Source organism: Rhizobium sp. Rhizsp42 (assembly GCF_047304155.1).
GTDB lineage: Bacteria > Pseudomonadota > Alphaproteobacteria > Rhizobiales > Rhizobiaceae > Rhizobium.
In genome coordinates this window covers 1-89172 of the sequence record NZ_JBGLYS010000030.1, presented here as the reverse complement: position 1 = coordinate 89172, position 89172 = coordinate 1, and the positions used below count along the sequence as shown (strand labels likewise).

At 62.7% G+C, this 89172-nt stretch carries 80 protein-coding genes and 2 pseudogenes; 37 read left to right on the top strand and 45 right to left on the bottom strand.

Going from position 1 to position 89172, the window contains the following annotated elements; translation table 11 throughout:
- The first annotated feature begins 134 nt into the window (after positions 1-134).
- The 7 genes from ACCD05_RS24175 (at position 135) to ACCD05_RS24145 (ending at position 9131) form a co-directional block, all read left to right on the top strand.
- The gene (locus tag ACCD05_RS24175) at positions 135-1733 is read left to right on the top strand and encodes an ABC-F family ATP-binding cassette domain-containing protein (protein WP_413395871.1); all 1599 of its coding nucleotides are present in this window, start codon (positions 135-137) and stop codon (positions 1731-1733) included.
- A gap of 114 nt (positions 1734-1847) precedes the next feature.
- Positions 1848-3251, top strand: coding sequence for a GH1 family beta-glucosidase (locus ACCD05_RS24170; protein WP_413395869.1), 1404 nt, complete (start codon positions 1848-1850; stop codon positions 3249-3251).
- Between the two features lie 365 nt (positions 3252-3616).
- Positions 3617-4648 (top strand): methionine ABC transporter ATP-binding protein, encoded by a 1032-nt coding sequence (locus ACCD05_RS24165; RefSeq protein ID WP_413395882.1) that lies wholly within the window; start codon positions 3617-3619, stop codon positions 4646-4648.
- Positions 4638-5306, top strand: a complete 669-nt coding sequence (locus ACCD05_RS24160; protein ID WP_111564912.1) for a methionine ABC transporter permease — start codon at positions 4638-4640, stop codon at positions 5304-5306. The genes ACCD05_RS24165 and ACCD05_RS24160 overlap by 11 nt, the downstream gene beginning before the upstream one ends.
- 40 nt (positions 5307-5346) lie before the next feature.
- Entirely contained in the window at positions 5347-6123 is a 777-nt protein-coding gene (locus ACCD05_RS24155) for a MetQ/NlpA family ABC transporter substrate-binding protein (RefSeq protein ID WP_413395866.1), read from the top strand.
- A gap of 94 nt (positions 6124-6217) precedes the next feature.
- Positions 6218-6781 carry an NADPH-dependent FMN reductase gene (locus tag ACCD05_RS24150; RefSeq protein ID WP_413395864.1) on the top strand — a complete coding sequence of 188 codons (564 nt, stop codon included), beginning with the start codon at positions 6218-6220 and terminating at the stop codon, positions 6779-6781.
- A gap of 139 nt (positions 6782-6920) precedes the next feature.
- A complete protein-coding gene (locus ACCD05_RS24145; protein ID WP_413395863.1) occupies positions 6921-9131 on the top strand; it encodes an EAL domain-containing protein in 2211 nt (736 codons plus the stop codon).
- 32 nt (positions 9132-9163) lie between these two features.
- Here the strand turns inward: ACCD05_RS24145 and ACCD05_RS24140 are convergent, their stop codons facing one another.
- The 3 genes from ACCD05_RS24140 to ACCD05_RS24130 are packed head-to-tail and all read right to left on the bottom strand — an operon-like array spanning position 9164 to position 11533.
- Complete coding sequence (locus ACCD05_RS24140; protein ID WP_413395880.1) at positions 9164-10099, bottom strand: rhodanese-related sulfurtransferase; 936 nt, start codon at positions 10097-10099, stop codon at positions 9164-9166.
- Positions 10100-10158: 59 nt separating this feature from the next.
- Complete coding sequence (locus ACCD05_RS24135) at positions 10159-11067, bottom strand: CHAD domain-containing protein (protein ID WP_209235611.1); 909 nt, start codon at positions 11065-11067, stop codon at positions 10159-10161.
- Positions 11045-11533 (bottom strand): CYTH domain-containing protein, encoded by a 489-nt coding sequence (locus ACCD05_RS24130; RefSeq protein WP_112982625.1) that lies wholly within the window; start codon positions 11531-11533, stop codon positions 11045-11047. Before ACCD05_RS24130 ends, ACCD05_RS24135 begins: the two co-directional genes overlap by 23 nt.
- Positions 11534-11687: 154 nt before the next feature.
- Here ACCD05_RS24130 and ACCD05_RS24125 point away from each other — a divergent pair, with 154 nt between their 5' ends.
- From ACCD05_RS24125 to ACCD05_RS24115, 3 genes are all read left to right on the top strand, one after another.
- Positions 11688-12326, top strand: coding sequence for a 2-dehydro-3-deoxy-phosphogluconate aldolase (locus tag ACCD05_RS24125; RefSeq protein ID WP_018901951.1), 639 nt, complete (start codon positions 11688-11690; stop codon positions 12324-12326).
- A gap of 118 nt (positions 12327-12444) precedes the next feature.
- Positions 12445-13158, top strand: coding sequence for a tellurite resistance TerB family protein (locus tag ACCD05_RS24120; protein WP_111564905.1), 714 nt, complete (start codon positions 12445-12447; stop codon positions 13156-13158).
- A gap of 120 nt (positions 13159-13278) precedes the next feature.
- On the top strand, positions 13279-13494 hold the full coding sequence (locus ACCD05_RS24115; protein ID WP_112945739.1) for a hypothetical protein: 216 nt from the start codon (positions 13279-13281) through the stop codon (positions 13492-13494).
- Between the two features lie 14 nt (positions 13495-13508).
- Here the strand turns inward: ACCD05_RS24115 and ACCD05_RS24110 are convergent, their stop codons facing one another.
- From ACCD05_RS24110 to ACCD05_RS24100, 3 genes are all read right to left on the bottom strand, one after another.
- Positions 13509-14600, bottom strand: coding sequence for a nickel/cobalt transporter (locus ACCD05_RS24110; protein ID WP_413395860.1), 1092 nt, complete (start codon positions 14598-14600; stop codon positions 13509-13511).
- On the bottom strand, positions 14594-15235 hold the full coding sequence (locus ACCD05_RS24105; RefSeq protein WP_413395858.1) for a DUF1007 family protein: 642 nt from the start codon (positions 15233-15235) through the stop codon (positions 14594-14596). The genes ACCD05_RS24110 and ACCD05_RS24105 overlap by 7 nt, the downstream gene beginning before the upstream one ends.
- A 142-nt stretch (positions 15236-15377) precedes the next feature.
- The gene (locus ACCD05_RS24100) at positions 15378-16271 is read right to left on the bottom strand and encodes a LysR family transcriptional regulator (protein ID WP_047509896.1); all 894 of its coding nucleotides are present in this window, start codon (positions 16269-16271) and stop codon (positions 15378-15380) included.
- 583 nt (positions 16272-16854) lie between these two features.
- On the opposite strand from ACCD05_RS24100, the gene odc2 reads away from it, so the two are divergent.
- On the top strand, positions 16855-17988 hold the full coding sequence (gene odc2, locus ACCD05_RS24095; RefSeq protein WP_018901943.1) for an ornithine/lysine decarboxylase: 1134 nt from the start codon (positions 16855-16857) through the stop codon (positions 17986-17988).
- An 88-nt stretch (positions 17989-18076) separates the two neighbouring features.
- Entirely contained in the window at positions 18077-18667 is a 591-nt protein-coding gene (locus ACCD05_RS24090; RefSeq protein ID WP_413395855.1) for a GNAT family N-acetyltransferase, read from the top strand.
- Positions 18668-18815: 148 nt separating this feature from the next.
- Here the strand turns inward: ACCD05_RS24090 and ACCD05_RS24085 are convergent, their stop codons facing one another.
- Positions 18816-18950, bottom strand: a complete 135-nt coding sequence (locus ACCD05_RS24085; protein WP_018901941.1) for a hypothetical protein — start codon at positions 18948-18950, stop codon at positions 18816-18818.
- A gap of 610 nt (positions 18951-19560) precedes the next feature.
- Between ACCD05_RS24085 and ACCD05_RS24080 the strand changes: the two genes are divergently transcribed.
- The 3 genes from ACCD05_RS24080 to ACCD05_RS24070 all read left to right on the top strand — a co-directional run bounded on the left by ACCD05_RS24080 (position 19561) and on the right by ACCD05_RS24070 (position 22147).
- Positions 19561-19788 (top strand): DUF6719 family protein, encoded by a 228-nt coding sequence (locus ACCD05_RS24080; protein WP_413395853.1) that lies wholly within the window; start codon positions 19561-19563, stop codon positions 19786-19788.
- Between the two features lie 94 nt (positions 19789-19882).
- Positions 19883-20887, top strand: coding sequence for a serine hydrolase domain-containing protein (locus ACCD05_RS24075; protein WP_413395851.1), 1005 nt, complete (start codon positions 19883-19885; stop codon positions 20885-20887).
- Between the two features lie 102 nt (positions 20888-20989).
- The gene (locus ACCD05_RS24070; protein WP_413395849.1) at positions 20990-22147 is read left to right on the top strand and encodes a diguanylate cyclase; all 1158 of its coding nucleotides are present in this window, start codon (positions 20990-20992) and stop codon (positions 22145-22147) included.
- A 109-nt stretch (positions 22148-22256) separates the two neighbouring features.
- Here the strand turns inward: ACCD05_RS24070 and cysE are convergent, their stop codons facing one another.
- The 6 genes from cysE to ACCD05_RS24040 all read right to left on the bottom strand — a co-directional run bounded on the left by cysE (position 22257) and on the right by ACCD05_RS24040 (position 27017).
- The gene (gene cysE, locus ACCD05_RS24065; RefSeq protein ID WP_413395878.1) at positions 22257-23075 is read right to left on the bottom strand and encodes a serine O-acetyltransferase; all 819 of its coding nucleotides are present in this window, start codon (positions 23073-23075) and stop codon (positions 22257-22259) included.
- A gap of 178 nt (positions 23076-23253) precedes the next feature.
- Entirely contained in the window at positions 23254-24243 is a 990-nt protein-coding gene (locus ACCD05_RS24060; RefSeq protein WP_413395847.1) for a WD40 repeat domain-containing protein, read from the bottom strand.
- Entirely contained in the window at positions 24243-25379 is a 1137-nt protein-coding gene (locus ACCD05_RS24055) for a CobW family GTP-binding protein (RefSeq protein ID WP_413395845.1), read from the bottom strand. Before ACCD05_RS24055 ends, ACCD05_RS24060 begins: the two co-directional genes overlap by 1 nt.
- Before the next feature lie 118 nt (positions 25380-25497).
- A complete protein-coding gene (locus ACCD05_RS24050) occupies positions 25498-25890 on the bottom strand; it encodes a type II toxin-antitoxin system VapC family toxin (protein ID WP_413395877.1) in 393 nt (130 codons plus the stop codon).
- A 2-nt stretch (positions 25891-25892) separates the two neighbouring features.
- Positions 25893-26153: a type II toxin-antitoxin system Phd/YefM family antitoxin gene (locus tag ACCD05_RS24045; RefSeq protein ID WP_018901933.1), complete on the bottom strand. Its 261-nt coding sequence runs from the start codon at positions 26151-26153 to the stop codon at positions 25893-25895.
- Positions 26154-26225: 72 nt separating this feature from the next.
- A complete protein-coding gene (locus ACCD05_RS24040) occupies positions 26226-27017 on the bottom strand; it encodes a creatininase family protein (RefSeq protein ID WP_413395843.1) in 792 nt (263 codons plus the stop codon).
- A gap of 185 nt (positions 27018-27202) precedes the next feature.
- On the opposite strand from ACCD05_RS24040, the gene ACCD05_RS24035 reads away from it, so the two are divergent.
- From ACCD05_RS24035 to ACCD05_RS24020, 4 genes are all read left to right on the top strand, one after another.
- The gene (locus tag ACCD05_RS24035; protein ID WP_413395841.1) at positions 27203-27715 is read left to right on the top strand and encodes a MarR family winged helix-turn-helix transcriptional regulator; all 513 of its coding nucleotides are present in this window, start codon (positions 27203-27205) and stop codon (positions 27713-27715) included.
- A gap of 136 nt (positions 27716-27851) precedes the next feature.
- A complete protein-coding gene (locus ACCD05_RS24030; RefSeq protein ID WP_047509648.1) occupies positions 27852-28874 on the top strand; it encodes a LacI family DNA-binding transcriptional regulator in 1023 nt (340 codons plus the stop codon).
- Between the two features lie 55 nt (positions 28875-28929).
- Positions 28930-29877 (top strand): 2-hydroxyacid dehydrogenase, encoded by a 948-nt coding sequence (locus tag ACCD05_RS24025; protein WP_413395839.1) that lies wholly within the window; start codon positions 28930-28932, stop codon positions 29875-29877.
- A 550-nt stretch (positions 29878-30427) separates the two neighbouring features.
- A complete protein-coding gene (locus ACCD05_RS24020) occupies positions 30428-31429 on the top strand; it encodes an adenylate/guanylate cyclase domain-containing protein (protein ID WP_413395838.1) in 1002 nt (333 codons plus the stop codon).
- A gap of 71 nt (positions 31430-31500) precedes the next feature.
- On the opposite strand, the gene ACCD05_RS24015 is transcribed toward ACCD05_RS24020, so the two are convergent.
- On the bottom strand, positions 31501-32280 hold the full coding sequence (locus tag ACCD05_RS24015; protein WP_413395836.1) for a gamma-glutamyl-gamma-aminobutyrate hydrolase family protein: 780 nt from the start codon (positions 32278-32280) through the stop codon (positions 31501-31503).
- A 290-nt stretch (positions 32281-32570) separates the two neighbouring features.
- Here ACCD05_RS24015 and ACCD05_RS24010 point away from each other — a divergent pair, with 290 nt between their 5' ends.
- On the top strand, positions 32571-33677 hold the full coding sequence (locus ACCD05_RS24010; protein WP_018901926.1) for a TRAP transporter substrate-binding protein: 1107 nt from the start codon (positions 32571-32573) through the stop codon (positions 33675-33677).
- Between the two features lie 210 nt (positions 33678-33887).
- Here ACCD05_RS24010 and ACCD05_RS24005 read toward each other — a convergent pair whose 3' ends face one another.
- Together ACCD05_RS24005 and ACCD05_RS24000 are read right to left on the bottom strand one after the other, a co-directional pair.
- A complete protein-coding gene (locus ACCD05_RS24005) occupies positions 33888-35411 on the bottom strand; it encodes a TRAP transporter large permease (RefSeq protein ID WP_413395833.1) in 1524 nt (507 codons plus the stop codon).
- A gap of 21 nt (positions 35412-35432) precedes the next feature.
- On the bottom strand, positions 35433-35972 hold the full coding sequence (locus ACCD05_RS24000; protein WP_018899834.1) for a TRAP transporter small permease subunit: 540 nt from the start codon (positions 35970-35972) through the stop codon (positions 35433-35435).
- A gap of 330 nt (positions 35973-36302) precedes the next feature.
- Here ACCD05_RS24000 and ACCD05_RS23995 point away from each other — a divergent pair, with 330 nt between their 5' ends.
- The 3 genes from ACCD05_RS23995 to ACCD05_RS23985 all read left to right on the top strand — a co-directional run bounded on the left by ACCD05_RS23995 (position 36303) and on the right by ACCD05_RS23985 (position 39916).
- Entirely contained in the window at positions 36303-38606 is a 2304-nt protein-coding gene (locus ACCD05_RS23995) for a putative bifunctional diguanylate cyclase/phosphodiesterase (protein WP_047509638.1), read from the top strand.
- A gap of 159 nt (positions 38607-38765) precedes the next feature.
- Entirely contained in the window at positions 38766-39518 is a 753-nt protein-coding gene (locus tag ACCD05_RS23990) for an N-acyl amino acid synthase FeeM domain-containing protein (RefSeq protein WP_047509636.1), read from the top strand.
- A 173-nt stretch (positions 39519-39691) separates the two neighbouring features.
- On the top strand, positions 39692-39916 hold the full coding sequence (locus tag ACCD05_RS23985; RefSeq protein ID WP_047509634.1) for an aa3-type cytochrome c oxidase subunit IV: 225 nt from the start codon (positions 39692-39694) through the stop codon (positions 39914-39916).
- Positions 39917-40010: 94 nt separating this feature from the next.
- Here the strand turns inward: ACCD05_RS23985 and ACCD05_RS23980 are convergent, their stop codons facing one another.
- From ACCD05_RS23980 to rpsU (ACCD05_RS23965), 4 genes are all read right to left on the bottom strand, one after another.
- Positions 40011-41669, bottom strand: a complete 1659-nt coding sequence (locus ACCD05_RS23980) for a sensor histidine kinase (RefSeq protein ID WP_413395829.1) — start codon at positions 41667-41669, stop codon at positions 40011-40013.
- 216 nt (positions 41670-41885) lie between these two features.
- The gene (locus ACCD05_RS23975; RefSeq protein WP_413395827.1) at positions 41886-42947 is read right to left on the bottom strand and encodes an NAD(P)/FAD-dependent oxidoreductase; all 1062 of its coding nucleotides are present in this window, start codon (positions 42945-42947) and stop codon (positions 41886-41888) included.
- A gap of 32 nt (positions 42948-42979) precedes the next feature.
- Entirely contained in the window at positions 42980-43831 is an 852-nt protein-coding gene (locus ACCD05_RS23970; RefSeq protein WP_413395875.1) for a tetratricopeptide repeat protein, read from the bottom strand.
- A 146-nt stretch (positions 43832-43977) separates the two neighbouring features.
- Positions 43978-44193, bottom strand: a complete 216-nt coding sequence (rpsU, locus tag ACCD05_RS23965; protein ID WP_018899827.1) for a 30S ribosomal protein S21 — start codon at positions 44191-44193, stop codon at positions 43978-43980.
- 705 nt (positions 44194-44898) lie between these two features.
- Here rpsU (ACCD05_RS23965) and rpsU (ACCD05_RS23960) point away from each other — a divergent pair.
- The 3 genes from rpsU (ACCD05_RS23960) (at position 44899) to ACCD05_RS23950 (ending at position 46795) form a co-directional block, all read left to right on the top strand.
- Positions 44899-45138, top strand: coding sequence for a 30S ribosomal protein S21 (gene rpsU, locus ACCD05_RS23960; RefSeq protein ID WP_018899825.1), 240 nt, complete (start codon positions 44899-44901; stop codon positions 45136-45138).
- Between the two features lie 34 nt (positions 45139-45172).
- A complete protein-coding gene (locus tag ACCD05_RS23955; RefSeq protein ID WP_413395825.1) occupies positions 45173-45397 on the top strand; it encodes a hypothetical protein in 225 nt (74 codons plus the stop codon).
- Between the two features lie 207 nt (positions 45398-45604).
- Positions 45605-46795 carry a VWA domain-containing protein gene (locus tag ACCD05_RS23950; protein ID WP_413395823.1) on the top strand — a complete coding sequence of 397 codons (1191 nt, stop codon included), beginning with the start codon at positions 45605-45607 and terminating at the stop codon, positions 46793-46795.
- A 68-nt stretch (positions 46796-46863) separates the two neighbouring features.
- Here ACCD05_RS23950 and ACCD05_RS23945 read toward each other — a convergent pair whose 3' ends face one another.
- Positions 46864-47604 carry an SDR family oxidoreductase gene (locus ACCD05_RS23945; RefSeq protein ID WP_413395821.1) on the bottom strand — a complete coding sequence of 247 codons (741 nt, stop codon included), beginning with the start codon at positions 47602-47604 and terminating at the stop codon, positions 46864-46866.
- A 121-nt stretch (positions 47605-47725) separates the two neighbouring features.
- Here ACCD05_RS23945 and ACCD05_RS23940 point away from each other — a divergent pair, with 121 nt between their 5' ends.
- Entirely contained in the window at positions 47726-48649 is a 924-nt protein-coding gene (locus ACCD05_RS23940; RefSeq protein WP_413395819.1) for a LysR substrate-binding domain-containing protein, read from the top strand.
- A gap of 57 nt (positions 48650-48706) precedes the next feature.
- Here the strand turns inward: ACCD05_RS23940 and ACCD05_RS23935 are convergent, their stop codons facing one another.
- The 3 genes from ACCD05_RS23935 to ACCD05_RS23925 form a co-directional block, all read right to left on the bottom strand.
- Positions 48707-49144 carry a VOC family protein gene (locus ACCD05_RS23935; RefSeq protein WP_413395817.1) on the bottom strand — a complete coding sequence of 146 codons (438 nt, stop codon included), beginning with the start codon at positions 49142-49144 and terminating at the stop codon, positions 48707-48709.
- Positions 49145-49158: 14 nt separating this feature from the next.
- Complete coding sequence (locus ACCD05_RS23930) at positions 49159-49425, bottom strand: DUF2277 domain-containing protein (protein WP_413395815.1); 267 nt, start codon at positions 49423-49425, stop codon at positions 49159-49161.
- A 105-nt stretch (positions 49426-49530) separates the two neighbouring features.
- Positions 49531-49932, bottom strand: coding sequence for a DUF930 domain-containing protein (locus ACCD05_RS23925; RefSeq protein WP_413395813.1), 402 nt, complete (start codon positions 49930-49932; stop codon positions 49531-49533).
- Positions 49933-50200: 268 nt separating this feature from the next.
- On the opposite strand from ACCD05_RS23925, the gene ACCD05_RS23920 reads away from it, so the two are divergent.
- The 4 genes from ACCD05_RS23920 to ACCD05_RS23905 are packed head-to-tail and all read left to right on the top strand — an operon-like array spanning position 50201 to position 55339.
- On the top strand, positions 50201-51454 hold the full coding sequence (locus tag ACCD05_RS23920; RefSeq protein WP_016557052.1) for a sarcosine oxidase subunit beta family protein: 1254 nt from the start codon (positions 50201-50203) through the stop codon (positions 51452-51454).
- A 12-nt stretch (positions 51455-51466) separates the two neighbouring features.
- Positions 51467-51808, top strand: coding sequence for a sarcosine oxidase subunit delta (locus ACCD05_RS23915; RefSeq protein WP_018899819.1), 342 nt, complete (start codon positions 51467-51469; stop codon positions 51806-51808).
- The gene (locus ACCD05_RS23910) at positions 51805-54798 is read left to right on the top strand and encodes a sarcosine oxidase subunit alpha (protein ID WP_413395810.1); all 2994 of its coding nucleotides are present in this window, start codon (positions 51805-51807) and stop codon (positions 54796-54798) included. The genes ACCD05_RS23915 and ACCD05_RS23910 overlap by 4 nt, the downstream gene beginning before the upstream one ends.
- Positions 54791-55339 carry a sarcosine oxidase subunit gamma gene (locus tag ACCD05_RS23905; RefSeq protein WP_413395808.1) on the top strand — a complete coding sequence of 183 codons (549 nt, stop codon included), beginning with the start codon at positions 54791-54793 and terminating at the stop codon, positions 55337-55339. The genes ACCD05_RS23910 and ACCD05_RS23905 overlap by 8 nt, the downstream gene beginning before the upstream one ends.
- Positions 55340-55448: 109 nt before the next feature.
- On the opposite strand, the gene ACCD05_RS23900 is transcribed toward ACCD05_RS23905, so the two are convergent.
- The 17 genes from ACCD05_RS23900 to ACCD05_RS23820 all read right to left on the bottom strand — a co-directional run bounded on the left by ACCD05_RS23900 (position 55449) and on the right by ACCD05_RS23820 (position 79962).
- A complete protein-coding gene (locus tag ACCD05_RS23900) occupies positions 55449-55874 on the bottom strand; it encodes a type II toxin-antitoxin system VapC family toxin (protein ID WP_413395806.1) in 426 nt (141 codons plus the stop codon).
- 264 nt (positions 55875-56138) lie between these two features.
- A complete protein-coding gene (locus ACCD05_RS23895; protein WP_280638487.1) occupies positions 56139-56264 on the bottom strand; it encodes a hypothetical protein in 126 nt (41 codons plus the stop codon).
- A 469-nt stretch (positions 56265-56733) separates the two neighbouring features.
- The gene (locus tag ACCD05_RS23890) at positions 56734-56859 is read right to left on the bottom strand and encodes a hypothetical protein (RefSeq protein WP_280637055.1); all 126 of its coding nucleotides are present in this window, start codon (positions 56857-56859) and stop codon (positions 56734-56736) included.
- The gene (locus tag ACCD05_RS23885; protein ID WP_413395804.1) at positions 56856-57044 is read right to left on the bottom strand and encodes a hypothetical protein; all 189 of its coding nucleotides are present in this window, start codon (positions 57042-57044) and stop codon (positions 56856-56858) included. The genes ACCD05_RS23890 and ACCD05_RS23885 overlap by 4 nt, the downstream gene beginning before the upstream one ends.
- A 76-nt stretch (positions 57045-57120) precedes the next feature.
- On the bottom strand, positions 57121-57606 hold the full coding sequence (locus ACCD05_RS23880) for a MaoC family dehydratase (RefSeq protein ID WP_413395802.1): 486 nt from the start codon (positions 57604-57606) through the stop codon (positions 57121-57123).
- 89 nt (positions 57607-57695) lie between these two features.
- The gene (glgX, locus tag ACCD05_RS23875; protein ID WP_413395800.1) at positions 57696-59651 is read right to left on the bottom strand and encodes a glycogen debranching protein GlgX; all 1956 of its coding nucleotides are present in this window, start codon (positions 59649-59651) and stop codon (positions 57696-57698) included.
- Between the two features lie 520 nt (positions 59652-60171).
- Entirely contained in the window at positions 60172-61803 is a 1632-nt protein-coding gene (locus tag ACCD05_RS23870; RefSeq protein ID WP_111563428.1) for an alpha-D-glucose phosphate-specific phosphoglucomutase, read from the bottom strand.
- Positions 61804-61809: 6 nt separating this feature from the next.
- Positions 61810-63252: a glycogen synthase GlgA gene (glgA, locus tag ACCD05_RS23865; protein ID WP_111563427.1), complete on the bottom strand. Its 1443-nt coding sequence runs from the start codon at positions 63250-63252 to the stop codon at positions 61810-61812.
- A gap of 3 nt (positions 63253-63255) precedes the next feature.
- The gene (glgC, locus tag ACCD05_RS23860; protein WP_018899809.1) at positions 63256-64518 is read right to left on the bottom strand and encodes a glucose-1-phosphate adenylyltransferase; all 1263 of its coding nucleotides are present in this window, start codon (positions 64516-64518) and stop codon (positions 63256-63258) included.
- Positions 64519-64537: 19 nt separating this feature from the next.
- Positions 64538-66745 (bottom strand): 1,4-alpha-glucan branching protein GlgB, encoded by a 2208-nt coding sequence (gene glgB, locus ACCD05_RS23855; protein ID WP_413395797.1) that lies wholly within the window; start codon positions 66743-66745, stop codon positions 64538-64540.
- Complete coding sequence (locus ACCD05_RS23850) at positions 66742-69204, bottom strand: glycogen/starch/alpha-glucan phosphorylase (RefSeq protein ID WP_413395795.1); 2463 nt, start codon at positions 69202-69204, stop codon at positions 66742-66744. The genes glgB and ACCD05_RS23850 overlap by 4 nt, the downstream gene beginning before the upstream one ends.
- 273 nt (positions 69205-69477) lie before the next feature.
- Entirely contained in the window at positions 69478-70743 is a 1266-nt protein-coding gene (locus tag ACCD05_RS23845) for a pilus assembly protein TadG-related protein (protein WP_413395793.1), read from the bottom strand.
- A gap of 272 nt (positions 70744-71015) precedes the next feature.
- Complete coding sequence (locus tag ACCD05_RS23840) at positions 71016-72005, bottom strand: TadE/TadG family type IV pilus assembly protein (protein WP_413395791.1); 990 nt, start codon at positions 72003-72005, stop codon at positions 71016-71018.
- Between the two features lie 151 nt (positions 72006-72156).
- Complete coding sequence (locus ACCD05_RS23835; protein WP_209191685.1) at positions 72157-73035, bottom strand: transglutaminase family protein; 879 nt, start codon at positions 73033-73035, stop codon at positions 72157-72159.
- 4 nt (positions 73036-73039) lie between these two features.
- Complete coding sequence (locus ACCD05_RS23830; RefSeq protein ID WP_413395789.1) at positions 73040-75457, bottom strand: circularly permuted type 2 ATP-grasp protein; 2418 nt, start codon at positions 75455-75457, stop codon at positions 73040-73042.
- 20 nt (positions 75458-75477) lie between these two features.
- Positions 75478-78798 carry a DUF2126 domain-containing protein gene (locus tag ACCD05_RS23825; protein ID WP_413395787.1) on the bottom strand — a complete coding sequence of 1107 codons (3321 nt, stop codon included), beginning with the start codon at positions 78796-78798 and terminating at the stop codon, positions 75478-75480.
- Positions 78799-78960: 162 nt separating this feature from the next.
- Positions 78961-79962: an NAD-dependent epimerase/dehydratase family protein gene (locus ACCD05_RS23820; RefSeq protein WP_413395785.1), complete on the bottom strand. Its 1002-nt coding sequence runs from the start codon at positions 79960-79962 to the stop codon at positions 78961-78963.
- 115 nt (positions 79963-80077) lie between these two features.
- Here ACCD05_RS23820 and ACCD05_RS23815 point away from each other — a divergent pair, with 115 nt between their 5' ends.
- Complete coding sequence (locus ACCD05_RS23815; protein ID WP_413395783.1) at positions 80078-80707, top strand: TetR/AcrR family transcriptional regulator; 630 nt, start codon at positions 80078-80080, stop codon at positions 80705-80707.
- Positions 80708-80724: 17 nt separating this feature from the next.
- Here ACCD05_RS23815 and ACCD05_RS23810 read toward each other — a convergent pair whose 3' ends face one another.
- From ACCD05_RS23810 to ACCD05_RS23800, 3 genes are all read right to left on the bottom strand, one after another.
- Positions 80725-82104, bottom strand: coding sequence for a sensor histidine kinase (locus ACCD05_RS23810; RefSeq protein WP_413395782.1), 1380 nt, complete (start codon positions 82102-82104; stop codon positions 80725-80727).
- Positions 82101-82805 carry a response regulator gene (locus ACCD05_RS23805; RefSeq protein WP_413395780.1) on the bottom strand — a complete coding sequence of 235 codons (705 nt, stop codon included), beginning with the start codon at positions 82803-82805 and terminating at the stop codon, positions 82101-82103. The genes ACCD05_RS23810 and ACCD05_RS23805 overlap by 4 nt, the downstream gene beginning before the upstream one ends.
- Positions 82806-82876: 71 nt before the next feature.
- Positions 82877-84727, bottom strand: a complete 1851-nt coding sequence (locus tag ACCD05_RS23800) for a TPR end-of-group domain-containing protein (RefSeq protein WP_413395778.1) — start codon at positions 84725-84727, stop codon at positions 82877-82879.
- A gap of 206 nt (positions 84728-84933) precedes the next feature.
- Between ACCD05_RS23800 and ACCD05_RS23795 the strand changes: the two genes are divergently transcribed.
- Together ACCD05_RS23795 and ACCD05_RS23790 are read left to right on the top strand one after the other, a co-directional pair.
- A complete protein-coding gene (locus ACCD05_RS23795; protein ID WP_413395873.1) occupies positions 84934-85974 on the top strand; it encodes an ABC transporter substrate-binding protein in 1041 nt (346 codons plus the stop codon).
- Positions 85975-86240: 266 nt separating this feature from the next.
- Positions 86241-86645: pseudogene (locus ACCD05_RS23790) on the top strand (response regulator); the annotation flags it as partial.
- Between the two features lie 154 nt (positions 86646-86799).
- On the opposite strand, the gene ACCD05_RS23785 reads toward ACCD05_RS23790, so the two are convergent.
- Positions 86800-87000, bottom strand: coding sequence for a hypothetical protein (locus ACCD05_RS23785; protein ID WP_018899795.1), 201 nt, complete (start codon positions 86998-87000; stop codon positions 86800-86802).
- Between the two features lie 326 nt (positions 87001-87326).
- Here ACCD05_RS23785 and ACCD05_RS23780 point away from each other — a divergent pair, with 326 nt between their 5' ends.
- From ACCD05_RS23780 to ACCD05_RS23770, 3 genes and pseudogenes are all read left to right on the top strand, one after another.
- Positions 87327-88271, top strand: coding sequence for a Bug family tripartite tricarboxylate transporter substrate binding protein (locus tag ACCD05_RS23780; RefSeq protein WP_111563451.1), 945 nt, complete (start codon positions 87327-87329; stop codon positions 88269-88271).
- Positions 88268-88759, top strand: a complete 492-nt coding sequence (locus tag ACCD05_RS23775) for a tripartite tricarboxylate transporter TctB family protein (protein WP_413395776.1) — start codon at positions 88268-88270, stop codon at positions 88757-88759. The genes ACCD05_RS23780 and ACCD05_RS23775 overlap by 4 nt, the downstream gene beginning before the upstream one ends.
- A 22-nt stretch (positions 88760-88781) precedes the next feature.
- Positions 88782-89108: pseudogene (locus ACCD05_RS23770) on the top strand (tripartite tricarboxylate transporter permease); the annotation flags it as partial.
- Between the last annotated feature and the right edge of the window lie 64 nt (positions 89109-89172).

The following is an 89172-nucleotide window of genomic DNA, read 5'->3' as shown; positions in this document are numbered from 1 at the left end:
TCCCACCCCCGCCTTGATTTCACCTCACCACCTGCCTAGATTGCAGCCATCCGCAATGCCAACAGGACGGTGCACCATGGATTTCAACCCGATCGCAATGCCGCTTTGCCTTGCCATCCGGGAAACCCATGTCCATGCCTGCATCCATTACCCTTTCCAATCTTTCGTGGTCCACGCCTGACGGGCGGCCGCTTTTTTCCAATCTCGATCTGAGCTTCGGGGCCGAACGCGCTGGGCTGGTCGGCCGCAATGGCGTCGGCAAGACGACGCTTTTGAGGCTGATCACCGGTGAACTCGCGCCGCAATCCGGCAACGTCGCCGTCAGCGGGCGTCTCGGTGTGCTGCGCCAGACGGTGCAGGTCGATGCCGAGGCCACGGTCGCCGATCTCTTCGGTGTCCGCACGGCACTCGATGTCGTCGCGCGCGCGGTTCTCGGCGAAGCCTCGGCCGATGAAGTCGCATCCGCCGACTGGACGCTTGAGACCCGGCTTGCCGATGCGCTCGAGCGGATGGGCTTCTCAGCCGAGCCCGATACGCTGCTCACCTCGCTGTCGGGCGGTCAGCGCACCCGCGTCGGGCTGGCGGCGCTGATCTTCAGCGAGCCCGATTTCCTTATCCTCGATGAGCCGACGAACAATCTCGATCGCGATGGCCGCGAGGCGGTGATTTCACTGCTTCAGAGCTGGCGGGGCGGGGCGCTTGTCGTCAGCCACGATCGCGCGCTCTTGGAGCGGATGGATGCGATCGTCGAGCTGACGACGCTTGGCGCCAAACGCTATGGCGGCAATTGGAGCGCGTTTCAGGCGCGCAAGGCGGTCGAGCTTGCGGCGGCCGAACACGACCTTGCGGATGCGGAAAAGCGGGTGGCGGATGTCGCCCGCAGCGCGCAACTCTCGGCCGAGCGGCAGGCGCGCAGCGACAAAATCGGCGCCAAGAAAGCGGCGCGGGGCGATATGCCCCGTATCGTCGCCGGCGGCCTGAAGCGGGCGGCGGAGAATACGAAAGGGGACAAGGTCCGGCTCGGCGAGAAGCGGCGCGAGGAGGCGATGGAGGATGCCAGTGCGGCGCGCGAGCGCATCGAGATCCTGCAGCCCTTTTCCGCGAAGCTGGCGTCGACGCATCTGCCCGCGTCGCGGGTGGTGCTGCGGCTCGATGGTGTGACGGCTGGATACGAGCCGGATCAACCCGTGATCACCGATCTCTCCTTTGCCATGACGGGGCCGGAGCGGGTGGCGGTCGAGGGGCCGAATGGTTCGGGTAAGACGACGCTGCTGTCGCTCGTCACCGGACGCATCGCGCCTTGGGCGGGAACGGTCTCGGTGCCCGTGCGCCTTGCGGTCTTCGACCAGAGCGTCAGCCTGCTCGACCGGTCGCTTTCGATCGCCGAGAATTTCCGCAGGCTCAATCCCGGTGCAAACGAGAATGCCTGCCGCGCGGCGCTGGCGCGGTTCATGTTCCGGGCCGATGCCGCCCTTCAGCAGGTTTCGACGCTGAGCGGTGGGCAGCTTTTGCGCGCCGGATTGGCTTGTGTGCTCGGAGGCGCGGAGCCGCCGCCGCTGTTGGTCCTCGACGAGCCGACCAACCATCTTGACATCGATTCCATCGCCGCCGTCGAGGCGGGGCTGGCCGCCTATGACGGTGCGCTCCTCGTCGTCAGCCACGATGCGGTGTTTCTCGAGCGGATCGGCATCACGCGGCGGCTGTTGCTGCCATCGGGGGAGGATGTGCTCTGAGCGCGGGTGCGTTTATCTGCAACGTTACAGATTTGACATTTCAAACCTATACGTAGACTAGAGAGCAGCCGGAAGCGCGACGCAGGCAACCGGCCGAGTTTGGAGGATTTCAGTTTGACGATTGACGCAAAAACGCCCGCCGCGAAGATTGATGCCAAGGCCCTGGCGGCCCGCTTTCCCGGCGATTTCACCTTCGGCGTGGCGACGGCCGCCTTCCAGATCGAGGGCGCTTCGAAGGCCGATGGGCGCAAGCCGTCGATCTGGGATGCCTTCTGCAACATGCCGGGCCGGGTCTTCAATCGCGACAATGGCGACGTGGCCTGCGATCACTATAACCGCCTCGACGAGGATCTCGATCTCATCAAGTCGCTCGGCGTCGAGGCCTATCGCTTCTCCATCGCATGGCCGCGCATCATTCCAGATGGTACCGGGCCGGTGAACGAGAAGGGGCTCGATTTCTACGATCGCCTCGTCGATGGCTGCAGGGCGCGGGGTATCAAGACCTTCGCGACGCTCTATCACTGGGACCTGCCGCTGCTCTTGGCCGGCGATGGCGGCTGGACGGCGCGCTCGACAGCCTATGCCTACCAGCGCTACGCCAAGACGGTAATGTCGCGCCTTGGCGATCGTCTGGATAGCGTCGCAACCTTCAACGAGCCGTGGTGCATCGTCTGGCTCAGCCATCTCTACGGCATCCACGCGCCGGGCGAGCGCAACATGCAGGCTGCACTGCACGCCATGCACTACATGAACCTCGCCCATGGCCTTGGTGTCGAGGCGATCCGCTCGGAAGCGCCGAACGTGCCTGTCGGCCTGGTGCTCAACGCCATGTCTGTTATCCCGGGTTCCGACAGTGCTAGCGACCAGGCCGCCGGCGAGCGGGCGCACCAGTTCCACAACGGCGTCTTCTTCGATCCGGTCTTCAAGGGCGAATATCCGAAGGAGTTCCTGGAGGCGCTCGGTGATCGCATGCCTGTGGTCGAGGAGGGTGATCTAGCTGTTATCAGCCAGAAGCTCGACTGGTGGGGGCTCAATTATTACACGCCGCTGCGCGTCGCCGACGATCCCAAGAAGAACGGCGATTTCCCCTGGACGGTCGAGGCGCCCCGCGTCAGCGACGTCAAGACCGATATCGGCTGGGAGGTCTATGCGCCGGCGCTGAAGCATGTGGTGGAGGATCTCTATCGCCGCTACGACCTGCCGGAGTGCTACATCACCGAGAACGGCGCCTGCGACAACACCGGCATCGAAGCGGGTGCGGTCGAGGACAAGATGCGGCTCGATTATTACATCCAGCATCTCGATGTCGTCGCCGACCTCATCAAGGACGGCTATCCGATGCGCGGCTATTTCGCCTGGAGCCTGATGGACAATTTCGAATGGGCGGAAGGCTATCGCATGCGCTTCGGCCTCGTGCATGTCGATTACGACACCCAGGTGCGCACGGTGAAGACGAGCGGCAAGTGGTATTCGGAGCTCGCCGCGCAGTTTCCGAAGGGGAACCACAAGAGCGCCTGATCGCCTCAGTTCGAATTGTCTATGCGGCAGGTAGATTTTTTCCTGCCGCATCGCACAAATAAAAAAACATCCCTGTCCGGTTTCAACCACCGGCGGCATAAGTTGCAGCAACAGGAAAGGCGAAACGTCTTTCTTTCCCGCCCGCAACGAAAGCCGCGTCCATGTCTCGCACCCGTGATTGTCTTCGAATGTGCCGCCCGATTGGCTAATCGGCGCGATAGCGGTTATAGAACCGCCAGTTTTTGAAGACCAACATACGCGAGCATGAAATGACACTCCAACACCAGGCCCAACAAGACGCTGCCCAGGGCGCGTCCGGCGGCCATTCCGGGCGAGAGCCAGAGGGCGCGGCGGGGGCGATCCCGATGGTCGCCTTTGAAGGCGCCGGCAAGCGCTACGGGCCATCAGGCGAGGGCGGTTTCACCGCGGTCGAAAAGGTCGATCTTACCGTGGCGCGCGGCGCCATCACGGGGATCATCGGCCGCTCAGGCGCCGGCAAGTCGACGCTGATCCGCATGGTCAACGGGCTGGAGACGGCAACCTCGGGCAAGGTGCTCGTCGATGGCGTCGATGTCGGCGGGCTCAGCGAAGACGGGCTTCGCGGCCTGCGCCGCCAGGTCGGGATGATCTTCCAGCACTTCAACCTGCTTTCCTCGCGCACCGCCTTCGACAATGTGGCGCTGCCGCTGGAGATCGCGGGTGTCGACAAGCAGACGATCCGCGCCAAGGTCGGGCCGCTGCTCGATCTCGTCGGTCTCGGCGACAAGGCGGGCAATTACCCGTCGGAACTGTCGGGCGGGCAGAAACAGCGCGTCGGCATCGCCCGCGCGCTGGCGACCGATCCGAAGCTGCTGCTCTCCGACGAGGCAACCTCGGCGCTCGATCCGGAGACGACGCAGTCGATCCTCGAGCTCCTGAAGCGGATCAATGCCGAACTCGGGCTCACCGTTCTCCTCATCACCCACGAGATGGAGGTGGTGAAGACCATCGCCAGCCACGTCGCGGTGATCGATGCCGGCCATATCGTCGAGGCCGGCCGCACCTTCGACGTCTACACCAATCCGCAGCACCAGACGACGCGCACGCTGCTTGCCTCGGCGCTGAAGCTGCCGGAATGGCTGCGTTCGGGCATCAAGGCGCAGCCATCAGCGGGCGACCGCGCACTGGTGCGGCTGGTGTTCTTCGGCGAAACCGCCTTCAAGCCGCTCACTGGCCGGCTGGTCGCGGAGCTCGGCTCGGACGTCAATATTCTCGCCGGCGCGATCGAGGAGATCGGGGGCGAGCCTTTCGGTTCGCTGGTCGTTTCCTATTCCGCCGATCCAGACGTGATCGCGCGCGCCGATCGTTTCTATGCGGAAACCGGTCTCAAGACGGAGGTGCTCGGTTATGTCGCCTGATATGATCTACAATCTCCTTTCCAAGGCCCTGATGCAGACGCTGCAGATGGTGTTCGTCGCCGGTATCGTCGGCTCGATCATCGGCCTGCCGATCGGCGTGTTCCTTGCCACATCGGGCAAGGGCGAGCTGTTTCCGGCGCCGAAGACCAACCGGGTGCTCGGGCTCGTCGTCAACGCCGCGCGCTCGACGCCGTTCATCATCCTCGTCGTTGCCATCGTGCCGCTGACGCGACTGCTGACAGGAACATCGATCGGCACCTGGGCGGCGATCGTGCCGCTTACCATCGCCACCATCCCCTTCTTCGCCCGCCTGGTCGAATCCGCCATCCGCGAGATCGACAAGGGGCTGATCGAGGCCGCCCGCGCCATGGGCGCCACGCCGTTCCAGATCGTCTTCAAGGTTCTGTTGCCGGAGGCGCGGCCGAGCATACTGATGGCTTTGACGATGACCATCGTCAGCCTGATCGGCTATTCCGCCATGGTCGGCGCCGTCGGCGGCGGCGGACTGGGCGACCTCGGCATCCGCTACGGCTACCAGCGCTTCAATCCCGAGATGATGGTGATGGTCGTGATCGTGCTGATCGTTCTCGTCCAGCTCGTCCAGAGCGCCGGCGACGGGCTCGCCCGCCGCTTCGACAAGCGCAACCGGAAAAACTGACCCTTTAACAAGAAACCATAATTCAACACAGGAGACACCCATGAAGAAGTTCATCATCGCGGCCGCGCTGGCTGCCTTCGCAGCCGGCTCGGCACTCGCCGAAGACATCAAGGTCGGCGTCACGCCGGGCGAGCACGCGCAGATCATGGAAAAGGTCGCCGAGATCGCCAAGACCAAGGGTCTCAACATCGAGATCGTCGAGTTCTCCGACTATGTCGTGCCGAACCAGGCGCTCAACGATGGCGATATCCAGGCCAACTCGTTCCAGCATCAGCCCTACCTCGACAACCAGATCGCCGACCGCAAGTTCGATCTCGTCAGCATCGGCACGACGATCACCACCCCGATGGGCGTCTATTCCAAGAAGGTGAAGAGCCTCGACGAGCTGAAGGAAGGCGCAACCGTCGCCATCCCGAACGACCCGACCAATGGCGGCCGCGCGCTGCTCGTTCTCGCCTCCAAGGGCCTGATCAAGTTCAAGGACAATCCGGGCGTCAAGGTGACCGTCGCCGACATCATCGAGAACCCGAAGAAGATCGAGTTTGCCGAAATCGACGCCGCGCAGCTGCCGCGCTCGCTCGACGACGTCGACGCCGCTGTCATCAACACCAACTACGCCATGGAAGCCGGCCTGCACCCGAAGACCGACGCCATCGCCATCGAAGGTGAGAAGTCGCCTTACGCCAACGTGATCGTTGTCCGCACCGCCGACAAGGACGCACCTTGGGCAAAGACGCTGGTCGAATCCTACCACGACGAAAGCATCCGCAAGTTCATCAACGAACAGTTCAAGGGCGCCCTGATCCCGTCCTGGTAAGACCTGGTCTTATCCTTATCCGAGATGAAGCGGTCCGGCCTTGCCGGGCCGCTTTTTCGTTGGGGCGAATCGTCTGTTGGCATAAACCAGTGGGATGGACGCCAAGCCGCTCTTTCTCTATGCGCTCTGCGGCAGCCAGCGGGAGGTCTCGACCAATCGCCGGCTGCTCACGATCTTGCGCGATCACGCGCCTGATGGTGTGACGATCGAGATCTGCGATCTCATCGGTGACCTGCCGATCTTCAATCCCGAACTTGAAGGTGAAAACACGCCCGATATCGTCGAGCGGCTGGGCGCGAAGATGCGCGCTGCCGATGGCGTCATCGTCGCCTGTCCCGAATATGCGCACGGGCTGCCGGGCGGGTTGAAGAACGCGCTGGACTGGCTGGTGTCGCGCGACGAGGTGCCCTTCAAGCCTGTGATGATCGCGCATGCATCGCATCGCGGCGACTTCGCGCTGGGGCAGTTGACGGAGATCCTGAAGACCATGTCGTTCGATATCGTCGAGGAGGCGCATCTGCGGATCGGGCTGCTCGGGAAGGACGATGCGGCGCAGGCGGCGGTTCTCGATGCGGCTTTGCGTGACGGCGTTATTTTGAACGCGCTTGCAAAATTCTGCGAGCACGTTCGTAAGGTGTCACTTTATAAGGGAATTTGAATAATATTATCCGTTTGAAATGAAATGATTTTTATCGCTCTTGCGTTCGTGCCATCGATGCAAAAATGCTTAATCGTTCAATCGCGTTTTAACCGTTTTTTGAAGGCTTCCCGTCAGTATTTGCCGACAGGGAGAATGAATGCCGTCGATCTTCAGCAAACGAAGCGCGATTATCGGAGCTGGTCGCCACACAACCGTGGCCGGCGTCCTGTTTTCGTTTGCCGTCGTCGTCGCTGTGGTCACGATGATGGTCCTGAATGCGCTCGATCACGTGGCGCAGAAATCCAACGTGCTCGATGACGAGCGCTCGCGCGAAACCGTCTCCGGTGCGCTGCAGAATTTCGTGGCCCAACTCGGCGCCACCCTCAACGACTATGCCGCCTGGGACGATGCCGCGACCAATGTCTATGCCACCGATGGCATGGACTGGACCGTGTCGAACTACGGCGAGATGTCCGTCAACAGCGCGCTGTTTGACATGGCTGTTGTCATCGACGACGACAAGACGCCGATCCTGGTCTATCGCGACGGCAAGCCGATGGCGGGCAGCTTGCAGGAGTTCTTTTCGCCGGCGCTCTGGGCGCTGTTCGACAAGGTGAAGGCCGCCGGCCCGAAGGACCTTCCCGAGGCGTCCGGCTTCATCAGCACGAAGTCGGGCATCGCCGTCGGCGGCGTGGCACTGGTGCGCGAAAAGTCCGGCGCGCTCGCAGCCGCTCCCGGCAAGCACCGCTATCTCATCTTCATCCGCCATCTCGACGCCGCCAAGATCGACGATATCGGCAAGACCTATGTCATCGGCGGGCTGCAGCTCGTTGGCGCCGATCAGGCCGCCGCCTATTCCGTGCCGATCGTGGATGCACTTGGCGCGTCGCTCGGCAAGCTGATCTGGACGTCGCGCGCGCCTGGCGATGTCGGCTATGCCGATGTGCGCAGCCAGGTGGTGCAGGCGATCTGCCTTGTCGGCCTGTTCTTCGTCGTGCTCTTGATCATCGGCTGGCTGGCCGGGCGCAGGTTGAAGAGCGAAGAGATCATCGCGCGCGAGGATGCGCTGCGCGACCGGCTGAGCGGACTTCTGAACCGCGACGGCCTGCGCGTCTCTGTCGATGCGATGGTGACGCTCGCCAGGCAGTCTCAGGATAATGTCCAGCTTCTCTATCTCGACCTCGATGGCTTCAAGGAGGTCAACGATTCCTACGGCCACGGTACCGGCGACCAGCTGATCCGCGCGGTCGCCGCCGGGCTGAAGGTGCTGATCCCCGATGGCGCCGTGCTTGCCCGCATCGGCGGCGACGAGTTCGCGATCGTCTTTGCATCACAGCAGGGCGACGCAGCGGCATTGCAGCTCTCCGAGCATATTCTGGATTTCCTGGCCGAACCCTTGGAAATCGGCCGCCGCGTGGTCGTCATCGGCGCCAGCATCGGGATCGCGGTTTCGTCCGCGGGCAGCGTCGATCGCGAGGAGCTGGTGCGGCGCGCCGATCTTGCCATGTACAAGGCCAAGGAAGCCGGTCGCGCCCGCATGACGCTCTACGATCCCGCCATGGATGCCGACCGCGAGGAGCGCAACGCGCTGGAGCTCGATTTGCGCCAGGCGATCGAAGGCGGCGACCTGACGCTTGCCTACCAGCCGCTGATCGGCGCCGACAGCAACGAGATGGTCGGCGTGGAGGCCCTGGTGCGCTGGAACCGTCCTGGCCATGGGCCGGTGTCGCCTGATGTGTTCATCCCGGTTGCCGAGACCAGCGGTCTCATCGAGGCGCTCGGCCTGTTCGTGCTGCGCAAGGCCTGCGAGACCGCCAAGCAGTGGCCGGAGCTCAGGATCGCGGTCAACGTTTCGCCCGGCCAGTTCCGCAATCCCGCCTTCACCGATTACGTGCGCTACGTCCTGCGCCAGACGGAGATCGAGGCCAAGCGGGTGACGCTCGAGGTGACCGAGGGTTACATGATCCAGAACCCGAAGCGGACGCGCCAGGCGATCGAGCAGCTGAAGACGCTGGGCGTGAAGATCGCGCTGGACGACTTCGGCTCGGGCTTCTCGTCGATCGGCTATCTCCGCCAGTTCGGCTTCGACCGCATCAAGATCGACCGTTCGTTGATCATGGATATCGAGCACAGCGAGAGCCAGCGGGAGATGCTGAAGGCGACCGTGGCGCTTGCCAGCTCGCTCGATATTCCCGTCACCGCCGAGGGTATCGAGACGCCGGAGCAGGCCGATATCGCCTCGCAGTTCGGCTGCGATACGTTGCAGGGCTTCTACTTCAGCAAGCCCGTCGCCGCCGAGGATATCACCGAGCGGCTGATGGAAGCGCGTGCACGCAAGACCAGCGGACGGCGCGTCAGCGCCGCCTGATCAAGTCCTAGTCCAGGCTTTAAGTGATCCCGTCAGGTGCCGATGTGCTTCTGGCCGCGCTTCTTGGCGAGCGCGATCTGCAGCTGGCGCTGACGGTAGCGCAGCCGGTCTTCCTCGGTGCGGCTGTCGTAGCAATGGCTGCAGGACACGCCTTCCTCGTATTTCTCCGAAGTGATCTCTTCCGCGGTGATCGGATTGCGGCAGGCGTGGCAGAGCTTGTGGTCGCCCTCCTTCAAGCCGTGCTCGACCGAGACGCGCTCGTCGAAGACGAAGCAGGCGCCTTCCCACAGGCTCTCCTCCTGCGGCACTTCCTCGAGATATTTCAGGATGCCGCCCTTGAGGTGGTAGACCTCGTCGAAGCCCTGCTCCTTCATGAAGGCGGTGGCCTTCTCGCAGCGTATGCCGCCGGTGCAGTACATGGCGATCTTCGGCTTGTTGTGCAGGCCGGTGTTGTTCTTCACCCAGTCCGGAAACTCGCGGAAGGTCTTGGTGTTCGGGTCGACGGCGCCCTTGAAGATGCCGATCGCCGTTTCGTAATCGTTGCGGGTGTCGATGACGATCGTATCGGGATCGGAGATCAGCGCGTTCCAATCCTGCGGCGCGACATAGGTGCCGACGATCTTGTTGGGGTCGATGTTCTCGACGCCCATCGTCACGATCTCTTTCTTCAGCTTCACCTTCATGCGCACGAAGGGCATCTTCGACGCGCGGCTTTCCTTGTGCTCCAGGCGGGCGAATTCCGGCATGGCGCGCAGATGGCCAAGCACTGTCGCGATCCCCGCATCCGGCCCGGCGATCGTGCCGTTGATGCCCTCATGGGCGAGCAGCAGCGTGCCCTTGACGCCATTATCCTCGCACAGCTGTTGCAGCGGCGCGCGCAGGTTTTCGAAGTGCGGCACGGAAACGAAATGATAAAGGGCCGCGACGAGGAAAGGGCTCGTCGCCTGTTGGGTCGATGTGTCGGTCATGCCGCTGGAAATACAGCTTTCAGAGCGCAAGCGCAATCGCCCGCAGGTGCGGCTAATGTTCAGCCACCAAAGGCGATCCAGAGCATCTCGATACGCATCGCCTCGTCATCCGCATCCGGGCCGAAGATGGTCTCGGCGCGATCCAGCGCATCGTGGCGGCCCTGCTGCTGGTGGAAGATGATGGCGTAGAGCAGGTGCGCGAGGTCGTCGGCATTCTCGAAATGGTGATGCTCGGTCTCGACCAGCTCGCACAGCAGCTCAAGATCGTTGATGCGCCCGAGCAGGTCGACCAGCGTGCTCGCCGCCTCGTATTTGGCGTTCATGGCGGTCGGCCAGAGCGGATTGAGCAGCTTGTGATAGGCGCGGTAATCCTGCGTGCGCTTGCGCAACGTGTGAAAGGCTTCGGCCGAGACATGCCCCTCGCAGGCGGCGAGCGCCTTGCGTGCCTTGCGCACCGTGGTGTCCCACCCATGCGCCAGAAGCCGCCCATGCCTGCGGTGGCCACCCTTGAGGTTGACGTCCTGAACGGCCGCGATCGCGCGCTTCAGCGCCGAGATGGTGTCGGAGACGACCTTTTCGGGATCGCGCCTGGCGGCGATCAGCCGGTCGCGCCGGGCGGTGAGCGCCACGACGATGCGGCCGAGCGCCTCGGCTTCGTCGCTGTCGCGGGCGCGTTCGTGCAGATAGGTGGCCGTCTCGACGAGGGCCGCCGCATCCCGCAGCGAGGACAGCGAGCGGGCGATGCCGCGCAGGCGGATGTTCTCGCGAGCGGAAAATTTCGGCACGGCGCTCGCGACGAGACGGTAGAGCGAGCGCACCCGCTTCAGCCGCTTGCGGGCTTCATGGATCGCGTGGTCCGTGCCTTGAGGCCGCGTTTCGAGCACATCGATCGCATGGCGCAGCTGGCGTCGCGCGAGCTTGTGAAACTGTGATTTGAAGGACCGGTCAGGCCGTATGCTGAAGGGCATGCCGGTCGTGCTCAAATTCGGTTGCCAATGCCTGATTTGAGTATCTGAAGTCGCCGGTGACCTCGCGGCCGAGCCAGGCGGGAAGCGCCGGCCGTTCGGCTTCCGACCCCATCTCGACCTCGGCGATGACGAGGCCGCGGTGCTGGCCGGCGAAAACGTCGACCTCCCAGACGTAGCCCTCATAGGGCACGCGGTAGCGGGTCTTTTCGATGACGATGCCGATTGCCGCACCAAGCAGCTCCTCGGCGTCGGTAACCGGGATTTCGTATTCGAATTCGTCGCGGGTCATCTTGCTGCGGCCGATCTTGGTGGTCAGCCGCGCGCTCTTCCTGTCGATGATGCGCACACGTACCGAGCGATCGTCCATAGACGCGATATAGCCTTGTCTGAGGACAGACTTCGTTTCGGCGCCGGAGCGCCAGCCATCGCTGCGTACCAGGAACTTCCGCTCGATCTCTTTTGCCATGACCGATGAACCTCTTTGACGACGGCGGGTACGCTAGCGCAAATTGGCTGAGGTTGATACCCATTCCGTTCCAAAGATGGTTGCGGTCTCGACAAACTTTAGCGGTAGGTCTATTCCGTTGCCGCAATTAAATCGTTTCAAAGGAACCACGGCCATGGGCGAAAAGACAGAGAAACTCCTTTCCATCCTGAAACTGCAGCCCGTCGTGCCGGTTCTGATCGTTGACGACGTCAAGTCGGGCGTTTCGCTGGCGCGCGCGCTGGTCGCGGGCGGTCTGAAGGCGATCGAGATCACCATGCGCACGCCTGCAGCGCTGGACACGGTTCGCGCCGTGGCCGACGAGGTCGAGGGTGCCGAGGTCGGCGCAGGCACCATTCTCAATGCCAAGCATTGGGAAGCCGCGGTTGCCGCCGGCTCCAAGTTCATCGTCAGCCCGGGCACCACGCAGGAGCTGCTCGACGCGGCCCGCGATTCCTCCGTGCCGCTTCTGCCGGGTGCCGCGACCGCCAGCGAAGTCATGGCGCTGCGCGAAGAAGGCTACCAGGTGCTGAAGTTCTTCCCGGCCGAACAGGCCGGTGGCGCGGCCATGCTGAAGGCATTCTCCTCGCCGCTCGCTGGCACGCTGTTCTGCCCGACCGGCGGCATCTCGCTGAAGAACGCGATGGACTACCTGTCGCTGCCCAACGTCATCTGCGTCGGCGGCTCCTGGGTCGCACCGAAGGAACTGATCGCTTCGGGCGACTGGGCCGGCATCACCAAGCTCGCCGCCGAGGCGGCTGCACTGAAGGGCTGAGGCGCTTTCTCCTGACATTTTTGTGATCCGCATGGTGCGGGCGGCCTCGCCGCCCGCATTTGTATTCGTGCCGGGCGTACCTATCTTCCGTTTTAGCTTAAAAGGGAGACAATCAGGTATGTTCGACGCGAAGAAGCTTCTTGAGCAGTTTCTGGGATCGCAAATTCCAGGTGTCGGCGGCAGCGTTCGCGACCGGGCGGGCGGGGCGATAGAGATGGCCAAGAACAATCCGTGGAAGGCAGGGGCCCTTGCGACTGCGGTGCTCGGCACCAAGACCGGCCGCAACATCGCCGGCAATGTCGCGACCATCGGCGGGCTCGCGGCCGTGGCGGGGCTCGGTTATCTCGCCTACAAGAACTATCAGTCCGGCAAGTCGCCCGAGGCAGCACCGCAGCCTGCCGCCACGACCGGTCAGCCGATCGCGCTGCCGCCGCCGGATTCCGCCTTCAGCCTGGAGGGGCCGCAGCTCTCCAATGATTTCGCCCTGACGCTGATCCGCGCGATGATTGCGGCTGCCAAGGCCGACGGCCATATCGACGATGCCGAGCGCGCCAACATCATGGAAAAGGTGCGTGAAGTCGATCTCGGCTCGGAAGCCGAGGCCTTCCTGCGCAACGAACTCGCCAATCCCGTCGATATCGACGATCTCGTGGCCGCTGCGCGCACCGAGGAGCAGAAGGTCGAGCTCTATACCGCGACGCGGCTGACCATCAATCCCGATACTCGCGCCGAACGCGGCTATCTCGACCTGCTCGCCGGCCGCCTCGGCCTGCCGGACGCGCTGCTCGACCATATCGACGCGACCGTGTCGTCGGCCAAGGTCACGGCCTGAGCCGAATAAGGCTTGCCGTTTGACGATTGGCAAGCCTGTGCTCGCGGCGAGTTGCACGGCCAGTTGCCTTTCGCCGGCGGCTGGCCTAAGCCCTTCTCCTCACCCGCAGGAGATTTTCGCATGGCCGACCCCAGATCCGAACGCCGCTCGCCGGCGATTGCCGCTGCGATCATCCTCGTCTGTGCCGGGCTCGTCATCTATTTCCTGCCGTCGGTGGTGCTGTGGATCGGCAATTATTCGCCGACGCTGGCGATTGTCGTTGGGGTTTGTCTGGTGATGGCGTTTTTCGCGGTGTTCTGGCTGCGGGCGCGGTATCAGCGTCGGCGGGGTGGGTGAGTTTATCTCACCAACTACCCACCAAACCCCACACCCTGCAGCGACGCGCCGAGCAACAGCGCACCCATCACGATGACAAGCAGTGCACCGAGCAGCTCGATGCCGTTGCCCACCCAGGTCGAGACGCGCGAGCCGTGGCCGGCAAGCCGCATGGCGGTGCCCTTGGCGGTGACGGCAAGCGTTGCGAGGATGGCGACGGTGATGGCGGTGCCGAGGGACATGGCGAAGACCGAGAGCACGCCGCCGAGATAGAGGCCATTCAGCAAAGAGAAGGTGAGCACCAGCAGCGCGCCGGAGCAGGGGCGCAGGCCGACGGCGACGATTGCCGACCAGGCCTCGCGGATGCTGAATTTTTCCGCGCCGAGCATCGCCGGGTCGGGCATGTGCGACTGGCCGCAGGTCTCGCAGGCCATGCCTGAAATGAACTTGTGGCCGGCCTTGGCGGCCTGGGTTTCGCCGAAGGCGTAGGAGGTGTTTTCGCCGCGCTGGTCTGCGTCCTGCCAGTCGAGCATCATGCTGACGGGGCCCGATGCCAGCGCTTCCTGTCTTGGCTGGAAGGCCGGGATGATGGCGCGCAGCTTGCGCAACAGGAGCCACAGGCCGAAGAGGATGACCATGACGAAGCTTGCGATCTCCATCGCTTGCGTCGCCATGGTTAGCGTGATGCCCGAGCCGCGCAGCACCAGCCAGGCACCGCCGACAAGCAGGATCGCCACCAGCCCCTGAACGAAGGCCGAGACGAAGGAAATCGCGACGCCGCGCTTCAGCTCGATCTCGTTGGCGATCATGTAGGACGAGATGACGGCCTTGCCGTGGCCGGGGCCGGCGGCGTGGAAGACACCGTAGGCAAACGACAGGCCGACCAGCGTTCCGAGCTGCCAGGGATCCTCGCGCATCGCTTTCAGCGCGTTGGTCAGCGCCCGATAGAAGGCCTGCTGCTCGTGATTGATGTAGAGAAAGAGCGGCGCCAGCGGGCCGCCTGAGGGCTGGAAGCTCGGCTCCGCCGTGCCAATGCCGAGCGGCGATTGCGCATGCGCGGCGGCAAGCCCGGTCACGAGTAGCAGGCCGGCGGCGTAGAGCAGCAGCGTGAACTTGCGCCTCAGCATGTGACGTCCAGCTTGGTGGCGAAGAGTTTCGACATGTTGGTGCCGGTCGGGTCGTTGAAGAAGGCGTCGGTCAGCGATTGCTTGTTCTGCGAGATCACCTGGTCGGCATCGGGCCTGACCACCTGGTGCTTGCAGGCCTTGAAGGCGTCGCCGACGAGGATCATCTCCTTGTCGGTCGGAAAGTCGATCGAGGTGTAGAGCGTCGGATCGTAGACGCCGAAGGTGAGGTTGCCCTTGAGCGGCATCTTCTCGACCGGCTTGACGGCGAAGAACATCAGGAGCTGGCCGTCGCGGTAATCGACGTGAATGATGTCGGGCTTCTGAACCGTCACGTTCTTCCCGTTCATCGTCAGGTTCATGTAGTAGTCATAGTCAGCCAGGGAATCGCGGACCGTCTTGCCGACTTCGGCGAGCTCGTTCGGCTCCAGCTTCAAATCGGTGTTCTTGTCGAAATCCATGACGACCGAGGAGGTGAAGACCTCGTCGAAGCGCCAGACGTTGCGGAACTCGGCGACATTGCCGTCATCGCCGGCGACCACCTCGAGGCGGGCCTCCACGAAGATATGCGGATGCGCGAAGGCTGCGGCGGGCACGAGCGTCAGAAAGCCGGCCGTCAGGAAAGTCGATATCTTCATGCGTCCGCTAACTTCATCTCTAGAGTTCGGGCCAGGTTCGGTTGCCGGAAGGCGAGAAATCCGGGTGGGGCGGCCCAAATCAGTTGCTGCGATCTTGCCGGAAAATGGGACCGAATTGGGACCGGAATTGCGCGGTTCCGGCTTAGGGGTGCTTCTTGAACCAATTATAGAGATAGTCGACGAAAATGCGCACCTTGGCCGGCAGGTAGCGGCGGTGCGGATAGACCGCGTAGATGCCGCGATCGGTGGCGATATAGTCGTTGAAGAGCGTCACCAGCTCGCCGCTCTCGATCGGCTTGCGGGCGATGAAATCGGGAATGAAGGCGATGCCGATGCCTGACAGTGCGGCGCGCAGCGTCGCATGCGGGCTGTTGACCTCGATCGGGCCGGAGACGGCGACGGCGAACGAGGTGCCGTCGGGATTCTGGAAGCGGATGCTGCCCTGGCTGCGCGAATTGGTGTCGATGATGAAGGGCACGTTTGAGAGATCGGCGGGGTTCTGCAATTGCGGATGACGCTCCAGAAACTCCGGCGTGGCGCAGAGGTGAATGCGGAAATCCGAGATCTTGCGGGCGATCATGCCGGAATCCTCGAGCTTCGTCACGCGGATCGCGACGTCAAAGCCCTCCTCGATCAGGTCGACGAAACGGTCATCGGCGGAGATTTCCAGCTGCAGGTCCGGGTTTTCCCGGGCGAAGTCGATCAAGGACTGGCCGACATCGGCGTCGACATAGGTGCGCGGCACCGAGATCTTCAGCTTGCCCTTCAGCTGCGCGTTGTTCTCGCGCACGAGATCGGCAAGGTTGTCGATCTCCTTCAGGATGTCGGAAGCGGTGCGATAATAGGTGTGACCGGCCTCGGTCATCGAGAACTGGCGGGTGGTGCGGTTCAAGAGCAGCGCGCCGAGCTCATCCTCAAGCTCGCGGACGTATTTGGACAGCAGCGCCTTGGACCGTCCGGTCTTGCGGGCGGCAGCGGAAAAACCCTCGGCTTCGACGACGTCGATGAAGGCGCGGATGCGGGTGAGGGTGTCCATGAGTGCTTTGCGGTCCTGATTTATATCGGGAATATCAATCAGATAATCCCAGGACAAAGGCAAGGGCGGCGTTCATGCGGCAATAGGTCCACGCATTTGGGCTGGCGCTTTTCGTTTTTTTGCGCAACCCCAAAAAAACTCTTGATTATGACCGCGAATATTCTTATTTCGACCTCAGCCCAAAGTCGCACGTGCCCATGGGTGTCCGCCGAACCCTCGAATTGGTGAGGAAATCGGTAAGGTACCTGGAATTAACCCCTCCAGTCGCTATTCCGGCCAACCGGAAAATGCGAGGACGCCTGAAGCAACGACGGTGCGGGCCTTTTTGTTCTCTCCCTGCTTTCCATCAGCGGGGGTTACTGAAGAGGCACACCTTCATTGCCGGAAGTGCGGTAGGGAATCCCCTCCAATCCATGGCAGACAAAGCCGAATCCATGTCGCTTTCGCGGCGTTGATTCATCATTCGCGCATTCGAGCGCTTGCTAAGGTTCCGGGGTCTCCACCGGCTGGTTCCTATGCGAGTGATCGGCTGCCCTTTGTCCTCCGGTTTTTTCGGAGCTCTGGAATTGAAAAGGGAATCGATATGACCACTCAGCGCATCCGCGACTTTCTCGCAACCCGACGTCCCGACGGTCCCTGCCTCGTGGTCGACCTCGACGTCGTGCGCGACAATTTCTCCGCTTTCCGTCACGCCATGCCTGACAGCGCCATCTACTATGCCGTCAAGGCAAACCCGGCCCCAGAAGTCCTGAAGCTGCTCGCCGACATGGGCTCCAACTTCGATTGCGCGTCCGTCGCCGAAATCGAAATGGCGCTCAACGCCGGTGCGACCGCTGCCCGTATCTCCTACGGCAACACGATCAAGAAGGAACGCGACGTTGCCCGTGCGCATGCGCTCGGCGTCAGCCTCTTTGCGGTCGACAGCCACGAGGAAGTCGAGAAGATCGCGCGTGCCGCTCCCGGCGCCCGTGTGTTCTGCCGCGTCCTGACCGATGGCGAAGGCGCTGAATGGCCGCTCAGCCGCAAGTTCGGCTGCGTGCCGCAGATGGCCGTCGACGTTCTCGTCTACGCGCATCAGCTGGGCCTCGAATCCTACGGCGTGTCGTTCCACGTCGGTTCGCAGATGACCAAGGTCGATGCCTGGGATTCGGCTCTTGCCGATGCCAAGCGCGTCTTCGTTCAGCTGGCCAAGCAGGGCATTCACCTGCAGATGGTCAACATGGGCGGCGGCTTCCCGACCAAGTACCTGCGCGACGTTCCGTCGGCTGAAGCTTACGGTCGTGCGATCTACCAGAGCCTTCGTGACCACTTCGGCAACAACCTGCCGAAGACGATCATCGAGCCGGGCCGCGGCATGGTCGGCAACGCCGGCGTCATCAAGACGGAAGTCGTTCTGATCTCGAAGAAGTCGGACAACGATGCCGCTCGCTGGGTGTTTCTCGACATCGGCAAGTTCGGCGGTCTGGCCGAAACGATGGACGAAGCCATTCGTTACCCGATCCGCACCGAGCGCGACGGCGACGAAATGGAGCCCTGCGTCATCGCCGGCCCGACCTGCGATTCCGCCGACGTGCTTTACGAGAAGAACCTCTACCCGCTGCCGCTCACTCTCTCGATCGGCGACGAGATCCTGATCGAAGGCACCGGCGCCTACACGACCACCTATTCGGCGGTCGCGTTCAACGGCTTCGAACCGCTGAAGGCCTATATTATCTGATTTAGCTCGCCCCGTAGCCAGCCGGGGCGGCACCCTCACAATGATCTGACGATACCGTTTGAAACGGTTTTGAGTTCGGGAGGCCACGATGGCCGCTGTTCTTGATTCTGTCCGCGCATTCTTTGCGCATTCCATTTTCACCATCGACGCCGAAAATGCCGGCGATGTCGTTGCGCGCGAGAATTTGCTCGATCGCGCCATGGGCCCGAACCGTCGCCGCAAGTCGTCGGAAAAGATCCGCCGTGGCCGCGTTCCGGCCGAAGGCCTGGCGCTGGTTGCGCGTGATCGCGACGGTCACGTGATCGGCACCGTGCGCCTGTGGAACGTCGAAGCCGGCGTCAATGCCGATGGCACGGCCATCGACGCGCTGCTGCTCGGACCGCTGGCGGTCGATTCCAGCTTCGAGGGCAAGGGTGTCGGCTCGGCGCTGATGCGCGCCGCCATGCTGGAAGCCAAGACCCGTGGTCACGGCGCCATCCTGCTTGTGGGCGATGCCCCTTATTACGAGCGTTTCGGCTTCTTCGCCGCAAAGGCTCAGCATCTCGTCATGCCTGGTCCGTTCGAACGCTCGCGCTTTCTGGCGCTCGAGCTTATCGAGGGCTGGCTTGACGGCGCGGCCGGCATGATCGTCCCAACGGGGCGGATGCTGGCCAGCGCGCCGATCCGCAGGGCGGCTTGACTCAAGCCATGTCCGGCTAAGCCTCTCCCCTAAAGGGAGGGGCTTTTTTGTTTCATTTCCAGTTTCAGGAAATCAGTTTGAAGGGGCGCCGGAAGAGCCGGCGGACTATTTTCCCCTCTGTATTCGCTGCGCCCGTAGTTTGAGGCGCTTACTTGACGACGCTTGCGTCGACCAGCTGTGTCCCGGCAGTCTGTACGATATTGTCCGGTATGGCGGCGATGAAAAACATCGTGAAAGCATAGACCGCGAATATGGTCGCTGCGGCTGTGGCCTTAAGAATCATTCATGCACTCCTAGTTCTCTGGTATCTAATGTGAGCGCAAAAGTCGGCTTTCCCAAGAGTTTTCTGAACGCCAGATGAACAAAAAACTGTGACGGTAAATTTTAACGATATTTTAGCAACACTGCAGCTTCGCCTTTATGGGGAAGAAATTCACTTTTCGTTCTAATAAAATGCAGAAAAAACAATCATATGGATGAAAATATGGGCGAGAATCATCCCCATGGCGTAGGGTCGGCGCATCATGAACGCGTCATCGAGCAGGGAGCCGGGTTCATGAACCGGTTCGGTCTCCGTTCATAATTCGGCGCTCGATGACGGTCGTGAAAGGTCGAATCGGGTGCCGTCAGGGCAGATGATTCGTCCGGGGACGCCAGATCGAGAGACGCTCCTGTCGGTCTGATGAAGCCGGAAAGCCTGAAACGATCGGGCAGGCGGACCAGCCTGACACTTACTACTCAATACCTCGACCGCCTGCCTTCTCCCCTTTTTCACCGCCGTGGGCAGTCCGCGCGCGGATATTCGTGCTGCCCATCGATCGGATGACTTGCCGCCGGCGCGATTCCGTAGGAATGTATTTTAGTGATCACTAAAACGTGAGGGCGAACCTATGATGCGGTCTCTACTTCTTTCCCTTTCCTGCGCCTGCCTGCTGTCGCTTGCCGGCGCGTCGACGTCCTTTGCAGCAATCAAGACGGTGACGGCGAAGCCGACGGTCGATGCGATGGCGCCGGGTGAATCCGTTCTCTTCGACGACAAGAAATGTCCGGCGGGGATGATCGCGAAATTCACCAAAGCGCAAAAGCGACCCCAGATGAACCGAAAATGCGTGCATCAATGATCTTGAGCCAAGCGCGATCATAAGGTTTCACATCCCTGTGAGATGGGTTGGACGGCCGATGATTTGATCGGCCGCCCGTCATAGATAATGGCGCATGATCAAGCGCCTCGCACTTCTCGTCATCCTGTCGCTCACGCCGGCCGTCGCCTTCGCGCAGCAGCCGAACCCGTTTGCCACGCTGCTCGATGGCGGCGCGTCGCGCGAGGAGCTGCGGCCGCTGAAGGCTGTCGTCGTCGCCAGGGATGGCGAGGTCATCGCCGAGCATGGCTATCGCGGCCATTCGACGCGTGAATCCGTCAACATCAAGTCGGCCTCCAAGTCGATCATCTCGAGCCTCGTCGGCATCGCCATTGCGAAGGGCCTGCTTGAGGGGCCGGACCAGAAGATCGCGCCGATCCTGAAGGCCGACCTGCCGGACAATCCGGACCCGAGGCTCGGCGAGATCACCGGTAATCTGCTCTCGATGCAGGCGGGGCTTGGTCGTCTCTCCGGTCCCGATTACGGACGCTTCGTGTCGTCGCGCAACTGGGTGCGGTTCGCGCTTGCGCAGCCGTTTGCCGATGAGCCGGGCGGGCAGATGCTTTACTCGACAGCCTCGACCCATCTCCTCTCGGCGATCCTGACCAAGGTCGGCGGGAAATCGACGCTCGCCTTGGCGCGGGAGTGGCTGGCGCCCGTCGATGGCTTTCGCATCGGCGCATGGGAGCGCGATCCGCAGGGGATCTATCTCGGCGGCAATCAGATGGCCATGACCGCGCGCTCGCTGCTTGCCTTCGGCGAGCTCTACCGCAATGACGGCAAGGCTCCAGATGGCACGCAGGTCGTGCCCGCCAATTGGGTCGTCCAGTCCTGGCAGCACCGCACCAATTCGCGCTTCTCGGGCGATGACTACGGCTACGGCTGGTTCTCGCGAGAGATCGGCGGCGAGCAAGTTCATTTCGGCTGGGGCTATGGCGGCCAGATGCTCTATATCGTGCCCTCGCTGAAGCTCACCGTCGTGATGACGTCAGACGAGGACGGCCCCTCGGCGAGAACCGGCTACCGCGATGCGCTGCACGGCCTTCTCTCCGAGATCATCGCCGCCGCACGCCCTGTCTGAGCGGGCTTTTCGGCCCATTGATTAAAATGCGACCGAGCGTTCCAATCAAAACGCAATAGCGATCTCGTAGTGTGTCCGCGCCGGTGGATTGGAGGCGCGTACATGATTTTGGATCTGCGGACGATCTATGTCGTCTCCGCCATGACGCTCCTGGTTCTCGGAAGCGCGCATATGGTGAGCTATTGGACCGGGCGGTTCGGCCGCTGGCCGGCATGGTGGGGCGCCAGCTATCTGGTGCTCGGCGTCGGTACGCTGCTTGTCTGCCTGCGCAATTTCATCCCCTATGTGCTGTCGATCCAGCTTGGCAATGTGCTGACCATTGCCGGCTACCTGCTGTCGTTCTTCGCCATCCGCGTGCTCGCCGGCCGGCCGGTGTCGATGCTTGCCTGTGCGCTGGCGCTCGTCTGCATCAGCCTCCCGGTTGCGGCTCTGCCCTCCGGCGATATGTCTGTGTCGGTGCGGCTGTTCTATGTCTCGGCGATCTGCTGCCTGTGCGATCTGGCGGTGCTGCGCGAGGGTATCGGCATCCACAGGCGCGAGAAGCTTTTCTCGGCGGGGCTGCTGGCGTGGCTCTATCTGCCGACGGCGGCGATTTTCCTGGTGCGTAGCGTCATGGCGGCGACTGGGGAAATTGCGGGTCCCGATCCCTACGGCGCCACCGTCGCCCATAGCTGGATGGCATCGACGGCGGTCATTTTCCTGGCGCTGCGTAGCATGCTGATCGTGCTGATGGCGGCCGAGCGCAACAGGAGCGAACTGATCGCGCTGGCGCATCATGATCCGTTGACGGGAGCGCTCAATCGTGGCGGGCTGGCGCAGCGGCTGCCGGTGCGCGATGCCCACGCGTTGGCGCTCCTGGTGGTCGATATCGATCACTTCAAGCAGCTGAACGATCAGCACGGTCATCTTGTCGGAGACGATGTGCTCCGGCTGTTTTCAAGTGCGGCGCGCAGCGTGCTGGGGCCCGATGATCTCTTGTCGCGCCACGGCGGCGACGAGTTTCTCGTGGTGCTGAAGAATATCGCCGAGGATGGGGCGATTGCCGTCGCCGAGCGGATGCGGTTGGCGTTTTCGGAGCAGGTTTCGGCGATGGCGGTGTTTGCGTCGCTTCCGACGCTCAGCATCGGCGTCGCCGCCTGCAGTGGCCCTGATATCGACTTCAAGAAGCTTCTGGGGCGGGCCGATACCGCGCTCTACGCCTCCAAGCGCCAGGGCCGCGACCGGGTAGAGGCATCGCCGGCGCAGGAGCAGGCGGCCTAGAGCATTTCCGCGTTTCTTCGAAACGCAAAAATGCTCTATCTATTTGTTATTACGCAATTCCGGACGCAAAACCGCGCTGCACTTTTGCTGGAATTGCTTTAGCCCGAACTCAGATATTCTGGTCCATGCTTTCGGCGGGAATTTCGCTGGCCGAATGGATGCGCACCACCGCTGCCGGGACGCCGGCCACCGTGCAATGGGCCGGAACAGGCTTCACCACGACGCTGCCGGCTGCCACCTTGGTGTAGGCGCCGATCTCGATATTGCCGAGGATCTTGGCGCCTGCGCCGATCATCACGCCGCGGCGGATCTTCGGGTGGCGGTCTCCGGTTTCCTTGCCGGTGCCGCCGAGCGTGACGCCCTGCAGGATGGAGACTTCGTCCTCGATGACAGCCGTTTCGCCAATGACGATACCGGAGCCGTGGTCGAGCATGATGCCGGAGCCGATCCTGGCAGCCGGATGGATATCCGGGCCGAAGACCAGCGAGGCGAGATTGGCCAGCCAGCTGGCGACCTCGACGCGGCCTTCGTTCCACAATTTATGAGCGGCGCGGTGGATCTGCAGGGCGTGAAAGCCCTTCAGATTGAGCAGCGCATGCAGATAGGTCGTGCAGGCCGGATCGCGCTTGCGCACCGCCATCAGATCGGCCTGGATATCGGTGAGGATAGCAGGGGTCAGCGTCTCCTGGAGAAGCGCCGTCAGCGCCGCCGTATCGACATCGGCGCGCGCGAGGCGCGCGGCAAGCACGCGGGCAACGATTGTCGCGCTATCCGCAGCCTCGATTACCTGCGATGTCAAAAGAGGCCGCAAGACCGGTTCGCGTTCGCACAGCGCCAGGGCCTCGGCGCGGATCAACACCCATGCCGAGGCATCGTTGGCGGCTGCGGTTTCGGCGATGGCGGTTCTGGTCTGCGACATCTGGCTCAGCTCTCTGTTTTCACGCCAACTGTTTTCAAGCGTGTCTTTATCCCGAAACCGGTGGCCAGTCTCGGGATAAGTGTCTTAAAGCGTGTCGCGATCCTTCGGATTCGCTCGTTACGCTTTAAGTTTTTGCTCTGTCGCATGTCGGTGCCGCAAAACCGCTGCACACTTTGCGCGACATGCTTTAGGCGGCGATATCGACCACGCCGCAATCGCCGGCTTCCGAAGCGAAGGCCAGCAGCTTGCCGTTCTTGCTCCAGCTCATGGCCGTGATCGCGCCCTTGCCAGGGCGGCGGATCAGCGCTTCCTTGCTGTCGGCGAGGCGAACAGCGAGGATCATGCCGTCGATGAAGCCGATGGCGAGGATGTCCTCGGCCGGGTGGAACTTGACCGAGGTCGCCATGATGTTGGCGCGGGTGCCGAGCTCGAGCGGCGACCTGCCCATCGGGCCGTCCTTGCCCTGGAAGGGCCAGACGATGGCAGCCGGAGCGCCTGATGAGGCTAGCCACTTGCCCTTGGCCGACCAGGAGAGCGACTTGACCTTGGCGGGGTAGCCGGTCATCCGCATGTGGCGGGCTTCGGCGCCAGGCTTGGTGTCGAGCTTCCAGCCGTGGAGCGCGTTTTCCTGCATGGTCGTAACGAGGAAGTTGCCGTCCGGCGAGAATGTGACGCCGGTATGAGCGCCTTTCCATTCGAGATCGACGGGCTTGGCTTCGCCCACAACCCAATGCAGCGAGACGCCGTTATAGCGGGCGGCGGCGACGCGCATGCCCTTGGGGGCGAAGGCGAGGCCTTCGACGGTGCGTTCCTCGGTGAATTCGCGGGTGGTGCCATCGGCGAGGCGAACGATCGCGCTCTTGCCGTGGGAATAGGCGATGGCGCCCTGCGGGCCGGCTGCGACTTGCGAGATCCACTTGCGCGGCGCATGCGCCAGCTCGGTGACGCTGGCATCGGCCGCAATCCGCAGCACCTTGCCGTCTTCGCCGCCCGAGATCAGGCTTTCGCTATAGGGATCGCGGATGCAAGTGAGCATGCCCTGATGGGCTTCGGTGACCTTTTCCGAGCCATCCAGCCGGTGAAACGTGCCGGTGGCGCTGGCGAAGAAGGGGGTATCACCTAAAAATTCGACGGCCAGGATATGGCCGTCGATATCAAACGGGGCAACAGTCGGCATCAGGCAGCTGCCTCGCACGCCTTGAAGGAAGCTTCGAGCTTTTCGCGGTCAAGCTCGCGGCCGATGAAGACGAGACGGGTCTCGCGCTTCTCGCCGTCCTTCCAGGCGCGCTGGTGGTCGCCTTCGATGATCATGTGCACGCCCTGAACGACATAGCGCTCGGCATCGTCCTTGAAGGCGATGATGCCCTTGAGGCGCAGGATGTTCGGGCCCTGCGTCTGGGTGATCTTCTGGATCCAGGGGAAGAAACGGTCTGGATTCATCTCGCCGCCGCGCAGCGAAACCGACTGCACCGTCACGTCATGGATCGGGGAGACGGCGCCGTGGTGATGGTGGTCGTGCCCATGATCGTGGTGGTGATGGTCATGCCCGTGGTCATGATCATGGTGGTGATGATCGTGATCATGGTCGTGCGCATGGTGATGGTGGTCGTGGCCGCAATCGGGACCGCAGACATGGTCGGGGTGATCATGGTCGAGGAAGTGCGGGTCGTTTTCCAGTGCGCGTTCCAGGTTGAAGGCACCCTGGTCTAGCACGCGGGCGAGATCGACGCCGGAGCGGCTGGTCTTGTAGACGCGGGCCGACGGGTTGATGGCGCGCACGACGTCTTCGATCTGCGCCAGCTCTTCCGGGGTGACGAGGTCGGTCTTGTTGATCAGCACGACGTCGGCGAAAGCGATCTGGTCTTCGGCCTCGCGGCTGTCCTTCAGGCGCAGCGGCAGGTGCTTGGCATCGACGAGGGCGACCACGGCATCGAGCTCGGTCTTGGCGCGGACGTCGTCATCCATGAAGAAGGTCTGGGCAACAGGCACCGGATCGGCAAGACCCGTCGTCTCGACGATGATGCCGTCGAAGCGGCCGGGACGGCGCATCAGGCCTTCGACGACGCGGATCAGGTCGCCGCGCACCGTGCAACAGACACAGCCATTGTTCATCTCGTAGATCTCTTCGTCGGATTCGACGATCAGATCATTGTCGATGCCGATCTCGCCGAACTCGTTGACGATGACGGCATACTTCTTGCCATGCGCTTCCGTCAGGATGCGGTTCAACAGCGTCGTCTTGCCGGCGCCGAGGTAGCCGGTGAGAACGGTGACGGGGATGGGCTTGGGTTGCGTCTGGAGAGCGTCGGTCATGAGAACCTCGATAGGTGGGGGCTTGCTCGGGTGCTTATCCCGGGCCTTTCAAATTCGTCGTCTCATATAAGGGGTGCGGCGCGGCAGTTCAAAGGGATTCGTATGTTATAAGATCACATTAGGATGTGGCGCGCGGAATCGCGGATTTCACGTCGGTCTTTGAGAAGTCGTTGCCGATGTAGAGCAGCGGGCAATCGAACTCCTTGGCGGTGGCGTAGGAGAAGCAATCGCCGAAGTTAAGATAGGCTGGGTGAAAGCCTTTGCCCCACGAGCGATAGGCGTCCGCCGCAAGTTCGGCGCGGATTGATGTCAGCTCCACGATCTCAGTGACTGATGTCTCGATGATATAGCGCATATCGGCTGAGATGCCCCGCCCAGCGGCCACGATCAGCGCCTCCGTCACGGTTGCCGCCGACATCAGTATCTCCCGCTCCCGCTCCAGGATAGCCTGGCACTGTTCTGCGGCCGGCTCGCTCGCGATGAAGGCCATGAGTGCTGATGTGTCGACCACAATCACTTTGGCAGGCCGTACTCGTCATACAGAAAGTCCTGGCTGTGAGCGGCGTCGGGACCCGGAGGAAGATCCATCTTTCTGACGCGCTCCCTGACCTCATTGAAGATTCGTGACTTCTCTTCTGCGCTCAGGGGCTTTTTCAACGGTGTTATACGCGCGCTAGGACGACCATCCTGCGTCAACACAATCTCTTCGCCCTGATTGGCAAGGCGCACCAGTTCGGTCAGCTGACCTTCAGCCTCTTTCACGGAAATGCGCATGCGGGCCTCCTTGGTGAGCCACTGCGATTGCCATCAATATGATGAAAAGCACCGGTCGATACAAGCGGCCCGCTATCTCAGCGTGTCCACGTCGAAGGCATCCACATCCTCCAGCAATTCCACCAGGCCCTTCACCGCGTGGGCGATCAGCGCCTCGCCCTTTGCGGCGGTCGCCTTGGCGGCGTTGCCGGCGACGCCTTTGTCGTTGAGGTCGGACATTTTCCAGCCGAAGGCGTGCTGGCCGTAAGCGCGCAGGTGCTTGTAGCGGGCGGCGAAGTCGGATTGGCGGGAGGGGAAGTTTTCGGCCTTGGCCATGTCCACCTTGTCCGGGTGCAGCGCCAGCATTACCGAGGTCTCGATGTCGCCGCCGTGGATGTCGATTGCTTTCTCTTCCGGCGAGATCACCCCATGCGGCAGGCCGAAGCGGGTCCAGCTGGTGGCGACGGCGAGCATGTTGAAGCGCACGCGGGCTTCTGTCGCGACAACAGTCATCAGCGGCGAGTTACCGCCATGGGCGTTGAGCATGACGAATTTGCGGATGTCCTGCCGCGACAGTTTCTCGGCGATGCCGAGCCATCGCTCGATCGCCTCGCCATAGGATAGCGTTTGCGTTCCTGTCACATCCATATGCTCGATTGAGTAGCCGACTGATTCCGTCGGCAGGAAGGTCACCGGAAGCGTCTTGGAGAGCGCGGTTTTGAGCCTGCTAACGATGCCGTTGGCGATCAGCGTGTCGGTGTCGAAGGGAAGGTGGGGGCCGTGCTGTTCATGGGCGCCGAGCGGAAGGACAACGATGTGCCGGTCGCGCTGCGCACCAGAAAATTGCGGATCGTGGTCGTCGAACTCGGTCGCTGGCGCGTTCATCCGGCTAAGGCCTCTTGTTTATGACGAGATCATGCGCAATGTCATAACGCAACGATCTCAATGCTTAATGCATAAGCCTTTAAATCAAAATGGATTTGGAGGAAGGCTTAGGCGCCAAATGAAACTGTTGCCGTCCCTCACAACCTCAATTGGGTGCAGGGCGCGGCAAGATCAAAGGGACGGCAATGGGTAAGAAGCACAAGGACGGCAAGAAGCAGAAGTCGAAGAAGAAGGACCAGACCGAGTATACGGTGGTCGATCTTTCGCCGGCTTTGACGCAGGCCGCCCGCTCGATGCGCACCGTGCTTTCCCGCAACCTTCTGGAGAGCGGGCTCTATGCCGGGCAGGATGGCGTCATCACCTCTCTCGCCGAAACCGACGGCATGACGGCAGGGGCGCTGGCGCACAAGCTCGGCGTCAAGGCGCCGACCATGACGCGCACGATCGGCCGCATGGAGGCGCAGGGCTTTCTCGAGCGCAAGGCCGATGCCGACGACGCGCGCCTCACCAAGGTCTACCTCACCGATCTCGGCCGCGGCAGCGTTGCGGCCATCGAGCAGGCCGCGACAGCCTGCGACCGGCTGGCGACGCTCGATTTTTCCGAGAAGGAAATCCGCAATCTGGTGCGGCTTCTGAAGGCGATCGACGGCAATCTGCAGGCCGATGCCATCGTGCTCGACGAGCCGGATGAAATCTGACGGTTTTGTGAAATTAGAAATTGCCTGCTCCGGTTTAATCTTTTAATTAAACATTTTAAGGACGCTCGGCTCATAGCTGGCCGGGTGCATATGTTCATCGCGCGTCACAGTCCTTCCGCGCGATCCGGGAGGCACAGTGGCGCAGAAGATCAAGCTTTCGACGATCGCCGAAACGCTCGGCATTTCCACCGCAACCGTATCCCTGGCGCTCCGCGACAGCCCGCTGGTCGCCGGCGCCACCCGCGACAAGATCAAGGAACAGGCGCGCGCGCTGGGCTATATCTACAATCGCCGCGCGGCCAGCCTGCGCACCTCGCGCTCGGGCATCATCGGCGTTGTCGTGCACGACATCATGAACCCGTTCTACGGGGAAATCCTGAAGGCGATCGAAAGCGAGCTCGACCGCAGCCGGCACACTTTCATTCTCTCCAACCATTACGATTCCGTCGAAAAGCAGCGCACTTTCATCGAGACGCTGCTGCAGCTCGGCGGCGATGGCGTCATCATGTCGCCGGCGATCGGCACGCCGCCGGAGGACATGCAGCTCGCCGAGGATAATGGCATGCCGGCCATTCTGGTCGCCCGCTCCTTGGATGGGTCTGATCTCCCGACCTATCGCGGCGACGACAGCTACGGCATCTCGCTTGCCACCAATCATCTGATCGGCCTCGGTCATCGCTCGATCGCCATGATCGGCGGTACCGACCAGACGTCGACCGGCCGCGACCGCTACCAGGGTTATGTCAACGCGCTGCGCAAGGCGGAGATCGAGGTCGATCCCGGCCTGCGCATCCCCGGCCCCCGCTCGATGCAGGGCGGCTTCGAGGCGGCGGTGCACTTCCTGTCCCTGCCGCAGAAGCCGACGGCCGCCGTCTGCTGGAACGATCTGGTCGCCATCGGCCTGATGAACGGCATTGCCCGCGCCGGTCTCGTCCCCGGCACCGATATTTCCGTGACCGGCTATGACGATCTCGAGGAGGCGTCGATCTCGATGCCGGCGCTCACAACCGTGTGGAACGGCCAGGCCGAAGTCGGCCGGCTTGCCGCCCGCGCGCTTCTCGATCGCCTCGCCGGCAGCCACGAACCCGACGGCATCCATCTCATCAAGCCCGAGATGCGCATCCGCCAATCGACCAGCCCCATCCGGCCCCGGTCATAATCCCGCCCTTCATCCCAAATTTCCAAGGGCGCGCGACAATCGAAGAGGAAAAGCAATGTCCCGTACCGCTGTTCTCGTTCCGGGGAAAATGCACGAGCGCGTTCTGGCGCGCCTGAAGGAAAGCTTCGAGGTCATCGAGGCCGACGCCAAGTCGCTCGATGCGGAGACCGCAGGCCGCATTCGCGGCGTCGCCGTCTCCGGCACCTTCACCGCGGCCGATATCGATGCGCTGCCCAATCTGGAGCTGATCTCGAGCTTCGGCGTCGGCTATGACAATGTCGACGCCAAGCATGCGGCGACCAAGGGCGTGGTGGTCACCAACACCCCTGACGTCCTCAACGACGAAGTGGCCGACACCGCGATCGGGCTGCTGCTCAACACCATCCGCGAATTTCCGCGCGCCGAAAACTGGCTGCGCGCCGGCAATTGGAAGCCGGGGCAGAGCTATCCGCTGTCGCGCTTCTCGCTGAAGGGCCGCCATGTCGGCTTCTACGGCCTCGGCCGCATTGGCCAGGAGATCGCCAAGCGGCTGGAACCGTTCAAGGTGAAGATCAGCTACCACACCCGCACGCGCAACGAGGCGCTGCCTTATGATCACTATCCGACGCTGGAAGGTCTCGCTGACGCCGTCGATACGATGATCGCGATCGTCCCGAAGACTCCGCAGACGCACAAGACCGTTACTGCCGATATCCTGAAGGCGCTCGGGCCGGATGGCGTGTTCATCAATGTCGGGCGCGGCTGGACGGTCGATGAAGATGCGCTGATCGAGGCGCTGTCTTCAGGTGCCTTGGGTGCTGCCGGTCTCGATGTGTTCTACGACGAACCGAACGTTCCAGCGGCGCTGATGGCGCTCCCCAACGCCGTGTTGTTGCCGCACATCGCCTCGGGCTCGGTTCCGACCCGCAATGCGATGGCTGATCTGGTGGTCGACAATCTGGTTGGGTGGTTCGATGCGCGCAAGCCGCTGACGCCGGTGGCCGAGACGCCCGTCAAGGGGTGATGGGTTTTGAGGGCGGTGCTCTGTGGCTGCCCTCGCGGTTGCTCCATCCCCGTTGCATTCTTGGATGCGTGCTTAGATCCTCGGGACAAGCCCGAGGATGACGGTGGAGTAAATGGTGCATCTCCGTAACCTATTGAAACGCCGTGGCAAACATCCTTTCGACGTCATCCTCCGGCTCGCCCCGAGGATCTGCGCACGGTCCCATTTGCTCGACTTCCATGGACACTTGGCGCCAGCAAGAAGTCAGCAGTGTCGTCTCGTCGGCAGCGGGTAGGCCACGCCGAAGATCGGCCAACGTCTGCAATTACAGTTTCGTCTACTGCCGCCGTCCTGCTTTCCCCATTTCCGTTGCATTCTTGGTGACGTGCTTAGATCCTCGGGACGAGCCCGAGGATGACGGTGGCGTGGGTGGATGCCGACCGTAATCTATTGAAACACCGGGGCAAACATCCTTTCGACGTCATCCTCGGGCTTGTCCCGAGGATCTGCGCACGGTCCCATTTGCTCGACTTTCATGGACACTTGGCGCTAGGATGCAACGCACGAGGTCATGCGAGGGGGAGGCGAGGTGGCGGATAGTTCGAGTGAGACGCAGCGCAAGCTGACGACGATCTTTTCGGCGGATGTGCAGGACTATACGCGGCTGATGGGCGTCGACGAGGAGGGGACGCTCGAGACGCTGAAGCGGTATCGCGACCGGATGTCCAGGCTGATCGAGGCGCATGGCGGACGGGTGGTCAATACCTGGGGCGATGGGCTGATCGCCGAGTTTCCGAGCGTGGTCGAGGCGGTGCGCGCAGCCGTCGACGTGCAGAACGAACTCGCGGGGCTGAATGCCGCCCGGCCCGCCGATGGCCGCATGCTGTTTCGCATCGGCATCAATCTTGGCGATGTGATCGTCGAGGGCAGCGATATCTATGGCGACGGCGTCAACATCGCCGCACGGCTGCAGGCACAGGCGCCGGCCGGCGGCGTGGTGATCTCGAACACGGTTTACGATCAGGTGCGCAACAAGGTTGCCGTCGGGTTCGATTTTCTTGGGCCGCTGAGCGTGAAGAACGTGGCCGAGGCAGTGCCGAGCTATGCCGTCAGGATCGGGGAAGGTGCTGGCGACACAACGGCGGGGCATGTGCGTTCCAGCGGGTCGCCGTCGGGCGCTGCGGCTCAATCGGCGGGGTCGGGGTCGTTGTCAGGTGATCGACCGGGTCCGTTGGCCGGCGTGGCGCCGGGTCAGAACGCGGGGCAATCGCTGAATCAGCGGCGGAACCTTGCGGTGCTCGGCGTGATCGCCGCAGCACTCGTTGTCATCAACACGCTGACATGGCATGGCGTCTTCTGGGCCGCTTGGCCTCTGCTGGCGCTGGCATATGTCGCGGCGATGCGCTGGGCGCATCTGCAGGAGCGCTACGATGCGCGGCTTGTGGCGCTCGCCATCTCGGCGCTCGGGCTGATCGGCATCAACCTTCTCTCCTGGCACGGCACTTTCTGGGCGATCTGGCCGCTTCTCGCCATCGCTGTCGTGGGCGGTCTGCGCTGGGCGCGGCGGGGTTAAAGCATGTCGCGCAAAAGTGTGCAGCGGTTTTGCGGCGCCGACATGCGATAAAACAAAGGCTTTTTCTCGGCTTACGCCACCACCTTCGTAGCCTTGGCCGGCAGCTTAGCTGCGGCATAGTCGCGGACGGCGTCGCCGAAGGCGGTGAAGAGCTGGTTGGAGGGCTTGTCGGTTTCGGCCCAGTATTCGGGATGCCATTGCACGCCGACGGCAAAGGCCTTGGCGTCGATGACGGAGACGGCTTCGACGGTGCCGTCCTCGGCGACTGCTTCCACGGCAAGGCGGGGTGCTGTCTCGGCGATCGCCTGGCGGTGCAGCGAGTTCACCTTGATTTCGCCGGAGCCGACGATGCCTGCAATGCAGGAGCCTTCCCTGACGATGACGTTCTGGCGGATGGCGTACATGCCGTCGCGGTCGACGTTATCGGGTTTGCGGTGGTCCCAGATGCCGGGCTGGTCCTGGATCTCGCTGGCGAGCGTGCCGCCGAGCGCAACGTTCAATTCCTGGATGCCGCGGCAGATGGCGAGCAGCGGGATGGCGCGGTCGATGGCGCGGCGGATGAGGGGCAGCGAGGTCGCGTCGCGGGCGGGGTCGAAGGGGCCGTCGGCCTCGGTTGCTTCCTTGCCGTAGCGGGCGGGGTGGACGTTGCTCGCCGAGCCGGAAACGAGGACGCCGTCGACGCGGTCGAGAATGGCGTCGATGTCGTAACCTTCCTCGAAGGCCGGGATGATGAAGGCCATGACGCCGGATGCGTTCAGCGCGGCGCGTACATATTGGTGCTGCACGGCATGCCAGGTGGCGCCGTCAAAGCTGCGGATATCGGCGGGAACGGCGACGATGGGCTTGGTCATTGTCTATCCTGAGGACGATCATCTCTTGCCAATGAGAGAAACCAGAACGGCTTTCCTGTCAACGTGTGCCTGATGTGCCCGGCCAAATTGCGGCAAGGCCATGCGCGGGCCGCGCAATGAAGCGACTAAGCCGCTGATTCCGATCGAAATGCGCTACTCGCCATATTGGTGTCGTGATCCCAAAGACTAATAGGCCGGCGCTTGAATCACCTGCGTCCGCATGCTTAGCTTCCCTCGTTCCGCGGGTGGGGAGAGTTTGGCCCTGCTGAACCAACAATGGGAGGTTTTTGATGGATCGTCGTTCATTCTTCAAGAAGGCAGGAACAGCGGGCGTCGGCGCCGTTGCTGCCTCGGCTCTGGCGGCACCCGCCATCGCCCAGGAAAATCCGAAGATCGCCTGGCGCATGACATCGTCGTTTCCGAAGAGCCTGGACACGATCTATGGCGCGGCCGACGATATCGCCAAGCATCTGGCCGCATCGACCGATGGCAACTTTACCATCCAGCCCTTTGCCGCCGGCGAGATCATTCCCGGCCTGCAGGCGGCCGATGCCGTCAGCGCCGGAACGGTGGAAGCGGCGCACACCTGCTCCTATTACTTCGTCGGCAAGGACCCGACCTACGCGATCGGCACAGCCATTCCCTTCGGCCTCAACGGGCGTCTCACCAATGCCTGGTTCTACGAGGGCAACGGCAACACGCTGATGAACGAATTCTACGCCACGCAGGGCATTTACGGCCTGCCGGCGGGCAATACCGGCGCCCAGATGGGTGGCTGGTTCCGCAAGGAAATCAATACGCTGGATGATCTGAAGGGCGTGAAGATGCGCATCGCCGGCCTCGCCGGCCAGGTGATCAGCAAGCTCGGCGTCATCCCCCAGCAGATCGCCGGCGGCGATATCTATCCGGCGCTGGAAAAGGGCACGATCGACGCGTCCGAGTTCGTCGGGCCGTATGACGACCTGAAGCTCGGCCTGCACAAGGTCGCGAAGTATTACTACTATCCCGGCTGGTGGGAGGGTGGCCCGACGGTGCACGCCTTCTTCAACCTGGAAAAGTGGAACAGCCTGCCGAAGCATTACCAGGCGGCGCTCACCGATGCCTGCGCCTTTGCCAACACCAACATGATGGCGAAGTACGACATGAAGAACCCGCCGGCGCTGAAGCAGCTGGTCTCCGAGGGCGCGACGCTGCGTCCCTTCAGCCAGGAAATCATGGAAGCCTGCTTCCAGGCTTCGCTCGGGATCTACGCCGAGATTTCGGCGTCCAATCCTTACTTCAAGAAGATCTACGAGGATCAGACGGCGTTCAAGCGCGATGCGTATCTGTGGATGCAGCTGTCGGAATATACGTTCGATACGTTCATGATGATCCAGCAGCGGGCTGGGAAGATCTGAGGGTTTTGCTGTGAATTTGAGGGGGCTGGCGGTGTGCCGTGTGGCCCCCTCATCCGACCCTTCGGGCCACCTTCTCCCCGCGGGGGAGAAGGGGAGGTCGGCGCGAGCGGCCCGCCCAAATCTCTTCTCCCCAACGGAGAGAAGGTGCCGGCAGGCGGATGAGGGGCCCCGGTCTCCCACCCATCCAAAATCATTATCCAACTGAAATCCCTACTTGATCACCGGCGGCTGGCTCAAATCCGGCTGAGCAGGCTTGGGCTGTGTCGGCGGTTGCCCCGGCAGGCCGTTCATCGGCGGCAGCGCCAGGCCGGGCATGCCGGGTGGGGTGCCCATTGGCGGTAATCCAAGCCCGTTGCCGCCAAAGCCGGGGACCTCGATCTTGATCGAGTTCAGATCCACCTCCGGCCCCTTCTTCAGCCAGTAGGTCACCGATTGCGGCCAGAAGATCACGATGGCGACGAGGATCAGCTGCATGCCGACCCAAGGCAGGGCGCCCATGTAGATATCGGAAGTCTTGACGCTGCGGTCGGCGATCGAGCGCAGATAGAAGAGCGCGAAGCCGAAGGGCGGGTGCATGAAGCTCGTCTGCATGTTGACGCATATCAGCACGCCGAACCAGATCAGGTCGATGCCGAGTGCGGAGGCGACCGGGGCCAGCATCGGGATGACGATGAAGGCGATCTCGAAGAAATCGAGGAAGAAGGCCAGCACGAAGATGAAGATGTTGACGAAGATCAGGAAGCCGACCGGGCCGCCGGGGATGCCCGAGAGCATGTGCTCGATCCAGCGCGAGCCGTCCATGCCCTGAAACACGAGGCTGAAGCAGGTGGAGCCGATCAGGATCATCACCACCATGGATGTGATGTGCATGGTGGAGCGCATCGCTTCCTGCATCAGCGGCCAGGTCAGGCGGCGATGCATGGCGGCGAGCGCCATGGCGCCGACGACGCCGAGCGCGCCGGCCTCGGTGGGGGTCGCGAGACCCATGAAGATGGTGCCAAGCACGAGGAAGATCAGCACGATCGAGGGCACCATGCCCGACAGCACCTTGAAGAGCAGCGCCCAGGTGAAATCGCCGCGCACTTCCTTGGGGAGCGGCGGCACGGAGGCGGGTTTTACGATCGACAGGATCAGGATGTAGATCATGAAGATCGCCACCTGCAGGATCGATGGGCCGATGGCGCCGAGATACATGTCGCCCACGGACTTGCCGAGCTGGTCGGCGAGGACGACGAGGACGAGCGAGGGCGGGATGACCTGGGTGATGGTGCCCGATGCGGCAATCACGCCGGTGGCGAGCCTCGGGCTATAGCCGTAGCGCAGCATGATGGGCAGCGAGATGACGCCCATTGTGATGACGGAGGCGGCGACCGTTCCGGTGATGGCGCCGAGCACCGCGCCGACGAGGATGACGGCATAGGCAAGGCCACCGGGGATGCGGCCGAAGAGCTTGCCCATGCCCTCGAGCAGGTCTTCCGCCAGGCCGCAACGCTCCAGGATCGCGCCCATGAAGGTGAAGAAGGGGATGGCGAGCAGGAGATCGTTGGAGACGATGCCGAAGAAGCGCAATGGGAGCGCCTGCAGGAAGGCCTCGCTGAAATGGCCGGTGGCGACGCCGATGATGCCGAAGAACAGGCCGACGGCGGCCAGCGAAAAGGCGACCGGGAAACCGTAGAGCATGAACAGGACCATGCCCACGAACATGGCCGGCGGAATGATGCCGAAATCGAACAATGGCTTTCCTCCCGGTCGCGGTTACTGCAGCGGCTTTTCGTATTTGGTCTCGACGACCAAATGACCGGTCAGCGCGGCGATGCGCTTGATCAGCTCGGAGAGACCCTGCAGCGTCAAAAGGCCGAAGCCCGCGACCAGGATGAGCTTGACCGGCCAGCGGATCAGCCCGCCGGCATTGGAGGAGACCTCGTGCTGGACATAAGAGAGCCAGAAGAAGGGCCAGCAGAGCCAGGTGAGGAAGATGCAGGCCGGAAGCAGGAAGACGATCAGGCCGATCGTGTCGATCCACAGACGTGCCCGGTCGGACACCGAGCCGTAGATCAGGTCGACGCGGACATGTTCGTTCATTCTGAGCGTGTGGGCGGCACCCAGCACGACCACGAAGGCGAAGAGATACCACTGGATCTCGAGCCAGCCGTTGGAGCTGTAGTTGAAGGTGTAGCGGATCAGCGCGTTGGCGGCGCTGATCAGGCAACAGAACAGCACCATATATTCGGACAGCTTGCCCATGAACTGGCTGACAGCATCGATCAGCCGGCTGGCGGCTAGAAAAACCGGCATGCCTTTCCCCCTCCTATTTCATGGGTTTTACCCCATGCTCTCCCACCTCAAGTGGTAGATCAGGGACCCTGAAATTGGAAGCGGAAAGCCCGGATGTTGGATTATAGTCTTATATCGCGGGCGAACCGCCAGCAGCACTTGCCGGGGAGGATGGCGACAACCTCTGGATGGACCGCCTTATTGTAAAACATCCCCGTGAAGCTGCAAAAAAAGCCAATTCGCGCCATAGCTCTCGCTAAGATTGTAGAAAAATCAACCAAATGTGTGCGTGGCCTGAAATCAATTTTTAAAGGGTTGGCGGTAATGTTTCGCCGCACAGGGAAAGTATGGATGAAGCCACATAACCCGAACAGGGTCCCTACTGACGTATATCTGTCTTTCGTGAGTTCCCTTTTCGGGAACCGGATGACGCTCGTCGCGGGTGTGGCCGTGCATGTCGTCGCGTTTCTCGCCGTCGCCGCCAAAACAGATTCCCCGTTCTACGTCCTGCTCTCGATCGCGTTCCTCATCGTCTTTGTCGCGCGCATGATCACCTTTCGCATGTTCGACAAGGTGGACAAGTCGACGCTTTCGCGCGAGCGGATCGAGCATTGGGAAACGGTCTATGTGATCGGCGCCGCCTCGACCGCCGCCATTCTCGGCATCGGCAGCGGATACGCGATCTTCTTCCTGCAGGACCCCTTCGCCGAACTCGCCTGCACGGCGGTGACGATGGCTTCCATGGTCTCGGTCGTCGGCCGCAACTACGGTTCGCAGAAGGCGATCGACCTGCAGACGCTGGCCTGCTGCCTGCCGATGATCCTCTGCAGCCTGATGGCGCTCGATTTCTATCGCACCATGCTGTCGGTGTTTCTCATCCCGTTCGGCCTGACGACGCGGGCCATGGCCAATGGCGTGCGCGAGTTTCTCTATGAGAACGTGATTGCCCGCCGCGAGATCACCCAGATCGCCGATCGTTTCGACACGGCGCTCAACAACATGCCGCACGGCCTCGTCATGGTCGATCCGGAAAACCGCATCCAGGTGATCAACCGCAAGGCCTGCGATCTCCTGAAGATCGGCGATCCCGGCCGGCTGAAGGATCGCGATCTCGGCGCGGTGCTGCGCTATGGCGCGCGCTACAGCTTCATGGATTCGACGCAGCCGGAGCTCATCCTCAGGCAGATGACGCATGTCGCCGAAGGCAAGCTGTCGCGCACGCTCATTCATTTCCCCGAGGACTTGTCGCTTGAGTTTTCCGCCAGCCGCCGCGCCGATGGCGGCGCCGTGCTGATATTCGAGGATGTGTCGAGCCGCGTGAAGGCGGAGCAGAAGATCCTGCACATGGTGCGCTACGACGCGCTGACGGGGCTGCCGAACCGCGAGTATTTCAGCCATCTCGTGCAGGACTATCTGAACAAGCACCACAAGAAGCGCGGCCCTGTCGGCTTCATGGTTCTCGATATCGACGAGTTCAAGCACGTCAACGATATGCGCGGCCATATCACCGGCGACCATCTGCTCTGCAATATCGCCAACCGGATCGAGGAGCAGGCGCGCAAGGCCATCGTCGGCCGTCTGATGGGCGACCAGTTCATCCTGTTCTTCCCGCATGCCAAGGACAACGAGGCGCTCGACGCCGAGATCCGGCGCGTCCACGCCGCGATCCAGGGCAATTACGAAGCCGACGACGTGACCTTCCTGGTCTCGCTCTCGGCCGGCTTCGCGATCCTCGAGAGCGATGCATTCGCCATGGACGAATGGAGCATCAAGGCCGATCTCGCGCTGTCTGAAGCAAAGTCCAAGGAGCGCGGCGGCATTGCCGGCTTCGAGCGCGAAATGGATGGCCGCTATATCGAGCAGCAGAAGCTGAAGGCGGATCTGCGCGAAGCCGTCGCCAACCAGGGCCTCAGCGTCGCCTACCAGCCGATGTTCAAGGCCGATGGCACGCGGATCGAATGCGCCGAGGCGCTGTCGCGCTGGGTGCATCCGGAGAAGGGCTCGATCCCGCCGGATGTCTTCATCCGTCTCGCCGAAGAGATGGGTATCATCTCCGAGATCACCCGCTTCGTGCTGATGAAGGCCTGCGCCGACTGCATGACCTGGCCGGAGCACGTCGCCGTCTCCGTCAACCTCTCGGCGCGCGACCTGCGTGACGCCGATATCCTGGCAGTCGTCGCCCAGGCGCTCGACAATTCCGGCCTGGAGCCGGAGCGGCTGCATCTGGAGATCACCGAAAGCTGCCTGATCGACGAGCCGGCCGCCGTGCGCGCCATCCTGGCGCAGCTTCGCGCATCGGGCATCACGATTGCCATCGACGACTTCGGCACCGGCTTCTCCAGCCTCAGCTATCTCGACACGCTGCCGCTCGATATCGTCAAGATCGACCGCTCCTTCCTGCGCAACATCGTCGAGGATGGTCGCCGCCTGAAGTTGCTGCGCGGCACGGTCAACCTGGCGCGCGAGCTCGGCCTGAAGATCGTCACCGAAGGTGTCGAGACAACCGAGCAGCTGGCACTTCTCAACAAGTACCGGGCGACCGATCTCGTCCAGGGCTACGTCTTCTCGCCGGCCGTTCCATCGCAGAACATCGTGCTCCTCTCGCAGAGCCTGAGCCGCCGCTCGACGCCGCGCAAACGCCCGAGAGTTGCATAAATCCACCCGTCAGAATGTTTAAGACCACGCTTATAAGCGTGTGTTTTCCGTGTTCGCGTTAACCTTAACAGCTCAAATCTAAGGCAAATTTTAATTAATTCTTGCCCTTCTCGCGGTTCCATATGATTAATGGCCCATTAACTTTTGGGCCGGGATGCAATGGTGGACAACTCTTTAAAGACGAGTGATTTCAGCAGCAAAATTCTCGAAATAATGGACCACGTGGAATACCGCCGTATTGAGAGCGGTGAGGACATGGAAGAGGTCGAGCGGCTGCGCTACAAAGCCTACAAGGCGCGCGAGGTGCTGCCTGTCGCGGCCAAGTCGATGATCGACGATGCCGACTTCGACAGCCAGGCCTATGTGTTTGGTCTCTACTATTACGAGCAACTGGTCAGCACGATCCGCATTCACCACGTGACACCCGATCATCGCGTGTCGCAATCGGGCGGGATCTTTCCAGCCGAGATGGATGCGTTTCTCGATGCCGGCCTCAGCCTCGTCGACCCGGCGCGGTTCGCCGCCGATCCGGAGCTCAGCACCGAGTTGCCGTGGCTGCCTTACCTGACGCTGCGGCCGAACATCGTGGCGGCCGCGCATTTCAGGGCCGACCGCGTGATGCAGCATGTCCGTCCGGCGCATGCGGCCTTCTACAAGCGCGTCTTTTACGCCGATACCGTCGTCGCCAACCGGATGACCGAGACCTACGGCTTCGAGCTGACGCTGATGGCGACCAATGTGATCGAGGTCGGGCGCAAGCTTTTGACGCGCTACCCGTTCTTCATCTCCAGCGCCAGCGAGCAGCGGATGATGTTCTCGCGCGATCCCGTCGGCGGCATGCCGCCGCTCAATATCATTCCCACGGCGCGCTTCATGCCCGAGGGAGATCTCGGAACCGATCTGCCGCTTTGAGCGGCGATCAGCAATGCATGGGAAAGCCGCTCGCCTGCGGCATTCTCATGCATTGCGCTTTTCCGGGCTTTGTGTAATTCCTCTAGCGGGACATTTGCGCGTGGGAGCGCGTGGATGAGAAAGGCATGCGGCCGCATCATGATGCGGGCCGGGGTTTCAGGGAGATGACAAGCATGGCCGAGCACAATACCGGACCCGCCGAAGTCGGCGCGCCGATGGACTATCCAGCGCACGAGCAGACCTACAACATGTTCCTGGTGGCCGCGAAATTCGGCACGCTGTTCCTCGTTGCGCTGCTGCTCGGCATGACCGCCGGCTTCTTCGCAGGCGCCGGCCTGCTCGGCGGCATCGTGGTGCTGCTGATCGTCTTCATCGCCGGCCTCGTGCTGCTGCGCTAAGCGCGGCTAACGGGCTCTCCAGAAAATTCGAAGTGATGGATCCGGGTGGTTGGCCGCCCGGATTTCGTGCGTGTGCGTGTAAGAGGTGATTGCCTCAGTCGCGCTGCAGCACGCGGCGCGGCGCCGTCAATTCCCAGCGCAGGCCTTCCGGGCGGAAGTCGACGTGGACGCTGCCGCTGAAGGCGGCGGCGGCGTGGTTCTTGATGACGGTCGTGCCGAAGCCGGAGCGCTCGGGTGCTGTGACAGGCGGGCCGTTTCGCTCGTCCCAGACGACGCGCAGCATCTCCTCGGTGTGCTCGTCTTCCTGGATGCTCTGCCAGTAGAGCCGGACGCGGCCCTGGGGGACCGAGAGCGCGCCGTACTTGATCGAGTTGGTGGCGAGCTCATGCAGGGTGAGGCCGAGGTTCTGCACGGCCTCGGGCTTCAGCATGAAATCGGTGCCGGTCACCTCGATCTGCTGCAGGGCGTGCGGGAAGGCTTCGAGGTGGATATCGATGACACGACGCAGCGACGCGCCGGCCCATTGCTCGCTGGTCAGAAGCTGGATGGAGCGCGCCAGCCCCTCGAGGCGATCGGCGACGGCTGCCTGGTATTCCTCCACCGAGCTCGCCTGCCGGGCGATCTGGCGCATCATCGCCTGGGCGAGCGCAAGCAGGTTCTTGGTGCGGTGGACGAGTTCGTTCATGACGAAATGCAGCCGGTCTTCCGTCTGGCTGCGGTCGAAGGAGGCGTTGGAGAGCGCCACGGCCACGCGGTTGGCCTCGATCACGCTGGTTTCGATCGGCGCGACGATGTGGCCTTCGCCCATGCGGTTGGCCATATCGGCGATGGCGCGGATGGTGGTGCGGACCTGGCGGGCGACGATATAGGCGCCGAAGATGGCGACCAGAAACAGCGCGATGCCGCCGATGATCAGGAAGCGCCATGTCGTGAGGATCGAGGCCTGGGCGGTGGCGACCGGTCCCCAGACCACGGCCTTCCAAGACCAGCCGGGGATCTGCGCATAGCCGAGCAGAGCCTTGGGCATGATGACGCTATCCTCGTAGACGCCGCTCGAATTGACCAGCTGAGGCAGAATGCGCGGATCGAAAGGCTGGCCGAAGGCGAGATTGGTGGCGCCGGCGGAGGCGACGACATGGCCGCTCTGATCGAGGATAGCGGCCGACCAGTCGGACGACAGGCCCTCCGTCGAGACCATCTTGGCGAGGTCCTTGGCGTTCTGGGTGACGATCAGGGCCGCGACGTCGCCGATCTTGACGGGCATGGCGACGTTGTAGACCCACTCGCCGCTGGTGCGGCCCATGAAGACATCGGATGCCTCGATGCGGCCGGAGCGCATGACCGATTCCACCGACGGCAGGTTGGCCACCTTGCCGAGTGGCGTGCCGTAATCGACGCGGGTGTTGAGCAGCAGCTGGCCCGATTTGTCCACCGCCAGCACGTAGAGCGTGTCGCCACGCATCGCGGTTTCGGTGCGGTTATGGAAGGCGGCGAAATCGTCGTGCTCGAGTTCGGGGGAGGTCGAGAGCAGCCTGAGCGTTGTCGCCATGTCCTGCAGCTGGCGGTCGACCGTGCGGGCAAGGGCGGTGGCGTCCTGCGCGGTCTCGCGCTTCAGGATCGAACGCTGGCTGTCTTCCAGTTGGCCGAGCAGCAGTGCCACCAGCGCGAAAATGGGAAGCGCCACGGCAACAGCCATCGCGATCAGGTATGTACCGATCGAAGCCTTGGGGAAGAAACGCAGGCTACGCTTCATCGGCACTGGCACCGCCTGACGTGTGAGAGAGCGGCCGCGGACACAGGTTTCCAACAGGTAACAGCAGAGACTTCAATCACGATATCCGCCCTCAACGCGCTATCACATTCCCGATAGCCTGCTATCGAACGTGTCGCATGTTAGGGGCAGGGGGGATCGCTTGCAACATACTAAAACATAGCCGAGGGCATTTGTCGGTCAGCGCTGCTTGCGCTGTCAGAGGAAGCGGGTGGGCCTGAAGGGCGTGAGCATCGGATCGCTCTCGCCCTGCAAAATCTCGCTGGAGGCGAGCATGCCGGCGAGCGGCGCCAGCGTCACGCCGGAGTGCATGACGGCGATATAGAGGCCGTCGCAGACATCGCCGATCATAGGGAAACCGTCCTTCGGCGTCGGGCGGTAGCCGACGGTGAAGAAGTCCATGGCGAGCGACTGGCTGTCGGCAAGTGCTGCCTTCACCTTGGCGAACAGGGCTTGCGCCGTGGCATGCTGGTCTTCGCCCGGCTGTGCGCCGCCGAAATCGCTGCCGGCGATGATGCGGCCCTCCGATGTCTGGCGCATGTGCAGCTCCGGCGCCATGACGAGGCCGTTCAGCCGCCTTGCATGCGGGCGGGAATGGACGATGAGGCCGGCGGGCGTTTCGATCGGCAGCGTGATGCCGATGCTTGCGGTCAAGGGTGCGGTGCCGGCGCCGGAGGCGAGCACGACATGATCGGCCTCCATCACGCCTGCCGACGTCACCACGCCGGAGATGCGCTCGCCAGTGCGCAGCAGCCCGCGCACGGCGGCGTCGATCACGGTCGCGCCGCGCGTCTTGGCATCGGCGAGCATCATGCGGGCGGCGGCGACCGGCTCGACGGCGCCTTCCTTGGCAACGACCACGGCATGGTCGGGATGATTGGCGAGATGAGGTTCGCGCTTACGGATCGCATCGCCATCGACGCGTTCGATGCCGTAGCCCCAGGCGCCATGCTCGGCGATGAAGGCTTCCAGCCGCTCCGGCGGCAGGTCCCAGGAGAGGCTGCCGCACCATTCGAGCGGCAGGCCGGGCAGTTCGCCAGCCAATCTCTTCCACTCGGCCATCGAACGGCGGCGGAAGCGATAGTAGAATTCAGGATTGCCCCAGCTGGCGTTGATCCATGCGAAGGAGCAGGGGGTGGCGACGCCGCCATTGTCCTCGGCGACGACGGTGACCTTGGCGCCATCGCAGGCCAGATGCCAGGCGATGGAGGCGCCGATGATACCGGCGCCGACGACGATCACATGCGGTTTGGCAGCCATCGTCGTCTTCATCCTTCGCTGATTAGGCTGGATCAGCCGGCGGCGCTGACGCGGGCGAGGCCGTCCTTGGCAGGCTGGTACTTCGGGCTGAGGCCGATGGCGTGGCGATAGGAGCGAGCGGCCTTCTGCTTGTCGCCGCGGCGCTCGTAGACCAGCGCCTGGTTGGCCCAGCTCTCGGCGATGTTGCCGTTCAGCTCGATCGCGTGGTTGAAGTCGGCGAAGGCGTTGTCGTCGTCATTGAGCGCGATATAGGAGATGCCGCGGCCGTTATAGGGCTCCGGCGAGTTCGGCGAGAGCGAGATCGCCTTGGAGAAATCGTCGATCGCCTTGGCCTGGTCGTTGCGCTTCTGGAAGATTAGGCCGCGATTGTGGTAGGCGCGGCCGTCGGTGGTGCCGTTCTGGATCGCCTTGTTGAAATCGTTGAAGGCGGCATCGTCCTGGCCGGCGGTGCGGTAGACGTTGCCGCGGCCGATCAGAGCCACGTCGTAGTTCGGGTTGATCTGCAGTGCGGAATTGTAATCCTGGATCGCCTGCTGCTGCTGGCCCATGTTGCGGTAGACGAGCGCGCGGTTGGCGTAAGCCTGGTAGAATTTCGGATTGATCTGCAGGGCGGTGTTGAAATCGTTCAGCGCCGCGCGGAAGTCGCCGCCGCGACCATAGGCGGAACCGCGAACGTTGTAGCCTTCGGGGTCGCGCGGGTTGGCGTTGATGACCGAGGTCAGCGATGCGATGTTTTCCTGCGAGCCCTGGGCCTTGTCGATGCGGATGACGGCATCGGAGGTGCTGTTCGTGGTGCAGCCGGCGAGGCCGAGAGCGGCGACCAGCGCCAGCACGGCCAGGGCGGTCATTTTCGTCGACGAACGCAAGGATCGGGCATTCAACATCGTATCAGCCATGCGGGCTCGTTTTCCCCATTACGGCCGGCCGGTCTTGAGACGGGCAGGCGAAGCAGCAAACAAAAAAGGCGGTGGCGACCAGATCGCCCCCGCCAACATGCATCTGAAAACGTCGAAATAACGACGGGAACGCCTTAGCGTGCAGCAACTCCGCCTTCGCGCTGAAGGCGCTTGCGGGCCAGCTTGCGAACGCGACGAACAGCTTCAGCCTTTTCGCGAGCGCGCTTTTCCGAAGGCTTTTCGTAGTAGTCGCGCATCTTCATTTCGCGGAAAATGCCTTCGCGCTGCATTTTCTTCTTGAGAGCGCGGAGAGCCTGGTCAACATTGTTGTCGCGGACGAGTACCTGCACGAGAATCACGTTCCTTTGGTTCGGTTGATGCCTGGGTCATCCCAATGACAGAGGCAAAAAATGTTCATTCCGCGCGGCAGCGCCTCGCGATTGGTGTGCGGGATAGCAGATCACTTGGCCGAAGTCCATATGGATCAGCGGGTTTCAGCCGAAAAAACCCTGCAATCCAGGCTCGCATTGGCGCAAAAGGTATTTTCCCCCTCGCATCGCGCCACAAGTGCCCCATGCGGTGCCCGAAAGCCCCGTGGCGGCAGGGCTTGGCGGCTAATTCCGGTTCGTTCCTTGCATCGGCTGTCGTTTGCACTATAATTGCGCCATCGACTATTGCTTGTGACCTTTGTCAAAGAGCCCAATCGCTCCGTCAGATCTCCTCTCAAAATCGATCATGCCCGGCACGCGATTGTCGGGAAATGCCTCGCATTGGAAGTGATCATTGGTATCGCTGCGAGGATCGGCTTTTTGCCGGTCGCCTCAGGATTTCGATCCTCCGGCGCAGCAGTTCAGACCGTTTCGGGGCCTTGGTCTCGATTGTTGAAATTGCCGGCGGCGATTTCGGCACCACTTAGCCGGCATCCTCGATGCCAGACACGAAACCGCGACGATTGCCGTCAGGACATCCCGGCCTCGCTTATGGCGCCAAGGGCGGGAAACAGTTTTCGGCTCGTCACAAACCGGCAACTCGTTGCCGCAAGAAAGGAATACAATTTGCAGGTTCTCGTCAGGGATAACAATGTCGACCAGGCGCTCCGCGTCCTGAAGAAGAAGATGCAGCGCGAAGGTCTCTTCCGCGAATTCAAGGCGCGCAGCGCCTATGAAAAGCCGTCGGAAAAGCGCGTGCGCGAAAAGGCCGAAGCCGTTCGCCGCCAGCGCAAGCTGACCCGCAAGAAGCTGCAGCGCGAAGGCCTGCTTCCTGCACCGAAGAAGGCCGTGCGTCCGGCCCGCTAAAGGCTGGCCCAACGCTTAGATGTAGAGAGCGCAGATGACTTCAGATGATGAATTCTTCAATCAGGCCAAGCTCTCGTCTCGCGATAAGGCTGTCGTGACCGACACGACGGCCCGTGCGATCATTTCAGCCGAGGCCGCGGCTCGCGAATTGAAGACGGAGAAGCTCAAGGCTCTCCGCCTGCAACGCGCTGCCGAGGCCCCGCCTGAGGCCGAACCCGCCAAGAAAAAGCGGGCAACGTCCAAGACCGCGTCCTCCTGATCTCGGAGCGCCCGATCGGGCACGCGTCATTCCTCCCGACAATCGGTTGATTGTGCACATCGGCATCGGGCCCCTTTGGGTCTGTGTCGCCGATCGGTGCTTTATTCCTCTGTTCTAAAATGACCCGGACTTCTCGGTAGGCTTACCTCCGGTTAAGTGCGATTCAACGTGCGATGGCACTTTTGCGCCGCGTGCTCGTTTTCGAGCATGCTGTACGTTCAAGACATAAAGCGTCTCTTTAGGCGCCGGGACGGAAACTTCGGCATCACCACCGCGCTCGTGCTGCCGATTCTCGTCGGTGTGGCGGGGCTGGCGGTCGATACCGCCAACCTTTCCCTGTCGCAGCGCCAGTTGCAGGAAGCGACGGATGCATCGGCGCTTGCCGTCTCGACCGCGCTTATGAAGGGAACCGCCGACGAGACGTCAGGAAAGACGCTGGGGCTTGATTTTCTCTCCGGTCAGGTGGCCAGCATTGCCGGCAGCACGGCTGCGGCGGCCGCCAAGCAGGCGGCTACGGTCTCGATCACGACGATGACCACTTCGTCCGGAAAAAGCTTCGTCGTGGGCGTGACCGCCTCGATGCCGGTGACGTTGACGCCGCTTAGCGCGCTCATCGCCGGCAATACGAGAACCGTGTCGGCCGCCAGCAAGAGCACCAGCGGCACGGGAACGACGAAGAACGGAATCTCGATCGAGGTGCTTCTCGATGCGTCCACGTCGATGTCCGAGGATACGACAACGCAGAACGGCACGAAGTGCGCGATCTACCTGCTCGGCATCTGCATCGGTACGCAGCCTGCCTATTACAGCAAGATCGACGCACTGAAGATTGCTGCGGGCAAGCTGTTCGATTCGCTCGACAAGTACGATCCGAACGCTCGCTATGTCCGCAGCGGCGCGATTTCCTATACCAGCAGCATCAAGGGACAATCGCCAATGGCCTGGGGCACGACGAGCGCCCGGGGTCACGTAAGCGGTATAACGATCGAAAAGAACAATGGTACGGACGCCACGGCGGCGATGAAGGCGGCGAACGCCAACATCGCCAAGAACCAATACGGCACCGACACGGAAAGCGTCGAGCAGAAGAAGAGGGACAACACCAATTCCGACCGCATCATCATCTTGATGACCGACGGCGACATGACCGGGGATACCGGCAGTTGGGTGAGCAAGCTCGACCAATCGGTACGCGACGAGTGCACCAACGCCAAGGCGGCCGGCATCAAGATCTATACGGTGGCGTTCATGGCGCCGGACAAGGGCAAGGCGCTCTTGAAATTCTGCGCCTCTACCGACGCCAACTATTACGAGCCGAACACGATGGATGCGTTGACGGCGGCGTTCAGCTCGATCGGCGAGGCGGCGACCAAGTCGACGAGCCGGCTGACGAACTGAGAAACGGCAACGGCTCGCCGCTCCTTTCCGGAGAGGCGAGCCGTCGCATCGTCACGTCATTGTATCAATCAGAATTCCTGGGCGGTCGGGCGCAGGACGATTTCGTTGATATCGACATCGTCAGGCTGTGAGATGGCATAGGCGATAGCGCGGGCGACGGCGCTTGCCGGAATGGCGATCTTGTAGAAATCGAGCACGCTCGATTGCGCGGTACCCGTGGTGTTGTGCTTGAGCTCGCTGTCGACGGCGCCGGGCTCGATCGAGGTGACGCGAACCTTGGAGCCGACTTCCTGGCGCAGGCCGTCGGAGATGGCGCGGACGGCGAACTTGGTGCCGGAATAGACGGTTCCACCCGGCGCGAAAACCTTGATACCGGCAACCGAGCTCAGGTTGATGATGTGGCCGCGGCTCTTTTCCAGGAAGAAGGGGAGGGCTGCCGCGATGCCATAGAGCGTGCCCTTGATGTTGACGTCGATCATCGCGTCCCATTCCTCGGTATTGACCTCGGCCATCGGACGGATCGGCATGATGCCGGCATTGTTGATCAGCACATCCAGCGTGCCGAAATCGGCGATCACGGCGTCGGTCACCTGCTTCACCTGGTTCTTGTCGACGACGTCGAGCTGGTAGGCGCGGGCTTCGCCGCCAGCCTTGGTGATTTCGGCGACGACGTCATCGAGCTTGTCCTTGCGGCGGGCGGCGATCGCGACGCGGGCGCCGTTGGCTGCCAGATGGCGCGCGGTTTCAGCGCCGAGGCCGGTGCTGCCACCGGTGATGAGTACGACTTTACCCTTGATGTTCTCACTCATGATCGTTCTCCTTGTTTGGCCTGAACTCTGCTGGCCTTTGATGATTGGATCATGCGCCTCGGATATCTATTTCAGAAATTTATTTGTTTGATCCTAGATATTCACGGTGCATTATAACTGAATGCGATACGACCTTAACCTGCTGCCTGTCTTCGTGACGCTGATGGAGGAGCGCAATGTCACGCGCGCCGCCGACCGCCTGGGGATCACCCAGCCGGCGCTCTCCAATGCGCTTTCGCGGCTGCGCGTCGTCATGCGCGATCCGCTGTTCGTGCGCGAGCGCTATGGGATGCAGCCGACGCAGATGGCGCTGGAGCTGGCGCCCGTGATCGCCACCGCGCTGGCGGCGATCGACGGGGCAGTGCTCGGGCAGCAGGAGTTCGATCCCGCTGAGGCCGATCTCTCCTTCACCATCGCGCCCAACAGCTATGTCGAATATGTGCTGATGCCTGCCATCGTCGCGAGGTTGCGCGAGACGGCGCCGGGGATCAGGCTTCGGTTGACGCCCTATGGTAACGACCTCATCGAGACCGGTGTCATGTCGGGCACGACGGCCATGGTGCTCGGCCGCATCGTCGAGCCGCCGGACAATCTGGTGGTGCAGCATCTGATGGACGAGGGGCTCGCCTGCGTGATCAGGGCCGATCATCCAGAGATTTCGGACAGCCTGTCGAAGGAGCAGTACGAGCGGATGAGGCATGTCAACGTCGTGCCCCATGGCCGCTTGCGCGTCGGGTTGTTCCAGGCGCTGGAGCAGCGTGGGCTACGGCGCGAGGTGGCGGTGTCGGTGACGCATTTCCTCGCCGTGCCGGAGATGATCGCGGTCACCGACTATTGCGCGACGCTGCCGCGGCTGATCTGCCAGCACCTGGCGGCCGATCCCAGGCTGAAGATCGTGCCGGCGCCCGTCGATCTCGGCAGCTTCCCCGTCGATCTCGCCTGGCACGTCCGCCACCGCAACGACCCCGCCCATCGCTGGCTGCGCTCGCTGATTGCGGATGTGGCGCGCGAGGTTTCGGAGGTGCGGTGGATGCCGGGAGAGTGAGGGGGAGCGGCCGGCTTGAGGCGGTGTGGCTTTCGCCGATATCGTCTGCAGATGCCCTCAGCCCAGTTCCTGCGCAAGGCCGATCAATAGCCCTCCGGGACCCCTGATATAGCAGAGCCGATAGGCGTCCTTGTATTGCACCAGCTCGCCTTCGAGCCGGGCGCCGCGTTTGGCGAGCCGTTCGAGCGTGTCGTCGATGTCGTCCACGGCGAACATGACGCGGAGATAGCCGAGAGCGTTGACCGGGGCGTCGCGGTGATCGGCGATGATATCAGGCGAGATGAAGCGCGAGAGTTCGAGGCGGCTGTGGCCATCCGGCGTGCGCATCATGGCGATCTCGACTTGCTGATCGCCGAGCCCGGTGATGCGTCCGGCCCACTCTCCTTCGACCATGGTGCGGCCCTCGAGTTCGAGGCCGAGTTCGCGGAAGAAATCGATCGTCTCATCGAGGTCGTCGACGACGATGCCGACATTGTCCATGCGCTTGACGGCCATGCGTCCGGCCTCCTTCACGCGAACCGGAGCGCTGATTTCGCACGCGCCTTGGCGGCCACTTCCTCGCGGTCGCGGGGTGGCTGCGAGGTCTCCAGCGTGTCCAGCAGCTCTCGGGCGCAGGCTGCGATCGACATGACTGCCGCCTCGAAGGCTTCCTCGTTGCGTTTCGATGGCTTGTTGGTGCCGCTCAGCTTGCGCACGAACTGAAGCGCCGCATCATGGATTTCCGCGTCCGTTGCCGGCGGGTCGAAATTGGACAGGGGTTTGATGTTCCGGCACATGCCTTGCCTCCCTTTCTCGTCATGCCGCACGGTTGGCTGCGGCGTGACCTACAAGGGAAGCTAGGCGAGGGGACGGTGATTGCAACCGCAAGCGATGCCAGCCGCTTACGGATAGAGATAGTATCGCGTCCAGTCCTTGTGGGCGATGATTGCGCCGCGCTTGAAGGTGAAGGCGACGATCGAGAGGTGGTCGGGGCTTGTCGTGCAGGCGTAGGAGAGGCGGTACCAATTGCCGTTGCGCCGGAACACCGCGCCATCCGCATCGACATGCACCGCCGTGCGCTTCGGGTGCGAGAAGGTGTAGGAGATGACCTTGTCGGCCTGAAGACGATCCATCGCCTCGATGTCGCATCGCTGATCGAGCTGATCGACAGGCATGAGCTTCTTGATCTGGGAGATCGTTCTGCTATCGAGCGCCAGCGCGTTGGTCGAAACGGCGCAAATCGTAAAAAGGGCGAGGGCCGGCTTGAATAGGGCGGGGCCCATCGGGGGTAGTAGCTTTGCCATGCGGGGCGACTAGCACGCGTTTTCAAAGCCGATCAAGGTCGGGCGAGACCCGATCACGACATTGGGATTTCGTTCGGCGATTTCGTGTAGGCCATTTCGCGCGGCCGGCGGAAATGTCGCAGCCTCACTTGCGCCGCATCCGGCGCAATCTTTCACCGTGTCAAAACAAAAGCCTTCCGGCGTCGCAAAAGAAACGTTGTGCCGCATTTGGATTTGCGATTTGTATGGCCGACGACAGGGGATTTTCCCCGCAAGGAGATCAAGGCGGATGCGCAGATATTCGGTTTTTGCCGTGGCACGTGAGGCTCTCAGGGGGCACAAGGGCTGGGACAAGCAATGGACTTCGCCGGAGCCGCGCGCCGAATACGACGTCATCATCATCGGTGGCGGCGGACATGGCCTGGGCGCGGCCTATTATCTGGCCAAGGAGCACGGCATCACCAATGTCGCGGTGCTCGAAAAGGGCTGGCTCGGCGGCGGCAATACCGGCCGTAACACGACCATCATCCGCTCGAACTATCTCTATGAAGAGAGCATGCACATCTACGAGCATTCGATGAAGCTCTGGGAGAACCTCTCGCAGGATCTCAACTACAATGTCATGTACTCGCCGCGCGGCGTGATGATGCTGTCGCACAATGTGCACGACCAGCAGTCGTTCAAGCGCCATATCCATGCCAACCGTCTCTACGGCATCGACAATGAATGGCTGACGCCGGAGCAGGCCAAGGCTTATTGTCCGCCGCTCGATATCTCTGCCAGCGCCCGCTATCCGATCAATGGTGCGGCGCTCCAGCGTCGCGGCGGCACGGCGCGCCACGATGCGGTTGCCTGGGGCTATGCGCGTGCTGCGTCCGATCGTGGTGTCCATATCATCCAGAACTGCGAAGTGACCGGCATTCGCCGTGGCCCTGACGGTCGCGTCACCGGTGTCGAGACGTCGCGTGGCTTCATCGGCGCCAAGAAGGTCGGTGTTTCGGCCGCCGGCCACACGACCACGGTCATGAAGATGGCCGATGTGCGCGTGCCGCTGCAATCGAGCCCGCTGCAGGCGCTGGTATCGGAACCGCTGAAGCCGATCTTCCCCTGCGTGGTCATGTCCAACACGGTGCATGCCTATATTTCGCAGTCCGACAAGGGCGAGCTCGTCATCGGCGCCGGCACCGACCAGTACAATTCCTACAGCCAGACCGGCGGCCTGCAGATCATCACGCATACGCTCGATGCCATCTGCGAGCTCTTCCCGATGTTCCGCCGCGTCAAGATGATGCGCCAGTGGGGCGGTATCGTCGACAACACGCCGGATCGCTCTGCCATCCAGTCGAAGACGCCGGTTCCGGGGCTCTATGTCAACTGCGGCTGGGGCACCGGCGGCTTCAAGGCGACGCCGGGCTCGGCCAATCTCTTCGCGCACCTCATTGCCCGCGACGAGGCGCACAAGTTCAATGCCGGCCTGACGCTGGACCGCTTCCGCACCGGCCGTCTGATCGACGAAGCCGCCGCCGCAGCCGTCGCGCACTGACACGAGGACATCATGCTTCTTATCTATTGCCCATACTGTCAGGAAGAGCGCTCCGAGCTCGAATTTCGCGGCGCCGGCGATGCGCATATCGCCCGCCCCACCAATATCGCCGAGATCTCCGACGAACAGTTCGAGGAGTTCTTCTTCCTGCGCGACAACCCCAAGGGGCTGATCTTCGAACGCTGGCGCCACCAGCACGGCTGCGGCCGCTTCTTCAACGCGGCGCGCGACACGATCAGCGACAAGTTCATCATGACGTACAAGGCCGGCGAGCCGAAGCCCGATATCGGTGCGGCCGTAACGCCCCATGCTCCCGTCGAGACCTATGAGCAGCTCGAAGGAGAAGCGAAATGAGCGCTGCGAACCGTATATCAGGCAAGGGCCGCCTAACGCCCGCCAAGACCGCGCGCTTCACCTTCGACGGCAAGACCTATACCGCGCTCGAGGGTGACACCGTCGCCTCGGCGCTGATTGCCAACAACATCCATCTGGTCGGCCGCTCGTTCAAGTATCACCGCCCGCGCGGGATTCTGTCGGCTGGCGCCGAGGAGCCGAACGCGCTGATCGACGTGTCGCGTGATGCCGCCCGCAAGCAGCCGAACGTGCGCGCCACCGTGCAGGAAGTGTTCGACGGCATGATCGTCGAATCGCAGAACCGCTTCCCGTCGCTTTCGTTCGATATCGGCGGCATCAACAACCTGCTCTCGCCCTTCTTCGCGGCCGGCTTCTACTACAAAACCTTCATGTGGCCGAAGGCCGCCTGGAAGAGCCTCTACGAGCCGATCATCCGCCGCGCGGCCGGCCTCGGCGTTGCGCCGAAGGAAGCCGATCCCGATCACTATGCCGGCCGTTACGCGCATTGCGACGTGCTTGTCGTCGGTGCCGGCGTGGCCGGTCTTTCGGCGGCATTGGCTGCGGCGCAGACCGGCGCCAAGGTCATCCTCTGCGACGAACAGGCCGATGTCGGCGGCGCGCTGCGCTACGATAGCGGCGTGACGATCGACGGTCTCTCCGGCTACGAGTGGGCGCAGAAGACGGTTGCGGCGCTGAAGGCGATGGACAATGTGCAGGTTCTGACCCGCACCACCGCTTTCGGTTATTACAACCATAATTTCGTCGGCCTCGCCGAGCGCGTGACCGACCATGTCGCCAACCCGAGCCGCCATCTGCCGCGCGAGCGTCTGTGGCAGCTGCGCGCCAAGCGCGTCATCCTCGCCAACGGCGCCATCGAGCGCCACATGGTGTTCCCGAACAACGACCGTCCGGGCATCATGCTCGCGTCCGCCGCGCGCATGTATCTCAACCAGTACGGCGTTACCGTCGGCCAGAAGGTCGGCGTCTATACGGCGCACGACTCGGCCTATGAGGCGGCCTTCGACCTGAAGCGCGCAGGCGTCGAGATCGCGGCGATCGTCGATTGCAGGCAGACGCCGGGTGCTGCGGTTCTGGCCGAGGCCCGTTCGCTCGGCATCGATGTTCTCTCTGGCCAGTCGGTCGTCAACACCTCAGGCAAGCTGCGCATCTCGTCGATGACTGTTGCCCGCAACGGCGGCGGCTCGCCGCGCAAGATCGCGGTCGATGCGCTGCTGGTTTCGGCAGGCTGGACGCCATCGGTGCATCTGTTCTCACAGTCGCGCGGCAAGGTGAAGTTCGAGCCGGAAACGCAGCGCTTCCTGCCCGGCACCTATGCGCAGGATTGCCTCTCCGTCGGCGCCTGCAACGGCACCGACGACCTGCAGCGGACGATCGAGGAATCGCTGGCCGCGGGCGAGCTCATGGCGCAGGCAGCCGGCAAGGCGTCGGCGGGCAAGATCAGCATCTCGGCCGAGCAGGCGCATCAGTGGACCGGCGGGATGATCGGTGCGGCCGAAGGGGCGGGGCCTGAGACCAGCGCCAAGGCGTTCATCGATTTCCAGCACGACGTCTGCGCCAAGGATATCCGCCTTGCGGTGCGTGAGGGGATGCACTCGATCGAGCACATCAAGCGCTTCACGACCAACGGCATGGCCTCCGACCAGGGCAAGCTCTCCAACATGCACGGCTTGGCGATCGCCGCCGAGATGCTGGGCAAGGAAATCCCGCAGGTTGGTCTCACCACCTTCCGCGCGCCCTATACGCCGGTGACCTACGGCACGCTGATCGCGCATTCGCGTGGCGAGCTGTTCGATCCGACGCGCAAGACGCCGCTGCACCAGTGGGAAGAAGCCCAGGGTGCGGTGTTCGAGGATGTCGGCAATTGGAAGCGTGCGTGGTTCTACCCGCGCGCCGGCGAAACCATGCACCAGGCGGTCGCGCGCGAATGCAAGACGGCGCGTGATGTGGCGGGCGTGTTCGATGCCTCGACGCTCGGCAAGATCGAGGTCGTCGGTCCCGATGCCGCCGAGTTCATGAACCTGATGTACACCAACGCCTGGGACACGCTGAAGCCCGGCAAGTGCCGCTACGGCATCATGACCCGCGACGACGGCTTCGTTTATGACGACGGCGTCGTCGGGCGCCTGGCCGATGATCGCTTCCACGTGACGACGACGACGGGCGGCGCGCCGCGCGTGTTGAACCACATGGAAGACTATCTGCAGACCGAGTTCCCGCATCTGAAGGTGTGGCTGACGTCTGTGACCGAGCAGTGGGCCGTTATCGCCGTGCAGGGTCCGAAGGCGCGCGAGATCATCGCGCCGCTGGTCGAAGGCGTCGATATCTCCAACGAGGCCTTCCCGCATATGAGCGTTGCCGAGTGCACGGTCATGGGCGTTCCGGCGCGTCTCTTCCGCGTCTCGTTCACCGGCGAGACCGGCTTCGAAATCAACGTGCCGGCCGATTACGGCCAGTCGGTTCTCGAAGCCGTCTGGGCGAACGCCGAGCCGCTCGGCGCCTGCGTCTACGGCACCGAGACGATGCACGTTCTTCGCGCCGAGAAGGGCTATATCATCGTCGGCCAGGATACGGATGGTACCGTGACCCCTGACGATGCCGGCCTCAACTGGGCGGTATCGAAGAAGAAGACCGACTTCGTCGGCATTCGCGGCCTGAAGCGCCCGGATCTCGTCAAGGAAGGCCGCAAGCAGCTGGTCGGCCTCGTCACCAAGGATCCGACGCTGGTGCTCGAAGAGGGGGCGCAGGTCGTCGCCAACCCGAACGAGCCGAAGCCGATGACGATGCTGGGTCACGTGACCTCGTCCTACTGGTCGGAAAACCTTGGCAAGTCGATCGCGTTTGCGCTCGTCGCCGGTGGCCGCAAGCGCATGGGCGAGACGCTCTACGTGCCGATGCCCGACAAGACGATCGCGGTCGAGGTGACGGATATGGTGTTCTTTGACAAGGAAGGAGGCCGCATCAATGGCTGATACGGCAGTTCGCACATCCGTTCTCACGGGCAAGCAGGGCGGCTCCGCCAGCGTACGGCTGACGGCCGCGCCGAATGCCACGCGCGTGGCGCTTCGTGCACCGGCGGAATCGCTTTCGGCGCTCTCGTCTGCGCTCGGCGTGACCGTTCCCGACGCGCCGAAGACCTCGGGTCGCAAGGGCGGCCGCGCCGCACTCTGGCTCGGGCCGGACGAATGGCTCGTCATCGACGAGAGCGGCGCAGACCTCATGGGCGCGCTGAAGGACGTGGGCGTCGTGCATTCGGCAACCGACGTCTCGCACCGCAACGTCGCGATCATCGTCTCCGGCCCGGGCGCCGAAACGACGATCTCCACGGGCTGCCCGCAGGACCTCTCGCTCGAAGCATTTCCCGTCGGCGCCTGCTCGCGCACGCTGTTCGGCAAGGCCGAGATCGTGCTCTTGCGCACCGAGGAGGATACGTTCCGGGTGGAATGCTGGCGGTCCTTCGCGGACTTCGTCTTCGGCCTGCTTGCCGAGGGCGCCGAGGATGCGGGGCACTGAGCTTCGCTGTGTTGTGATTATGAGATCGGGGACGGTGCCAGCGCGCCGTCCCCGATTTGGTTTTGGCTATGCCCAAGGCCCTGAGGACCGACAGGCAACGCCAACCGCATCAGCAATTTATAACGTCGACATAACCAGTCGATGCCATCGCCAGCATCACCTTGTCGCGTGACACGATTGGCATCCTTCTCACCCGCGCCGTTGCTATCAGATAGCAATCGCCTGGGTCCTTGTGTCCTGTGGTCATGACCACATCCGCCGCCTCTATCGCAATTTTCTGGTTGATTGAAATCACCCTCGCAGCGGTTTCACGCACGGCGTCTCGAAACCAGTTGGCAATGCCGGCGCCGCCTATGTCAGGCGCATTGTTCGGTTTCCGCACTGCAAGCGAGAGCTCCCAAGCCGTGATCGGCGAGACGTAGAGGCTGCGTGCCTCCTGGCCTTTGCCAATCGCGACGAGAGCTTCATCGGAGAGGGGGTGATTTCCGCTGACCAGCCAGTAGAGCGCGTGCGTGTCGAGCAGAACCCCCGGCAATATTGTTGGCCTCTACTTTCGCCGATCTTTCAAGGCTTGCGATGAGATCGGCTTGGTCAGATCGACGTCCTTGCGAATCTTCAGGTCGCTATCCTTCAAAGCGCCGGCACCACGCACAGTGACGGTTTTCCCGGTCTTTGCGTCGCGAACGATAACAGCCGATTGTGCCGAGGATTTTGCCATGTGCTCAGTATAGTCGATCCGCGTTATGAAGGCGACGCCAACTTTTGGGTGTGTTTTTATTACGCGCTCGCTAGGGGTGATCTACTCGCCCGGCTGATCGCGATGCTTGCGCCATTCCCGCTCGTGCCAAAGAACCGCGGCATAGGCGAGGATGGCGATGATGGCCGGGAGGCCGAATGATACGAACAATAAGGCACCAGTATTCATGGTCTGAGCCCCTTTAGCGTTCTTCTCGCCAAAGAATGTAATATCGCGGCGAGCAAACGCCAACCTACGCGATAGCAGGCAGGCCAACAGCTGTAGAGCCGCCTGCCGCTTACGCGACGTCTTCCTCGGGCTTGTCCCGAGGATCTAAGCACGTCTCCGCGGGTTCAACGGTCATGGCTCAAGGCTCTGCAGGCTGCGGCCTCAGTCCTCCGCCGCGTCACGGCAATTCACGTCCAGTGTTGATTGACCCAAGGCAGATGCTCGGCACAAGACCGAGCATGACGACGCGCGCGAGGCTGGCCTAGCCAACCTACTCGCTCGGCTCGTTGTGGTGACGCTTTATGTCCCACATGTGCATGCGCATCGCGATGTAGCCGAGTAAGATAACGACTGCCGGTGTGACGACGAAAGCAAATACCCAATCGCTCATTGATCGATCCCATTCAGAACGTGTCTTATCAGGATACTACTACTCGCCCGGCTGATTGCGTTGCTTGCGCCACTCGCGCTCGTGCAGCAGGAAGGCGATGTAGGCGAGGGCCGCGATGATGGCGGGCAGGCCGAATGAGATGAAGAATAGTGAACCAAAGCTCATGGGATCAGTCTCCTGAGCGTCAATCTCGCTATGTAATGTAATAGCACCGCCACGGAAAGCCAAGCGCAGAGGTAACCCGAAAGCCAAAGGCGCGACAGCTGAGCGAAATTGCCGATGCCGTAGAGCGCGCCGGCGATCGGCGTAACGATGCCGACGGTGAAGCAGGCCGTCGAGGCGCGGTCCAAGGCGTTGGCGAAAGCTTTGTCTGCTCATTATATGCCAAGCTCATCGCCGCCCTCCGCGCGCTATATCTGGTCCCGCCTAGTGGTCCTCCGGCCGATCCTTCGGGTCGAACTGGATGATCGTCGTCCAGCGTGCCGTCAGCGCCGGCTTGCGTTCGTTTTCGATCTCGATGGTGACATCGTAGGTGGTCATCAGCATGCCGCCGCCGCGGAAGCGGGCTTCGGCGAGGACAAAGCGGCCGCGGATGCGGGCGCCGGATTTGACGGGGGCTACGAAGCGAACGGCGTCGAAGCCGTAGTTGATGCCCATGGTCTGCTCGCGCACCTTGGGCAGGCAGTTGTAGTTCATCGCAGACAGCAGCGAGAGCGTCAGGAAACCATGGGCGATCGTGCCGCCAAAGGGGCTGTCGGCGGCGCGGGCCGGATCGACATGGATGAACTGGTGGTCGTGGGTGGCGTCGGCGAAGGCATTGATCATCGTCTGATCGACGACGATCCAGTCCGAAAGGCCGGTTTCCGTGCCGACCAGCCCGCGAACGTCAGCGAGCGAGATTTCCTTGACCATCAATTCCTCTTGAAAAAAGCTGCTTCGAAAAGACTTACAATGGCTTCGTGACGATTACGATAAGGATATTAATGCAACTTACGGGCGCGTCAATTTCCCAGGAAGAAAGAAACCGATCTTGCCGGGACGCGCGCCCGTGTTTGCGGCGCGGAGCCTTCATCCTGGTCAACCCGGCGCCATGTCGCATCGGCGGGCAGCGAAAACGTATGTTCGGATTGGGCGCGGTTGAAGAGCACCGCCAGCCTGATCTGTTTGCCGGTGTTTGCGTCCTCGCTTTGCAGGATCATGCCGAGCGTGGCGAAGTCAGGTGTCTCCCAATCCGAGACGGCCATCTGTTGGCCTGAGGGCGCGATCCAGGAGACGTCTCCGTCGCCCTTGAAGAAGGCGAATTGCGAGAAGACGCTGAAGCGCTTGCGTAGCTTTGAGACGAAAGCGGTGTGGGCGATCAGTTCTTCGTCGAGCGAGGCCCAGTCGACCCAGGTGATGGCATTGTCCTGGCAATAGGCGTTGTTGTTGCCGCGCTGGCTGCGGCCGCCTTCGTCGCCTGCCGTCAGCATCACGGTGCCGCGCGTCGCAAAGAGCGTGGAGATGAGGGCCTTCAGGTCGGCGCGGCGGCGCGCGATGATTACGGGGTCGTCGGTCTCGCCCTCAGCGCCGTTGTTCCAGGAGTGGTTCTCGTTGTGGCCGTCGCGATTGTCCTCGCCGTTGGCCTCGTTGTGCTTGCCGGCGTAGGAGACGAGGTCGTGCAGCGTGAAGCCGTCATGGGCCGCGAGGAAGTTGACGCTGCGGGTGGCGGTGGCGCCATCGCGAGCGAAGATGTCGGAAGAGCCTGATAGTGCCGAGGCCAGCGCGCCGGTTTTGTAGTGGTCGCCGCGCCAGTAGCATCGGAGGTCGTCGCGGGCGCGGTCGTTCCATTCGAGGAAGGGGGCGGGGAAGTTGCCGAGTTGATAGCCGCCGGGGCCGATGTCCCAGGGTTCGGCGATCATGATGCGGTCGCGCAGAACCTCGTCGTCCAGCATCGCCTTCAGCGTTTCGCCGTGCGCTTCGAAGCCTGAAGCGGTGCGGCCGATGATCGGCGCGAGATCGAAGCGGAAGCCGTCGATGCCGGCGTTAGCCACGAAATGGCGGAGTGTGTCGACGATCAACTGGCGGACATAGGGATGGTCGCAGGCCACCGTGTTGCCGGTGCCGGTGTCGTTGACGAGAGTCCCGGGTTGGCCGGGGACGTGGCGTAACATGGAGCGGTTGTCGAGGCCGCGCATGGAGAGCGTCGGGCCGAAGCGGTCGCTTTCGCCGGTGTGGTTGAAGACCAGGTCAAGGATGACGCCGATGCCTTCAGCGTGGAGCTTGGCGACGGTGTCGCGCAGCTCGGCGATGCCGCCGGGGGCAAGGCGCGGGTCGAGCGCCATGAAGGCGACGGGGTTGTAGCCCCAGCCGTTGGTCAGGCCGAGCGGGGGGAGGTGACGCTCGTCGATCCAGGCGGTAATCGGCATCAGCTCGATGGCGTCGACGCCGATGCGCTTGAGGTGGGCGATGACAGAGGGGTGGGCAAGGGCCGCGATGGTGCCGCGCTCTGCTTCCGGCACATCCGGGTGCAGCATGGTGAAGGGGCGGACCGCGACCTCGTAGATGAAGCCGCCGGGGCGGAAGATGGGGGCTGCGGGCTTGGCGGCGGTGTTGCGGGTGACGATCGCGCGGGGGACGAGGTGCTGGGTGTCGGCGCCGAATTTCGAGAGTAGCGGGTCGTAGCGGAAGGGGCGGTCGATTTCTCTAGCGTAGGGGTCGACCAGGAGTTTGGCGGGGTCGAACCAGAGGCCGTCGTCGGGCGCGTAGGTGCCTTCGGCGCGGTAGCCGTAGCGGGCGCCCGGCGCAATGCCTTCCACGAAGAGATGGTGGAGGTCGTCTTCGCCTCGCGTCATCGGCAGGCGGTCGGTTTCGCGGCCGGTCTGGTCGAAGAGGCAGAGGTGGAGCTTCGTGGCGTCGCTTGAGCGGACGACGAAGGTGGCGCCTGTGGCGGTGAGGGTTACGCCGGAAGCGAAGGGCATTGGGTGCTAGGTCCTTGTTCCGGGGGGATTTTTGATGGGGTTGATGTGGTGCCGTGTGGCCCCCTCATCCGCCCTACGGGCACCAACCGGGGTCGAGCCACTGGTCTCGCCCCGTCCTTCGGACCCCCGTTGGGGAGAAGGGAAGATGGAGCGAGCGGCCCGCCCCGAGTCTCTTCTCCCCGACGGGGAGAAGGTGGCGGCAGCCGGATGAGGGGGCTGCACGGTAGGAGGCAAGAGGTGGAAGTTAGCTAGGGTTACGCCGGGAATTGGAGAAAATAGAGAGGTCGGCATGTGGTGTTACCCCCCTCTGCCCTGCCGGGCATCTCCCCCACAAGGGGGGAGATCGCAAGCGGCTAGCGCTCGCTCAGCTTGAAAGGTTGCCTTGGCGGAAACGCTACGTTCGAGGAAGGACACCGATTGGTGCTCCCAGCCGATCTCCCCCCTTGTGGGGGAGATGCCCGGCAGGGCAGAGGGGGGTAGAGGCATCCGCTGCTCCCGATCGGGCATTAGAGAGGCTATCTCAGGTTATCACCGAAGGGGCGTCGCGGCCGGTGCGGGACTTGATGTCGGCGATGGTTTCGGCGGCGGCGATGAGGTCGGCCAGTGCTTCCTGGGTCTCGATGTTGTGGCGGCTGGAATCGGGCTCGTAGCGCTCGATGTAGACGCGCAGCGTGGCGCCCGAGGTGCCGGTGCCCGACAGGCGGAAGACCACGCGGGAGCCGCCCTCGAACATGATTCGGATGCCCTGGTGTTCGCTCACCGACTTGTCGACCGGATCGTGATAGGCGAAATCGTCTGCCTTTTCGACCTTGAGCGGGCCGAAGGTCTTGCCGGGAAGGCTGGAGAGCTGGGCGCGGAGATTGTCGACCAGGCCGTTGGCGGCTTCGGTGTCGACGCCTTCATAGTCGTGGCGCGAATAGTAGTTGCGGCCGTAGGTCTGCCAGTGCTGGGTGACGATGTCCTGAACGCTCTCGCCGCGTACGGCCAGGATGTTCAGCCACATCAGGACCGCCCAGAGGCCGTCCTTTTCGCGCACGTGGTTCGAGCCGGTGCCGGCACTTTCCTCACCACAGATCGTCGCCATGTTGGCGTCGAGCAGGTTGCCGAAGAACTTCCAGCCGGTCGGCGTTTCATACATGCCGATGCCGCGCTTTTCAGCGACGCGGTCGGCCGCGCCCGAGGTCGGCATGGAGCGCGCGATGCCGGTGAGGCCGCCGGAATAGCCGGGGGCGAGATTGGCGTTGGCGGCGATGATCGCCAGGCTGTCTGAAGGCGTGACGAAGATGCCGCGGCCGATGATGAGGTTGCGGTCGCCGTCGCCATCGGAAGCAGCGCCGAAATCAGGGGCGTCGTCGCCCATCATCTCGTCGTAGAGCTCCTTGCAGTGAACGGGGTTCGGGTCCGGATGGTGGCCGCCGAAATCGGGCAGCGGCATGAAGTTGCGGACCGAGCCGGACGGGGCGCCGAGGCGGTTTTCGAAGATTTCCTTGGCATAGGGGCCGGTGACGGCGCTCATCGCATCAAACGCAATGCGGAAGCCGAGGCTGATCAGGTTGCGGATGGCGCCGAAGTCGAACAGCTCTTCCATCAGCGCCGTGTAGTCCTCGACCGAGTCCAGAACCGAAAGCAGCATGCCGCCGGGCAGCTCGTCCTTGCCGATACGGTCGAGATTGACGTCGGGGAAATCGGCGATCTTGTAGGTGTCGATCACCTTGGTGCGCGCATAGATCGCGTCGGTGATCTTTTCCGGCGCCGGGCCGCCATTGCTGATGTTGTACTTGATGCCGAAGTCTTCGGTCGGGCCGCCTGGGTTATGGCTGGCGGAGAGAATGATGCCGCCGAAGGCCTTGTACTTGCGGATCACATGCGAGGCAGCCGGCGTCGAGAGGATGCCGCCCTTGCCGACGATGACCTTGCCGAAGCCATTGGCGGCGGCCATCTTGATCGCCTTCTGAATGACTTCCTTGTTGTAGTAGCGTCCGTCGCCGCCGATGACGAGGGTCTTGCCCTGAAATCCTTCCAGCGAATCGAAAATCGACTGGATGAAGTTTTCCGCGTAGTTCGGCTGCTGGAATACCGGGACCTTTTTACGCAGTCCCGACGTGCCGGGCTTCTGATCCTGATAGGGGGTGGTGGATACGGACTTGTTCATTTTCTGTCACTTGCCTTTCGGGGCGAGGCTTGAATAGAGGGCAGCATAGCGCTCGGCGCTTTTCTCCCACGAAACATCCGATTTCATGCCCTGCTTTTGCAATTGGGTCCAGACCTTTTGATCGGTATAGAGATGTAGCGCACGGCGGATTGCCTGCAACAGACCGGAAGCGGTCACCGGAGAGAATTGTATCCCGGTTGCCACTTTGGCCGCAAGTGCGGCGTGATTGGCATCGATGACGGTATCGGCAAGGCCGCCCGTGTGGGCGACGATCGGCACGCAACCATAGCGCAGGCCATAGAGCTGTGTGAGGCCGCAGGGCTCGAAGCGCGAGGGGATGATGATGGCGTCGGAACCGGCCTGCATCAGGTGCGACATCGGCTCGTTATAGCCGATCGAAACGCCGATGCGGCCGGGATGGCGGGCGGAGGCGGCGAGCAGCGAGCCCTCGAGCGCCGGATCGCCGGAGCCCAGAATGGCGAGCTTGCCGCCCATCGCGACGATTTCGTCGGCGCAGGCGGCGATCAGGTCCATGCCCTTCTGCCAGGTTAGACGGCTGATGATGCAGAAGATCGGCGCGTTGTCGTCGTGCAGGCCGAAGAATTCCTGGACGGCTGCGCGGTTGGCGGCGCGGTTCTTCAGCGTCGCGCCGGTGTAATGGGTCTGCAGCACGGCGTCGGTGGCGGGGTCCCAGACCTCGTGGTCGATGCCGTTGACGATGCCGTGCAGCGCCTCGATGCGGCTGGCGATGACACCTTCGAGGCCCATGCCGAATTCGGAGGTCAGGATCTCGCCGGCATAGGACGGGCTCACAGTGGTGATCGCGTGCGCGGTCTTCAGGCCACCCTTCAGGAAGCCGATATTGCCGTAATATTCCAGCGCTTCCACCGAGAAGGCCTGCGGGGGAAGGCGCAGGCCGGAGAAGATCTCGGCGCTGAACTGGCCCTGGAAGGCGATGTTGTGGATGGTGAGGATGCTGGGGAGTTCGGGCGTCGGGTAAAAGCGCATGTAAACAGGCGTCATCGCCGCCTGCCAGTCATGCGCATGGACGACGTCTGGCTTCCAGCCGGGCATCAGGCCGGCGGCGATCTCGGCGCCGGCAAGCGAGAGGGCGGCAAAACGGCGCCAGTTGTCGTGGTAGTCCTTGCCTGTCGCGTCCAGATAGGGGCCGCCGGAGCGGTCGTAATAGGCTGGCGCGTCGAGGACGAGGATATCGAGCCCCTCGTGATTGACCTCCAGAACCGTTGCCGGTTCGCCCAAGAGATCGTCGAAGCGCATGCGGACGACCGGGTCGCGGATGACCTTCATCACCGCGGGATAGCCGGGCATCAGCGTCTTGGTTTCGATGCCGAAGCGCTTCAGCGCGATCGGCAGGGCGCCGGCCACATCGGCCAGGCCCCCTGTCTTTATCAATGGGAAGACTTCGGACGAAACCGAAAGAACTTTCATCGTTTACATATCCAGCTTGTCGATCATCGGCTGTGTGATGAGGCAGATCCCGCCTTCGGAGCGGCGGAAACGCTTGGCGTCGAGAACGGGGTCGTCGCCGACAACAAGCCCTTCCGGAATGACGACGCCGTGGTCGATCACGACATTCGTCAGCTGCGCGTGGCGACCGATCTTGACGCTTGGGAGCACGACGGCGCCCTCGAGTTTCGAGTAGGAGTTGGCGCGCACACCCGTGAAGAGCAGGCTGTTGTTGAGCGTTGCGCCCGAGATGATGCAATCGCCGGCGATGACCGAGGAGGTCGCCGAGCCACGGCGGTTTTCATCATCATGCACGAACTTCGCCGGCGGCGAGATCTCGGCATAGGTCCAGATCGGCCAGGACTTGTCGTAGATGTCGAGCTCGGGAACGATCGCCGTCAGGTCGATATTGGCCTGCCAGTAGGCATCGATGGTTCCGACGTCGCGCCAGTAGGGCTCGCGCTCGAAATCGGAGCGCACGCAGGAATTGGCGAAGCGGTGGGCGACGGCTTTTCCGTTCTTGACGATATAGGGAATGATGTCCTTGCCGAAGTCGCGGCTGGAATTCGGATCGGCGGCGTCGCGGCGCAGTTCCTCGATCAGGAACTTGGTGCGGAAGACGTAGATGCCCATCGAGGCGAAGGCGCTGTCCGGCTTGCCGGGAATGGCCGGCGGATCGGCGGGCTTTTCGACGAAATCGATGATGCGGTCGGTCTCATCCACATGCACGACGCCGAAGCCCACGGCTTCCATGCGCGGCACTTCCAGGCAGCCGATGGTGACGTCGGCGCCGCTGTCGACATGCTGCTGCAGCATGTATTCGTAGTCCATCTTGTAGACGTGGTCGCCGGCGAGGATGACCATGTACTCGACGCCGTAGTCCTGGATGATGTCGATGTTCTGGTAAACGGCGTCGGCCGTGCCTTCGTACCACTGCGTCTCGGAGACGCGCTGGGAGGCCGGCAGGATGTCGAAGCTCTCGTTGCGCTCGGGGCGGAAGAAGTTCCAGCCGCGCTGCATGTGGCGGATCAGCGAGTGCGCCTTGTATTGGGTGGCGACGCCGATGCGGCGGATACCGGAGTTCAGCGCGTTGGACAGCGCGAAATCGATGATGCGCGACTTGCCGCCGAAATAGACCGCGGGCTTGGCGCGTCGGTCGGTGAGTTCCTTCAGACGGCTCCCCCGGCCGCCGGCGAGAACATAGGCCATTGCATCGCGGGCAAGTGGCTGAATGCGTTTTTCTACCATTGTCTTCCTCCCACCAGTCTCAAGTCTCAGGTTCAAGCATGATAACCGCCAAAGGCGGCAAGGTCAGTGATGCGACGATGGTGCCGCCGGCGTTGACCGCCTGGACACGACCGCCATTGCCTTTGCCGCTGCCGCCATAGATGTCGGCATCGGTATTCAGGATTTCGCGCCAGCGGCCTTCGGTGGGCAGCCTGACGGCGTAATTCTCGCGGTAAACAGGCGTCATGTTGCAGATGACGGCGACCGGCTTTTCACCCGGCGACTTGCGCAGCCAGGCGAAGACCGAGTTCTCGTGGTCGTCGGCAACTAGCCATTCGAAGCCTTCGCCCTCGCAGTCGCGGGCGTGCAGCGCCGGCTTGCTGCGGTAGGTGAAGTTGAGGTCGCGCACCAGGCGGCGCATGCCCTCGTGCATACGATATTGCAGCAGGTTCCAATCGAGCGAGCCGGCCTCGTTCCATTCGCTCCACTGGGCGAACTCCTGGCCCATGAAGAGAAGCTTCTTGCCGGGATAGCCCCACATCAGCGCGTAATAGGCGCGCAGATTGGCGAACTTCTGCCAGTCGTCGCCGGGCATCTTGGCGATCAGCGAGCCCTTGCCGTGCACCACTTCGTCGTGGGACAGCGGCAGCACAAAGTTTTCCGAGTAGGCGTATAGCAGGCCGAAGGTCAGCTCGTTGTGGTGGTGCTTGCGATGGACAGGCTCGCGGCTCATGTAGCTCAGCGTGTCGTGCATGAAGCCCATGTTCCACTTGAAGCCGAAGCCGAGGCCGCCTTCATGCACCGGCTGCGATACCTTGGGCCATGACGTCGATTCCTCGGCGATGGTCATGACGCCGGGGTGCTCGGCATAGATGCGGGTGTTCATGTTCTGCAGGAAGCGGACGGCCTCAAGGTTTTCGTTGCCGCCATATTCGTTGGGGATCCACTCGCCGTGCTTGCGGGAGTAATCGAGGTAGAGCATCGAGGCGACGGCATCGACGCGCAGGCCGTCGAGATGGAACTTCTCGGACCAGTAGAGCGCGTTGTTGACGAGATAGGACACGACCTCTGTTCGGCCGAAATTGTAGATCGCCGTGTTCCAGTCGGGGTGGAAGCCCTTGCGCGGGTCCTCGTGCTCGTAAAGCGCCGTGCCGTCGAACCAGCCGAGGCCATGTTCGTCGGTCGGGAAATGCGCCGGCACCCAGTCGAGGATGACGCCGATGCCGACCTTGTGGGCGCCGTTGACGAAGCGGGCGAAACCCTCGGGCTCGCCGAAGCGGGCGGTGGGGGCATAGAGGCCCGTCGTCTGGTAACCCCAAGACGGATCATAGGGATGCTCGGTGATCGGCAGGAACTCGATATGGGTGAAGCCCATGTCGACGCAGTAGGGGATGAGGCGGGCGGCGAGCTCGTCCCAGGAGAGGAACGTGCCGTCGTCGCGGCGCTGCCAGGAGCCGGCATGCACCTCGTAGATGGAGATCGGCTGGCGGCGCTTGTCGATCTCGCTCCAATGCTTGAGGTGGGCTTCGTCTTCCCACTCCTGCAGAAGTTCAGGCGTGGTGACCGAGGCGTTCTTCGGGCGCAGCTCGCTGCGGCGCGCGAAGGGGTCAGCCTTGAGCGGCAAGAGCACGCCGTCCTGGCCGCGGATCTCGAACTTGTAGGCGACGCCTGTGGGCACATCGGGGGCGAAGATTTCCCAGATGCCGGCGCCTGATCGAAGCCGCATGACGTGGCGGCGGCCATCCCAATTGTTGAAATCGCCGACGACCGAGACGCGCTGCGCATTCGGCGCCCAGACGGCAAAGTGGATGCCCTGCGCGCCCTCATGCTTGATCCAGTGTGCGCCCATCTTGTCGAAGAGACGCAAATCGGATCCCTCGCGGGCATAGTAATCGTCCATCGGCCCGAGAACGGGGCCGAAGCTGTAGGGGTCGGTGACGGCCCATTCGGCGTCGCCGCGGCGGGCGCGATAGCGCACCGGCACCTGCTTGTTGACGGAGATGGTGCCGGCGAAGAAGCCATCCGGATGCTGGAGCGCCAGATCGCCGATCGCGGTGCCGTCGAGCGACATCGCGGTGACCTCTTCGGCGCCGGGAATGAAGCATCGGGCAACGTAAACGCTGCCCGATTTGTGGACGCCCAGAACGGCAAACGGATTGGAATGCGCGCCAGCAAGGATTGCCGCTATTTCATCTGCCGAAATTTCCCAGGGAAGCTTGACTTCAGGGGTCGCCTTCGGCGTTTTCATCCGGCTCTCCAGATTTCCTTGGCATACTGCCGGATCGTGCGGTCCGACGAGAACCAGCCCATGCGGGCGGTGTTGCGGATGGTCTTTTCGCTCCAGGCGGACTTGTCGTTCCAGAGTTCGTCGACTTCGCGCTGGGCCTGGGCGTAGGCATCGAAGTCGGCGGCGACCATGAACCAGTCGTGCGAATAGATGCCCTCGATCAGCTCAGAATAGCGGTTGCGGTCATCCGGCGAGAAGACGCCGGAGCCGATGGCCGAGAGCGCTTGAGCCAGCTCGTGCGAGCCTTCGATGATGGCGCGCGGGTTGTGGCCATCGGTGCGCAGGTTGGCGACCTCATCGGCGCGCAGGCCGAAGATCTTGATGTTGTCCTCGCCGACATTGTCGCGCATTTCGACATTGGCGCCATCGAGCGTGCCGATGGTGAGCGCGCCGTTGAGGCCGAACTTCATGTTGCCGGTGCCCGACGCTTCCATGCCGGCGGTCGAGATCTGCTCGGAGAGGTCGGCGGCCGGAACCATGACCTCGGCCAGCGAGACGTTGTAGTTCGGCACGAAGACGACCTTGAGCAGGCCGCGCACGGCCGGGTCGTTGTTGATGGTGCGGGCGACGTCGTTGATCAGCTTGATGATCAGCTTGGCGTTGTGATAGCTCGGCGCCGCCTTGCCGGCGAAGAGCTTTACGCGCGGTACCCAGTCCAGTTCGGGACGCGAGCGGATCTGGTCGTAAAGCGCGACGGCCTCGATGACATTAAGGAGCTGGCGCTTGTATTCGTGGATGCGCTTGATCTGGATGTCGAACATCGCCGACGGATCGATCTTCACGCCCATGCGCGATGCAACCAGATTGGCGAGCGCCACCTTGTTGTTGCGCTTGACGGCGGCGAACTTCTCCTGGAAGGCGCTGTCGGTGGCGAACTTGTCGAGCGCGCGCAGCTTTTCGGCATCGTCGAGGAAATCGTCGCCGATCGCCTCGCGGATCAGGCCCGTCAGACCCGGATTGCACTGCTGCAGCCAGCGGCGCGGGGTAATGCCGTTGGTCTTGTTGTTGATGCGGTCGGGATAGAGCTTGTGCAGGTCGGCGAAGACCGTGACCTTCATCAAGTCGGTGTGGAGCGCCGAGACGCCGTTGATCGAATGCGAGCCGACGAAGGCGAGGTTGCCCATGCGCACCCGGCGGCTGCCGCCTTCCTCGATCAGCGAGATCGAGCGAATTTCGGTGTCGGAGAAGTTCTTGGTTTTGCGGGCCTCAAGCAGAACCTTGGCGTTGATCGCGTAGATGATCTGCATGTGGCGCGGCAGGAGACGCTCGAAGAGCGGCACAGGCCAGCTTTCCAGCGCTTCGGGCAGAAGCGTGTGGTTGGTGTAGGCGATGGTGCCGCGGGTGATGTCCCAGGCCTGGTCGAACTCCAGCCCGTGAACGTCGCAGAGCAGGCGCATCAGTTCGGCGATGGAGACGGCCGGATGGGTGTCGTTCAGCTGGATCGCCACCTTGTCGGGCAGCGAGGTGAAATCGTCATATTGCTGCAGATGGCGGCGCAGGATGTCCTGCAGCGAGGCGGACGAGAAGAAGAACTCCTGGCGCAGGCGCAGTTCCTGGCCGGCAGGGGTGGCGTCGGCCGGGTAGAGAACGCGGGTCAGGCTTTCGGCCTTGTTGCTCTCGCGCAGCGCGCCGATATGGTCGCCGGCGTTGAAGGCGTCGAGCAGGATCGGGTCGATCGGCTGGGCCGACCAGAGACGCAGCGTGTTGACGCGCTTGCCGCGCCAGCCGACGACGGGCGTGTCGAAGGCGGCGGCGATGACGCGCTCGGCCGGCTTCCAGACATAGCGCGGTTCGCCATCGGCGCCGTTGGCCACATCGACCGAACCGCCGAAGCCGATTTCATAGGCGCTTTCGCGGCGCTCGAATTCCCAGGGGTTGCCATGGGCGAGCCAGCTTTCCGGCAGCTCGACCTGCCAGCCATCGGCCATCTGCTGGCGGAACAGGCCGTGGACATAGCGGATGCCGTAGCCATAGGCGGGCACGTCGACGGTTGCCATGCTCTCCATGAAGCAGGCGGCGAGACGGCCGAGACCGCCATTGCCGAGCGCTGCGTCCGGCTCAAGGCCAGCGATGACTGATACATCGACGCCGAGCGAAGCGAGCGCGTCGCGTACCTCTTCCATCAGGCCGAGGTTGGACACGGCATCGCGCATCAGGCGGCCGATGAGGAATTCCAGCGATAGATAATAAACGCGCTTGGCGCCCGTGGCGTAGACCTTGCGGGTCGATTCCATCCACTTGTCGATGATGCGGTCGCGGATGACGAGGATCGTCGCGGTCAGCCAGTCATGCGGCTTGGCGACCTTGGCATCCTTGCCGATGCGGTAGGTCAGACGCTCGATGATTTCTTCTGCGAGAATTTCCGGCTTGGAACTGCGCGGTGCGGGAGAGGGGATGGTGGGCTTCGAAACGGTGGTCATCGTCAGGGCTCGCCAATTCTGTTTTGGTTTCAGTAGGTTATACGTACTTCAATCGATTTACTCACGCACTAGCGATGCAGTTTATGCACCGTTACTACGCACTTGCAACAAGGGAAAACCGGCAAACGGAAAAATTGACGCGGGGCACCCGTGGACGACGGAAAGAACTTGATTTTTATCGGCTTTCTGATTTTGATAGACCGGATTGCACAACAACGAAAAGCCGCTCCGGTTTGTTCCGGAGCGGCTTTTTTGTTTTGCGGGATGGGGCGATCAGTTGATCAGGCGCGTGGTCTGGTTGGCGGCCTTGGCGCCGATCTTTTTGAAGGCGGCCAGGAGGTCGGCCATGCTTTCGGCCTGGAAGTAATGCGAGGCGTCGGTCGCGCAATATTTCAGCAGGGCCTGGCCGGTCGTGGGGGCCATGAAGGCGACGGTGTAGATCTCGATGCTCTTGGCCTTGGCGTCATCGCAGGTCTTCTTGGTGTTCGTGTCGTATGAACGGCCGCCCCACTTGTCGTTGTTGTTGTCGCCATCGGTCATGAAGACGATGTATTTCTTCGGCAGCTGTTTCGTCTTCGCCATGTGCGTTGCGTCTTCGTTGTCGTTGCCGGCCGCGTTCTTGGCCGTTAGCGATGTGAAGGCGACATTGACGGCGCCGCTCGAGTTGGTGCCCCCGTCGGCTTCAAGCGCGTCGACGTAGTCTTTTGCGGCGGCTGTGCCCCAGGCAAGCTTGCTTTCCGCATAGGTATTGATGTCATAGGACACCGCGCCCGTGCGGGCATAGATGTGTGATGGATCGGCGGTGTTCAGCTGCCCCATCAAGCTGGCAACGGCAAGCTTGAGCGCTTCGATCTTCGAGTAGTAGTTTGTTTCCGTTTTCGTGCCGGTGGCCTGTCGTGTTCCCGTGCAGGTTTTCGGCCTCCTTTGGGTGCCACACTCATAGGTATATGTTTCGGTGTATGTATATTGAGTGGTCTTGGTCGACTGCTCGGCGTTGACCGTCGATGTCGCGTAGTCCATCGAGCCGGACTTATCCAGCGCGAGGAACATGGAGACGGAGCCTTGCGTCTCGGAATAGCCGCCGGCCGTCTGGCTCGATACCCCGATCTTCGTTGTCTTGAAACCCGCGACCTGGGCTAGGCCGCTGAACTGCATCGTGTAGTTCGACGAAATGCTGACGCTGTAGCTGGTCGCGGCGCCCGAGGTCGACTTCGTCGCCGTGGCGGTCGTGGCGTCCTTCAGCTCTGTGGTGTCGGAAAGATAGTTCGCCATCTGGCCGGCGATGAAATCCTTGGCGAAGGCGGTAGCCCCTGAGGTATCGATCTTGCCGTCGGCCAGCGCCGATGCCGTGGCGAGCGCGGCGGAATCGGCCGCTTCCTGCAATTGCCGCTTCGACATTGCCGCACTGGCTACATCGACAGCGAGGCTTCCCGCGCCGAACAGGACCGGAATCACGAACGCCGTCGTGATCGCGAAATTTCCGTCCCGATTGGCTATCAGCCGGGAAATGCCATTCATCATAAATAGTAAGGTGTTCATCATGCTCACCCGAATAGTTGCTTTTAAGAATGTGGCAGTGATGCGCCCAACATGTTGAGGTTGTTTTTACGGGGTTGCTTCAATTTTAACGAAATGTTGCTTTCCAACACGAATTCGGGCGGGGCTCGCCTTTCCGCGAAACTGCGTCCGACGCTGTTGCTTTCATGCATCATCATTGCGTCATGCGACGTGGCCGTCCCCGACGTTTCACGACAACAAAAAAGCCGCCCCGGATTGGTTCGGGGCGGCTTTTTCGAGCGATGAAATCGATGTTACTGCGTCAGGCGAACGTAGTTGCTGTCGGTAGCGGTGCAATCCGACGAGATGGTGTAGAAGATGTCCTGACGATCCCAACCACCGCCGTCTTCCCAAGCGTGACTTTGCGGCTTCGCGCAACCGAAGTATTTTTCCAGCGGGAAGTTGATGCCCTGGGGCATCTGCTTACCGTCGACAAACAGGTAGTTGCTGGTGTCCGGATTGTCGGTTCTGAGTGTGTTGTTGTAGGAGAAGTAGCCGGAGTATTGGCTCTTGTTCTTATCCTTGGGGTCGATAACGTTGCAGGTGACGTCTTTCTTGCTGTTGACCGTCGCATAGGCGCCGAGCGGGCAGCCGTCGGTCTTGATGTCCATCTTCAGAACCAGCTTGGTATATTTGCCGAGATCGATCGCTCCAGAGGGGCTCATGACCTTCGTACCCTGGCCGCTATTAGTCTGCGTTGTCGGTTGATAGGTATAAGTGCCGAGTACGACCTCAGCGGTCGTGTCCGGGCGCACGACGATGATCGAGACGACCTTGTACCAAAAGCCTTGCGCATTGGTCGGTGTCAGCGTGATTTTTTGCGGCTTCATCGGTGCGATTGCTGCTGCGTCGGCACTGATCGGGATCGAGTTGTAATTGGCGATCTTCATCAGCGAGGTATCGACCGCAGCGCTCAAGGCAACCTTGAACGTCCGTCCATCGGCGGTCATGCTCGATTTGACATTGCTCGGCATCTGCGCGGAGTAGCCCTTCAGGAAGGCCTGGGCCGTGGTGGTGGCTGTGGCAAGATTGGTACCGTCGAAGATCTTGCCGCCTTCGAGCGCGGTTGCGTCGGCAATTTCCTGCAGATTTGTCCTTTGCGCGGACGCATTGGAAAAATCGATCGCAGCGCCGCCCGCCAGAAGCAGCGGGGTGGCGATCAACGCCGTCACCATGGCGAAGTTGCCGCCACGATCATTCTTGAGACGGGAGATAGTGGTCTTCAGCAGGGACAAGGCGCGCATCATGTTCACCGGGATGGTTTTCCAAAGTATGCGAATATCCTTGGACCATCTTCATTTAGGTCAGCTTTATGAGTCTGATCTAATTTTAGCGAATTGTCGCTTTCTCGTGCGCTTTCGTTCGATGTCGGCCTCCGGCCCTGCGTCAGAGGCCCTACTTCACCGGAATGACATCCACCGCCTGCACGGCGCGCTGGCCGCCATAGCTCTTCAGTACGCCGATGACGGGGGCGACGTCGGAGTAGTCGCGACCGTAGCCGACGACGATGTGGTCGGTGCCGGCGGGGATGTTGTTGGTGGGGTCTAGCTCCACCCAGCCGGTCGTCTCGCCGCACCAGACGCGCACCCAGGCATGCATGGCGTCCGCTCCTTCGAGACGCTCCTTGCCCGGCGGCGGGATGGTGCGCAGGAAGCCGGAGACGTAGCCCGCGGGTATGCCGAGGCTGCGCAGCGCCTGGATCATCACATGTGAGAAATCCTGGCAGACGCCGCGTTTCAGCCGGAAGGCCTCGATCGGCGTGGTATCGACGTTGGTCGCCTCGGCGTCGTATGTGAAGTCCTTGTGGATCGCGGCGCAGAGCGCTGTGGCGATCTCCAGCACGGTCAACCGGGGCTGGACGACGCCTTGGGCGTAATCCGAAATGATGGGCGTTTCGATCAGGCGCGGGCTGTTGCCGAGGAAATGATGCGGCGAGCCCGGCTTCAGCGACCAGACGCCTGCTATCTCCTCCGGCAGATCGGCCAGCACGGGGGAGAAATCGGCCGTGATCGAGTGGCTCTCGACCTGAACGCGGGCGTGCATGCGGATATCGAGCTTCTCGTGCGGCGCGCGGACCATGAAGGAGGTCGCGGGGTGCTCGAAGAAATCGGTGAAATTCGACTGCTCGTCCGGCGTCGGCGAGACCTTGATGGAGCCCGCGATCAGGCGCTGGCGATCGGGCAGCGAGAGCGGCAGAAGGCGCATGATGTGGCGGGCGCCGGAGGCCGGCCAATCGTAGCTATAGCCCATGTGCAGCGACAGATCGTAGAGCACGTAATCACCCCAGATAGGTTTGCGCGAGGAGATCGGAGAGGTTTTCGAGCTCGCGTTCGAGGCTGCGATAGACGTCGTCGGTCATCGTCTCGGGCGTCATGACGGCGAGGCCGGAGCGCAGGCGCATGGATTCGCGGTAGAAGGGCGACATCTGGCCGTTGTTCAGCGCATTCGGCAGCTGCTCGACCTCGCGCAGGATCTCGTTCATCTGGAAGAGGATCGAGCGCGGATTCAGCCCGTCGAGCGCAAGCAGGTCGGTGACGGTCAGCCGCGCGGTGTTGACGTTGTAGCGGCGGCGGTGGGTCATGACGCTGTCGCCGATCTCGAGCAGCATGTCGAGCGCGCCATCGGGCGCTTCGGGGCCGGCCATGTGGCCGAGCAGGCGGGTCATGTGCAGTGCGCGCTCGATATGGCGGCCGAGCGACAGGAAGCGCCATCCGGTGAAGCGGTACATGTTTTCATGCACGAGACCGGCGAAGCCCGCGAGCTTGCGCAACAGGATCGTCATCGCATGGCTGGCGTCGTCGCCCGGCGACACTGTCGCGTGGAAGCGGCGGGCGGTCTTGGCAAGATCGGTCAGCGCCAGCCAACCATCCGGCGAGAAACGGTCGCGGATGTTGCTCGCCGAATAGACGGCGCTGTCGATGTTGCGCAGCAGCGTGTCGGGTACCGCGTCCTCGGTGTCGATATCGACGGCGGCGAGATAGGCGCTGACATCGGCAAGCAGCGGCTGGCTCGGATCGGCGGCCTCGGCGAAGCGGGCGTGCCAGGCGCGCAGGATGCGCAGCGCCCCTTCGGCGCGCTCGATGTAGCGGCCGAGCCAGAAGAGATTGTCGGCGGCGCGGCTGGGCAGGCTGCCCGGCATGTTGCGGGTGAAGCTCGCCTCCGTCGGCAGCAGCGTGTGGCGCTCGACGGGCTTGTCGCTAACGATCCAGACGTCGGCGGCGGCACCACCCGACTGCATCGCGATCGCCGCCACGTCGTCGCCGGCGCCGATGCGGGCGAAGCCGCCGGGCATGATCTGCCAGCCGTTCTTTGTGCGGGCGGCGAAGACGCGCAGCGACATCGGCCGCGGCACCAGCTTGCCGTTGACCCAGCTGGGCGTGGTCGAGAGCGTCACGGCTTCCTGGCCGACGAGCTTGGGGCCGTCGGTATTCAGCCAATCGCCGATGGAATCGCGGGCGGTGGCGCGCAGGGCCGAGCCGAGCACGGATTCGCCGTTGTCGTCGAAGAAGGGCGCGCGCGAATAGGCCGGGCCGATCACCATCTTCTCGATGTTCTGGGCGACATGGTCGCGCTCGCTCTTCTGGCCGCACCACCAGGTGGCGATCGACGGCATCTTCAGCTCCTCGCCGAAGAGGCGGCGGCAGATGGTGGGCATGAAGGCGAGCAGCGCGCGGGTCTCGATGATGCCGCTTCCGAGCGCATTGACGATGGTGACGCTTTCGGCGCGCAGCGCCTCCACGAGGCCCGGCGTGCCGATGTGCGAGGTCTGGTTGAGCTCGAGTGGATCGGCATAGGCGGAATCGAGGCGGCGCCAGAGCACGGTGATCGGCTTCAGGCCGGAGACGGTGCGCACCATCACCTTGCCGTTGACGACGGTCAGGTCCTCGCCTTCGAGCAGCATGAAGCCGAGATAGCGGGCGATATAGGCGTGCTCGTAATAGGTCTCGTTGGCGGGGCCGGGGGTCAGAACCGCGATGCGGTCGTCGCCGCTATGCTTCATGCCCTGCAGTGCATCGCGGAATGCGCCGAAGAAGGAGGCGAGCCGGTGCACCGGGGTTTCGGCGTAGATGTCGGAGAAGGCGCGGGTGGTCGCCACCCGGTTTTCCAGCGCGAAGCCGGCGCCTGATGGGGCCTGGGTGCGGTCTGCCAGAACCCACCAGTTGCCATCGGGGCCACGGCCGACCTCGAAAGCGCAGAAATGCAGATAGTGGCCGCCGGCCGGCTTGACGCCGACGAGCGGCCGCTGGAACTCCGGATTGGAGGCAATCAGCGCCGGCGGCAGCACGCCATCCTCGACCAGCCTGTTGTCGCCATAGATATCGGCGACGATCGCTTCTAGGAGATCGGCGCGCTGGACGAGGCCTTCAGACAGGCTCTCCCATTCACGCTCGTCGATCAGAACGGGGATGGGCGAGAGCGGCCAGGAGCGCTCGGCGCTGCCGGTGCTGCCATAGGCGCGGTAGAAGACGCCGGCATCGCGGAGATAGCGGTCGGCGCGGGCGAAGCGCTCGGTCAGGTCCTTTTCCGGCATGCCGCTCAGATGCGCCATGAAGCGCTGCCAGACCGGGCGGATCGCGCCGTTCTGGTCGACCATCTCGTCGGCGACGCCGGGCGGCGGGCGATAGCCGAGCACCGCCTCGTTGCCGATGCGCTCGCTCTTCTGCTGCCGCAGCTCTCTTGCCGGTTTCTTGCCCATGAACCCCTAGTCTAATGCGTCTAAATGCCTGCCGGTCTTCTCAGATCCAGCGTCAGCGGGAACTCCGGCGATCCGGTCTCGATCGCGGGGATATAGCCGCCCGATGTATGCCCCCATGGCTCGAATCGCGCCAGACGCCTAGCTTCGGCTTCGTTACCATTGACCGGGAAGGTGTCATAGTTACGCCCGCCCGGATGGGCAACATGATAGATGCAGCCGCCGATCGAACGCTTCGACCATGTATCATAAATGTCGAAGGTAAGGGGCGTGTTGACCGGCAGTAGCGGGTGCAATCCCGACGCCGGCTGCCATGCCTTGAAGCGGACGCCGGCGACCGAGACGCCGGCCGTTCCCGTCGGCGTCAGCGGCACGGTGCGGCCGTTGCAGGTGACGGTGTAGCGGGACGAATTGCTGGTCTCGAGCCGCACCTGCAGGCGCTCGACGGAGCTGTCGACATAGCGCACGGTGCCGCCGATCGCGCCTTCCTCGCCCATGACGTTCCAGGGCTCCAGCGCCTGGCGCAGCTCCAGCTTCGAGCCCTCGTATTCGACTTCGCCGCAGAAGGGGAAGCGGAATTCGAGCTGCGCCTTGAACCATTCCGGGCTGAGGTCGAAGCCGTTCTGCTTGAGATCGGCCAGCACGTCCTGAAAATCCTGCCAGACGAAGTGGGGCAGCATGAAGCGGTCGTGCAGCGTGGTGCCCCAGCGCACGAAACGGCCATCGGCCGGGTTTTGCCAGAAGCGGGCGATGAGAGCGCGAACAAGAAGCTGCTGCGCCAGCGACATGCGCGCGTTCGGCGGCATTTCGAAGCCGCGGAACTCGACGAGGCCGAGGCGGCCGGTCGGCCCGTCGGGCGAAAACAGCTTGTCGATGCAGATCTCGGCGCGGTGGGTGTTGCCGGTGACGTCGATCAGGAGGTTGCGGAACAGGCGGTCGGTGATCCAGGGCAGGGGTGTGACACCCTTGCCGGGCGCGGGGATCTGGGCGAGTGCGGTTTCCAGCTCGTAGAGGCTGTCGTGGCGGGCCTCGTCGATGCGCGGCGCCTGGCTGGTCGGGCCGATGAACATGCCTGAAAACATGTAGGAGAGCGAGGGATGGCGCTGCCAGTGCAGCACGAGGCTCTTCAGCAGGTCGGGACGGCGGAGAAACGGGCTGTCGCCGGGATTGGCGCCGCCGACTACCACATGATTGCCGCCGCCGGTGCCGGTGTGGCGGCCGTCGATCATGAACTTGTCGGCGCCGAGGCGCGACTGGCGCGCTTCCTCATAGACGACGCTGGTGATCGCCACGCAGTCCTGCCAGTTGGAGGCCGGGTGGATGTTGACCTCGATGACGCCGGGGTCGGGAGCGACGCGGATGACGTTGATGCGCTCGTCCTGCGGTGGCGAATAGCCCTCGATATGGACGGGCAGGCCGAGCTCGGCGGCGGCGTTCTCTGCGGCCGCGATCAGTTCAAGATAATCCTCGATGCGCTCGACCGGCGGCATGAAGACGCAAAGCCGGCCGTCGCGCGGCTCCACCGAAATGGCGGTGCGCACCGCGCCGCCGATCTCGCCCAGCGTCTGCTCGACGCGGCTCTGGCCGGCCTCCTCGCTATGGCGCGAGGCTTCCGGCATGGCGCGGCCCGAGGGCACGAAGACATCGGGCAGAGGCGTGCGGGGGATAGAGGGGTCGGCGGGGTGAATATAGGGGAAACGGGCGGGCGGCACGTAGGGCAGGGTGCCGAGCGGCAGGCGGTAGCCAACGGGGCTGTCGCCAGGCACGAGGAAGATCTTGCCGCGACGGGTCTTCCACCGCTCGCTCATCCAGCGCTGGCCGGATGCCTGGGCGTTCCAGGCCTGCACGGGGAGGATATAGCCTGTCGGCGTGGTCAGGCCGCGCTCGAAAACGCGGGCGATGCGGTTGCGCTCTTCCGGGTCCTTGAGCTTGGAATTGGAGGGATCGACATTGTCAGGGAGGCTGCCTTCCTTGAGGATCCATTCGGCCGGGTCCTCATAGGCCGGCAGCACCATGTCGGTGTCGATGGCCAGTTCGCGAGCGATGGCGCCGAGGAGGTTGGCGGCGTCGTCGGCCGCGACGCCGGTGTCCTTGCCTTCGCCGGCGATGAGCTCGGGATTGCGCCAGATCGGCTTGCCGTCCTTGCGCCAGTAGAGCGAGAAGGTCCAGCGCGGCAAGCTTTCGCCGGGATACCACTTGCCCTGACCGTAATGCAGGAAGCCGCCCGGGGCGAAGCGCTCGCGCAGCTTGCGGATCAGGATATCGGCCTTTTCGCGCTTGGTCGGGCCGACGGCCTCGGTGTTCCATTCGGCGGATTCGAAATCGTCGATCGAGACGAAGGTCGGCTCGCCGCCCATGGTGAGGCGAACGTCTTCTGCTTGCAGGATGCTGTCGACCTTGGCGCCGAGCGCATTTAGCTCGTCCCAGCTGTCGTCGGAGAAAGGCTTGGTGATGCGCGGATGTTCGGCGACGCGCGTGACCTTCATATCGAAGGCGAATTCGGTGTTGGCGTGGCCGTAGAGCGCGCCGGAGATCGGGGCGGCGTTGCTATAGTGCGGGGTGGCGGCAAGCGGGATGTGGCTTTCGCCGGTCAAGAGGCCCGAGGTCGGGTCGAGCCCGATCCAGCCGGCGCCGGGGATGTAGACTTCCGCCCAGGCGTGGAGATCGGTGAAATCGACCTCGGTGCCGGAGGGGCCGTCCAGCGCCTTCAGATCCGGCGTCAGCTGGATGAGATAGCCGGAAACGAAACGGGCGGCGAAGCCGAGATTGCGCAGGATTTCGACCAGCAGCCAGCTACTGTCGCGGCAGGAGCCGAGCGCCAGCTTCAGCGTCTCCTCCGGCGACTGCACGCCGGGCTCCATGCGGATGACATATTCCACGTCGTTCTTGAGACGCGCATTGAGGCCGACGATGAAATCGGTGGTTCGCATCGGCGTGCGGTCGATGCCTGAGAGATAGGCTGCCAGCGCCGGCTCCACCGGCTGCGGCTGCATGTAGATCTTCAGGTCGTCCCTGATCTCCTCGGGATAGGAGAAGGGCCACATTTCGGCGCTCTCCTCGATGAAGAAATCGAAGGGGTTGTAGACCGTCATGTCGGCGACGAGATCGACCTCGATCTTGAACTCGGTCACCGGGTCGGGAAAGACGTAGCGGGCCAGATAATTGCCGTAGGGATCCTGCTGCAGGTTCACGAAATGGTTCGCCGGCGAGACCTTCAGCGAATGGCTGATCACCCGCGTCTTGGAATGCGACGCGGGCTTGAGGCGGATGATCTGGGGCCCGAGGCGGACCGGCTTGTCGTATTTGTAATGCGTCAGGTGATGAATGCTGGCTTTGATCGACATGGACTGCCTTATCCGCGGCCGCATCGTTGTACGGCATTTGCTGTTCCCGGGTGCAGTGTGTGCAATGCAGCGAGAGAATGCAAGGCGGAAGGGGAGCCGGCTTACGGCGCTATCCGCCGAAGCCGGTCATGTCACCCACTGGGCGGAACCCGCTTTTTTTCTTCAGGAGCGCGACATGGCATCGATCCCCTCCTGCCAGGTCAAGCGCGGTTCATAACCGAGATGACGCTGAGCCTTGTCGGTGCGCAGCGTGAAGGGTTTGCCGATCAATTGCAGCATCTGGCGGGTGAGCGGTGGCTCGCCGCCGAGATGCAGCAACCGCCAGATCATTTCCATCACGGTGGACAGTCGCCAGGCCATTGCAAAGGAGACGGATTTATCCTTCGCCGTGACGCCCTGCGTGGCCAAAAGCGCGCTCAGCACGCTCTTCAATGTGCCCTTTTCGTCATCGGCGACGAAATAGGCCTGCCCGCCACGCCCGCTATCGGCCGCTAGCAGCAGCGCTTCGACGAGGTTGTCGACGTGACAGGTGGACATGGCCTGCGTGCCGCCACCCACCCATTGCCATTGCCCCTTGCGGACGGTGGCTGCCATCTGCTCCAGCATGGGCATGTCCTTGCCCCAGATCATCGGCGGGCGGATCGCCATCGTTTCAAAGCCCGGACGGCGATTGTTGGCGGCCAGCAGGCGCGCTTCTGCTTCGGCCTTTGAACTGTTGTAGGGCGCGAAGCCGCGCTGCTGCGTCGGTGCGGTCTCGTCGATCTCGACCAAGGCGACCGGATCGCCCATGACGACCGCCGCGGCGCTGACGTAGATCAGCTTGCGCACCGAGGAAGCGGCGACCGCTGCGGCGATCAGATTGTCCATGCCATCGACATTGACGGCGTCAAACTCGCGACGCGTGCCCCAGAGCTTGAACATGGCGGCGGCGTGGAAGACGACGTCGCAGCCTTCGAGACCCGCCGACAGGGCTTCGCGGTTGCCGATATCGCCTGAGACCGGTGTGGCGCCGAGTGCCGCAACGGCGGCCATGCTTGCGCTGCTTCGCGCCAGCGCGCGCACGTCCCAGCCTCGGGCGACCAGTGCCCGGATCAGCCTTCCGCCGACGAAGCCGGACCCGCCAGTTACGAAGGCAATGCGTCTTCTGATTTCGATGTCGGCCATGTTGCACCTCCTGTTTCCTGGAGATGATGTAAATCATGCTCGAACAAAATTCAACGAACAAAATATGAAATTTGTTCGTTGTGGAAATGCGACGGCAACTGGGTTATGGAGAGCCATGAGCAAGGAAACGAATATGGCCGACGACGGCCTGACAACGACGAAGATCTTGGATGTGGCTGCCGCGCAGATCAGACGCCACGGGCATGTGAAGACGAATATCGTCGACATCGCCAAGGCTTTAGGCACCTCGCACACCACGATTTACCGGCATTTCCGCTCCAAGGCCGAGGTCTTCGACGCAATCGTCGCTGCTGCGATGAAGGACGAAGAGGCGCTGGCGGAGCGCTTCGTCGCGTCCACGGTGCCGGCGGCCGAGCGCCTTTTGGGCCTGGTGCTTGCGCTGCACCGCCGCAAGCGGGAGAACTTCGTCGATGATTTCGAGGTCTACCAGCTCTACCGGCGGATCGTCGACGAGCGGCCGGAACTCGTGCGGACCTATGCGGCGGCGATGACACGGCTCCTCGCCGCGATCATCGAAGACGGCGTGCGGCGCAAGGAATTCACGGTTGACGATATCGGCGCTGCCGCCGAAGTCGTTCGCGACGCCGTGACTGTTTATGTCCATCCCGCCCATGTCGAAGCCGCGATGAAGGCGGGCGTGAACTTGGAGCCGTTGATCCGGCGGATGATGATGGCGCTGACCGCGGCGCTGACGAGCGGCGTGTCGTTCGCCGCTGCAGAGTAACCGGGAGGGAGGCTGCGTCAGCTCCGCGGAAACATCACCACTGCCTTCAACCCTCGTCCATCACCACCGGGAACTAGGTCGAGCCTGGCATTGAACAACCCGCAAATCTCCTCGACGATCGGCAAGCCCAATCCAGCACCTGGGGCGCCGGATTGGTCGGCGCGGGAGAAGCGGCGGCGGACGGCGGCGAGCTGGTCGGGCGGGATGCCGGGGCCGTTGTCTTCGACTTCGAGCAGCACGGCATCGTCGAGACCACGAATGCGGACGGTGACTTCGGCGCCGTGGCCGGCATAGGCGATGGCGTTGCCTGTGAGGTTGCGCAGGAGTTCGCCGATCAGAAGCGGTTCGGCGCGGATCATCTCCGGCCCGTCGCACTCAAAGCCGAGATCGATGCCGGCGGCGGATGCTATCGGGATGAGCTCACCGGTGATCTCCTGGGCGATGGCGGTGAGGTCGATGGCGGTCGCCGTCAGTGCCTCGCGCGAGGTGGCGGCGTCGATCTTCGCCATCAGCAGCAGCTGTGCGAGCACGCGCTCGGCATGCGCCACGGCCTGGTCGCCCTTCAGCGCCACGGCCTGGGCGTCGGCGAGCGAGGTGGCGCGGGCAGACAACGCAAGTTGCGTGCGGATGATGGCGAGCGGGGTGCGGAGCTGATGGCTGGCATTGCCGGTGAAGTTGCGCAGCGCGTCCAGCGCCTGCTCCAGCCGGATCATGAAGCCGTTGACGGTATCGACCAGCGGCTGCACTTCGCTGGGCACGGATTGCTCGATCGGGTGCAGGTCGTCGGGGCTGCGTTCGCCGATTGCGTCACGCAGCTTGTAGAGCGGGCGCAGCGCTACCGTTACCGAGATCCAGACGATGATGGCGGCGCCGAGGATCATCACGGAGAGGCGCAGCGCCGAGCGTAGCAGGATGGCGCGGGCGAGCTGGCGGCGGGCGATGGTGGTTTCGGCGACGGTGACGGTGAAGGGAACCGAGCGGATGCCCGTCGAGGCCGAGCGGTTGAGGGTCGCGACACGGATCGGTTCGTTGCGGAAGCGATTGTCGGCGAAGGCAGCACCTTCGCCTTTGGTGTCCTTGATGACGGGGAGCGCCTGGTAGCCGGTGATGAAGTGGCCGGGTGGGCCGTCGACGCGGTAGAAGACGCGGTCCTGCGCCGCCGATGTCAGCATTTCCAGCGCGACATAGGGGATGTCGACCTGCAACGAGCCGTCCTCGGCGACCACGACGCGCTCGGCGATTGCCAGCGCCGAGCCGGCGAGAACGCGGTCGGAGACGATGTTGGAGGTCTGCACGGCTTCGCGGTAGGTATCGGCCAGCGCCACGATGCCGATGACGGCGGTGGAGATCAGCAGCCAGAAAAGGAGGCGGCGGCGGAGCGAATAGGCCGACGTCATGAGGCCTCGGGGGCGGTCATATCGGATGCGGGCTCGGGCAGCTTGTCGAGATAGTAGCCGATCCCCCGCGCGGTCTTCACCGTGAGCCCATGCGGGGCGAGACGCTTTCTGAGGCGGCTCACATATTGCTCGATGGCGTTGGCGGAGATGTCGTCGTCGAAGGCGGTGAGCGACTGGATGATCGCTTCCTTGGCAACCACCTTGCCGGCGCGCATGAAGAGGATTTCGAGCAGGCCGAGTTCGCGGGCGGGGATATCGAGCGGCGTGCCGCCTGAGAAGAAGGCGCGCGAATTCAGATCGAGCGACAGGCCGCCGAAGCTGACGGTGGCCGAATGCAGGCCGGCCTGGCGGCGCAGGAGGACGCGCACACGGGCCTCGAATTCGGAGATGTCGAAGGGCTTGATCAGGTAGTCGTCGGCGCCAAGGTCGAGGCCTTTGACGCGCTCTTCCGGGGTCCCGCGCGCGGTGAGGATGAGGACGGCGGCCTGGTTCTGGCGGGCGCGCATGGCGCGCAGCACGTCTAGGCCGTCCATCTCGGGCAGGTTGAGATCGAGAACCACGAGGTCGAAGCTCTCGGCCGCCGTCACCGCATTGGCGGATGCGCCGTCGTTCACGACATCGACGGCATGGCCGGTGCCGCGCAGAATGGCCGACAGCCCGTCAGCCAGCGCGATATTGTCCTCCACCAGTAGAATGCGCACGGATCCTCCCCTCGATCTCGCCGGAGACTACAGGGCGGCGCTGGCGATGTCACGATGCGCTTTTTATGGCTTCACTGCTCAGCGATGGCTGCCATCAGCTCGATGAAGCGCGGGTCGGAGCGGATGTTGTCGAGGTCTGAATCGTTTTCGAACCAGCCGATCTGGTAGGAGGAGCTGTTGGGCAGCAATTGCTGCATATGCTCGACGGCGCGGTCGGCTTCTCCGAGCAGAGCGTGGACGCAGACGGCGTTGTAGCGGGTGATGACGTCGTGCGGGTCCATAGCGAGCGCGCGGTTGATCCAGGAGATGGCGCGCCTGGTGTCGCCGATCTGCGCGTAGGCAAGTGCCGCGCGGTGGACGGGGGCGGAGTTGCCGGGGTTCTGTTCGGCGGCGCGCTCGGCGCGAACCGCCCCTTCTGCTGCCCATTTGCGGCCATCCTCGGGCAGTCCGAGCGAGCGGAAGGCCGCGGCGAGCAGGACCGGGGAGACGTAGTCATCGCCGTAGAGGCTGGCGGAACGCTCGAAATAGATGATCGCATCCTCGAACTGGCCACGCTTGAACAGGCGGTGGGCGAAGTGGAAATTGGCCTCGAAGAGATTGGGATCGAGCGCCAGCGCCTTGGCGAAATAGATGTCCGCTTCTCCGTCGCGGGCGGCGTGATGCAACGCGATGGCGCGGGCGGCATGGGCTTCGGCGAGATTGGGGTCCAGCGCCAGCGCCTTGGCGGTCATCTCGAGGATCTCGTCGATCGGCAGCTCGGCGGCGTACCAGATGTAAAGCGCGCTGTCGCAATCGGCGATGCCGGCATAGGCGCGGGCATAATTCGGATCGAGCTCGACTGCCTTGTAGAACATGCGCCTCGCCATGATCAGATAGGACATGGTCATGGTGCGGGCGAATTTGCGGCCGCGCAGATAGTAGGTGTAGGCCTCGACATTGGTGGTGGGGTCGCTTTCCAGCGCGCGCACTTCCTCCGGGCGCATCTTGACCTTCAGCTGGCCGACGATCGCATGGGCGATCTCGTCCTGGATGGCGAAGATGTCGGTGAGGTCGCGGTCGTAGCGATCGGCCCAGAGGTGGTCCTCGTTGCTGGCGTCGATCATCTGGGCGCTGATGCGCACGCGGCCGCCGGATGTGCGCACGCTGCCCTGCAGCACATAGCGCACCGAGAGCTCGCAGGCGATCTGGCCAATCTTCATGGCCCGGCCCTTGTAGGCGAAGGTGGTGTTGCGCGGGGTGACCAGCAGGCCCGAGATCTTCGATAGATCGGTGATGATGTCTTCCGTCAGGCCGTCGGAAAAATACTCCTGATCCGGGTCGCCGCTCATGTTGGTGAAGGGCAGCACGACGATCGAGCGCGTGCCGGCGATGGGCGTTTCGGACGCCACGCCTGTGCTCTGATCGGGGAGATCGACGAGCACGGCGTAGACATGGACCTTCTGCTCGATGTTCTTCAGCGTCTGACGGCCGCGATCCTCGAAGCGCAGGTCGAGACGGGCGCCGACATGGTCGCGGACCGAGGAGGAGACTGCAATGCCGCCGGGGTCCGCGACGGCTTCGAGACGAGCGGCGACATTGACGCCGTCGCCGAAGATATCGCCGCCCTCGACGATGACATCGCCGAGATTGACGCCGATGCGAAAGCGGATGCGGCGTTCCTCGGGCACCTCGGCATTACTGACCGCGATGCCGCGTTGGATTTCGACGGCGCAGGCAACCGCGTTGACGACACTTCCGAATTCCACCAGCAGGCCATCGCCGAGCAGCTTCACCACCCGGCCGCCATATTCGAGGATCGCCGGCTCGATTAGCTCGACGCGGTGACGGTTGAAGGCCTTCAGCGTGCCAGCCTCGTCGATTCCCATCAGCCTGGAATAACCGACGACATCGGCGGCGAGAATGGCTGTCAGTCGTCGCTCCAATGCGGCCTCCGCGTGATAGGGCAACTGGGTCGCGGGAAGTCTAACGTCTTTGGCGCTGATTGTCGCGCGCGACAGTTACGCCTTTGGGCGGGCATTGAGCATGGGCGGCATCGCGCGCCGCTGGATAGCGCGGGTGGTGCTCACTTGTGCCTGATCGCGCAGTCATGCATTCTCATCGCATGAGGAGACTGCCACTACTTGCGTTGATGTTGCTCTGTCCGGGCTTGGCCCTGGCGGAGCCGATCTTCTATCCGGCGGTGTCGGGCAATGCCGGGGCACCCGTGCTCGTCGTCTATTCGTCGCTGGACGAGCCGCTGGCGCAGCCGATGATCCGCGGATTTCAGGAGGCAAATCCCGACGTCGCCGTCACCTACGAGGACATGCTGACCGGGGAGATTTACGATCGCATCGTGCAGGAGACGGACGCGGGGAAGCCGACGGCGGATTTCGCCTTTTCGTCGGCGATGGACCTGCAGGTGAAGCTTTCCAACGACGGCTATGCGCAGCCGAGCAACCTGCCGATGAGCGGGATCTGGCCAAAATGGGCGAACTGGCGCAACACCGCCTATGCGCTGACCTTCGAGCCGGCCGTCTTCGTCTATCACAAGCCGAGCTTCGTCAATGAACAGCCGCCGAGCTCACGCGCCGAGTTCGTCGATTATCTGAAGCGCAAGGGCGATGCGGTGCATGGGCGGATCGGCACCTATGATATCGAGCGCTCCGGCGTCGGCTTCCTGTTCATGGCGCGTGACCAGGAGCAATTCGGCGATATCTGGTCGGTCATCGGCGCCATGGGGGCGGCGGGGGTGAAGCTTTATTCGACGAGCTCGGCGATCCTGGAGCGGGTCTCCGACGGGCGTTTCGTGCTCGGCTACAATATTCTCGGCTCATACGCGGCGGATTGGGCCAAGCGCCATCCAGAGGTCGGCATCGTGCTGCCGAAGGACTATACGGTCGTGATGTCCCGGATCGGGCTGGTGCCGCAGGCGGCGGCCAATCCGGAGCTCGGGCGGCGCTATCTTTCCTTCTTCATGTCGAAGGAGGGGCAGACGATCATGGCGCGCGAGCTGCAGATCCCGGCCGTCAGCCCCGAAGTAACAGGCGAAAACACCGCCAACACCATGCAGGCGCTGCTCGGTGCGCAGTTGAGGCCCGTGCCTGTCAGCCCCGGCCTGATGGTCTATCTCGACCAGGTGAAGCGGGCGCGGCTGATCGCGCATTGGAACGAGGTGCTGCGCACGCAGTAAGTGCTAAATCAGCGTCAGATAAGCGCTGGGCGTGTTGTTTTGGTGCATTTATATCGGATGGGTTGCATAAGTATATTTTCGCCCGATTTCATCGGTTTTGCCGGGACATCCGGGATTTGTATTGAACATTTAAAGCCCAAAATTGGTATGGCGCGGCTACTATTCTTTTAACCCTCGGGCTCCATATTAGGAAATTGGAAAGGTCGGGAACCAATCGCGGCGTCACGCGTTTTCGAGTTTCAGGCTGGCATGCATTCCACAGATATGGGCACTACCGCATGAATATTCTTATTGTCGAAGACGAATTGTTGATCGCGCTCGATCTCGAATCCATCGTCGAGGATCTCGGTCACACCGTCATCGGCCCGGCCCGAACGCTGGACGAAGCGCTGGAGCTTGCCGAGCAGGCAGAAGTGGCGCTGGTGGATGTGCAGCTTGCCGATGGCGTGACCGGCCCCGCGATCGCCGAGCGTCTTTCCAGCGAGCATGGCGTGACCGTCGTCTTCGTCACTGGCAATCCCGAGATGGTGCGCAACAGCCGCAGCGCCGTCGGCGTCGTCTCCAAGCCGCATTGGCCGGAGAAGGTATCGGAAGCGCTCGATTACGCGGCCGCGATCCGTTTCGGTAAATCGCTGATCTCGCCGCGCTTCCTGATGCCGCTGGCGTCGTGAGACGCCGGGCGGCTCTCTAAAATCTCATTTGTCTGATGTTAAAGTAGGTCCGCCTCGGCGTCGTATGATGCCCTATGTGCGGGCCACTCGATAGCGCGCCCGCGGTGTCCGCCGGGGATGGGTGTTTTGACCTGTTCGCGCTGCGCTCCGCTTGTTAGCGGAAGCGGCAGGGGCGCTGGGCGTTCGAGAGCAGTTCCTGCTTGGTCGCAAACGAGCCGAAGAGCTTGAGAAGACGCTGCTCCTCTTCCTTTTCCAGCCGGTGACGGCGCGAAAAATCGGCGACGCTCCACACTTCCCGCAGGCGGTCATTCTGGCGGTCGTCGTTGATCTGGTTGATGTCGATGTGCGTGCTCATGGCGCAAATTCCCCTATTACATCAGTCTAACGTCGAAAGGCGACAAGGGTTCCCTGCGCGCACGAGAAATCCGCTGTTTCTGGCGCAAATTCGAATTGCGGCAAAAAAGTGTCCATCCTGACTGGATAAGCGCGGGGTGTCAGCTAAATGACAGCTTGTTGTGGTCCCTTTTGACGAACTTCAACTCCGTGGAGGCGGATAGGGGAAGTTTCGGGAGGAGTTTCGCCAGATATTTCGGATGCGCTTTCGCATCCATGCGCGCTGTCCTTTCCGATCCGATCGAGAACAACGCGCGGTCACAGACCGCGCTCATGGAGGACAGTCTCTTGAAGCATATTTTCCTGACCAGCATTTTCGCGGCGGCCATCGCGCTGCCGGCCTATGCCGCCGACTATTCGATCATGGCGCCTGCCGCTCCCGGCGGCGGCTGGGATCAGACGGCCCGCACCATGCAGACCTCGCTGCAGAGCGAGAAGATTTCCGGCAAAGTTCAGGTCATGAACGTGCCGGGCGCCGGCGGCACGATCGGCATCGCCCAGTTCGCCAGCCAGCAGAAGGGCAATCCGAACGCCCTGCTCGTCGGCGGCTATGTCATGGTCGGCGCCATCCTGACCAACAAGTCGCCGGTGACCCTCAAGGACGTTACCCCGATCGCCCGTCTGACCGGCGAATACGAGGCCATCGTCGTGCCGGCGAATTCCGATATCAAGACGGTCGCCGATCTCGTCGCCAAGCTGAAGGAAAATCCGGGTGCGGTTTCCTGGGGCGGCGGTTCGGCCGGCGGCACCGACCACATTCTCGTCGGTCTGCTCGCCAAGGCGGCCGGTGCCGATCCGACCAAGATCAACTACATCGCCTTTTCCGGCGGCGGCGAGGCTCTGGCCGCCATCCTCGGCGGTCAGGTGACGGCCGGCGTATCGTCCTATGGCGAATTCGAAGGCCAGATCAAGGCTGGCGCGCTGCGCCTGCTGGCGATCTCTGCCGACAAGAAGGTCGACGGCATCGATGCGCCGACGCTGAAGGAATCCGGCTTCGACGTCGTGCTGCAGAACTGGCGCATGGTTGCCGCTGCTCCCGGCCTTACCGACGAGCAGAAGAAGGCCGTGACCGATGATGTCGAGAAGCTCGCCAAGTCGAAGACCTGGCAGGACAACCTGAAGACCAAGGGCTGGATGGACACCTATCTCTCCGGTCCGGAATTCGAAGCACAGCTCGCGCAGGACATTTCCGCGACGGAAACGATCCTGAAAGACATCGGACTGGTTAAATGAACCCCGAAAACCAAGTGACATCGCAACAGCGCCGCCCTGATTGGGCGGCGCTTGTTATTGCCGCCGTGCTGGTCGCCATGGCGGCCGTCGTCTTCTTCGACGTGGCGCGCCTCAACGAGACGACGGGCTATTCGCAGGTCGGCCCGGCGACGGTGCCGCACTGGATCGCCTACGTTCTCGTCGGCCTGGGGATCTGGACCGTCTTTGCCGCGTTCCGTCGCGATTTCCCCGAGCGCGAGCGCCAGGAGTTTGGCCCGGTGGTCTGGGTCGTTGCCGGTCTCGTCGCGCAGATGGTGCTGATCCGGCCGCTCGGCTTTTCGATCGCCACAGGCGCCCTGTTCGGACTTGCCGCCGCCGGCTTCGGCGCCCGCAGGATCTGGATCAGCATTCCTGTCGGCATCGTCATCTGTCTCGGCATCTACTGGCTTTTTGCCGTTGTGCTTCAGCTTTCGCTTCCGGCGGGACCGCTGGAACACCTGATCCATTGACGGGAGCCTTGAGAGTAGCATCATGAGCACATTCGAATTTCTTCTACAGGGCCTGGTCTCGGCGATGGAGCCGATGAACCTGCTCTATGCGCTGATCGGCGTCACGCTCGGCACCATGGTCGGCGTGTTGCCCGGCATCGGCCCGGCCACAACAGTGGCGCTTCTTTTGCCCGTCACCTACCAGCTCGACGCGACCGGCTCGCTGATCATGTTCGCCGGCATCTATTATGGCGGCATGTATGGCGGCTCCACGACATCGATCCTCCTGAACACGCCCGGCGAAAGCGCCTCGATCGTCACGGCGCTCGAGGGCAACAAGATGGCGCGGGCCCCGGGCCGGCGGCCCCCCCGCCCCCCCCCCCCGCGCCCCGGCGAATGATAGGGGCGCGGAGGGCCCCCCGGGGGAAATAAAA

Bases quoted from the DNA above. Each gene is read 5' to 3' on its own strand.
- ACCD05_RS24175 (WP_413395871.1), top strand. From the start codon at position 135: ATGCCTGCATCCATTACCCTTTCCAATCTTTCGTGGTCCACGCCTGAC.
- ACCD05_RS24165 (WP_413395882.1), top strand. From the start codon at position 3,617: ATGGTCGCCTTTGAAGGCGCCGGCAAGCGCTACGGGCCATCAGGCGAG.
- ACCD05_RS24160 (WP_111564912.1), top strand. From the start codon at position 4,638: ATGTCGCCTGATATGATCTACAATCTCCTTTCCAAGGCCCTGATGCAG.
- ACCD05_RS24155 (WP_413395866.1), top strand. From the start codon at position 5,347: ATGAAGAAGTTCATCATCGCGGCCGCGCTGGCTGCCTTCGCAGCCGGC.
- ACCD05_RS24150 (WP_413395864.1), top strand. From the start codon at position 6,218: ATGGACGCCAAGCCGCTCTTTCTCTATGCGCTCTGCGGCAGCCAGCGG.
- ACCD05_RS24145 (WP_413395863.1), top strand. From the start codon at position 6,921: ATGCCGTCGATCTTCAGCAAACGAAGCGCGATTATCGGAGCTGGTCGC.
- ACCD05_RS24140 (WP_413395880.1), bottom strand. From the start codon at position 10,099: ATGACCGACACATCGACCCAACAGGCGACGAGCCCTTTCCTCGTCGCG.
- ACCD05_RS24135 (WP_209235611.1), bottom strand. From the start codon at position 11,067: ATGCCCTTCAGCATACGGCCTGACCGGTCCTTCAAATCACAGTTTCAC.
- ACCD05_RS24130 (WP_112982625.1), bottom strand. From the start codon at position 11,533: ATGGCAAAAGAGATCGAGCGGAAGTTCCTGGTACGCAGCGATGGCTGG.
- ACCD05_RS24125 (WP_018901951.1), top strand. From the start codon at position 11,688: ATGGGCGAAAAGACAGAGAAACTCCTTTCCATCCTGAAACTGCAGCCC.
- ACCD05_RS24120 (WP_111564905.1), top strand. From the start codon at position 12,445: ATGTTCGACGCGAAGAAGCTTCTTGAGCAGTTTCTGGGATCGCAAATT.
- ACCD05_RS24115 (WP_112945739.1), top strand. From the start codon at position 13,279: ATGGCCGACCCCAGATCCGAACGCCGCTCGCCGGCGATTGCCGCTGCG.
- ACCD05_RS24110 (WP_413395860.1), bottom strand. From the start codon at position 14,600: ATGCTGAGGCGCAAGTTCACGCTGCTGCTCTACGCCGCCGGCCTGCTA.
- ACCD05_RS24105 (WP_413395858.1), bottom strand. From the start codon at position 15,235: ATGAAGATATCGACTTTCCTGACGGCCGGCTTTCTGACGCTCGTGCCC.
- ACCD05_RS24100 (WP_047509896.1), bottom strand. From the start codon at position 16,271: ATGGACACCCTCACCCGCATCCGCGCCTTCATCGACGTCGTCGAAGCC.
- odc2 (WP_018901943.1), top strand. From the start codon at position 16,855: ATGACCACTCAGCGCATCCGCGACTTTCTCGCAACCCGACGTCCCGAC.
- ACCD05_RS24090 (WP_413395855.1), top strand. From the start codon at position 18,077: ATGGCCGCTGTTCTTGATTCTGTCCGCGCATTCTTTGCGCATTCCATT.
- ACCD05_RS24085 (WP_018901941.1), bottom strand. From the start codon at position 18,950: ATGATTCTTAAGGCCACAGCCGCAGCGACCATATTCGCGGTCTATGCT.
- ACCD05_RS24080 (WP_413395853.1), top strand. From the start codon at position 19,561: ATGCGGTCTCTACTTCTTTCCCTTTCCTGCGCCTGCCTGCTGTCGCTT.
- ACCD05_RS24075 (WP_413395851.1), top strand. From the start codon at position 19,883: ATGATCAAGCGCCTCGCACTTCTCGTCATCCTGTCGCTCACGCCGGCC.
- ACCD05_RS24070 (WP_413395849.1), top strand. From the start codon at position 20,990: ATGATTTTGGATCTGCGGACGATCTATGTCGTCTCCGCCATGACGCTC.
- ACCD05_RS24060 (WP_413395847.1), bottom strand. From the start codon at position 24,243: ATGCCGACTGTTGCCCCGTTTGATATCGACGGCCATATCCTGGCCGTC.
- ACCD05_RS24055 (WP_413395845.1), bottom strand. From the start codon at position 25,379: ATGACCGACGCTCTCCAGACGCAACCCAAGCCCATCCCCGTCACCGTT.
- ACCD05_RS24045 (WP_018901933.1), bottom strand. From the start codon at position 26,153: ATGCGCATTTCCGTGAAAGAGGCTGAAGGTCAGCTGACCGAACTGGTG.
- ACCD05_RS24040 (WP_413395843.1), bottom strand. From the start codon at position 27,017: ATGAACGCGCCAGCGACCGAGTTCGACGACCACGATCCGCAATTTTCT.
- ACCD05_RS24035 (WP_413395841.1), top strand. From the start codon at position 27,203: ATGGGTAAGAAGCACAAGGACGGCAAGAAGCAGAAGTCGAAGAAGAAG.
- ACCD05_RS24025 (WP_413395839.1), top strand. From the start codon at position 28,930: ATGTCCCGTACCGCTGTTCTCGTTCCGGGGAAAATGCACGAGCGCGTT.
- ACCD05_RS24020 (WP_413395838.1), top strand. From the start codon at position 30,428: ATGCGAGGGGGAGGCGAGGTGGCGGATAGTTCGAGTGAGACGCAGCGC.
- ACCD05_RS24015 (WP_413395836.1), bottom strand. From the start codon at position 32,280: ATGACCAAGCCCATCGTCGCCGTTCCCGCCGATATCCGCAGCTTTGAC.
- ACCD05_RS24010 (WP_018901926.1), top strand. From the start codon at position 32,571: ATGGATCGTCGTTCATTCTTCAAGAAGGCAGGAACAGCGGGCGTCGGC.
- ACCD05_RS24000 (WP_018899834.1), bottom strand. From the start codon at position 35,972: ATGCCGGTTTTTCTAGCCGCCAGCCGGCTGATCGATGCTGTCAGCCAG.
- ACCD05_RS23995 (WP_047509638.1), top strand. From the start codon at position 36,303: ATGAAGCCACATAACCCGAACAGGGTCCCTACTGACGTATATCTGTCT.
- ACCD05_RS23990 (WP_047509636.1), top strand. From the start codon at position 38,766: ATGGTGGACAACTCTTTAAAGACGAGTGATTTCAGCAGCAAAATTCTC.
- ACCD05_RS23985 (WP_047509634.1), top strand. From the start codon at position 39,692: ATGGCCGAGCACAATACCGGACCCGCCGAAGTCGGCGCGCCGATGGAC.
- ACCD05_RS23980 (WP_413395829.1), bottom strand. From the start codon at position 41,669: ATGAAGCGTAGCCTGCGTTTCTTCCCCAAGGCTTCGATCGGTACATAC.
- ACCD05_RS23975 (WP_413395827.1), bottom strand. From the start codon at position 42,947: ATGGCTGCCAAACCGCATGTGATCGTCGTCGGCGCCGGTATCATCGGC.
- ACCD05_RS23970 (WP_413395875.1), bottom strand. From the start codon at position 43,831: ATGTTGAATGCCCGATCCTTGCGTTCGTCGACGAAAATGACCGCCCTG.
- ACCD05_RS23955 (WP_413395825.1), top strand. From the start codon at position 45,173: ATGACTTCAGATGATGAATTCTTCAATCAGGCCAAGCTCTCGTCTCGC.
- ACCD05_RS23950 (WP_413395823.1), top strand. From the start codon at position 45,605: ATGCTGTACGTTCAAGACATAAAGCGTCTCTTTAGGCGCCGGGACGGA.
- ACCD05_RS23945 (WP_413395821.1), bottom strand. From the start codon at position 47,604: ATGAGTGAGAACATCAAGGGTAAAGTCGTACTCATCACCGGTGGCAGC.
- ACCD05_RS23940 (WP_413395819.1), top strand. From the start codon at position 47,726: ATGCGATACGACCTTAACCTGCTGCCTGTCTTCGTGACGCTGATGGAG.
- ACCD05_RS23935 (WP_413395817.1), bottom strand. From the start codon at position 49,144: ATGGCCGTCAAGCGCATGGACAATGTCGGCATCGTCGTCGACGACCTC.
- ACCD05_RS23930 (WP_413395815.1), bottom strand. From the start codon at position 49,425: ATGTGCCGGAACATCAAACCCCTGTCCAATTTCGACCCGCCGGCAACG.
- ACCD05_RS23925 (WP_413395813.1), bottom strand. From the start codon at position 49,932: ATGGCAAAGCTACTACCCCCGATGGGCCCCGCCCTATTCAAGCCGGCC.
- ACCD05_RS23920 (WP_016557052.1), top strand. From the start codon at position 50,201: ATGCGCAGATATTCGGTTTTTGCCGTGGCACGTGAGGCTCTCAGGGGG.
- ACCD05_RS23915 (WP_018899819.1), top strand. From the start codon at position 51,467: ATGCTTCTTATCTATTGCCCATACTGTCAGGAAGAGCGCTCCGAGCTC.
- ACCD05_RS23910 (WP_413395810.1), top strand. From the start codon at position 51,805: ATGAGCGCTGCGAACCGTATATCAGGCAAGGGCCGCCTAACGCCCGCC.
- ACCD05_RS23905 (WP_413395808.1), top strand. From the start codon at position 54,791: ATGGCTGATACGGCAGTTCGCACATCCGTTCTCACGGGCAAGCAGGGC.
- ACCD05_RS23895 (WP_280638487.1), bottom strand. From the start codon at position 56,264: ATGAATACTGGTGCCTTATTGTTCGTATCATTCGGCCTCCCGGCCATC.
- ACCD05_RS23890 (WP_280637055.1), bottom strand. From the start codon at position 56,859: ATGAGCTTTGGTTCACTATTCTTCATCTCATTCGGCCTGCCCGCCATC.
- ACCD05_RS23880 (WP_413395802.1), bottom strand. From the start codon at position 57,606: ATGGTCAAGGAAATCTCGCTCGCTGACGTTCGCGGGCTGGTCGGCACG.
- glgX (WP_413395800.1), bottom strand. From the start codon at position 59,651: ATGCCCTTCGCTTCCGGCGTAACCCTCACCGCCACAGGCGCCACCTTC.
- ACCD05_RS23870 (WP_111563428.1), bottom strand. From the start codon at position 61,803: ATGAACAAGTCCGTATCCACCACCCCCTATCAGGATCAGAAGCCCGGC.
- glgA (WP_111563427.1), bottom strand. From the start codon at position 63,252: ATGAAAGTTCTTTCGGTTTCGTCCGAAGTCTTCCCATTGATAAAGACA.
- glgC (WP_018899809.1), bottom strand. From the start codon at position 64,518: ATGGTAGAAAAACGCATTCAGCCACTTGCCCGCGATGCAATGGCCTAT.
- glgB (WP_413395797.1), bottom strand. From the start codon at position 66,745: ATGAAAACGCCGAAGGCGACCCCTGAAGTCAAGCTTCCCTGGGAAATT.
- ACCD05_RS23850 (WP_413395795.1), bottom strand. From the start codon at position 69,204: ATGACCACCGTTTCGAAGCCCACCATCCCCTCTCCCGCACCGCGCAGT.
- ACCD05_RS23845 (WP_413395793.1), bottom strand. From the start codon at position 70,743: ATGAACACCTTACTATTTATGATGAATGGCATTTCCCGGCTGATAGCC.
- ACCD05_RS23840 (WP_413395791.1), bottom strand. From the start codon at position 72,005: ATGCGCGCCTTGTCCCTGCTGAAGACCACTATCTCCCGTCTCAAGAAT.
- ACCD05_RS23830 (WP_413395789.1), bottom strand. From the start codon at position 75,457: ATGGGCAAGAAACCGGCAAGAGAGCTGCGGCAGCAGAAGAGCGAGCGC.
- ACCD05_RS23825 (WP_413395787.1), bottom strand. From the start codon at position 78,798: ATGTCGATCAAAGCCAGCATTCATCACCTGACGCATTACAAATACGAC.
- ACCD05_RS23820 (WP_413395785.1), bottom strand. From the start codon at position 79,962: ATGGCCGACATCGAAATCAGAAGACGCATTGCCTTCGTAACTGGCGGG.
- ACCD05_RS23815 (WP_413395783.1), top strand. From the start codon at position 80,078: ATGAGCAAGGAAACGAATATGGCCGACGACGGCCTGACAACGACGAAG.
- ACCD05_RS23810 (WP_413395782.1), bottom strand. From the start codon at position 82,104: ATGACGTCGGCCTATTCGCTCCGCCGCCGCCTCCTTTTCTGGCTGCTG.
- ACCD05_RS23795 (WP_413395873.1), top strand. From the start codon at position 84,934: ATGTTGCTCTGTCCGGGCTTGGCCCTGGCGGAGCCGATCTTCTATCCG.
- ACCD05_RS23785 (WP_018899795.1), bottom strand. From the start codon at position 87,000: ATGAGCACGCACATCGACATCAACCAGATCAACGACGACCGCCAGAAT.
- ACCD05_RS23775 (WP_413395776.1), top strand. From the start codon at position 88,268: ATGAACCCCGAAAACCAAGTGACATCGCAACAGCGCCGCCCTGATTGG.